This is a genomic window from Bacillus sp. FSL W8-1141, from assembly GCF_038593205.1.
GTDB classification, from domain to species: domain Bacteria; phylum Bacillota; class Bacilli; order Bacillales; family Bacillaceae; genus Bacillus; species Bacillus altitudinis.
Window position 1 is genome coordinate 3090655 of the sequence record NZ_CP151973.1, and the last position, 115343, is coordinate 3205997.

General features: G+C 42.0%; 116 protein-coding genes, 1 tRNA gene, 1 other RNA gene and 2 pseudogenes (1 of these 120 running past the window's edge). 23 read left to right on the plus strand and 97 right to left on the minus strand.

What is annotated here, in order from left to right; translation table 11 throughout:
* Nucleotides 1–141: 141 nt before the first annotated feature.
* The 4 genes from NSQ52_RS15975 to NSQ52_RS15990 form a co-directional block, all read right to left on the minus strand.
* Nucleotides 142–753, minus strand: a complete 612-nt coding sequence (locus NSQ52_RS15975; RefSeq protein WP_041507768.1) for a trimeric intracellular cation channel family protein — start codon at nt 751–753, stop codon at nt 142–144.
* A gap of 148 nt (nt 754–901) precedes the next feature.
* Entirely contained in the window at nt 902–1315 is a 414-nt protein-coding gene (locus NSQ52_RS15980) for a disulfide oxidoreductase (protein ID WP_007500241.1), read from the minus strand.
* Entirely contained in the window at nt 1312–2028 is a 717-nt protein-coding gene (locus NSQ52_RS15985; RefSeq protein WP_342473571.1) for a DsbA family protein, read from the minus strand. Before NSQ52_RS15985 ends, NSQ52_RS15980 begins: the two co-directional genes overlap by 4 nt.
* 116 nt (nt 2029–2144) lie before the next feature.
* Nucleotides 2145–4244, minus strand: coding sequence for a heavy metal translocating P-type ATPase (locus NSQ52_RS15990; protein WP_039168260.1), 2100 nt, complete (start codon nt 4242–4244; stop codon nt 2145–2147).
* Between the two features lie 422 nt (nt 4245–4666).
* Here NSQ52_RS15990 and NSQ52_RS15995 point away from each other — a divergent pair, with 422 nt between their 5' ends.
* The 3 genes from NSQ52_RS15995 to NSQ52_RS16005 are packed head-to-tail and all read left to right on the plus strand — an operon-like array spanning nt 4667 to nt 7234.
* A complete protein-coding gene (locus tag NSQ52_RS15995) occupies nt 4667–5410 on the plus strand; it encodes a metal ABC transporter ATP-binding protein (protein ID WP_019743627.1) in 744 nt (247 codons plus the stop codon).
* Entirely contained in the window at nt 5410–6282 is an 873-nt protein-coding gene (locus NSQ52_RS16000) for a metal ABC transporter permease (protein ID WP_007500236.1), read from the plus strand. Before NSQ52_RS15995 ends, NSQ52_RS16000 begins: the two co-directional genes overlap by 1 nt.
* A gap of 13 nt (nt 6283–6295) precedes the next feature.
* Nucleotides 6296–7234: a metal ABC transporter substrate-binding protein gene (locus NSQ52_RS16005; RefSeq protein ID WP_024719816.1), complete on the plus strand. Its 939-nt coding sequence runs from the start codon at nt 6296–6298 to the stop codon at nt 7232–7234.
* Nucleotides 7235–7271: 37 nt separating this feature from the next.
* On the opposite strand, the gene NSQ52_RS16010 is transcribed toward NSQ52_RS16005, so the two are convergent.
* Entirely contained in the window at nt 7272–7820 is a 549-nt protein-coding gene (locus NSQ52_RS16010) for a hypothetical protein (RefSeq protein WP_017368056.1), read from the minus strand.
* Between the two features lie 88 nt (nt 7821–7908).
* On the opposite strand from NSQ52_RS16010, the gene NSQ52_RS16015 reads away from it, so the two are divergent.
* Entirely contained in the window at nt 7909–8517 is a 609-nt protein-coding gene (locus tag NSQ52_RS16015; protein WP_039168270.1) for a TetR/AcrR family transcriptional regulator, read from the plus strand.
* Between the two features lie 13 nt (nt 8518–8530).
* Here NSQ52_RS16015 and NSQ52_RS16020 read toward each other — a convergent pair whose 3' ends face one another.
* The 10 genes from NSQ52_RS16020 to NSQ52_RS16065 all read right to left on the minus strand — a co-directional run bounded on the left by NSQ52_RS16020 (nt 8531) and on the right by NSQ52_RS16065 (nt 19590).
* Nucleotides 8531–9463 (minus strand): response regulator, encoded by a 933-nt coding sequence (locus NSQ52_RS16020; RefSeq protein ID WP_039168273.1) that lies wholly within the window; start codon nt 9461–9463, stop codon nt 8531–8533.
* Nucleotides 9460–10776: a sensor histidine kinase gene (locus NSQ52_RS16025; protein WP_259253497.1), complete on the minus strand. Its 1317-nt coding sequence runs from the start codon at nt 10774–10776 to the stop codon at nt 9460–9462. The genes NSQ52_RS16020 and NSQ52_RS16025 overlap by 4 nt, the downstream gene beginning before the upstream one ends.
* Nucleotides 10777–10893: 117 nt before the next feature.
* On the minus strand, nt 10894–12339 hold the full coding sequence (gene aspA, locus NSQ52_RS16030; protein ID WP_035701391.1) for an aspartate ammonia-lyase: 1446 nt from the start codon (nt 12337–12339) through the stop codon (nt 10894–10896).
* A gap of 16 nt (nt 12340–12355) precedes the next feature.
* Complete coding sequence (locus tag NSQ52_RS16035; RefSeq protein ID WP_045034049.1) at nt 12356–13633, minus strand: cation:dicarboxylase symporter family transporter; 1278 nt, start codon at nt 13631–13633, stop codon at nt 12356–12358.
* A gap of 242 nt (nt 13634–13875) precedes the next feature.
* Nucleotides 13876–14073 (minus strand): hypothetical protein, encoded by a 198-nt coding sequence (locus tag NSQ52_RS16040; RefSeq protein ID WP_045034048.1) that lies wholly within the window; start codon nt 14071–14073, stop codon nt 13876–13878.
* A complete protein-coding gene (locus tag NSQ52_RS16045; RefSeq protein WP_342473573.1) occupies nt 14070–16505 on the minus strand; it encodes a heavy metal translocating P-type ATPase in 2436 nt (811 codons plus the stop codon). Before NSQ52_RS16045 ends, NSQ52_RS16040 begins: the two co-directional genes overlap by 4 nt.
* An 84-nt stretch (nt 16506–16589) precedes the next feature.
* The gene (gene copZ / locus NSQ52_RS16050) at nt 16590–16796 is read right to left on the minus strand and encodes a copper chaperone CopZ (RefSeq protein ID WP_017368060.1); all 207 of its coding nucleotides are present in this window, start codon (nt 16794–16796) and stop codon (nt 16590–16592) included.
* A gap of 83 nt (nt 16797–16879) precedes the next feature.
* On the minus strand, nt 16880–17185 hold the full coding sequence (locus tag NSQ52_RS16055) for a metal-sensing transcriptional repressor (protein ID WP_008347647.1): 306 nt from the start codon (nt 17183–17185) through the stop codon (nt 16880–16882).
* A gap of 96 nt (nt 17186–17281) precedes the next feature.
* The gene (locus NSQ52_RS16060) at nt 17282–17737 is read right to left on the minus strand and encodes a DUF6376 family protein (protein ID WP_342473574.1); all 456 of its coding nucleotides are present in this window, start codon (nt 17735–17737) and stop codon (nt 17282–17284) included.
* 254 nt (nt 17738–17991) lie between these two features.
* Nucleotides 17992–19590, minus strand: a complete 1599-nt coding sequence (locus NSQ52_RS16065; RefSeq protein ID WP_073412728.1) for a histidine kinase N-terminal 7TM domain-containing protein — start codon at nt 19588–19590, stop codon at nt 17992–17994.
* A gap of 239 nt (nt 19591–19829) precedes the next feature.
* Here NSQ52_RS16065 and NSQ52_RS16070 point away from each other — a divergent pair, with 239 nt between their 5' ends.
* Nucleotides 19830–20066 carry a hypothetical protein gene (locus NSQ52_RS16070; protein WP_342473576.1) on the plus strand — a complete coding sequence of 79 codons (237 nt, stop codon included), beginning with the start codon at nt 19830–19832 and terminating at the stop codon, nt 20064–20066.
* A gap of 52 nt (nt 20067–20118) precedes the next feature.
* Here NSQ52_RS16070 and NSQ52_RS16075 read toward each other — a convergent pair whose 3' ends face one another.
* From NSQ52_RS16075 to NSQ52_RS16110, 8 genes are all read right to left on the minus strand, one after another.
* Nucleotides 20119–22392, minus strand: coding sequence for a CDP-glycerol:glycerophosphate glycerophosphotransferase (locus tag NSQ52_RS16075; protein ID WP_342473578.1), 2274 nt, complete (start codon nt 22390–22392; stop codon nt 20119–20121).
* A 430-nt stretch (nt 22393–22822) separates the two neighbouring features.
* Nucleotides 22823–23186: a transfer-messenger RNA gene (ssrA, locus tag NSQ52_RS16080) on the minus strand.
* A 181-nt stretch (nt 23187–23367) separates the two neighbouring features.
* Complete coding sequence (smpB, locus tag NSQ52_RS16085) at nt 23368–23838, minus strand: SsrA-binding protein SmpB (protein WP_008347658.1); 471 nt, start codon at nt 23836–23838, stop codon at nt 23368–23370.
* 139 nt (nt 23839–23977) lie between these two features.
* Nucleotides 23978–26317 carry a ribonuclease R gene (gene rnr / locus NSQ52_RS16090; protein WP_024719828.1) on the minus strand — a complete coding sequence of 780 codons (2340 nt, stop codon included), beginning with the start codon at nt 26315–26317 and terminating at the stop codon, nt 23978–23980.
* A gap of 19 nt (nt 26318–26336) precedes the next feature.
* Nucleotides 26337–27083: a carboxylesterase gene (locus NSQ52_RS16095; RefSeq protein ID WP_008347663.1), complete on the minus strand. Its 747-nt coding sequence runs from the start codon at nt 27081–27083 to the stop codon at nt 26337–26339.
* A 123-nt stretch (nt 27084–27206) separates the two neighbouring features.
* Nucleotides 27207–27440: a preprotein translocase subunit SecG gene (gene secG / locus NSQ52_RS16100; RefSeq protein ID WP_003212746.1), complete on the minus strand. Its 234-nt coding sequence runs from the start codon at nt 27438–27440 to the stop codon at nt 27207–27209.
* A gap of 186 nt (nt 27441–27626) precedes the next feature.
* A complete protein-coding gene (locus NSQ52_RS16105; RefSeq protein WP_008347666.1) occupies nt 27627–27917 on the minus strand; it encodes an AbrB/MazE/SpoVT family DNA-binding domain-containing protein in 291 nt (96 codons plus the stop codon).
* A gap of 37 nt (nt 27918–27954) precedes the next feature.
* Complete coding sequence (locus NSQ52_RS16110) at nt 27955–28188, minus strand: helix-turn-helix transcriptional regulator (RefSeq protein WP_008347669.1); 234 nt, start codon at nt 28186–28188, stop codon at nt 27955–27957.
* 154 nt (nt 28189–28342) lie between these two features.
* Here NSQ52_RS16110 and NSQ52_RS16115 point away from each other — a divergent pair, with 154 nt between their 5' ends.
* From NSQ52_RS16115 to NSQ52_RS16125, 3 genes are all read left to right on the plus strand, one after another.
* Nucleotides 28343–28747 carry a helix-turn-helix transcriptional regulator gene (locus NSQ52_RS16115; RefSeq protein WP_007500204.1) on the plus strand — a complete coding sequence of 135 codons (405 nt, stop codon included), beginning with the start codon at nt 28343–28345 and terminating at the stop codon, nt 28745–28747.
* A 130-nt stretch (nt 28748–28877) separates the two neighbouring features.
* Complete coding sequence (locus NSQ52_RS16120) at nt 28878–29279, plus strand: transcriptional regulator (protein ID WP_008347673.1); 402 nt, start codon at nt 28878–28880, stop codon at nt 29277–29279.
* An 82-nt stretch (nt 29280–29361) separates the two neighbouring features.
* On the plus strand, nt 29362–29682 hold the full coding sequence (locus NSQ52_RS16125) for a helix-turn-helix domain-containing protein (RefSeq protein ID WP_007500199.1): 321 nt from the start codon (nt 29362–29364) through the stop codon (nt 29680–29682).
* Nucleotides 29683–29763: 81 nt separating this feature from the next.
* Here NSQ52_RS16125 and NSQ52_RS16130 read toward each other — a convergent pair whose 3' ends face one another.
* The 4 genes from NSQ52_RS16130 to NSQ52_RS16145 are packed head-to-tail and all read right to left on the minus strand — an operon-like array spanning nt 29764 to nt 33221.
* Nucleotides 29764–30453: an ABC transporter permease gene (locus NSQ52_RS16130; protein WP_008347676.1), complete on the minus strand. Its 690-nt coding sequence runs from the start codon at nt 30451–30453 to the stop codon at nt 29764–29766.
* A 21-nt stretch (nt 30454–30474) separates the two neighbouring features.
* Nucleotides 30475–31392 carry an osmoprotectant ABC transporter substrate-binding protein gene (locus NSQ52_RS16135; RefSeq protein ID WP_008347678.1) on the minus strand — a complete coding sequence of 306 codons (918 nt, stop codon included), beginning with the start codon at nt 31390–31392 and terminating at the stop codon, nt 30475–30477.
* A 13-nt stretch (nt 31393–31405) separates the two neighbouring features.
* Nucleotides 31406–32059, minus strand: a complete 654-nt coding sequence (locus NSQ52_RS16140) for an ABC transporter permease (RefSeq protein ID WP_024719832.1) — start codon at nt 32057–32059, stop codon at nt 31406–31408.
* Between the two features lie 13 nt (nt 32060–32072).
* Entirely contained in the window at nt 32073–33221 is a 1149-nt protein-coding gene (locus NSQ52_RS16145) for a betaine/proline/choline family ABC transporter ATP-binding protein (protein WP_135009680.1), read from the minus strand.
* A gap of 269 nt (nt 33222–33490) precedes the next feature.
* Here NSQ52_RS16145 and NSQ52_RS16150 point away from each other — a divergent pair.
* A pseudogene (locus tag NSQ52_RS16150) lies at nt 33491–34024 on the plus strand (GbsR/MarR family transcriptional regulator); the annotation flags it as partial.
* A 58-nt stretch (nt 34025–34082) separates the two neighbouring features.
* On the opposite strand, the gene NSQ52_RS16155 reads toward NSQ52_RS16150, so the two are convergent.
* Nucleotides 34083–34718 (minus strand): NAAT family transporter, encoded by a 636-nt coding sequence (locus tag NSQ52_RS16155; protein WP_024719834.1) that lies wholly within the window; start codon nt 34716–34718, stop codon nt 34083–34085.
* A gap of 118 nt (nt 34719–34836) precedes the next feature.
* Here NSQ52_RS16155 and NSQ52_RS16160 point away from each other — a divergent pair, with 118 nt between their 5' ends.
* The gene (locus NSQ52_RS16160; RefSeq protein ID WP_144666068.1) at nt 34837–35301 is read left to right on the plus strand and encodes a hypothetical protein; all 465 of its coding nucleotides are present in this window, start codon (nt 34837–34839) and stop codon (nt 35299–35301) included.
* Between the two features lie 15 nt (nt 35302–35316).
* Nucleotides 35317–35781, plus strand: coding sequence for a GNAT family N-acetyltransferase (locus NSQ52_RS16165; protein WP_024719836.1), 465 nt, complete (start codon nt 35317–35319; stop codon nt 35779–35781).
* 20 nt (nt 35782–35801) lie between these two features.
* On the opposite strand, the gene NSQ52_RS16170 is transcribed toward NSQ52_RS16165, so the two are convergent.
* The 13 genes from NSQ52_RS16170 to NSQ52_RS16230 form a co-directional block, all read right to left on the minus strand.
* Complete coding sequence (locus NSQ52_RS16170; RefSeq protein WP_008347692.1) at nt 35802–36083, minus strand: hypothetical protein; 282 nt, start codon at nt 36081–36083, stop codon at nt 35802–35804.
* Nucleotides 36084–36449 (minus strand): hypothetical protein, encoded by a 366-nt coding sequence (locus tag NSQ52_RS16175; RefSeq protein WP_144679174.1) that lies wholly within the window; start codon nt 36447–36449, stop codon nt 36084–36086.
* A complete protein-coding gene (locus tag NSQ52_RS16180; protein WP_342473579.1) occupies nt 36446–37843 on the minus strand; it encodes a hypothetical protein in 1398 nt (465 codons plus the stop codon). Before NSQ52_RS16180 ends, NSQ52_RS16175 begins: the two co-directional genes overlap by 4 nt.
* Entirely contained in the window at nt 37815–38582 is a 768-nt protein-coding gene (locus NSQ52_RS16185; protein ID WP_024719839.1) for an ABC transporter ATP-binding protein, read from the minus strand. The genes NSQ52_RS16180 and NSQ52_RS16185 overlap by 29 nt, the downstream gene beginning before the upstream one ends.
* Before the next feature lie 59 nt (nt 38583–38641).
* Complete coding sequence (locus tag NSQ52_RS16190; protein WP_039169204.1) at nt 38642–38911, minus strand: hypothetical protein; 270 nt, start codon at nt 38909–38911, stop codon at nt 38642–38644.
* Between the two features lie 280 nt (nt 38912–39191).
* Nucleotides 39192–40484, minus strand: coding sequence for a phosphopyruvate hydratase (gene eno, locus NSQ52_RS16195; protein WP_003212752.1), 1293 nt, complete (start codon nt 40482–40484; stop codon nt 39192–39194).
* 29 nt (nt 40485–40513) lie between these two features.
* A complete protein-coding gene (gene gpmI / locus NSQ52_RS16200) occupies nt 40514–42049 on the minus strand; it encodes a 2,3-bisphosphoglycerate-independent phosphoglycerate mutase (RefSeq protein ID WP_017359214.1) in 1536 nt (511 codons plus the stop codon).
* Nucleotides 42042–42803, minus strand: a complete 762-nt coding sequence (tpiA, locus tag NSQ52_RS16205) for a triose-phosphate isomerase (RefSeq protein ID WP_017359213.1) — start codon at nt 42801–42803, stop codon at nt 42042–42044. The genes gpmI and tpiA overlap by 8 nt, the downstream gene beginning before the upstream one ends.
* Nucleotides 42804–42833: 30 nt before the next feature.
* Nucleotides 42834–44018 carry a phosphoglycerate kinase gene (locus tag NSQ52_RS16210; RefSeq protein ID WP_144679172.1) on the minus strand — a complete coding sequence of 395 codons (1185 nt, stop codon included), beginning with the start codon at nt 44016–44018 and terminating at the stop codon, nt 42834–42836.
* A 213-nt stretch (nt 44019–44231) separates the two neighbouring features.
* Nucleotides 44232–45239: a type I glyceraldehyde-3-phosphate dehydrogenase gene (gap, locus tag NSQ52_RS16215; RefSeq protein ID WP_007500174.1), complete on the minus strand. Its 1008-nt coding sequence runs from the start codon at nt 45237–45239 to the stop codon at nt 44232–44234.
* Between the two features lie 31 nt (nt 45240–45270).
* On the minus strand, nt 45271–46308 hold the full coding sequence (locus NSQ52_RS16220; RefSeq protein ID WP_008347711.1) for a sugar-binding transcriptional regulator: 1038 nt from the start codon (nt 46306–46308) through the stop codon (nt 45271–45273).
* 288 nt (nt 46309–46596) lie between these two features.
* Nucleotides 46597–48015, minus strand: a complete 1419-nt coding sequence (locus NSQ52_RS16225) for an amino acid permease (protein ID WP_342473581.1) — start codon at nt 48013–48015, stop codon at nt 46597–46599.
* Nucleotides 48016–48116: 101 nt separating this feature from the next.
* Complete coding sequence (locus NSQ52_RS16230) at nt 48117–49310, minus strand: ornithine--oxo-acid transaminase (protein WP_024719842.1); 1194 nt, start codon at nt 49308–49310, stop codon at nt 48117–48119.
* Nucleotides 49311–49519: 209 nt separating this feature from the next.
* Between NSQ52_RS16230 and NSQ52_RS16235 the strand changes: the two genes are divergently transcribed.
* Nucleotides 49520–50962, plus strand: coding sequence for a sigma 54-interacting transcriptional regulator (locus NSQ52_RS16235; RefSeq protein WP_035389431.1), 1443 nt, complete (start codon nt 49520–49522; stop codon nt 50960–50962).
* A 27-nt stretch (nt 50963–50989) separates the two neighbouring features.
* Here NSQ52_RS16235 and NSQ52_RS16240 read toward each other — a convergent pair whose 3' ends face one another.
* The gene (locus tag NSQ52_RS16240) at nt 50990–51727 is read right to left on the minus strand and encodes a FadR/GntR family transcriptional regulator (protein ID WP_047945671.1); all 738 of its coding nucleotides are present in this window, start codon (nt 51725–51727) and stop codon (nt 50990–50992) included.
* 173 nt (nt 51728–51900) lie between these two features.
* Nucleotides 51901–53199, minus strand: coding sequence for an RNA polymerase factor sigma-54 (gene rpoN, locus NSQ52_RS16245; RefSeq protein ID WP_342473583.1), 1299 nt, complete (start codon nt 53197–53199; stop codon nt 51901–51903).
* 70 nt (nt 53200–53269) lie between these two features.
* Here rpoN and yvfG point away from each other — a divergent pair, with 70 nt between their 5' ends.
* Nucleotides 53270–53485, plus strand: coding sequence for a protein YvfG (gene yvfG, locus NSQ52_RS16250; RefSeq protein WP_017359206.1), 216 nt, complete (start codon nt 53270–53272; stop codon nt 53483–53485).
* A 189-nt stretch (nt 53486–53674) separates the two neighbouring features.
* Here the strand turns inward: yvfG and NSQ52_RS16255 are convergent, their stop codons facing one another.
* The 13 genes from NSQ52_RS16255 to NSQ52_RS16315 form a co-directional block, all read right to left on the minus strand.
* Complete coding sequence (locus NSQ52_RS16255) at nt 53675–54838, minus strand: DegT/DnrJ/EryC1/StrS family aminotransferase (protein WP_342473585.1); 1164 nt, start codon at nt 54836–54838, stop codon at nt 53675–53677.
* On the minus strand, nt 54835–55524 hold the full coding sequence (locus NSQ52_RS16260) for an acetyltransferase (RefSeq protein ID WP_335352247.1): 690 nt from the start codon (nt 55522–55524) through the stop codon (nt 54835–54837). Before NSQ52_RS16260 ends, NSQ52_RS16255 begins: the two co-directional genes overlap by 4 nt.
* Nucleotides 55487–56080, minus strand: a complete 594-nt coding sequence (locus NSQ52_RS16265) for a sugar transferase (protein ID WP_017359198.1) — start codon at nt 56078–56080, stop codon at nt 55487–55489. The genes NSQ52_RS16260 and NSQ52_RS16265 overlap by 38 nt, the downstream gene beginning before the upstream one ends.
* Before the next feature lie 20 nt (nt 56081–56100).
* Complete coding sequence (locus NSQ52_RS16270) at nt 56101–57630, minus strand: MATE family efflux transporter (protein WP_342473588.1); 1530 nt, start codon at nt 57628–57630, stop codon at nt 56101–56103.
* A 28-nt stretch (nt 57631–57658) separates the two neighbouring features.
* On the minus strand, nt 57659–58687 hold the full coding sequence (locus NSQ52_RS16275) for a polysaccharide pyruvyl transferase family protein (RefSeq protein WP_342473590.1): 1029 nt from the start codon (nt 58685–58687) through the stop codon (nt 57659–57661).
* Nucleotides 58687–59715: a glycosyltransferase gene (locus NSQ52_RS16280; RefSeq protein ID WP_041507798.1), complete on the minus strand. Its 1029-nt coding sequence runs from the start codon at nt 59713–59715 to the stop codon at nt 58687–58689. The genes NSQ52_RS16275 and NSQ52_RS16280 overlap by 1 nt, the downstream gene beginning before the upstream one ends.
* 27 nt (nt 59716–59742) lie before the next feature.
* Nucleotides 59743–60846: an EpsG family protein gene (locus tag NSQ52_RS16285; protein WP_100324763.1), complete on the minus strand. Its 1104-nt coding sequence runs from the start codon at nt 60844–60846 to the stop codon at nt 59743–59745.
* Nucleotides 60847–60860: 14 nt separating this feature from the next.
* Entirely contained in the window at nt 60861–61991 is a 1131-nt protein-coding gene (locus NSQ52_RS16290; RefSeq protein WP_342473592.1) for a glycosyltransferase family 1 protein, read from the minus strand.
* Nucleotides 61984–62823, minus strand: a complete 840-nt coding sequence (locus NSQ52_RS16295) for a glycosyltransferase (RefSeq protein WP_326241683.1) — start codon at nt 62821–62823, stop codon at nt 61984–61986. The genes NSQ52_RS16290 and NSQ52_RS16295 overlap by 8 nt, the downstream gene beginning before the upstream one ends.
* A gap of 2 nt (nt 62824–62825) precedes the next feature.
* Entirely contained in the window at nt 62826–63965 is a 1140-nt protein-coding gene (locus NSQ52_RS16300; RefSeq protein WP_326241684.1) for a glycosyltransferase family 4 protein, read from the minus strand.
* A complete protein-coding gene (locus NSQ52_RS16305) occupies nt 63931–65805 on the minus strand; it encodes a nucleoside-diphosphate sugar epimerase/dehydratase (RefSeq protein ID WP_024719856.1) in 1875 nt (624 codons plus the stop codon). The genes NSQ52_RS16300 and NSQ52_RS16305 overlap by 35 nt, the downstream gene beginning before the upstream one ends.
* 165 nt (nt 65806–65970) lie before the next feature.
* A complete protein-coding gene (locus NSQ52_RS16310) occupies nt 65971–66654 on the minus strand; it encodes a CpsD/CapB family tyrosine-protein kinase (protein WP_008347761.1) in 684 nt (227 codons plus the stop codon).
* Nucleotides 66644–67375: a Wzz/FepE/Etk N-terminal domain-containing protein gene (locus NSQ52_RS16315; protein WP_024719858.1), complete on the minus strand. Its 732-nt coding sequence runs from the start codon at nt 67373–67375 to the stop codon at nt 66644–66646. The genes NSQ52_RS16310 and NSQ52_RS16315 overlap by 11 nt, the downstream gene beginning before the upstream one ends.
* Before the next feature lie 257 nt (nt 67376–67632).
* On the opposite strand from NSQ52_RS16315, the gene NSQ52_RS16320 reads away from it, so the two are divergent.
* Complete coding sequence (locus NSQ52_RS16320; RefSeq protein ID WP_007500131.1) at nt 67633–68103, plus strand: helix-turn-helix domain-containing protein; 471 nt, start codon at nt 67633–67635, stop codon at nt 68101–68103.
* Nucleotides 68104–68362: 259 nt separating this feature from the next.
* On the opposite strand, the gene NSQ52_RS16325 is transcribed toward NSQ52_RS16320, so the two are convergent.
* From NSQ52_RS16325 to NSQ52_RS16340, 4 genes are all read right to left on the minus strand, one after another.
* Nucleotides 68363–68587: a phage holin gene (locus NSQ52_RS16325; RefSeq protein WP_008347764.1), complete on the minus strand. Its 225-nt coding sequence runs from the start codon at nt 68585–68587 to the stop codon at nt 68363–68365.
* 145 nt (nt 68588–68732) lie between these two features.
* Nucleotides 68733–69629 carry an iron-hydroxamate ABC transporter substrate-binding protein gene (locus NSQ52_RS16330; protein WP_007500130.1) on the minus strand — a complete coding sequence of 299 codons (897 nt, stop codon included), beginning with the start codon at nt 69627–69629 and terminating at the stop codon, nt 68733–68735.
* Nucleotides 69630–69645: 16 nt separating this feature from the next.
* Nucleotides 69646–70647, minus strand: a complete 1002-nt coding sequence (locus NSQ52_RS16335) for an iron ABC transporter permease (protein ID WP_025208010.1) — start codon at nt 70645–70647, stop codon at nt 69646–69648.
* Complete coding sequence (locus NSQ52_RS16340) at nt 70644–71672, minus strand: iron ABC transporter permease (RefSeq protein WP_025208011.1); 1029 nt, start codon at nt 71670–71672, stop codon at nt 70644–70646. Before NSQ52_RS16340 ends, NSQ52_RS16335 begins: the two co-directional genes overlap by 4 nt.
* 334 nt (nt 71673–72006) lie before the next feature.
* On the opposite strand from NSQ52_RS16340, the gene NSQ52_RS16345 reads away from it, so the two are divergent.
* Nucleotides 72007–73416 (plus strand): polysaccharide deacetylase family protein, encoded by a 1410-nt coding sequence (locus NSQ52_RS16345; protein WP_096881881.1) that lies wholly within the window; start codon nt 72007–72009, stop codon nt 73414–73416.
* A 16-nt stretch (nt 73417–73432) separates the two neighbouring features.
* On the opposite strand, the gene abc-f is transcribed toward NSQ52_RS16345, so the two are convergent.
* From abc-f to NSQ52_RS16370, 5 genes are all read right to left on the minus strand, one after another.
* Nucleotides 73433–74992, minus strand: a complete 1560-nt coding sequence (gene abc-f, locus NSQ52_RS16350) for an ABC-F type ribosomal protection protein (RefSeq protein WP_326242360.1) — start codon at nt 74990–74992, stop codon at nt 73433–73435.
* A gap of 396 nt (nt 74993–75388) precedes the next feature.
* Nucleotides 75389–76555 carry a macrolide family glycosyltransferase gene (locus tag NSQ52_RS16355; protein ID WP_326242361.1) on the minus strand — a complete coding sequence of 389 codons (1167 nt, stop codon included), beginning with the start codon at nt 76553–76555 and terminating at the stop codon, nt 75389–75391.
* 168 nt (nt 76556–76723) lie between these two features.
* Complete coding sequence (locus NSQ52_RS16360) at nt 76724–77614, minus strand: ABC transporter substrate-binding protein (RefSeq protein WP_234879727.1); 891 nt, start codon at nt 77612–77614, stop codon at nt 76724–76726.
* Between the two features lie 250 nt (nt 77615–77864).
* Nucleotides 77865–78329 (minus strand): DinB family protein, encoded by a 465-nt coding sequence (locus tag NSQ52_RS16365; RefSeq protein WP_251185077.1) that lies wholly within the window; start codon nt 78327–78329, stop codon nt 77865–77867.
* 293 nt (nt 78330–78622) lie between these two features.
* Nucleotides 78623–78698: transfer RNA gene (locus tag NSQ52_RS16370), tRNA-Arg, on the minus strand.
* A gap of 253 nt (nt 78699–78951) precedes the next feature.
* Between NSQ52_RS16370 and clpP the strand changes: the two genes are divergently transcribed.
* Nucleotides 78952–79548 (plus strand): ATP-dependent Clp endopeptidase proteolytic subunit ClpP, encoded by a 597-nt coding sequence (clpP, locus tag NSQ52_RS16375; RefSeq protein ID WP_024719872.1) that lies wholly within the window; start codon nt 78952–78954, stop codon nt 79546–79548.
* Nucleotides 79549–79603: 55 nt separating this feature from the next.
* Here the strand turns inward: clpP and NSQ52_RS16380 are convergent, their stop codons facing one another.
* Entirely contained in the window at nt 79604–80182 is a 579-nt protein-coding gene (locus NSQ52_RS16380; protein WP_024719873.1) for a TIGR00730 family Rossman fold protein, read from the minus strand.
* A 136-nt stretch (nt 80183–80318) separates the two neighbouring features.
* Between NSQ52_RS16380 and NSQ52_RS16385 the strand changes: the two genes are divergently transcribed.
* Nucleotides 80319–80660: a MazG-like family protein gene (locus NSQ52_RS16385; protein ID WP_047945650.1), complete on the plus strand. Its 342-nt coding sequence runs from the start codon at nt 80319–80321 to the stop codon at nt 80658–80660.
* A 29-nt stretch (nt 80661–80689) separates the two neighbouring features.
* On the opposite strand, the gene NSQ52_RS16390 is transcribed toward NSQ52_RS16385, so the two are convergent.
* Entirely contained in the window at nt 80690–82312 is a 1623-nt protein-coding gene (locus NSQ52_RS16390) for a SulP family inorganic anion transporter (RefSeq protein ID WP_326242362.1), read from the minus strand.
* A gap of 37 nt (nt 82313–82349) precedes the next feature.
* Complete coding sequence (locus NSQ52_RS16395) at nt 82350–82931, minus strand: carbonic anhydrase (RefSeq protein ID WP_024719876.1); 582 nt, start codon at nt 82929–82931, stop codon at nt 82350–82352.
* A 563-nt stretch (nt 82932–83494) separates the two neighbouring features.
* On the opposite strand from NSQ52_RS16395, the gene NSQ52_RS16400 reads away from it, so the two are divergent.
* A complete protein-coding gene (locus tag NSQ52_RS16400; RefSeq protein ID WP_326242364.1) occupies nt 83495–84472 on the plus strand; it encodes a D-glycerate dehydrogenase in 978 nt (325 codons plus the stop codon).
* A gap of 342 nt (nt 84473–84814) precedes the next feature.
* Nucleotides 84815–85141 (plus strand): annotated as a pseudogene (locus NSQ52_RS16405) (ribonuclease); the annotation flags it as partial.
* A 51-nt stretch (nt 85142–85192) separates the two neighbouring features.
* Here the strand turns inward: NSQ52_RS16405 and NSQ52_RS16410 are convergent.
* The 17 genes from NSQ52_RS16410 to NSQ52_RS16490 all read right to left on the minus strand — a co-directional run bounded on the left by NSQ52_RS16410 (nt 85193) and on the right by NSQ52_RS16490 (nt 100886).
* Entirely contained in the window at nt 85193–85936 is a 744-nt protein-coding gene (locus NSQ52_RS16410) for an arylamine N-acetyltransferase (RefSeq protein ID WP_160757982.1), read from the minus strand.
* Between the two features lie 39 nt (nt 85937–85975).
* Nucleotides 85976–86233: an HPr family phosphocarrier protein gene (locus NSQ52_RS16415; RefSeq protein WP_008348124.1), complete on the minus strand. Its 258-nt coding sequence runs from the start codon at nt 86231–86233 to the stop codon at nt 85976–85978.
* A gap of 26 nt (nt 86234–86259) precedes the next feature.
* Nucleotides 86260–87210, minus strand: coding sequence for a DNA-binding protein WhiA (gene whiA / locus NSQ52_RS16420; protein ID WP_008348125.1), 951 nt, complete (start codon nt 87208–87210; stop codon nt 86260–86262).
* A gap of 17 nt (nt 87211–87227) precedes the next feature.
* Nucleotides 87228–88187 carry a YvcK family protein gene (locus tag NSQ52_RS16425; RefSeq protein WP_008348128.1) on the minus strand — a complete coding sequence of 320 codons (960 nt, stop codon included), beginning with the start codon at nt 88185–88187 and terminating at the stop codon, nt 87228–87230.
* The gene (rapZ, locus tag NSQ52_RS16430) at nt 88188–89075 is read right to left on the minus strand and encodes an RNase adapter RapZ (RefSeq protein ID WP_024719879.1); all 888 of its coding nucleotides are present in this window, start codon (nt 89073–89075) and stop codon (nt 88188–88190) included.
* A gap of 39 nt (nt 89076–89114) precedes the next feature.
* On the minus strand, nt 89115–89579 hold the full coding sequence (locus NSQ52_RS16435) for an 8-oxo-dGTP diphosphatase (RefSeq protein WP_058336954.1): 465 nt from the start codon (nt 89577–89579) through the stop codon (nt 89115–89117).
* Between the two features lie 357 nt (nt 89580–89936).
* Nucleotides 89937–90887 (minus strand): thioredoxin-disulfide reductase, encoded by a 951-nt coding sequence (trxB, locus tag NSQ52_RS16440; RefSeq protein WP_024719880.1) that lies wholly within the window; start codon nt 90885–90887, stop codon nt 89937–89939.
* 234 nt (nt 90888–91121) lie between these two features.
* Nucleotides 91122–92495 carry a C40 family peptidase gene (locus NSQ52_RS16445; protein ID WP_024719881.1) on the minus strand — a complete coding sequence of 458 codons (1374 nt, stop codon included), beginning with the start codon at nt 92493–92495 and terminating at the stop codon, nt 91122–91124.
* Between the two features lie 364 nt (nt 92496–92859).
* Entirely contained in the window at nt 92860–94320 is a 1461-nt protein-coding gene (locus NSQ52_RS16450; RefSeq protein ID WP_058336955.1) for a tetratricopeptide repeat protein, read from the minus strand.
* A 130-nt stretch (nt 94321–94450) separates the two neighbouring features.
* Nucleotides 94451–95080 carry a bifunctional phosphoribosyl-AMP cyclohydrolase/phosphoribosyl-ATP diphosphatase HisIE gene (gene hisIE / locus NSQ52_RS16455; RefSeq protein WP_342473598.1) on the minus strand — a complete coding sequence of 210 codons (630 nt, stop codon included), beginning with the start codon at nt 95078–95080 and terminating at the stop codon, nt 94451–94453.
* Nucleotides 95077–95835: an imidazole glycerol phosphate synthase subunit HisF gene (hisF, locus tag NSQ52_RS16460; RefSeq protein ID WP_282916971.1), complete on the minus strand. Its 759-nt coding sequence runs from the start codon at nt 95833–95835 to the stop codon at nt 95077–95079. The genes hisIE and hisF overlap by 4 nt, the downstream gene beginning before the upstream one ends.
* Nucleotides 95832–96569 carry a 1-(5-phosphoribosyl)-5-[(5-phosphoribosylamino)methylideneamino]imidazole-4-carboxamide isomerase gene (gene hisA, locus NSQ52_RS16465; protein ID WP_039169085.1) on the minus strand — a complete coding sequence of 246 codons (738 nt, stop codon included), beginning with the start codon at nt 96567–96569 and terminating at the stop codon, nt 95832–95834. Before hisA ends, hisF begins: the two co-directional genes overlap by 4 nt.
* Entirely contained in the window at nt 96566–97204 is a 639-nt protein-coding gene (gene hisH, locus NSQ52_RS16470; RefSeq protein WP_100324745.1) for an imidazole glycerol phosphate synthase subunit HisH, read from the minus strand. Before hisH ends, hisA begins: the two co-directional genes overlap by 4 nt.
* Entirely contained in the window at nt 97204–97788 is a 585-nt protein-coding gene (gene hisB, locus NSQ52_RS16475; protein WP_135009650.1) for an imidazoleglycerol-phosphate dehydratase HisB, read from the minus strand. Before hisB ends, hisH begins: the two co-directional genes overlap by 1 nt.
* On the minus strand, nt 97785–99074 hold the full coding sequence (gene hisD / locus NSQ52_RS16480) for a histidinol dehydrogenase (protein ID WP_342473601.1): 1290 nt from the start codon (nt 99072–99074) through the stop codon (nt 97785–97787). The genes hisB and hisD overlap by 4 nt, the downstream gene beginning before the upstream one ends.
* Nucleotides 99071–99718, minus strand: a complete 648-nt coding sequence (gene hisG, locus NSQ52_RS16485) for an ATP phosphoribosyltransferase (protein ID WP_007500071.1) — start codon at nt 99716–99718, stop codon at nt 99071–99073. Before hisG ends, hisD begins: the two co-directional genes overlap by 4 nt.
* Nucleotides 99711–100886: an ATP phosphoribosyltransferase regulatory subunit gene (locus NSQ52_RS16490; RefSeq protein WP_342473602.1), complete on the minus strand. Its 1176-nt coding sequence runs from the start codon at nt 100884–100886 to the stop codon at nt 99711–99713. The genes hisG and NSQ52_RS16490 overlap by 8 nt, the downstream gene beginning before the upstream one ends.
* Before the next feature lie 233 nt (nt 100887–101119).
* On the opposite strand from NSQ52_RS16490, the gene NSQ52_RS16495 reads away from it, so the two are divergent.
* The gene (locus NSQ52_RS16495) at nt 101120–101911 is read left to right on the plus strand and encodes a C39 family peptidase (RefSeq protein ID WP_024719888.1); all 792 of its coding nucleotides are present in this window, start codon (nt 101120–101122) and stop codon (nt 101909–101911) included.
* Between the two features lie 77 nt (nt 101912–101988).
* Here the strand turns inward: NSQ52_RS16495 and NSQ52_RS16500 are convergent, their stop codons facing one another.
* The 8 genes from NSQ52_RS16500 to hprK all read right to left on the minus strand — a co-directional run bounded on the left by NSQ52_RS16500 (nt 101989) and on the right by hprK (nt 107801).
* Nucleotides 101989–102621 carry a DsbA family protein gene (locus NSQ52_RS16500; RefSeq protein ID WP_326242374.1) on the minus strand — a complete coding sequence of 211 codons (633 nt, stop codon included), beginning with the start codon at nt 102619–102621 and terminating at the stop codon, nt 101989–101991.
* A gap of 56 nt (nt 102622–102677) precedes the next feature.
* Nucleotides 102678–103319 carry an NAD(P)-dependent oxidoreductase gene (locus NSQ52_RS16505; RefSeq protein ID WP_035389623.1) on the minus strand — a complete coding sequence of 214 codons (642 nt, stop codon included), beginning with the start codon at nt 103317–103319 and terminating at the stop codon, nt 102678–102680.
* Between the two features lie 87 nt (nt 103320–103406).
* On the minus strand, nt 103407–103835 hold the full coding sequence (locus NSQ52_RS16510; protein ID WP_024719891.1) for an Rrf2 family transcriptional regulator: 429 nt from the start codon (nt 103833–103835) through the stop codon (nt 103407–103409).
* A gap of 69 nt (nt 103836–103904) precedes the next feature.
* Nucleotides 103905–104423: an acyltransferase gene (locus tag NSQ52_RS16515; RefSeq protein ID WP_024719892.1), complete on the minus strand. Its 519-nt coding sequence runs from the start codon at nt 104421–104423 to the stop codon at nt 103905–103907.
* A gap of 1 nt (nt 104424) precedes the next feature.
* Nucleotides 104425–105075 (minus strand): pyrophosphatase PpaX, encoded by a 651-nt coding sequence (ppaX, locus tag NSQ52_RS16520; protein WP_017357895.1) that lies wholly within the window; start codon nt 105073–105075, stop codon nt 104425–104427.
* Nucleotides 105072–106016 carry a nucleoside recognition domain-containing protein gene (locus NSQ52_RS16525; protein ID WP_047945643.1) on the minus strand — a complete coding sequence of 315 codons (945 nt, stop codon included), beginning with the start codon at nt 106014–106016 and terminating at the stop codon, nt 105072–105074. The genes ppaX and NSQ52_RS16525 overlap by 4 nt, the downstream gene beginning before the upstream one ends.
* Nucleotides 106017–106032: 16 nt before the next feature.
* The gene (lgt, locus tag NSQ52_RS16530) at nt 106033–106857 is read right to left on the minus strand and encodes a prolipoprotein diacylglyceryl transferase (RefSeq protein ID WP_024719895.1); all 825 of its coding nucleotides are present in this window, start codon (nt 106855–106857) and stop codon (nt 106033–106035) included.
* Nucleotides 106858–106868: 11 nt separating this feature from the next.
* A complete protein-coding gene (gene hprK, locus NSQ52_RS16535; RefSeq protein WP_003212943.1) occupies nt 106869–107801 on the minus strand; it encodes an HPr(Ser) kinase/phosphatase in 933 nt (310 codons plus the stop codon).
* A gap of 176 nt (nt 107802–107977) precedes the next feature.
* Here hprK and nagA point away from each other — a divergent pair, with 176 nt between their 5' ends.
* From nagA to NSQ52_RS16550, 3 genes are read left to right on the plus strand one after another with little or no spacing between them, the layout of a single operon-like run.
* The gene (gene nagA / locus NSQ52_RS16540; RefSeq protein ID WP_326242375.1) at nt 107978–109168 is read left to right on the plus strand and encodes an N-acetylglucosamine-6-phosphate deacetylase; all 1191 of its coding nucleotides are present in this window, start codon (nt 107978–107980) and stop codon (nt 109166–109168) included.
* On the plus strand, nt 109168–109893 hold the full coding sequence (nagB, locus tag NSQ52_RS16545) for a glucosamine-6-phosphate deaminase (RefSeq protein WP_326242376.1): 726 nt from the start codon (nt 109168–109170) through the stop codon (nt 109891–109893). Before nagA ends, nagB begins: the two co-directional genes overlap by 1 nt.
* An 18-nt stretch (nt 109894–109911) precedes the next feature.
* Nucleotides 109912–110637 carry a GntR family transcriptional regulator gene (locus NSQ52_RS16550; protein WP_138279047.1) on the plus strand — a complete coding sequence of 242 codons (726 nt, stop codon included), beginning with the start codon at nt 109912–109914 and terminating at the stop codon, nt 110635–110637.
* 26 nt (nt 110638–110663) lie between these two features.
* On the opposite strand, the gene NSQ52_RS16555 is transcribed toward NSQ52_RS16550, so the two are convergent.
* From NSQ52_RS16555 to NSQ52_RS16570, 4 genes are all read right to left on the minus strand, one after another.
* Complete coding sequence (locus tag NSQ52_RS16555; protein ID WP_259253534.1) at nt 110664–114518, minus strand: metallophosphoesterase; 3855 nt, start codon at nt 114516–114518, stop codon at nt 110664–110666.
* Between the two features lie 94 nt (nt 114519–114612).
* Nucleotides 114613–114999: a phage holin family protein gene (locus NSQ52_RS16560; RefSeq protein ID WP_007500042.1), complete on the minus strand. Its 387-nt coding sequence runs from the start codon at nt 114997–114999 to the stop codon at nt 114613–114615.
* Entirely contained in the window at nt 115000–115194 is a 195-nt protein-coding gene (locus NSQ52_RS16565; RefSeq protein ID WP_008348183.1) for a PspC domain-containing protein, read from the minus strand.
* Between the two features lie 6 nt (nt 115195–115200).
* Nucleotides 115201–115343 carry the final stretch of a DUF4097 domain-containing protein gene (locus tag NSQ52_RS16570; protein WP_076821163.1) on the minus strand. 949 nt of this gene lie beyond the right edge of the window, so only the last 143 of its 1092 coding nucleotides appear in the window; the start codon falls outside the window, past its right edge; its stop codon occupies nt 115201–115203.

The window sequence follows — 115343 nt, forward strand, 5'->3', positions numbered from 1 at the left end:
AGTCAAATGACAATATTTTCATCTCGTGTATTGTTCCAATGATGAATAAAGAACCTACTTTTATTTTACACGAAAACAGTTTGACCTGCTGACATCAAGCTCGAATAATACATAAAAAAAAGAGCGACATCGCCCTTTTCTTTACCCTTTATTTAAAAAATAAGACCTAGCGGGAAGCCGCCATTTGAATAAGTAGGAACAAACCCTGCATATGACAAGGATGACAAACAGCAGATATAAAGCAAACTCTCCTTGCGCTAAGCCGAGTCCGACGAGTAAGCCGCCAAGGGCTGCCCATACTGCGTAAATCTCTGCTTTTAGCACAAGTGGCTTTCGTCCTGCTAATAAATCACGCACAATGCCGCCGCCGCTTCCAGTCAAAATGGCTGCCACAATGACCGCACTGAGCGGGAGCTCTCTTTGTACAGCAAATAATGCGCCTTGAATCGCAAAGGCTGCTAAACCGATCGCATCCGAGAAATTCCCCCACGTGCTCCAGTGCTTGAGCAAAAGCTTTGGAAATAGGAACACGATCGTAATGGATACAAGGGCAATGGTAAACATTTTGCCCTGCGACCATAAAGCAGACACCGGAAGACCAATTAATAGATTCCGAATCGCTCCCCCGCCAAATGCTGTGACAATCCCTAAAATGTACACACCAAGAATATCGTACTCTTCTTCCATTGCGACAATCGCACCACTAATGGCGAATGCCACAATGCCAATAATACTTAACACTTCCCATGCCATTTTCCGCTTATCTCCTTACCATTGTCTGATCATCTAACACTCTCCCCTTAATGTATATCTGACACAAATGAAAAGCAATACAAATTTTCTTTAAATTTTATCTTTTTGCAAAAATAAAAAATAGCCTGCTTAAAAGCAGGCTATCTCCTCAATCTTCTTTTGCATTTAAAAGCAGCATACTAATGATGATCAGAATAAATGCAATGAGAGCTAAGAGTGGAATGGTGATAAAACCAAACCAGTTCAGATAATCAACGGAACAAGGAATACCGCTTAGACAAGGACGAATCGATGCAAAGCCTGGAATCTTTTGTTCCATATAATGATAGATGGAAAAGCAAGCACCAATCCCGGCCAAAGGGAGAACGTAGTACTTCACTTTGACATCGCCACGGAATGTAGCAATTCCAAGTAAAAGCACAAGCGGATACATGAAAATGCGCTGAAACCAGCACATATCACATGGAATAAACTTCTTTACTTCGCTTAAATACAGGCTGCTCATCGTCGCCACAATTGAGACGATCCAAGCGCTGTATAAGTAAATCAGTTTATTTTTCATGATTTTTTCCCTTTCAGCTCTTGATCAATTAATTCTTTGATTTCATCATAGTCATAAAAGTTTTGGACTTTTTTATTGTTAATGAAAATAGTTGGTGTTGCATTTACTTTGTATTGATTCACCAGCTGATCATCTGTGTTCAGCTGTGGCTGATATGTTTTCTTTGATAGGTTATCTTTCAGCTTGTCCGTATCAATTTTCGTTGTCTTCTTCGCCAATTCGGTGAGCTTTGCTGGCGTTACCCATTCTGCTTCACTATCTGGTTGTGCGTTGTAGACCGCTTCATGAAATGCCCAGAAGTTTTTCGGATCTTCTTTCCACACTTCTTCAGAAGCCAGTGCTGCTAATACCGCACCGTCCCCATGAACAGGCAGTGGTAAGTTAATAAATGAGAAGGATACATCGCCATTATCTATGTAGTCTGCTTTCAATTTTGGGAAAATGTCAGTCTCAAATGATTTACATGATGGACATTTGTAATCCCCAAACTCGACAACTTGCACTTTTGCCTTTTGATCTCCCATGACAGGCTGTCCTTTAATAGACGGCTTACTGTCGACTGTTTGTGCTTCTTGGCTGTTGTTGTTACCGATCACAACGAAAATACCGATGAGAAGAGCTGCAATGATGGTTAATATAACTGCAAACTTGATGGATGAAGATTGATTATTTTTTTTACTCACAAAAGCACCTACCTTATCTTTTTCATTCATTCCTTCACAAAGAAAAAGGATAACAGCTCAGGAAAATGCCATTATCCAACTTCTTCTATTTTAACAAGAGGGGGTCTATTATGAAAGACGCTATTCATGAATTTTTCCTTACAATTTTATTTCATGACCCTCATCGCATTTAAAACAGCCAGTACAGTGACACCAACATCCGAGAAGACGGCTTCCCACATCGTTGCAATACCGAATGCACCAAGTATGAGAAAGACGGCTTTCACCCCAAGAGCAAACGCAATATTCTGCCATACGATGGCTCTCGTTCTTTTAGCGACAGCAATAGCTTCCGCTACCTTCGATGGCTGATCTGTCATAATCACAATATCAGCCGCTTCAACTGCTGCATCTGAACCAAGTCCACCCATGGCAATACCTATATCCGCTCTTGCCAAAACCGGCGTATCGTTTATGCCATCACCAACAAACAATAATTTGTCTTGAGATGCTTTTTTCTCATACATGTCTTCGATTTTGGCGACTTTATCCTGTGGCAATAATTCAGTGTGAACTTCGTCAATGCCGATCTGCTGTGCGACTGCATTTCCTACTTGCGAAGCATCCCCTGTAAGCATCACGGTTTGAATGCCCGCAGCTTTTAGAGAAGATATCGCTTCAACTGCATCGTCTTTTACTTCATCTGCAATCAAGATCGATCCCGCAAACTCACCGTCTATTGCTAAATACACAACCGTTCCGCTTCGTTTTTCTTTTTCAAAAGCAATGCCCTCTCGTTCCATAAGGCGATGGTTACCTGCCAATACATGAGCTCCGCGAATTGTCGCTTTGATCCCATGACCCGCAATATCCTCGTAAGATTCGATCTGGCTCTCATCAAGAGACGCTCCGTAAGCCGCCTTAATCGATTCTGCAATCGGATGCGAAGAATGCGCTTCTGCCAGCGCTGCAAAAGAAAGCAATTCCTCTTCTGACCATTTCTCATTCGCTGCTTCGATATGAGTGACTGTAAAGTTCCCTTTTGTCAAAGTACCTGTTTTATCAAACACCGCATAGCGGACAGAGTTCAAGGCTTCTAAGTAATTACTGCCTTTCACTAAAATGCCTCGTTTTGATGCGGCACCAATCCCGCCAAAGAAACCTAATGGAATGGATACAACGAGAGCACATGGACACGAAATGACAAGAAAGACAAGTGCCCGGTACACCCAATCAGACAATTGAGCTGATGGGATGAGAAGCGGTGGTACAAAGGCAAGCAATAAAGCTAGCACGACCACAGCAGGTGTATAATATTTAGCGAACTTTGTGATAAAGTTTTCTGTCTGCGCTTTACGGCTGCTTGCATTTTCGACTAAATCCAAAATCTTCGTAACCGCTGACTCACTGAGCTCTTTTTGCACTTCAATTTCAAGAATACCGTTTTGGTTCACAAATCCAGCAAGCACTTCTTTTCCTGCTTCCACATCTCTTGGAACAGACTCCCCAGTTAGTGCAGAGGTATCCACAAGAGAATAACCGTCTATCACACGTCCATCCAAAGGAATTTTTTCACCTGGTTTAACGACAATACGGTCACCAGCTTTGACTTCTTCCGGCTTTACCTTTTTTGTTTCTTGCCCCACTTTGAGGTTTGCGTATTCTGGACGGATATTCATTAATTCGCTAATTGATTTTCTAGAGCGATTCACAGCTGCCCCTTGGAACAGTTCTCCAATTTGGTAAAACAGCATGACTGCCAGTGCCTCAGGATACTGCTGAATCACAAAAGCACCAACTGTAGCTATGGTCATTAAGAAGTTCTCATCAAATACTTGACCGCGCACAATATTTTTCAGTGCTTTCAAGACAACATCTCCGCCAACTAGTAAATACGCGGCGAAAAACATGATGAACTTCAGTAAGCCATTGTCAGGTATAAAATAAGCCGCCGTTCCAATGACTGCACCACCAATTAATTTCAGTACAATCGTTTTTAAATTCTTTGTTCCATGATCGTGATCGTGGTGATGTCCTTCTTCTTTTGGTGATACACTCACATGAGGTTCAATGGACTGAACGGTTTTTTCAATACGCTTTGACATCGTTTCTTGTGCATCAGCATGTGTCACAGTTAATGTACCCGTCGCAAAATTAATTGAGCAGGCTTCCACTCCTTCGAGTTTGCTGACACCTGTTTCAATTTTACGTGCACAGTTTCCACAATCGAGACCGCTTAATACGTATTCATCCTTCATCTTTTTCATGTTCTCACCTTTTTCTATATAAGTAGCCTTCCCTGATTCAATCAAACCTATCAGCTGCTGTAGATATTATATATGAGCACATATTCATATATTGAATTACCCTTATTATATGAGGAGTTCTTACAAACTGTCAATCATTTATAAGCAAATGTTTGAGATTTTTCGTATTCAAGGATGTCACGTGAATTTTCAATAATCCATGCTCATGTCCCCTCTTCGTTGCATAACATAAAAACGATCGCTTGATGGGAATATTCAGCATTTCTCTTTACAAAAGAAGGACATACGATTAGAATAAGATGAAAGTTTCCTTAAGGAAACAAATTAGCGTTAGAGAATCATTTCATCCTTTAGTCAAAATTATTAAATGTATGCATATATTTTTAGGAAACGCAATTGATGATCGAAAGGGGCCTTAAGAGATGTCATATGCTTTAACAATCGACCGCCTGTATGTCTCATACCACGGACAGGATGCACTAGAAAACGTCTCTCTTTCCATACAGGAAGGAACGATGACTGGAATCATTGGTCCAAATGGTGCTGGTAAATCGACTTTATTGAAAGCATGTTTGGATTTAATTGAAAAGGATCAAGGCGACATTCGTTTTTTTGAACAACCCTTTAAACAAGTGAGAAAACAGATCGCCTATGTACCGCAAAGAAATGATCTAGACTGGACGTTTCCTATCCATGTACTGGATACCGTACTGCTTGGCACATACCCAAAGCTCGGATTGATCAAACGACCGAAAAAAGAGGACCGTGCCTATGCGTACCATTGCTTAGAAAAGGTCGGGATGCAGGACTTTGCCAAAAGACAGATTGGGGAACTATCCGGCGGTCAGCAGCAGCGTGTCTTCCTTGCGCGAGCACTCGCTCAAAACGCACAGCTCTTTTGTTTAGATGAACCATTTGTCGGAATTGATATGGCAAGTGAAGAAACGATGATCCGCATTTTGAAGGAATTACGAGATGAAGGAAAAACCATTCTGGTCGTCCACCATGACTTAAGTAAAGCCGATGATTACTTCAGCCATCTCGTTCTTCTAAATAAGAAGCTGGTCAAAGCAGGGCCTGTCCATGATATTCTTCGTCCTGAGGTCATGCTCCAAGCATATGAAACACAGCTGCCATTTTTAAAATCAGCAGGAGGAGACGCGTAATGGAATTCTTAACCGGACTTTTTGAATATGCGTTTTTACAAAAAGCGTTATTTACATCCGTTATGGTAGGGATCATCTGCGGCGTCATTGGCTGCTTTATCATTTTACGGGGAATGGCTTTGATGGGAGATGCGATTTCACACGCTGTACTTCCAGGTGTCGCCATCTCTTATATGCTCGGCATTAACTTTTTCTTTGGTGCGGTTCTAACTGGTGTACTGACAGCCATCGGCATCGGATATGTCAGTCAAAACAGCCGCATTAAAAATGATTCTGCCATCGGGATCGTATTCACTGCTTTTTTTTCCATTGGGATCATTTTGATTACATTTTTAAAAAGTTCCAGCGATTTATATCATATCTTGTTTGGAAACGTACTAGCCGTTCGTTCATCTGATATGTGGATCACGCTTGGCATCGGCATTTTCATTTTGCTAGCTGTCATTGTTTTCTACAAAGAACTGCTCATTAGTTCATTTGATCCAGTGATTTCTTCTGTATACGGTTTACCGAATCGCATGATCCATTATTTCCTCATGACCTTATTGACCTTAGTGACCGTGGCATCCCTGCAAACTGTAGGTATTATTCTTGTTGTTGCAATGCTTATTACACCAGCTGCCACCGCTTATTTATTGACAGACCGGCTATGGATCATGATTTATTTATCTGCTTTTTTTGGAGCAGTTTCAGCCGTCGTAGGACTTGGGCTCAGCTTTACGTATAACTTGTCGTCTGGTGCTTCCATTGTGCTGGTCGCGACCATATTATTCGGCAGTGCCTTTATCTTTTCACCGAAACAAGGAATATTGTGGAGATCCTTAAAATCGAAGCGAAAACGAACACAGTTAAAAAAGGAAGCGTCTATGTAAAAGGAGGACATATATGAAGAAGGTATTAGCAATCCGTTTGACCGCAGTATGTATTGCCCTTTTGGTCATCGCAGGCTGTTCTACTCAGCAAAAAAGTTCCGGAAAAGATGACGGTAAATTAAAAGTTGTCACGACCTACTCCATTCTTTATGACATTGTGAAGGAAGTAGGAGGACAGCATGTCTCTATTCACAGCATTGTTCCCATTGGTACAGACCCACATGAATTTGACCCACTGCCAAAGGATGTTCAGTATACGACGGATGCAGACCTTGTTCTATCTAATGGCTTGAACCTTGAAACAGGGAATGGCTGGTTTCAAAAACTGCTTGAATCGAGCGGCAAGGACGGGGATGATGCACCTGTAGCCGAGCTGAGTAAAGGCGTCAAAGTGAAGCATTTGTCTTCAAAAGGGCTTGAAAGCCAGCAGGACCCACACGCATGGCTGAATGTCGAGAATGGGATTCTTTATGCGCAAAATGCCAGAGATGCGCTCATTCAAGCAGATCCTGAGCATAAAGAGGATTACGAGAAAAATGCTGAAACCTATATCAAAAAGCTTCAAACGCTTCACGATGAAGCAAAAGACAAATTTGATCAACTGCCAAAAGACAAAAAACTCCTTGTCACAAGCGAAGGGGCATTTAAATATTTTGCGGATGCGTATGGACTGAAAGCCGGCTACATTTGGGAGATCAACACAGAAAGTGAAGGAACACCTGGACAAATGAAGCGCATCATTCATTTTGTCAAAGACCATCAAGTGCCTGCCCTTTTTCTTGAAACAAGTGTAGATAAGCGCAGCCTTGAAAGCCTATCTGAGGAAACCGGAGTTCCGATTAAGGGGAAAGTATTTACGGATTCTATTGGCAAAGAAGGTGAAGATGGGGACAGCTACTATAAGATGATGAAATGGAATATTGACACCATTTATAAAGGACTGTCATCATAAGAAAAGACAGGTGGAGTAAATCCGCCTGTCTTTTTTGTCATCCTGCTATATTTTCCGGGTGTTTTTTCGGCCAAATGACGTAGCTGATGCTAATGATGAAATCAATGGTTAAGACCATCCCCCACACACTGACAAGCTGCATCAGAGATTCCGTTCGTTCTGGTGCTTGGATGAGATAGGTCAATCCATATAATAGCCCCGCTCCGATGACATAAGAGATGAAATGACGCGTCCAGCCCACCATTTCATACAAAGACCGCTCCTTCCCGTACTTGGGTTTTCCCTTTGGCTTAGGACCACCTGCAAAACGATAAGCAAACCGGGCATCCGCCCATTTCACCATTTGATGTCCAAAGGCCAGACTCACACCAATATAAACAGCCGCAAGCCCGTGAATGACGCTCGCCACAGCCCCTTGCTTTAAATCTATATAAGTAGCCGCAAGAAGGATGAGATCTAAAACCGGCGTACAGACAAGAAAGAAAGCACCCCATTTTTTCTGTTTAAACACATAACGCAGTGTTAAGCCCATTAGAATAAACAGCCAAAAACCAATTTCACATGCCACAATCAATAAACCGACCAATTTCCCCACATCCTTTTTAATACGATTGTATTAAATAAAAAATAACACAACTGTGTTAAAAAAACAATAGCTGTGCTAAAATCAACGTATGCCAAAAATCGTCGATCACCATAAACAAAAACAAAAGGTCGCTCAAGCTGCTATGAGAGTGATTAAACAAGAGGGATTGGAAAGCGCTTCTGTACGAAAAATAGCCGTAGAAGCTGGCATTTCAGCCGGCTCTATGCGTCATTATTTTTCCACACAGCAAGAATTGTTTCTATTCTCCATGAATTTAATTCAGGAAAGAGTGAAGGAGCGAATTGCTAGGCTTCCATTAAACGGTTCAACAGAGGAAAATGTATTCACTTTATTGGAGCAGGTTCTTCCACTAGACGAAGAACGAATATTTGAAATGGAGGTGTGGCAGGCTTTTACAGTCAAGGCACTGACTGAACCAGATTTACAGCCGCTCAATGCAAAGATGTATGACGAGCTTTTTCAAACCGTTCAATTTTGCTTAATGAAATTGAAAGAGGATAAGCTACTGCTAGATCATATCGATCTTTTATTAGAAACTGAGCGGCTTTATGCGGTCATCAATGGGCTTGCATTGAATGGAATCGTACAGCCCCATCGTTTACCGCCTCAGCTCATGCGCTCCGTGCTGCAGATGCATCTTCAATCCATCACAAAAAAAGACATGCCCTCCTTATAGAGAGCATGTCTTTTTAATCTTCCATAAAAATACGTTTTGCCTCGTAATAAAGCACCTGTACAAATTTCTTCACATTGATACGTGTGTGCTCTTCTCTTCCACTTGTCTCTTTTGTGAGTTCACTCATTTTCTTACGCACAATGGTAAAATCGAAAAATTTTGATGCATAGTTTTCAAAGGTTGGGTGAGAAAAATCGGTTAACCCGAGCGAGGCGATGTGTTTCAATGATTGGTTGATCGCACGTCTTACCCGCTGTTCCGCTGCTTTTGCTTCTCTTGCGATGTCTGCTGATGTAAAAGGTTCGTTTAATTTATCCTCTGTGATGCCAGTAAAAATCACTTTTAATGAAGGAAAAGAGTCGTGCTGATCGGCATGTAACGCTAAATACTGATCTGTGAAAAGAATCATATCTAGTAAATCCTTAGACCCCTTTTCACCGACAATCCCAAGCTCCGCGAGCAAAAACTGACCTGCCTCTGCAAGACTTTTCCCGCGTTGCTTCGTTTTTGTCTGTCCGCGCTGCTGGAACTGCATGACCGATTTGAGCGAATGCTGAATATTTTCAATCGAGTGCTCTAAATGCAGCCGCTCAATCATGAGATGGAGCACACTTAAGACCTCTACTCGATTGATCGGCTTTGTCACATAATACTCGACACCGAGTGTATATGCCTGGCCGATGAGTTCCTTTGTTTCTACCTGTGACAGCATTAAATATTTCCCATGAAATTCATCCTTGATCGCTCGAATCGTCTCAAGACCGTCCCTTTCCGGCATCAGAAGATCAATACACAAGATATCAATATGCAAATCATTTAAGTAGCTCGCTGTTACTTCAGCACCATCCTCTGCTTCCCCTGCCACAATGCCAAGCTCTTCATCTTCAATGAGCTGTGCCAGTGAAGAACGAACAGCTTCATCATCATCAACAATAAAAAATCTCATCTCCCATTCCCCTCTTTTCTGCTGACTTGATCAATTGGTATCGTTAAAGTGAAAATCGTTTGTTGATTTGGGATACTCTTCATTTCAACACTTCCGCCAAGCTTCTCGGCTGTGTCTTTCACATAGGAAAGACCGATGCCGCTTGATGGGTTCCCGGCTTGGTCGTATTTTAAAGTGAAGCCCGGTTTAAAGATCACATGATGGTTACGCTCTTTAATGCCTGGCCCGTTGTCACTGATTTGAAAAATCACATCATTCTCTTTCCGCAAAATGGATAGTGATACCTCTCCATTCACCGGAATGGCTTCAACGGCATTGGATACAATGTTATTTAATAAAGATAGAATGGTATACACGTGATAAGCGGGATGCTGCCCATCTTCATCATAATGAAAAACGATTTGTTTTTTAAGAGATTCCGCGTAATTTTCATGGATACGAATCACAAGTCCAGCGATATGAGCAGGACTTGCATACTCCTGAAAGTTTTCCTCATGAATCAGTTTTGATAAGGCAGAAAAAATCCGCTGATTATCCTTTTTGATTTCGTGTACCTCACCTGCAATTTGCAGGGCTGTTTTTCCGAGTTTTTTCAAATCTAATGATTCCGTATCCTTTGCATGATGCAGAGATTGATACAATTGATATGAAGTAGCTGTAATGTGCTCAGCATGTGCAAGGGTTTTATAAAAATATGTAGATTCCGTATAAAGATTTGACAGCAGCATCAACAGGTGTTCCTTTTCCTTCTTCATTTGGCGCTCTCTCGCCTGTTCTTCGTATAATCGAATCATCGTATAACAAGCCAATACGAAAAAGCTTCTGAAAATCGCCAGTACAAATAGTTGAAACAGCGTTCTCACTGTTAAAATTTCATCAATGGCTCCCCTGAGTGCAATCATTTCGACTACACTTGCACATAGTTCCATGATGATCCCTGTTGCCCCAATGAGCCAAGGCTTATCACGGAAACGTCTGACCTGTAATACATAAAAAAGCGTACCATAGACGACGTAATACAGCAGGGAAGGAAATCTTAAAGAAACGGCCTCTTCCAGCGCTAAGTGGCCTGACACAGCAGTATCAAGAAGCACCCGGAATGCAAACACTGATCCCCCCGCAATGATGCCGCTTGCCCATGCCGGGAATTTTTTCATTTGAAGCAGAATAAAGAAAAAGACAACGGTTCCAAAGCTGACCCGAAAGCTATCCTCAAATGGATAAAATTTCAGCTCTCCCCCAATCGGAGTCAGAACAATGAGCATGATAATTAAATAAGGCTCTGTATTCAACCATTTTTTCAGTAGATTCAAACGCAGTCACATCCCTAATAATTGACGATAGTATACTATGTGAGCTTCAGAAAAACAAACAGTCCATGAAAAAACGCACACCGGACATTTGTCGGTGTGCGCTTCTCATGATGCCGCTTAATCTTCTAAACGATCCTTTTCTAAAAGTGATGCACCAGCAATACCTGGTTTCGTCATTTCAAAAGGATTTAAGATGACATCAAGCTCTTCCTCTGATAACACATCATTTTGCAGACAAAGCTCACGTACAGATACGCCTGTAAGAATCGCTTCTCTCGCGATTCGTGCAGCAGCTTCATAACCAATATGCGGATTGACCGCCGTCATGACACCAGCACTCTTTTCTACATATTCTTTTAATCTAGATTCATCTGCTTTTAGGTCACGCAAGCAGTTATCGACAAAGGATTCAAATACATTTTTCATCATGCTGAGAGACTGTAGTAAGTTGAATATTAAAACTGGCTCCATGACGTTCAGTTCAAGCTGACCAGCCTCTGATGCAAGGCAGATCGTGTGGTCATTTCCAATGACTTGGAATGCCACTTGGTTCATGACCTCAGGCATCACTGGGTTGACTTTCCCTGGCATGATAGATGAACCTGGCTGTCTCGGCGGCAAGTGCAGCTCACCAAAGCCTGCTCTAGGACCCGAAGCCATCAAACGAATATCGTTTGCCATTTTGGACATATTCATCATACATACTTTGAGTGCAGCTGATACTTCTGTATAAGCATCTGTATTTTGCGTAGCATCGACCAAATCTTCTGCTCCAACTAACGGCAATCCGCTAATGTCAGCTAGATAACCAACTACCTGGCGAATATATTTAGGATCAGCATTCAGTCCTGTTCCAACTGCTGTTGCGCCCATATTGACTTCATATAAATGCTGTCTAGACTGCTTGATTCGTTTAATATCACGAGCAAGAACCTTTGCATATGCACTAAACTCTTGACCAAGTCTGATTGGAACAGCGTCCTGAAGATGCGTACGTCCCATTTTGATGACATGATCGAATTCTTGCGCTTTTTCTGTCATGACTTGATGCATGTTTTCCATCGTATAAAGTAGTTTCTCAATCATATTCAATGTTGAAATATGAATCGCTGTTGGGAAAACGTCGTTTGTTGACTGCGACATGTTCACATGCGTGTTTGGACTTAGCTCAGTATAAGCGCCTTTTTCCTTTCCTAGTAGTTCAAGCGCTCTGTTTGCAATGACTTCATTGGCATTCATATTCATTGAAGTGCCAGCCCCGCCTTGAATTGGATCGACAATAAATTGATTGTTCCATTTTCCTTCAATAACCTCATCTGCGGCTTGAACAATTTTTTCTCCAAGACCAGCATATAGTCGCTTTGTATCCATATTTGCAAGTGCGGCTGCCTTTTTGACAATCCCTAATGCTTTGATGAGTTCCTCATGAACATGGTAGCCAGTAATTGGAAAGTTCTCTACTGCACGTAATGTTTGAATTCCATAATACGCTTGAGTGTCTACTTCCTTTTCACCTAGAAAGTCTCGTTCGATACGAACTTGCTTGTCCTGTAGCTTCGTCATTTGAAAAGATCTCCTTTTACGCTGCTTTTGTTTGTTGTTTTAATTCCTCAATATACTTCTTCGATTTCTCTTGATCAAACACTTTTTCCCACTTAGACATGACAATGGCTGCAAGTGAGTTACCAAATACGTTAACAGTTGTACGAACCATGTCAAGGATACGGTCGATCCCAACGATGAAGGCAAGTCCTTCAAGTGGAAGTCCCATTGCTCCAAGTGTTGTGATGACAACAACGATCGATGCACCTGGTACACCAGCCATTCCTTTTGATGTGAGCATTAAGATTAATAGTAACGTAATTTGCTCATAGATGGAAAGAGGCATGCCGTACATTTGTGCAACAAATATGGCGGCAATGGATTGATAGATGGCACTTCCATCTAAGTTAAAGGTATAGCCTGTTGGGATAACGAACGACGTGATCGCTTTCGGGCATCCGAACTTCTCCATTTTGTCCATTAATCTAGGCAATACAGCTTCTGAACTTGCTGTTGAGAATGCAAGAATGATTTCTTCTTTTAACACTCTAAATAGTGTAAAGACGCTTGTTCCAGCTAATTTTGCGATAATGCCAAGTACGACAATAACGAAGAATGCCATTGTGCCGTAAACGACAAGTACCAGTTTACCTAGCGGGAGAAGCGCTCCGACCCCGAATTTGATCACCGTCACACTGATGAGCGCGAATACACCAAATGGTGCAAACTTCATCACTTTATTGGTCACCCAGAACATCGCTTCGAGGATGCCCTCAAAAAATCCTAACACTGGTTTTCCTTTGTCTCCAACTGCTGCAATTCCTAATCCGAATAACACTGTAAAGAAGATTGTTGGTAATAGATCACCTTCTGCAATAGATTGGAACACGTTTGTTGGCACAAGATGCACAATCGTTTCAGAGAAACTAGCTTTTTCGGAAGAAGCTTTTGATGTCTCTTCATATTTAGAGATATCGCCTTTCTCCATGTTACTCATATCAATTCCTGTACCAGGATGGAAAACGTTTGCTGCAAGCAGTCCAACTGCTAATGCAATCGTTGTCACAATTTCGAAGTAAAGAATCGTTTTCCCACCGAGTCTTCCGATGGTTTTCATATCGCCTACACCAGCAACGGCTACAATCAATGCAGCAATAACAATTGGAAGAACGATCATTTTAATTAAGTGGATGAATATATCGCCAATCGGCGTTAACACATTAATAACGGTTTCATTTTGATAAAATAGTGCTCCTACGACAACACCCAAAACAAGTGCGATGAGTATTTGAGAAGCTAACCCTAACTTTTTCATACGTGGACCCCCTTTTTTTGATAACGCTTTCTTTGTTGCCTAATCGCATCTTAACGATGAACCTACAAAAAACGACAAAAAGGAACAAAAAGAAGTGAATTTTTTATGAAAAATCTTTTAAAAGGTGGGTTTTTCCACAAAATTGTTAAAAAAAGACTTCGCTTTTGGCGAAGTCTCAGGTTGTTGAGAAAGAGCTAAAATGAACTTTATGTTAGCTATTTGTGATAGAAATCCATTGAAGTCTAGAAAGGGCGAGCACCGAAGCGCAGGACTGACACCGAATGCGAGGACTTCGCTTCTGATGAAGTCTCATGTTGCATATGATCAGCTGGCAGCTCTTGAAGAGGAGAAAGTTCGACATAAATCGCATAGCCTATCAGTACAAAGGCTACATAAATCACAGCACTCAACGTCCACACCCATTTGACATTCAGCTTCATTTTGCCACACCCTCTCTGACAGGTTTCAATCGCTGTAATCTTAGTGCGTTCAGCACAACCGATACAGAACTAAAGGCCATTGCCGCTCCTGCAAGCCATGGTGCCAGGAACCCAAATGCGGCGACTGGTATGCCAATACAATTGTAAGCAAGTGCCCAAAATAGATTCTGTTTAATGTTTCTCATCGTTTTTCTGCTAAATTCAAGTGCATCTGCAATGGCATGGAGATCTCCTGTCATGAGCGTAATATCTGCCGCTTCCATGGCAACATCTGTACCTGTTCCGACAGCCATCCCGATATTTGCTGTTGCAAGGGCAGGGGCATCATTGATGCCGTCTCCAACCATCGCCACTTTTTTTCCTTGTTTCTGAAGCGCTACAATATGAGCCGCTTTTTCCTCTGGAAGAACTTCAGCAATGACATGATCTATGCCTGCCTCACTCGCAATCGCTTCTGCTGTGCGTTTGTTATCTCCTGTCATCATCACGACGTGAATCCCTTGCTCTTTGAGACGAGCGACCGCTTGAGAAGAAGACGATTTGATTGTATCAGCAACGGCGACAATACCTGCTGGCTCGCCGTCAATGGCAATGAGCATCGCCGTTTTTCCTTGTTCTTCAAGCTCAGTCACAACTGCTTCTAGTGCTTCGCAGCTGATATGATGTTTCTTTAGGAGTTTCCGTGTGCCAATCAAAAGCTCATGTCCTGCAGCTCTTGCTTCAATTCCATGACCAGGATCTGCTTGAAAGGCTTCTACCTCGACCGCTTGGAGACCCCGGTTCTTCATGCCTTCTGTGATTGCTCTGGCAAGTGGATGCTCTGACTGCTGTTCTGCCGATCCTGCTAACTGAAGCAGCGTATCTTCTGTCCAATTGGCAGACGCAATCACATCTGTAAGACTCGGCTCCCCTTTTGTCACAGTCCCTGTTTTATCTAGCACTACTGTATCTAGTGATTGCGTTATCTCTAAATGCTCTCCGCCTTTAAACAGAATCCCTGATTCAGCTGCCCGGCCGCTGCCTGCCATAATAGAGGTCGGTGTAGCAAGGCCAAGCGCACAAGGACATGCGATGACGATGACTGCTATAAAGGTTTCAAGGGCTGCTGTCACATTTCCTGGATCAACAAAGATATACCAAATCAGAAAAGTGAGCACAGCCAATCCTACAACAATGGGGACAAATATCCCTGAAATTTGATCTGCCATTCTTTGAATTGGTGCTTTTGAGCCTTGCGCTTGTTCGACGACTCGAATGATTTGTGAAAGAGCCGTTTCTTTTCCTACTTTTGTTGCTTTCACTTTCACAAATCCATTTTTATTGATGGTTGCCCCGATGACTGTATCTCCTGTGATTTTATCAACTGGCAGACTTTCTCCTGTAATCATCGATTCGTCGATCGCTGTTGTTCCTTCGATGATTTCTCCGTCTACCGGGACTTTTTCACCTGGCTTGACGAACACAAGATCATTCACTTTCACTTCAGAAATAGGAACGGTCATTTCTTTCCCATCTCGCTCTATCACAGCTTCTTTCGCTTGTAAGCCCATCAGTTTTTGAATCGCTTCTGATGATCTCCCTTTCGCTCTTGCTTCCATTAACTTTCCGAGCACAATCAACGTAATCAGCACAGCACTCGTTTCATAATAAAGGGCCGCTTCATGTGTGCCTTGAACCGCTGACTGAATACTTTCATATAAACTATAGAAAAAAGCAGCCGATGTCCCTAGTGCCACAAGGACATCCATATTGGCACTTTTATTTTTCAACGCTTTATAAGCACCTACATAAAAAGGCCAGCCGACAATGAACTGGACGGGCGCTGCTAATGCGAGCTGAACCCATGGATTCATAAATGCTTCTGGCAGCCAAATAAACGATGTGAAAGAAAAATGACTGACCATTGCCCAAAGAAGAGGCAATGACAAAATCATCGAGAACAAAAAGCGTGCCATTTGTTTCTCAATCGCTACTTGGCGATGGTCTTTTTTCCCTTCCTCTGCATGCTCTTCGGCTGGTTCAATTAATGAATATCCAATGGATTTCACAGCCTCTTTTATGTCACTTGGAGATATTTTCCCTGGATGATATGTCACCTGAAGTGACTCAAGCGCAAAGTTCACTGACCCTTGATCAATACCATCCATCCGGTTGACTTTTTTCTCAATTCGATTTGCACAAGCCGCACATGTCATTCCCTCTATATCAAATTCGGCTTGCTCCATCACCACATCATAGCCAAGAGATTGAATTTTTTGTTTTAGATCCTCTGTTGTGAGTTGTTCTGTTTCATACACAATGTGGGATGTTTCAAGCGCAAAATTCACACTGGCGTCATCCACACCTTCCAACCTGTTCAAGCCCTTTTCAATGCGGCCTGCACAGGCGGCGCAAGTCATTCCCGTAATTTGAAAATCAATTTCTTTTTTCATTTATCTCACCTCTCCACATACTCCATGGGGGTATTGTTATTTTTAAAAAAATACGTGCTGTCTTATGCAGCACGTATGCTCATTTTATACGACATCATATCCCTGTTCTTCAATGACATCAGAGATCTGGTGTAACGTGATTTGATCTGGGTGAAAGGAAACCTCCACCTGCCCCTTATCTAAATGGACTTTCACAGATTCAACACCTGCTAATTCTCCTACATTTCCTTCGACTGCTTTCACACAATGTCCGCAAGACATGCCTTGCACTTGTAGTGTTGCTTGTTCCACTTCTCATCGCCTCCATCAATCATTTTCTACTTTTACTATACCCTAGTAGGGTATCATTGTAAACATAAATGATCCGCTTTTTGCTACGATTTTGTCAGCTTCGTGAAGACATTCATTAACTCCTCAATGGCTTCATCCCCATTACCGCTCTTAATGGCATCCGCTACGCAGTGATGTGTATGCTTTTCCATTAATTGAAGACTCACTTTTTTTAAAGCTGCATTGACAGCAGAAATTTGATTCACGACATCTATGCAGTAACGATCGTTTTCAATCATTTGCTGAATTCCTCGCACTTGACCTTCCACTCGTTTTAAGCGATTGATTAATTGCTCTTTTTCCTTCTCAGCTCTAGGCGAAGCGATATGTCTTTCTTCTTGTTCTGTCATCTGATCACCTTTTTCTATCATACTTGTGTTACATTCAATTAAAGCATATCTTCACCTGAAAAGGCAAAGATATGCTGTGATCACCGTTTGCTTATCCTAGTTTGTTAGTTGTTCAATATCTTGCAAAAGGCTGACCGATTGCTGAAGCTGCTTCATGAGGCCTTGCTGATCCTCTAAAATAGCTGCAGCATCGAAGTTTTCCATTTTCAATTGCTGTAAATAGGTTTGAATCTCCTCTGACAGCACTTTATTTTTCTCCATGATTTGTGCATGCAGGTCTTCTGCTATTGATGGGGCTGTGAGTTCACTAAATTCTTGAATGTCTGCTTTCAATGATTCCAGTTGCTGCGTCAAATCTGCTCTTTTGGCAGCATCTTGTACAGCTTCTTCCGCAAGCTGTGGAAAATCCTCTGTGAATTGCTGAATATCTGTCACATACTCATTTGCCTCTGTGACATATGTCGTTGTATCGTTTACTTGGTCTAGCAGTCCTGAACATCCACTTAACAAAAACGTACCGGTAAATAGAAACGCCATCACATATTGTTTCAAGATCCATCATCCTTTCATTTGTATGTTGAAACCCCTCATTTGTCCAGCTTCCAACCACACAGATGCAAAAAGACCTTAAAAAAAGCCAGACCTTTGCCTCATGTGTGATAGGCAAAGGTCTGGCTAACATGTTCATGCCGGAATGGCCGAGAAACAACGGATGTTTCTGTAATGACGACCAAACCGTAAAAGCTACTCCCCTTTAGGAAACCGTTCAAATGTTATGTTTATCATATCTAAATGAAGGACAACAGTCAATGAGAAGCAGGCGGAAGATCCTGCTTTTGGTAAAGCATATAGTCCGAACCAGTTGATGCATAAATCCGATTACGTCCTTGGCGTTTTGACATATACAAGGCTTGATCTGCCTCAAATAGAAGCGTTTCTAATATAGAGGGATCATTCGCTGTATGGGCGACGCCAAAGCTTGCTGTCACTCTTACTTTTTTCTCATCTGTCTGAAAGAAACTCACTTCAAATGAATGTCTCATCTGTTCCGCAATATGACATGCCTCTTCAAATGAATGATGCGGCAGACAAATGGCGAACTCTTCTCCACCATATCGGCCAAATAAATCATCCATCTTCAAATGCTGCTGACAAATGGACACAACATGACGCAACGCCTCGTCTCCAATATGATGTCCATGCGTATCATTGATTTGTTTAAAGAAATCAATATCAAATAGCAATATCGCAGTATCCTGTGCATCCTCTTCCAATAACATCTGCGTTCGTTCAATAAAGGAAGACCGATTGAAGATATTCGTCAAACCATCAATATATGCTCGGCGCTCCAGCTCTTCCTGCAATAGTCGCTGCTCCGTAACATCGCTGATCACAATTTGCCTGCCCTCGACTTCGCCTCTTCTATTAAAAAGAGAAGAAGCAGTGAGATGATAATAGAAGGGCTGCTCTTTTTCCCACATTAAATCATACTGTGAATGATCCTTCGGAGAACGCAGCCACTGTATAAACGCTGGCTCTTTGATGATCCCTGAGAATATATCATCGATTTTATAGCCGATTCCCTTTTTAGCGAGCACAGGAATGATCAATGCAGCCGCAGGGTTATAATCAATCAGTGTTCGGTATCGATCCAATAGAAGAACACCTTCTGACATATGTTCAAACACACGCTCCATCGCAATGGGAGAGAGCTTAAAGAGATGAAAAGACATAATCGCCCATAAGTAGAGTGCGTTGGTTAAAAACATCACCACTGGTACTGGGTCAATGTGAAAAGGCGTGACACCTAATAAATAGATAAAAGAGGTCGTGATCGGTAATAATATTCCAACGAGCAAGATCAGCACCTGTTTCAAATATTCTTTCTTCACACGTAAAAACCAAAGCAGCATAAAAATAGCGAGCATAGAACAGCCAAATGTATAGACCCCATGAATGATATACCAATAACCAATGGTAAAATCAGCTAATAAAAACCCGTCTACTGTATTCATCGTGATGCTTCGGTAAAAGAGTGAATGAAAAGAGTTGGTGAACACCAGAATGGTGGTTAAAATTGGAATCAACAAGAAGAGAAGCACGCGGCGCTTTGTTACATATTGATGGAAACCAGTAAACTGCAGCACAATCATTAGGCTGAACGGTGCAATAAACGGAAGACCTATGTATTGAAAACTAACCCAGAATGTAATTTCTTGAGGGGTGCGCGCCAATAATTCAAATGTATGTCCAAAAATATAAATCGCAGTTGCTCCAGACATATACATAAACAATTGACAGCCAATATACCGATGGCGATTTGCATGAGCAATGATTGATAATATTACGGACAGAATGCCAGAAACACTCATGATCACAATAAAATGTAAAACAATCGAATCCATGTAAACGCCCCAATTTCAGTTATTTAGAACTAGTCTAATCTTACTATATATGAGGACGTCTCAAATGGGAAGATGTGATTTTGAATTGGTTGGCGGTTTTTTGGAAAGCGTTCGTCATTTTACTAGTCGTGGCGCCCCATCTATTCATTACTTCTTACTTAATTTAAGGATAAAGCATATTGTTGCAAGTGAAATATCTGTACAATGTGGAGATGAATGAAAAGGAGGCTTGAAAGGAAATGACTTTTTTGATCATCATGGCAGGTTTGTTTATGCTGATTCTTTTAGAGAAGCCATTTCAGAAGAAACGATCTGAGCTGTTATTTTTAATGAGTTATTTGCTGCTGATTGCGGTTTATGTGATTCAGACCACGTTTGTGGAGATCATGTCGGATGGGCTTTTGATGATGATGGCGGTGATTGTGGTTTGCCCTTTGTTTGTTCGAATGATCCAGTCTTTTCAGAGGAACGCTTGACTTACTAATAGAAAAAACCTCTACTTGTCCCATCGCAAGTAGAGGTATAACTTTAATGATTACGAGTAAATACTTCCTTCACCACTCGTTCACTTGCCTTTCCATCTTCTAGTGAACAGAATCTTTCATGGAATACATCGTATTTTTCCTTGTAAGCATCTTTTACGCTTTCAATGTTCTGAATGCTATGAAGCACTTCTTCAGACGTATACAATAACGGACCTGGCAGATCTTTTTCGACATCAATATAAAAACCTCTCAGCACATCTTTGTATTTATCAATATCATACGTAAAGAAAAGAATCGGCTGCCGTAGGTTTGCAAAATCAAAGAATACAGACGAGTAATCCGTGATAAGGATATCACTTGAAATATATAAATCATTGATATCATTATATTTAGAATAGTCAAAGGCAAACCCTTCAAATCCTGTTAAATCAATATTATCCGAAATGAAATAATGCATTCGTAAAATGATGACATATTCTTCGCCTAACTTTTCTTTTAACAAATTTAAATCTAAAGTGAGATTAAATTTGTATTGCCCTGCTTTATGAAATTCATCATCTCTCCATGTTGGAGCATATAAAATGACTTTTTTATCAGCAGGTATACCAAGCTTCGATTTAATCTTCACTTTATCTGCATCTGTAAAGTTTTTCAGAATATCATTTCTTGGATAGCCATATGTTAATATTTTTTCTTTCGGATACATAAATGCACTTTCGAAGATTTTTTCAGAATATGGGTTTGCTGCAATTAGGTAATCCCATTTTCGAGATTGTAAATAAAATTCTTTTTTATAATCGGGATTTGCAGATACTACATTATCCATATCAAATACTAATTTCTTAAGTGGTGTACCATGCCATGTAGATAAGATAATTTGTTCATCTTTTTTATAAAGCGACTTTGGCTGTCTCATGTTTAAAACAAAATATTTTGCCACTGTGACATAGTAAAAATAGCTCCAGCTAAATCGCTTAATTACTTTAACGTTCTTGTGCTGAAATTCTTCTTCATTTGCCACCATTTCTTTATCATTCAGAATCCAAACATGCTTCCATTGATTTGGCTCATGCTCAAGAAGATATTTAAATATCGCCTTAGGGCTATCCGAATAGTTTCTTCCTAAAAAGCTTTCATAGACAATGGTATTAGGTTTAATAGGTAATCTTGAGAAGAATAATTGTTGAACGATTCTTTGTCTCGCTCTCTTCTTTTTCGGTTTTATGCCCTGATACAGATTATAATAGAGAACTCTCTTTTTACTTAGACGATATGCCTTATGATAATTCCCAACCTTAATCGCATCAATTTCTTTTGAATGTCTTCTCTTCAGTTTGATTGGATTTGACTCTGCATTCAAAATGGTCTGACAGGACTGATAAATAGGCGTTAAACGTTGAATGCCCTCTTTAAACAATGGGCTTTTTACAACCTTATATAAATATTGGCTGATCGCTTCAAGCTTCACTTGTTTCACTAAAGCCAAATCGTCACATTGTTCGATTGATTTGCTTAATGTTCGGAACATTTCTTCAAATCGATGATCCTGTTCTTCCTGGGAAAGTGAAGGGAAATTGATAGGATCGTTATGGATCAGCTTATAGTATAGACAAATTGATGTTTCCAAAATAGAGAATGCATCTTGATAAATTTTCATTAAGAACGGAATATCACTATACAATGGTGCGCTTTCATCAAACTGTATTTGATTGTTCAACAAATATTTCTTTTGAACAACGAACCCATGTGATTTTAATTGATAAGAAATCTTCTTAAAGAACTTTTCTTTTGCAATTTCATGATAATGAGCTGATACAACATTCTCCTCAAAAAGCATCTGCATGACTTCGTTTTCATTTGCATCAACATTTAATTTTTTCAAAACATGACTTAAATTATCCAACGTATCATGCTGATACAAAGCCTGCTTCTTTTCCTTTAATGTTGTGTTTCTGTCTACAATTGTCTTTTTCACTTTCAGCTTAAAAACATTCAATTGTTCTTGATCAATGATTTGCTTTGCATATATCAGCGCATTGGGATGTAAGAAATCATCAGCATCTAAAAATAAGATGTACTCTCCTTGAGCTTCTTCTATGCCTTTATTTCTACTAATGCCTGCATTTGTATGAGGTCCCATATTGATTGTTCTATAATTAAAAGTATAAGGCGCTAAAATTTCTTCTAGGTGTTGACTATCTTGATGAACCAAAAGTACTTCGAAATCTTTAAAAATTTGATCATCTAAACTTTTCATGCAGTTATCAGTATACTTTTTATTGGTATCCTTATAAGGAATAACAATAGTAAATAACATAAGATCCCTCTTCCAAATTTTATATAAACAACAATGTTTGATCTTTTCATCACTTAATATGATTTAAAAAACAATAAATATTATAACAAAAACGTGTTTTTATTCAAAAAAAAGATTCGTCTAAAAAGACGACTCACTAGAAATTCGTTTATCCAAAATGTTTTCATCTATACTTCTATGATACAACAATTTATCATACTTAACATAAAAAAACCACTGTTCTAGCCGACTTGAAATAAAAATAATAAGAACGTATTTTGTCTGTATGATAACATCCAGTTTTGTTTAAAATTCAGATTGTTTAAGTTTCTAATAGCAAAGAAAAATGACGCTGTGATAGCGTCATTTCATATAACCATTCATTTTTTAAAGATGCCAGACCCGCACCAAGGGCTTTCAAACCCTTGATACGACTACATTCTAAAAGTTTTGATGGAGACGGTGGGAGTCGAACCCACGTCCAGAGACATCGATTACTTAAGCGTCTACGAGCGTAGTCAACATATTTACGTGTTCACTCATCCTCATGCCTGCTGACGGGCGCTTGGAGAGCTAGTCTGATGGATCTCTTCTTACGTCCTCAGACGAAAACGTAAGCGTAGCCTACTTCATTGGGCTCCTCACAGACACATAGGCGATGTCAGGAAGAGCTCGCTGCGCTTATTAGGCAGCTAGTGCTAAGTTTTGGTTAAAACTTTTAGTTTTGCCAGTTACATTTAGGTGCGTGTTAACGAGATCGCCTCTCGGCTCGCAGCCTAAGCTCGAACCATCCCTGTCGAATCCGTAACGTCCCCTTGTAAAAGGGATATACGGGATGGAAACGTTCTTTAGCTTAACTGCTTCCGTATATGACTATTATAACAATCTCATCGCTCGAAACAACTGGTGGTTTCTGTAAAAAGACGACAATGATTGTTTACTGCATAACATATTGTAGCATAATGCTTCCGCTCTCAGCAAGCCATCTGCATGCGTCTAGAATTGCTTTTGCCGGTCACGGAAAGCACGCTCGATTTCACGTTTCGCATCTTTTTTCTTCAGATCTTCACGTTTATCATATTTCTTCTTCCCTTTACCGACTCCAATTAGCACTTTGGCAAAGCCATTTTTCAAATAGAGTTTAATGGGAACAAGTGAGTAGCCCTCTTCCTTTGTCGCACCAATCAATTTACTGATTTGTTTGCGGTGGAGTAGCAGCTTTCTCGTTCTGAGTGGATCATGGTTATAACGGTTCCCCTGCTCGTATGGGCTGACGTGCATATTGTGAAGAAACACTTCTCCCCGTTCGATTTTGGCAAAGGAATCTTTTAAATTCACTTTTCCTGCTCGAATGGATTTGATTTCAGTTCCTTGTAATACAAGGCCGGCTTCGTATGTTTCTTCTATAAAATAATCATGATTTGCTTTTTTGTTTTGGGAAACAACCTTTCCCTCTCCCTTTGGCATTGGCGTACACCCTCCTTTTGACACAGACACGGTCCAAATCGTACGGATTATTTTATCAAACAATCCAGCTTTCGACAATGCTGATGCCACGTGGTCAAAAAGCAAATAGAGCATGGTGCCCTATTTGCTTTTTGTCACGTTACTTTTTCTTTTTGCGCTTTTGTTTCGGTGCGTTATCAAAAACGCGTTTTTTCTTTTTCTTCTTTTTACGACCTGTAAACCAGTCGCCGCCTTTATCCTCTTTGCCTTTTTCCCCAGAGGCCTTTTGACCTCCGCGTCCTTTTTTGGCTGGTGGATCTGTCCGTTTTTTGAACTTGAAGTCTTTTGGTGATTTACGGCGAGTGCCTTTCATCCCGACGATTTCAAAATCAATGGAATGCTCATCTTTATTCACACTCACCACTTTGACAGTAATTTCGTCACCAATGCGATATACATTCCCTGTACGTTCACCGATCATAGCAAAGTGCTGTTCATCAAAACGATAGTAGTCGTCAGTCATGTAGCTCACATGGACAAGACCTTCTATCGTATTCGGCAGTTCAACGAATAGTCCGAAATTCGTGACGGAACTAATCATACCATCAAACTCTTCACCGATTTTATCAAGCATATACTCTGCCTTTTTCAGGTCATCTGTTTCGCGCTCAGCATCAACAGAGCGGCGCTCCATTGTAGATGCATGATCTGCGATTTCTGGCAGCAGTTGGCCCCACTTTTCAAGGGTCGCTTCGTCTGTCTTTTTCTCTATTAAATAGGTTCTGATCAGCCTATGCACGATTAAATCCGGGTAACGGCGGATCGGTGATGTGAAGTGTGTATAGAATTCCGTTGATAATCCAAAATGGCCAATGCTTTCTGGATCATACTTCGCCTGTTTCATCGAGCGAAGCATCACAGTTTGAATCACGACTTCTTCCGGCTGATCACGGACGGCATCAAGTACACTTTGAAGAGCACGCGGGTGAATGTTCGTTGACGTTCCTTTCACAATGTAACCAAACGTCGTCACGAACTCTAAAAAGCGCTGAAGCTTCTCAGGATTTGGTTCTTCGTGAATTCGGTAAATGAACGGAACATTCATCCAGTGGAAATGCTCGGCAACTGTTTCGTTTGCCACCAGCATGAATTCTTCAATTAATTTTTCGGCAACGGAACGCTCACGAATGACTACGTCTTTCGCTGCGCCTTCATCATCTACAAGCACCTTTGCTTCCTTGAAGTCAAAATCGACTGCTCCACGCTCCATTCGCTTGTCACGCAGAATTTCTGCAAGCTTCTCCATCTCTTGGAACATTGGTACTAACGGCTCGTATTTGTCTAAAAGCTCTTCATCTTGGTCAACTAAAATCTTATTCACATCGGAATAGGTCATTCTTTCCGTCGTTTTGATCACACTTTGGAAAATTTCGTGTTTGACGACTTTCCCACTTCGATCAATGATCATTTCACAAGAGAGTGTGAGACGATCAACTTTCGGATTCAATGAGCAAATGCCATTTGACAGGCGATGAGGAATCATTGGAATAACGCGGTCGACAAGATACACACTCGTTCCGCGCTCATAGGCTTCCTGATCAATCGGCGAATTCTCTGTAACATAATGAGAAACGTCTGCAATGTGCACGCCGAGCTTATATTTGCCATCATCGAGCTTTTGCACGGTTACGGCATCATCTAAGTCTTTTGCATCTGCACCGTCAATCGTCACAATCGTTTCATTGCGCAGATCACGTCTACCTTCAAGGTCCTTTTCATCAATCGTTTCAGGTGTGTCTACTGCCTGCTGGAGCGCTTCTTCCGGAAACTCACCTGGTAGACCGTGTTTATGAATAATCGATAAAATATCGATGCCAGGGTCATTTTTGTGACCAAGGATTTCAGTCACTTCACCTTCTGCGCTCATTCTACCTTCTGGATAGCTTGTCAGCGTGACAACGACTTTATGACCTTCAACCGCTCCGTTTTTAGCGGATTTTGGAATGAAGATATCGTTTGTGATTTTTTTATCATCAGGAATGACAAAACCAAAACTTTTCGTTTCTGTATAGGTACCGACAACCGTCTGAGTATTACGCTCTAGTATACGGATGACCGTTCCTTCTTTTTTGGTGCCATTTGATTTGTGGCTGACACGAACCATGACGGTGTCGCCATTCATTGCTGTGCCTAGCTCATTTGGCGGAATGAAAATATCATCCTGTCCAAACTCTTCTGGTGTCACAAATGCAAATCCTTTTGCATGCGCAGACAGCTTCCCTTTGACCAAGTTCATTTTTTCCGGTACACCATAGCGGTCGCTGCGGGTACGGACGATCAGTCCCTGATCCTCTAATATCACAAGTGCTTTGACGAGCTCTTTATAATCATCTGGATTGGTAATTTCCATCATGACTTCTAATTCCTGTACCGTTAATGGTTTGTACGCCTCTTCTTGCATAAACGCAAGTAATTCATCCATAAATTCTTCTTTTTGCACACTCTAACCCCCTATATATTTAAATTGACCAATCGAGTGATTCTAAGAATGCATATACATCCTGATGAACCTTCTCCCGCTCTTTATCAAGCGTGATAACATGGCCCGATTCTTCATACCACTTTAAATGTTTTTCATCAGTCTCTACTTCGTTATAAATAATGTTTGCACTGTCTGTATTAATCATATGATCATGACGTGCCTGAACAACAAAAGTAGGTGAATAAATCATGTCAACATTGTTTCTGACATCTGCAATGAGTTCTTGAAGAGCCTTGAGTGTACCCATTGGTGTTTTCTTGAACTCTTCCATCTCTTGCTCAATTTGATCCTCTGACTTACCCTCGAATTTTTTATAGTTACGGGCATAATCTAGTACACCCTGGTACATGACTTCTTCACTTTTTATGTACATAGGTGCACACATAGGTACAATTCCCTTTACAGGTACAGTGTAACCTAATTTCAATGAAAAAACTCCTCCGAGGGATAGTCCGCAGACCGCAATTTCCTCATAACCTTCGTCTTTTAAAAATTGATAGCCTTCTTCTACATCTTTCCACCAATCTGTAGGACCTGTATGAACAAGCTCCTCTGGCGGTACACCGTGTCCTTTGTATTGAGGTGCATGGCATGTATAGCCTCTTTCATTTAAATAGCGTCCAAGCATACGAACATCGGCTGTATTCCCAGTAAAACCGTGAAGAAGAAGCACCGCCTTTTCTCCACCTTTAAACGTAAATGGTTTTGGTGTAACAACTTTCATGATGTGACTTCCTTTCCTTCTGATATGGTTTATATTTTCCACTTGTATGTATGAAACAAACACAAAAGAGTGCTGATAATAAAAAAAGGTCTGAAAAAAGATCAGACCTTCTGTTACTCGCGCCTACACGCCTAAATATGCCAATGCAAGTGTTAAGATGAAGAAAAGCACTGACAAAATGACAGTTAATCGGTGAAGAATCAAGTCAAGACCTCTCGCTTTTTGCTTACCGAAAAGCTGCTCGGCTCCACCTGAAATAGCGCCTGACAGTCCTGCACTTTTACTTGATTGTAATAATACAACGATGATAAGTGCGATACTGACAATTACGAGTAATGTGATAACAAATGCGTGCATGAAAACACCTCCAGACAAACTGGTACACATAACTTTATTTTACATGAAAACAAGGTGCATGTCACGAAACATCAAAATAAAGATTTCCTATATATTGTCGACTTTATTTGTCATTTTGATTCAATTTCGCTCCAATGGATTGTATGCAGCATTTTTATATGCAATTTTTGAGGTTAAAAAGCGTTTTTAGCGAGTTGCTTCTTCTTTTAAGAGCTGTTTTAATTCTACTAACAACCGTTCAGCTCCTTCAGGACTCAGCACGACGTTACCATTTCCATAGCTTTTGTTGTATTTCGTTATTTGGCCAGTTAATAAGCAGCTCTTATCTGCATCATATTTTTTCAGCATAATGGTTTGATCTTCGATGAAAATTTCTAACAGCTGCTCTTCTTTTATATTGAGTACCTTTCGCATTTCTGAAGGCAGAACAATTCTGCCAAGCGAATCGATGTGTCTTACCATTCCAGTTCTTTTCAATGAAGCCGCCTCCTTAATGATCATACAATGATTTCATTCATTGACTTTTGTCAACATCTTCATAGTAAAATAAATCTTCAAATTTTTTATCAAAGTAATGAATCATTTTACCAATGACAAGCTGTCCTGGCTTCCGGTGACCATTCAATACCCTGCTGAGTGTGGCAGGAGAGATGCCAATTTCATCTGCGAGCTGATTTAAAGACATATCGTTTTCGATCATATACTGCATCACAAAAGCCCGCCTGATCTGAATCTTTTCGACCATCATTACAACCTCCTATAGGATCAATATGTACAACATGTAGGATTCTCACATCTCCCGGATTCATTAACTTATGTCAACACTTTTACGCCCTTTCTATTTCCTTTGGTCAATGATCATACTAAAATAAGTCATATACTGAAATGTGAGGTTCGATGACATGAATCACTTTGGTGAACAATTACGCATTTTAAGAGAGAATAGAAAGATGTCTGTCAATCAACTCGCCATGTATTCAGGCGTAAGCGCTGCCGGTATTTCTCGGATTGAGAATGGAAAGCGTGGTGTGCCAAAGCCTTTAACCATAAAAAAATTAGCACGCGCTTTGAAGGTGCCTTATGAGGATTTAATGCTGCTTGCCGGTTATATTGAACAGGAAAAAGTGCATGAAATGAAACCGAAATATGAATCCATATTAAAAATCTATCAAACGGCGCTTCAAAAGGATGTAGAACATCTCCCTATTTTCGATGGAGACCAATGGGAAACACTCACCGCACAAGACATCAGCCAGCTGAATCAATACTTTCTCACGCTCATTAACCAAAAAAAGGCGAACAAATAGCGGGGCATAAACATAAGATACATCCACCATTAACTAATGTCAATATTTTCATGGTACACTTATTGCCAATAGTCAACAAATCGAGTACACTAGAGATAACTAATCTTTAACCATGTGAGGTTTTGAGTTGATGAACTTCGGTGCATATTTAAGAGCATTACGTGAGAAAAGGAAACTATCGGTGAACCAATTAGCGATGTATTCAGAGGTCAGCGCTGCTGGTATTTCTCGGATTGAAAACGGGAAACGCGGCATTCCGAAACCTCCTACAATTAAAAAACTAGCAGGTGCATTAAAAGTACCTTATGAGGACATGATGCAGGCTGCAGGGTATATTGAAGAAGCATCTTCTGCCTATGTCATAAAGGAAGAAGAAACGGCTTTTACCCAAATAAAAGAAGCAGCAGAGCAATATGAACTTGATGATCTTGAAATATTTAATGGGGACATATGGTCCACCCTTTCTAAACATGAAATAGAGGATTTAAACCGCTATTTGTTATTTCTACTAAACAGCCGTTCGTCATCGTAAAATGTTTTGATCATTGACAAGCTTTTTGCGCCGATTTTTGACAGAATTACGGTATAATGGGTTCAGATTGGAGTGAAGAAAGATGAATCAATCTGATATGTGCCCGCGGTTTGAAAAAGCAGTTGAGTTATTAAGTAAACGCTGGGTGGCACTGATTGTTTTTCAGCTTCTCTCAGGTTCGCAGCGCTTTAGTGAAATCGAAGCAGCTCTGACCAATTTAAGCGGAAGGGTTTTATCTGAGAGATTAAAAGAGCTGGAAGCAGCAGGCATTGTAAAACGGGAGGTTTTTGCTGAAACACCCGTGCGTATTGAGTATTCATTAACTGATATGGGGCGCTCACTTGCACCCGTTTTTGAGGAAATTGCGAAGTGGTCCTCTGAATGGATCACACTTGAATCATAAATGTCTCCTGATGTGAGCCGCCTAATCATGATAAAAAAACCTCCCCTACAGATGTAGAGGAGGTTTTGTCTTTTCAAGCATTTATGCGGACGTCATGTTTTTTTCAGCTAATGCCTTGCTTTCTTTTTTCTTGTTGGTTGGGCTTAAATAGCGTTCAAGCCAGCCCATGACAAGGTCGGCAATAATGGCCATGAGCGCAGTTGGAATAGCACCTGCTAAAATAATGGCTGTTCCGTTTGTCGCGTTTGATCCTCTGATGATAATATCACCAAGTCCTCCAGCACCAACAAATGTCCCAATCGCTGTAATACCGATTGCGATCACAAGTGCGGTTCTTAAACCAGCCATAATGACAGATAAAGCAAGCGGTAATTCAACCATTCTCAGCACTTGCCATTTCGTCATGCCCATCGCTTTCCCCGATTCTAAATAGGCATGCTCAATGCTGACAATACCTGTGTACGTGTTACGGATAATCGGCAGAAGCGAATATAAAAAGAGTGATAAGATGACTGTATTTGCACCAAGTCCTAATACAAGCATCAACACAGAAAGCATCGCTAACGCTGGAATGGTTTGAATGACATTGGTTATTGCGAACACCCAATTGCTCAATTTGCGGTAATGCGCCACAAAGATGCCGACTGGTATTCCGACAATTGCCGCAAACAATACCCCATACGCTGACATGAGGAAATGCCGGTAAAATTCTTCTAACACATATGAACCGTTCTGTTGATAATACGCCCATAATTGCTGTAGTGTGTCCATCAGCTCTGACACCTCCCAATCTTACTCAAAGTAATTGTGTTTCTTTAGAAAATCTCTCGCAACAGTCGCTGGTTCTTTTAGTTCTCCATCGACTTGATAATTGAGCTCTTGCATTTGTTCGGTATCGATTTTTCCAATCAACCTGTTGATCACCTTGTCCAGTCCTGGATTTTCTTTTAATACCTTCTCAGGGACAACTGGTGATGCATCGTATGGTGGGAAGAATCGTTTATCATCTTTTAAGATTTTGAGATTATACGCTTTGATCCGGCCATCTGTTGAATAGGCAAGCACAATATCCATTTTTTCATTTTTCAATGCGTCATAGACTAGACCGATCTGCATCGGAAAAGTGCTTCCAAATTCAATTCCGTATGTTTTCACAAACCCTTCGTAACCGTCACCTTTCTTTTTCAGCCAAATATTATCCACACCGAAGCGATAATTTTTGGCATTCTTTTTTAAATCAGAGACTGTTTCTAGGTTGTTTTCCTTCGCCATCTTCTGCGTCACAGCAAAGGCATACGTATTATCAAACCCATAGGAATCAAACCATTTGTAATCATAGCGTTTTTTGAATTCTTTCTGGACGATTTCCATTGCACGCTTTGGATCTTTTTCTGCATCCATTCCTAGCGTACTTGTTAAATCCGTGCCTGTATATCGTGTTGCTGAAATGTCGACATCCCCGTTTTCCATTGCTTTTTGCTGCACCGTATTTGAGCCTAAATTCTTCACAATGGTTGTCTTTTTATCTGTGTAATGCTCAATGATGTCTCCCACCATATAGGCCATAATTTCTGATTCTGTAAAGTTTTGTGCACCGATTCGCAGCGTGCTCCCTGAAGAGCCGGCTAGTCCAGGAAGTGAACAGCCACTTATGAATAGCAAGCATCCGGCAAGCAGTGCACTGATCCATTTTGTTTTTCGATTCTTCACATGAGCCAACTCCTTATGAAACTTCCTTCAATCCTTTTAAGCCTTCTGGTGTTACTTTTTTCTCAAGCTTCATCAATGTAAGGTCAATGATGACCGCTAAAATAGTGACAGGGATTGCACCCGCAATAATGTATTCCGGCTGGTAAAGCTGAAGCCCAATTAAAATGTAGTCACCAAGACCGCCTCCACCGATAAAAGCAGCAAGTGTTGTCCACCCAATTAAATAAATCGTTGAGGTTCTGACACCTGCCATAATGACCGGAACAGCAAGCGGCAGTTCCACAAGACGAATTTGTTCCCATGTCGTCATGCCAATTCCTTTTCCAGATTCAAGCAAGTTTTTGTTCACACCTTGAACACCGGCATACGTATTTCTTAAAATAGGCAAAACGGAATAGAAAAATAGCGCAACGATCGCAGGTATTTTTCCAACTCCCAAAATAGGAATAAAAAATGCAAGAATCGCTAAACTAGGGAGTGTTTGAAAGATATTCACGATGCCGATGACAAAACCGGCGCCTCTTTTCATTCGTGTAAGAATGACGCCTAAAGGAACGGCCACGATAATGCCTAACACAACGGCAATTAAAGAAATGTATAAATGCTCCCACATTTTTGTGAGGAGTTCCCCACCATTTTTCTCAAGAAAATCGATGATTTGATCCATGTGTACACCTCCCTTAGTTCATTTCAGTGACAGCCTCCGGGGTATCTTCTCCCCAAATAGAGTCATATACAACATCTACAAGACTTGCACGTGTGACGATGCCTTTTAAGTGCCCTTTTGCATCGACAACCGGTACATATTTAATGCCGCGTATTAAGATCTTTCGGACAGTATCTCTAAGAAGTGCACCTTCTTGTACTGTATAAAATTCTGTATTTAAAATATCGCCAACGAAGGCTGCTTTTCTGCGGTTTGCATCGATGGTTTCAATGTCGATATAGCCTTTTAGCACATGATTTTCATCAACGACAAGCAGGGAATCAACCCGCTTTTCTCTCATAATAAAGATGGCATCTGTCAATGTTTTTTCGACGGTAATTGTGACTGGAGACGTGTTCATCATTTGTTCCACACGTTCCATATTCGGGTTTGACTGAAGTAGACGTTCTTTCCCGATGAATTCTTCTACGAATTCGTTCGCAGGGTTACGTAAAATGTCATCTGGCGTGCCCACTTGGACAATCTCTCCATCTTTTAAAATGACAATGCGGTCTGCAAGTTTAATCGCTTCATCCATGTCATGTGTGACAAATACGATTGTTTTATTTAACGTTTTTTGCAGTTTCTTAAATTCTTCCTGCAATGAATCTCTTGTAATTGGGTCAAGTGCTCCAAATGGTTCATCCATCAGGATTAAAGGGGGTTCTGCTGCGAGTGCGCGAAGAACGCCGATACGCTGCTGCTGTCCTCCACTGAGTTCATGAGGGTAACGCTCTAAGTATTCCGGCCCCATGTCGACGAGTTTGAGCAATTCACGCGCTCGTTCTTTTCGTTTTTCTTCCGGCCACTTCAGCAGCTTCGGCACAAGGGAAATGTTTTGTGCGATGGTCATATGAGGGAAAAGTCCAATTTGCTGAATCACATAACCAATTTCTCTTCTTAATTGGACTGGATCTTTTTTCATAATGTTTTCTCCCTCGATGAATATGTTTCCTGAGGAAGGTTCAATCAGTCGGTTAATCATCTTCATGGTTGTCGTTTTACCACAGCCACTCGGTCCAATAAAACAAATAAATTCTCCTTTTGCTATTTCTAAATCAATATTTTTGACAGCTTTTTTTCCGCCTTTATACGTCTTAGATACATTCTCTAGTTTCAGCAAATGAGACACCTCCAATTAGTCGGATATATATTTTCAGAAAATTTACACCTTATTTATTATAGTGCAAACTTTATAAAATAAAAAGTTTACGATGTGTTTGTATTGCATAAGATTTATTTAAAATTTTCAGTTAACGGCCTGATATGTACTGATCCCTCCTTTTTCCTCCAACTTACGAGCAAATACTCAATATTTATTGTTTTCATCAACAAACAGGTATATGATATATTGTGTTACAAATTGTCAGTCGTGAAGGGATGAAGCGGGGAATGGACAAGCAAGCGTTAGGCGCCATTCAAAAAGCACAGGATCATTATATTGAAAAAGCTGCCGAGAACATGAATGCCTTTGGTCTTTCTGCCACAGTGGGTAGAGTGCTTGGTATCATTCATATGAACCGTAAACCAATGACGCTCGGTGAGCTCTCAGAGGCGACCGGCATGAGCAAAACAAGAATGAGTCAAGTCGTTCGAGAAATGCTTGATTTGAATATTGCTGAAAAGGTTTATGAAAAAGGAATACGCAAAGATTTATATGACGTTGAGCAAGATCAATATCAAACCTTTATTTCATTGTTTGCAGCCAATTGGTCACGTGTTGTCAGCAAAAATCGCAAGGCACATAAGAAGACATGCAAGGAATTGCTGGAGCTGCTTGAACAAGATGACCTGCCAGAAGAAACAGTAGATAAAATCAATCTTCTTCTTTCAGAAATCAAGGAAAGTCTCGATTATTATGACTGGATTAGCCGTTTAATTGAGTTCTTTGAAAGTGAAGAAGTATTTCAACATGTGCCAAAACCTTAAAAAAAGCTGTTCTATTTTACAATTTTGTAGAAAAAAACAGCTTTTTTATATACACTTATGACATCAGCATTGGGAACATCCCTTTGATCCCTGCACCAATCATCTCAACTGCCACAACAGCTAGAATCAATCCCATTAATCGTGTCACGACATTCATCTCTGTTTTCCCCATTTTTCGCATAATGAAACTTGAATAATGAAATGCATAATAGGTCATGGCAAGTACGACCACAATGCCAATAAGAATTGCAAGCAGATGAAGCGTTACTTGGTGGCTTCCTGGGGTTAAGCTCATGACGGTCGCAATTGTACCAGGTCCTGCAATGATCGGAATGGCGAGTGGGGTCACCGAAACATCAGCCTTCTCCTTGCTTTCTGCCTTTTCATCCGAATGAGGGTTTTGAACATGTGATTCTTTTGCATTTAGCAAATTGTAAGCGATACCAAAAATAAAAATACCTCCGGCGATACGGAGTGCATGGATATCAATGCCAAACAATTTGAAAATGAGCCTGCCTGCCAAAAGAAAGGCAATCAAAATCATAAAAGACACAACAATCGCTTTTTTGGCCGTCTGGGATCGTTCTTTTTCTGAGTAGCCTTCTGTTAAAGTGATGAAAAGAGGCACGTTTCCAATGGGGTTTGAGACAGCAAATAGTGACACAATGACATGAATCATAAAGGAAATCAACAGACACCCTCCTTTTTTCATAGTGTCTGCTAATCTGATGCGAATATTCCCTTGTTCTGTTAAAACCTGGTTTATTTTAACCGATGATAATAGAGGTTTAATGAAAGGGGAATAGAACATGAAAAAAAACATCACGATCATTGTCTTGTCTGTGATCATCCTAGGTGCAACTGGCTGGATTGTGTGGCAGCAGCAGTCGCTCACCGCAGCAGAGAATAAACACCAGCAAGAAATGAGAAAGAATGATGAGCAGCTGACACAATTAAAGTCAGAAGGAACGGATATGAAAGATGAAATGGATGGTCAAAAAAAGGAATTGTCCACCGTCACAAACAAGCTGAAGAAAGAAAAGAAGGCGCATCAAAAAGAAATCAAACAACGTAAAGCGCTTGAATTGAAAATAGACCAGCTTCAAAAAGAACTGGCAGCAGCGAAAGCAACGGCTCAAGCGAATAAGCAGGCAGCACAAACGACAAGGAAAGCAACTGTCAAAAAAGACCCAAATGTCACCCATCATCCTCCTTCTCAATGGGTGCAGGATCAATATGATTGGGGTGTTAAACAAGGGTATATCAAAGAATAGAGAGGATGAAATGATTTGATACAGATTCGGCCATTGTCTCATGATCAATCTGTTCCTATGGATCTTTTACTATTAGCTGACCCTTCAACTGAAAAAGTCCTTGCCTATGTACAATCTGGTTCTTGTTATGTTGCTTTTCATAAACAGGACATGATTGGTGTGTATGTTCTGACGCCTCTGTCTCAGCAGACAGTGGAAATCATGAATGTCGCCGTGAAGGAGTCATGGCAAGGTAGAGGAATTGGGAAGCAGCTGATCCGCCATGCTATTTCAGAAGCCCAGGCAGCTGGCTTTCATACAATTGAAATTGGCACAGGCAACTCTAGTATTCAGCAGCTCGCCCTTTATCAAAAATGCGGTTTTCGCATGGCGTCTATCGACCACGATTTCTTTCTGAAGCACTATGATGAACCGATTTATGAGAACGGTATTCAATGTATGGATATGGTGCGGTTGTCACTCGTTCTTCAAGCAGACTGACTTCATTCAGCCTGCTTTTTTTATGTTCTGCTCTTTTTCACTGCATGAATCACATATTGAATCAAGAAGTAGAGAGCGGCACCCGCTAAAAAACAGACCACGCACCCAAAGAGCGTTGCCTCTGAGCTGAATTGATACTGTTCAATTTTCATGATATAAAATGGCATACCAAAGAGAGTTGGACTTGATTCAACATGATGAACCTCTAGCAGCATTAAAAATACTGGCGTCATAAACACAGCAAACACATAAAGCATCGCAAGCGTTAAGCCGCTAGAAAACGAATGAAATACTTTAACCATTTAGTTCTCTCCTTCCATCTCTTTTAAACTGGTGATGATATTTTTCCCGTCTGGGCAAGCTGGATGCAGCATCACTGTATTTAATAAAGAAAAAAGCAGCAATGGATGCGTCAATGGATGCCCCCACATGAAGAAAAGCACACCCGAGCAGATCACTGGAAACAGAGGACCTGCAAGTGCCACCATCACATTAAAACCCGGCCGTGAAAATTTCTCATGGACAATCGACACGTGCTTCCAATCGATCATCACCACATAATCAAAGATGGGTTTTTTTTCGATTTTGTTGCACACCATCACCATCAGGATATGACCGAGTTCATGAATGAGCACAACTGCTATTAAGCAAAATAAAAGCGTCATCATCGCACAATCGGCCTCTTTAGCATGGCAGCATATATGAAGATGAAGAATGCGGCTGAACAAGCCATATAGACAGTTGAGAGCAGCTGGATATTTGCTGAAAGCCACTGGACTAAAAGCATATCCAACATACTGAACACAGCAATCATCATCACGATCACAAACAGTTTATTAAATTCACTAATCTTCATGACAAACCCGACACATGCCGCCATGACAGTGATCAATAAAATGGACAAACTCGCCAAACCGTGCCCTTCACTTTCGACCCCTATCATGAAATAAGCAAGCCCGATATAGACAAAATAAATCAATACATTCATTGTGTAATAAAATAAAATTCTTGATAATAAATAGGCACCCTTTGATGTATTTAACATAAAAATGGCTCGCTGATGGAGATGATATTCCCTGCCAATCATGAGCGGTAGCATAATAAGTATTTCCTTTAACGCAAACTGCACAATAAAAGCATACAGCAAGCCAGTCTCTGCCGGAGTAAAGATCAATGGGAGACCTATCGTGAAACAGACAAGAAACAGGAACAAAATACCTTGTTCTTTAAACACAGCTGATCGGCTAAAATAAACAAGCTCCTGCCGCAGATGTGTGAAAAATGAAGAATCCGATCTGATTTTTTGGTAAGAAAACGACTTCACCTCTACCTTTAGCTGCAAAAACATCCGATTGACATAACAAGCCGCCAAGCCCTTCAGCCAAAACCACCCTGCACATAGAAAGATCATCAGAAATACAAGATAGATAGACGGCCATACGTGAATCATCTCAACCGTTTTTTGAAAAAGGAGAAACACGAAAGCACCAAGCGTCACAAATCCGAGCGTTTGCAGCAGTAAATGCTCCTTTGTTTTTGATATAAAATGGCTCACACCAATGCGTATCAGCATCCAAGAAGCAAGTGTACAGAGCGCCAATCCACAGCAAGTGATCCCTACCACAATGATCCAATACAAAGATAGTGTAACGCCGCTAATGATCAGCCCTAATAGAATGGGTAAAAAAAGCAGACCAAGCATGATGAAACAAAACAGCACCGGAAAGAAATACACACAAAGGACAAATGAGACACTTTGCATCGCACTATTCAAAAAGAAGAACTGATACTCTTGACGCTTCATTTTATGACGGGAAAAGACAATCCCTGCTCCCAAAAGCAGCAGGGTCATTTTCACAAATTGAAGGTATAAAGCAACTGGTTCGCTCTCCCCTACTTGCATAAAAAAACGCAGGCTCATGACAACGTATATGGCGTAGATCAGCAACATAAAAACGGCTGCGGCGAGAAGCTGCAAAGGATATTTTTTGCCGAGCTGCTTGATTTTCGTTGTGAGCATGCCCCATTCTATTTTATGAAGAACGTGTCGTGTCCAAGTCATTGAGCAACCTCTCCACCTGCATATAGTAATCTTGATTCACTTCTTTATAAATATCCTCAAGTGCTTGATGAGGGAATGTTTTGTTTGTTTCTTGACGTGACATATCCAGCTTGATATCACCGTTTCTTAAGATCATGAGGTGATCATACAAAGTCTCACCAAACCCCAAATGATGGGTAGAAATGAGAATGCCTGCGCCTTGATCTCTCAGCTTCATGAGCACCTTTTTTAAGATGATCATCATATCTGGATCAAGTCCATTTGTGGGCTCGTCGAATACATAATAATCACAAGGCCTGAGGAGCTGTGAAATGATTTGTGTTTTCTTTTGATTGCCATGAGACAACTGGGCAATTGGCTGATCCATATAAGGTTTCAGCTCAAAAAGATCGACGAAGGCCTCTTCTCGAGGTCCATTTCGTTTGTCTGGAAGCTGGAGTAAATGGAAATATTCTCTCGGCGTTAAATAATCAAACAAAGCATGATCATCAGGAATATAGGAAACATGTTCTTTCAAAAAGGAGATATGTGCTGAGGATTGAAAATTCAGCTGTTTACCATGCAAAGAGACAAAACCCGTAAATGGTGTCAGGCCAAACATAGACTGAATCATCGTGGTCTTTCCTGCACCATTATGCCCCAAAAGCAGAAGCATACGTCCTTTCTCCACATTTAACTGAATATCGCGGAGAGAAAAGGTGCGGCTATACGTTTTTTCTGTTAAGTGTAATGTCAGCATCATGTCCCTCCATTTATTTCAGATAGAACAGATGACCCCGCATCTGTTCTCACCATTTGTTAGAAGCCGCATTTGATTTTAATATACAGGCCTAAAAACTTGAACTCTCCTAAAAATTTCGAGCCTTTTCCAAATGTTTTGCATGCCCAAATCAAAGCGGCAACTGTCACAATGCCTAAGATAGCGGCAAGGACATAAATCCAAAATGCATTTTTCTGTACGTTCTTAGAAGTTAGAATTCGTTGCTTCCTTTCATCATATGCCGCCAGTAGGTGAAGGACATACATGTACACGCCTACTGGAAAACGAAGGCTAAAAGGATTCAGCATCTCATCACCCCCTAATATATGTAAAATGATACCACCCCCATGCAAATAGCATAAGTTCAATTCAGATCATATTTTTAGTAGAGTTTTCATGATTTATTGCTTATAAATCGTCAAGCTCATCGTTTCTCCTCTGACTGAAGGATGATTTTTTACAAAAATAGGATATGACAAAGGAAGCAGAGCTAATTCTCTTGAGCCAGCTTTGCGTCTTTATTTCAACATAAAAAAAGCGCTGCGATACGCTCTTTTCAAAAGAGCGCACGCAGCGCGTTGCTTTACATTACTTATTCAAGTTGTAGAATGTAGCAATGCCGTGGTATTGAGCCGTTTCAGCCAATTGATCTTCGATGCGAAGTAATTGGTTGTATTTCGCCACACGGTCCGTACGAGACGGAGCACCTGTTTTGATTTGTCCAGCGTTAGTTGCAACTGCAATGTCTGCAATTGTGCTGTCTTCTGTTTCACCAGAACGGTGGGAGATAACAGCTGTATAGCCTGCACGTTTCGCCATTTCGATTGCATCAAATGTTTCAGTTAATGTACCGATTTGGTTTACTTTGATGAGGATTGAGTTACCAACGCCGTTTTTGATTCCTTCAGAAAGCTTCTTCGTATTTGTTACGAACAAGTCGTCTCCTACTAGCTGAACCTTGCTGCCAAGACGCTCAGTTAATAGTTTGTGACCTTCCCAGTCGTTTTCGTCAAGGCCGTCTTCGATTGAGATGATTGGGTATTTCGATACCATATCTTCATACCAGTCAACCATTTCAGCAGATGTTTTAACAACACCTTCGCCTGATAAATGATATTTACCGTCTTCTTTGTTATAGAACTCAGAAGATGCAGCATCCATCGCAAGTTTGACTTCTTCACCTGGTTTGAAACCAGCTTTTTCAATCGCTTCTACGATTGTTTGAAGTGCTTCTTCGTTAGAACCAAGGTTTGGAGCGAATCCACCTTCGTCACCTACAGCTGTGTTTAAGCCTTTCGCGCTTAATACAGATTTCAGGCTATGGAAGATTTGAGCGCCCATGCGAAGTGCTTCACGGAAGTTCGGTGCACCTACAGGCATAATCATGAATTCTTGAATGTCTACGTTGTTATCCGCATGCTCTCCGCCGTTGACGATGTTCATCATCGGTACTGGAAGCGTTTTGGAGTTGAATCCACCAAGGTATTGGTAAAGTGGAATTTGTAAGAAATCAGCAGCCGCACGTGCTACAGCGATAGATACGCCAAGGATTGCGTTTGCGCCTAATTTCCCTTTGTTTTCAGTTCCGTCAAGCTCGATTAACATTTTGTCAATTGCTACTTGTTCAGTGACATCAAAGCCCAAAAGCTCTGGTGCAATGATTTCGTTTACGTTGTTTACAGCTGTCAGAACACCTTTTCCAAGGTAACGGTCTTTGTCTCCGTCACGTAGTTCTACTGCTTCATATTCACCAGTAGACGCACCACTTGGTACTAGTGCACGGCCAAAGCCGCCAGATTCTGTGTAAACTTCTACTTCAACTGTTGGGTTACCGCGAGAGTCTAATACTTCGCGTGCATATACGTCAACAATGTATGGCATCGTTATTTCTCTCCTTTTGAATCAATTTGTTATTTTTGAATCAATGATGTTCCTGTCATCTCTTTTGGTTTTTCAAGACCAAGTAAGTCTAAAAGCGTTGGAGATAGATCGGCTAAAATGCCGCCTTCTCTAAGCGTCGCCCCTTTTTTCGTTACGATGACTGGAACAGGGTTTGTCGTATGTGCAGTATGCGGCTTTCCTTCTTCGGTAATGAGCACGTCTGCGTTACCGTGGTCTGCCGTGATGATGGCATGTCCGCCTTTTGCTAGGATTGCGTCGACTACAGCTCCTAAGCACTCATCTACTGCTTCAATGGCTTTAATTGTTGGCTCAAGCATACCTGAATGACCCACCATATCTGGGTTAGCAAAGTTCAGAATGATCGCGTCATGCTTGTCCGCATTGATGTCTGCAACAAGTGCATCCTTTACCTCATAAGCGCTCATTTCTGGCTTGAGGTCATAGGTTGCGACATCTGGTGAATTGATTAAGATGCGGTCTTCTCCAGGAAATTCTTCTTCACGCCCACCGCTCATAAAGAACGTCACGTGAGGATATTTCTCTGTTTCAGCAATCCGCAGCTGCTTCAATCCATTTTGAGAAAGTACTTCTCCTACTGTGTTATCCAAATTCACTGGTTTGAAAGCCACATAGCCATCTACCGTTTCACTGAAGTGTGTGAAGCAGACGAAGTGTAAATCCTTCGGATGTGCTTCTCCGCGGTCAAACGAGCGGAAATCTTCATTTGTGAATGTGTTTGAAATTTGAATCGCACGGTCTGGACGGAAGTTATAGAAAATCACAGAGTCGCCGTCATTTACTTTTGCAACCGGCTCACCATTTTCTCTCGTAATGACAGATGGAATAACGAACTCATCGTAGATTCCATTTTCATAGGAGTCATCAACGACATCATAGATGTTTTGATAACTTGGGCCTTCACCATACGCCATCGCGCGATATGCTTTCTCCACACGATCCCAGCGCTTGTCACGGTCCATTGAGTAATAGCGTCCAGAAAGTGTTGCGACTTCTCCGACACCAATTTCTTTGATTTGTTCTTCAAGCTGTTTTAAGTACACTTTCGCTGTCTTCTGACCAACATCACGTCCGTCTAAGAAACCGTGAATGTATACTTTAGTTAAGCCTTCTTTTTTCGCTAGTTTCAGCAAGGCAAAAAGATGCTGGATGTGGCTATGCACACCGCCGTCTGACAAGAGACCGAATAGATGAAGGGCCTTGTCATTTTCTTTTGCATAAGTCATTGCATCTAGGAACGTTTCGTTTTTCTCAAATTCCCCATCACGAATGGCAACATTCACTCTTGTTAAGCTTTGGTACACGATGCGTCCTGCACCGATGTTCAAATGCCCAACTTCAGAGTTCCCCATTTGACCTTCTGGGAGACCCACTGCCTCACCTGAAGCCGTTAAGGTTTGATGCGGGAATTCGTTCCAGTAGCGGTCGAAGTTCGGTTTCTTTGCTTGGGCAACAGCGTTACCGACTGTTTCGCCTCTTAAACCGAATCCATCTAAGATGATTAATGCAGCTGGTTTCTTACTCATATTGACCTTCCTCCAATAATTGAACGAAAGACTGAGGTTCTAAGCTTGCGCCGCCTACCAAAGCACCGTCAATATCGGATTCTGCCATATATTCTTTAATATTCGCAGGTTTCACGCTTCCGCCATATTGAATGCGAAGGCTGTCTGCCGCTTCTTGACCAAATTCGCTTGCAACCGTTTGGCGAATGTGCGCACAAACATCGTTTGCATCTTTTGCTGTAGAAGATTTACCTGTACCGATCGCCCAGATTGGCTCATAGGCAATCACAGATTCAGCGACTTGCTGCTTCGTTAAACCAGCTAGTGCTTTCTTCACTTGATCAGCGACAAGTTCGTTTGTTTTGCCTGCTTCACGCTCTTCAAGCGTTTCACCTACACAGATGATTGGAACGATGCCATGCTTGAATGCAGCATGTGCTTTTTTGTTCACTGTTTCATCTGTTTCAGCGAAGAATTCGCGGCGCTCTGAATGACCGATCACTGAGTAGCCGATGCCAAGATCTTTAAGCGCAGCAGGGCTGATTTCACCAGTGAATGCACCGTTTTCTTCAAAGTGCATGTTTTGCGCACCAATTTTAAGGTCTGTTCCGTTAGAAAGGCTGTTCAGCTTTTCAAGGAAAAGGGCTGGTGCACAGACAATAGATTCCACTTTGTCAGGAGATGGAATAGATGACTTGACTTCTTCAACGAAGCTTACAGCTTCACCAAGTGTTTTGTTCATCTTCCAGTTCCCAGCTATAATTGGTTTTCTCATGATTGACACTTCCTTATAGCAGTTTTGGTCTTATTTATCGTTTAATGCAGTCACACCTGGAAGTTCTTTGCCTTCCATAAATTCAAGTGAAGCGCCGCCGCCTGTAGAAATATGGCTCATCTGATCGGCAAGACCAAATTTCTCAACAGCTGCTGCTGAATCTCCACCGCCAATGACAGAATATGTATCTTTTGCTTCTGCCAGTGCTTCTGCGATTGCTTTTGTTCCTTTAGCGAATGCATCGATTTCAAATACACCCATTGGTCCGTTCCAGACAACAAGTTTGCTGTTTTTAATGACATCAGCATACTTCTCTCTTGTCTCTGTTCCAATATCAAGTGCTTCTAGATCACTTGGAATTTCAGAGATTGGCACAATGCTTGTATTCGCATCATTTGAAAAGTCGTCGGCTACCAGAACATCTGTTGGAATCAGGAAGTTCACGCCTTTTTCTTTTGCACGGTCCATAAAGGATTTCGCTAAATCTACTTTGTCTTCTTCTAATAGAGATTTCCCTACTTCGTGGCCAAGTGCTTTTACAAATGTATAAGCAAGTCCGCCGCCGATGATCAGGTTGTCCACTTTATCAAGAAGACTTTCAATCACACCGATTTTATCCTTTACTTTTGCGCCACCGATAATCGCTGTAAATGGGCGATCAGGGTTTGAAATGGCTTTTCCTAGAACCTCAAGCTCTTTTTGCATGAGAAAGCCTGAAACAGCCGGAAGATACGCTGCAATACCAGCTGTGGATGCATGTGCACGGTGTGCAGCACCGAACGCATCATTGACATACACATCGGCTAAATCAGCAAACGCTTTTGATAATTCAGTATCGTTCTTTTCTTCACCAGGATAGAAACGAACGTTTTCAAGCACTAGCACATCTCCTTCTTTTAAGTCAGAGATTTGCTTTTTCACGTTGTCGCCGTAAGCTTCATCTGCTTTTTTCACTTCTTGTCCAAGAAGCTCTTGCAGACGTTTTGCTACAGGTGTCAGACGCAGTTCTTCAGTAACTTGACCTTTCGGACGACCCAAATGACTAGCTAGTAGTACCTTTGCGCCTTGTCCTGTTAAATACTCAATCGTTGGTAATGCTGCGCGAATACGAGTATCATCCGTCACTTTTCCGTCCTTCATTGGAACGTTAAAATCTACGCGGCAGAACACAACTTTACCTTTTACGTCAATGTCTTTTACTGATTTCTTATTCATGCTCGTCAGGAGATCCTCCTTTATTCTGGTTTCCTTACGCATTGGACAAGTCTCTCTTTATCCTTTTCCCATTTTGCCCTCATCAAAACGAGAAATCGTGCAGAACGGATAAATACAGAGAAAAAGGGAAAGGGATGCTTCCCCTTCCCTTGTCCGTCTTCATTATATCGTGTCTCTAGGAAAGAACCAAGTGAGTTCCTTCAGTGTGAGAAATTAAAGACCTTGTTTTGCAATGTAAGCTGCAAGGTCAACAACGCGGTGAGAATATCCACTCTCGTTATCGTACCAAGAAATGACTTTCACCATGCTGCCTTCCATTACCATTGTAGAAAGAGCATCGATTGTTGAAGAGTTTGCATTACCATTGTAGTCACCAGATACTAATGGCTCTTCGCTGTAGCCAAGGATTCCTTTAAGTTCTCCTTCAGCCGCTTCTTTAAGTGCTGCATTTACGTCTTCAGCTGTCACATCTTGATTTAATTCAGCAACAAGATCAACTAAAGAAACGTTAGGTGTTGGAACACGCATAGCGCCACCGTTTAATTTACCTTTAAGTTCAGGCAATACAAGTGAAACAGCTTTCGCAGCACCTGTAGAAGTTGGGATGATGTTTTCCGCAGCTGCACGAGCACGACGGTAGTCTTTGTGCGGAAGATCAAGAATTTGTTGGTCATTTGTGTATGAGTGAACAGTTGTCATCATACCGCGTTTGATACCAAATTTATCGTTAAGTACTTTTGCAAATGGAGCTAAGCAGTTTGTTGTACAAGATGCATTAGAGATGACATCGTGGCTAGCTGCATCGTATTTGTCTTCGTTTACACCCATAACGATTGTGATATCTTCTTCGTTAGCAGGAGCAGAGATGATGACTTTTTTAGCGCCAGCTTCTAAGTGTTTAGCAGCGTCTGCACGTTTTGTGAAGAATCCAGTAGATTCAACAACGATTTCTACGCCTTGTTTACCCCAGCTTAATTTCGCAGGGTCACGCTCAGCTGATACTTCGATTGTTTTACCGTTCACTACTAAGTTCGTACCGTCTACAGAAACCTCTGCATCTAGTTTTCCGTGAACAGAGTCATATTGTAAAAGGTGTGCAAGCATGTTAGCGTCTGTTAGATCGTTAACCGCTACTACCTCAACTTCAGGATTGTTTAATGCTGCACGAAATACGTTACGTCCAATACGTCCAAATCCGTTAATACCGACTTTTACTGCCATGATGTTTCCTCCTTTTATAGGTCACAATGTTTTATATTGAGGGATCTATTGACTCCCTTAATAACTCTTTTGCGGCTCCTTCGTCTGTGACGAGAACCGTTCGGCGGGGTTTTTTGAAATAAGCTTCAATGGCCCCAGCCTTTGATGATCCACCTGCAACAGCAATGATGTGTGGAATGCTTTCTAAATCATCTAGCTGCATGCCGACGGAGTGCACTTTGTGGACGACCTCGCCATCACGATTAAAGTAATAGCCAAAAGCCTCTGTCACTGCGTCATGCTCATCAATCTTTTTTAAATCTTCAGCAGGTGTGTTTCGTCTCATCGCCATTGTTTTTGCTTCACCGATTCCATGAATAAGCATCGTGGATGATTTAATTGTTTGAAGCACTTCTTTGACGGACGGCTCTTCAATAATGGAAGAGTAAGCACCTTCTGACAGCTGTCCTGGAACAAACAGCAGTTTGTAAGTACCGGAAGCTTTTTCAGCCATGTGGGCACAAATGGTGTTTGCCTGATTTTTTACATTCTCCCCAAGACCGCCTCTCGCAGGGACAAACATCATGTCGCGATTTTTGGCATCAGGGGTCATCATTTCGGCAACAGCTTCCATCGTCGTTCCGCCAGTGACGGCGACGATATTATTTCCAGTAAACCTTTTTTTCATACATTGGACAGCAGCTCTTCCCATTTCTTGCTTCACCCACGGGGATTCATCGCTGTCACCAGAAACAATGATGACTTCTTCCAGGCCTAATTTCCTCTTTAATGTATTTTCCAAAAAGGTTAAACCTAAAACGTCCTTCATCATTCCTTCAAGCATTTCAAGCAAAGCATGACCTTCAGTCGTCAGCATCATACCGCTCGTTTTGACATCCAGCAGATTTTGTTCCTTTAAGAACTGAACTTCAGCTCTTAAGATACGTTCACTGAGACCAAGACTTGTCGCAAGACTTCTGCGACCAATTGGTTCCGCTAATCTGATGTACTGCAAAATGTCGTAGCGCTTTTGCATAACTGTGAGAAGATCTGGTAATAATTTTTTTTGAGCTTCCAATAAACGATTCATGGCTAACGACCCTTTCTTTTCACGTTGGACTAAAAACGTCCCACTGTGACAAAAAACGTCCCGCCACAGCCAAAAAAAATCAATCCCTGCTTTCTTTAATTATTTTAACAGGATAATCTTGCATTTTCAACTCTTACAAACACATTTAGACAAAAAATAGACACATTTTGACCGATAACCTGCTTGTCATCTAGCTTTCCGCTATTTTATTTTTTTCAAACTATTTATTTTCTTCTATATTGAATGCATTTGTCTTTGAAAAGGTGCAGGCGGTCAAAAGCCGCCTGCTTATGTTTTCGGAATCGTTTTCTCTTCATTAAACCGTTTCGCATCTTCCTTCGGTTTAATCTTGAGGTAGTAAATGATGTAGCAGGCGGCCATAAATGGAACTCCGCAATAAAGACCAATCCGCTGATCCTCAATAAAGAATAAACTGATAAGAACAATGCCAAATGCGATAAAGCCTGCTAATGGCACAAATGGATAAAAAGGCGTTCGGAAGACAAGATCCTTTACATCTCCGCCCTCTTTTATGAATTGTCTCCTAAAGAAGTATTGGGATAAACAAATCGACATCCAAACCACGACAAGCACCATACCCGAAATGGATATGAGCCAGACATATACCGTTTTTGGTGCTACAACACTCGTGAGCAGTGATAGAGCGGATACACCCATTGTCACCAATAAGGCATTGATCGGGATTTTACGTTTGGATAATTTTTTCGTGAAAACAGGTCCTTTCCCGTCTTTTGAAAGCGCCCAAAGCATACGTGATGATGCATATAATCCAGAGTTCGCTACAGATAAGACGGCTGTAATGATAATAAAATTCATGATATCTGCAGCGTATGGTATGCCGACCTTGTCCAACACCACAACAAACGGACTATCCACCGCGCCGGCGGTCTGCCATGGCAGAAGCGCTGCAAGAACCGCAATGGATAAAACAAAAAAGACCATCGTCCGCCAAATAATATTGCGAATAGAGCGTGGGAGTGTTTTTTCTGGATTTTCACTCTCCCCTGCTGCAATCCCTACAAGCTCTGTTCCTTGAAAGGAGAAATTGACTGTGACCATGGTTAATAAAATCGCAAAAACACCATTAGGAAAAAGTCCGCCATGATCCGTCAAATGGCGAAATAGAGGGGCAGGTTCCCCGCCTTTCAAATGAATCATTCCGAAAATTGCGCCAATTCCAATGATAATAAACAATAAGATCGCAGCAACCTTGATGGCTGAAAACCAAAACTCGGTTTCAGCAAAGCTGCGAGCTGAGATGGCATTGATGGCAAATAAGATGACGCTAAAGGCAAGACACCAAAGCCAAACTGGGATATCAGGAAACCACCTTTGGAGTAGAATCCCTGCTGATGTAAATTCAAGTCCGATCGTACATGCCCAGCTAAACCAATAGAGCCAGCCGATCATAAAGCCTGTGGACGGACCAATATATTTGGTTGCATACTCCTGAAAGGAACCAGCTGTCGGCATCGCCACTGCTAATTCACCGAGACAGAGCATGACCAAATACATGAGTAACCCGCCAATGATAAACGAAAGAATGGCTCCCCCTGGGCCTGCTTGATGAATAATGAGTCCTGACCCAAGGAAAAGGCCTGTTCCGATAACCCCGCCTAAGGCAATCATAAAAAGATGTCTGCTTTTCATGGAACGCTCTAGTTCATTATGCTGTTCTGGCTTCAAATCCGCTTCCCCACTTTCACTCTTCTATTCATCAACCTTTGACAAAATTCGCCGTTCATTGAAAGAGAAAGGGAGAATTTGAAGGCTTCTCCCTTGATCATTTATGCTTGAAATAACGCTTGGATATGAGCAATTGCCCAATCCAAGTCTTCTTTTGAAATGGTAAGCGGCGGTGCAAATCGAATCACTGTCTCATGGGTTTCTTTGCATAACAGCCCTGCTTGCTTGAGCTTCTCACAATAAGGTCTAGCTGCCTCAGTCAGTTCCATCCCAATAAATAGTCCACGCCCGCGTACTTCCTTAATCACAGGACTTTGAATGCGTGATAGTTTGTCTTTGAAATATTGCCCAAGCTCCAGTGAGCGCTCGGCAAGCTTCTCGTCGATTAAAACATCTAGTGCAGCAAGTGATACTGCGCACGCAAGAGGATTCCCGCCGAAGGTAGACCCGTGAGACCCTGGATTAAATACACCTAAAATATCACGGTTTGCGACAACACACGAGATCGGGAATACGCCGCCGCCAAGTGCTTTACCAAGAATCAGCATATCCGGCTCAATGTCTTCCCAGTCGCATGCAAACATCTTGCCGGTCCGCGCTAATCCCACTTGAATTTCATCTGCGATCAATAACACATGTTCCTTCTCACAGATCGCTTTTGCCTCTTTTATAAAGCCCTCAGGCGGCATGACAATGCCCGCTTCCCCTTGAATCGGTTCAAAGAGAAAAGCCGCTGTTTGCGGAGTGATCGCTTCGCGTAACGCCTCAATATCTCCATAAGGGATGAGCTTTATGCCTGGAAGCATCGGACCGAAACCTCTTTGATATTCTGCTTCCGAAGAAAGTGACACAGCCGTCATTGTACGACCATGAAAATTCCCGGTACATGCAATAATTTCTGCCCGATTCTCTTCGATTCCCTTGACATCATAGCCCCATCGTCTCGCTGCCTTTACAGCCGTTTCCACAGCCTCAGCACCCGTATTCATTGGCAATGCCATCTCTTTATTCGTTAATTTGCAAATCTTCTCATACCATGGGCCAAGCTGATCATTATGGAAGGCCCTTGATGTAAGTGTCACGCGGTCAGCTTGTGTTTTAAGCGCTTCAATAATGCGGGGATGGCGATGTCCTTGGTTCACTGCAGAATATGCACTGAGCATATCCATGTAGCGGTTGCCCTCAGGATCAGTCACCCACACTCCCTCAGCCTCTGAAATCACAATTGGCAACGGATGATAGTTCGCCGCACCGTATTGTTCTGTTTGATGAATCAATGCTTTTGTCTGTGTCATCGTGTATTCCTCCTTCTATATGCTTGCCTCTTTTGATTGGGTTCATCTTCACTCTTATATTATGCAAGGATCATGCCAACTTAGTGATCGCTCTGTATCTAGGATTGTGCTCATCTTTAACGCAAAATAATTTTGCGTATGCAAATTTTTTTAGAGGAAACCGCAAAATTTTTCATGTAAAATAGAGGTAATGTCTGGAGGTGGCGCAAGTGAAAAAAGATCAGCATACCGCAAAGCTCGAAAATGAGATTGATCTATATAAACAAATGCTCGATTTAATTGATGTTGGGGTTCACGCCATTGATGAAAATGGTAATACCATTGTTTATAACAAAAAAATGATGGAGATCGAATCTTTAAAACGTTCTGATGTCCTTTATAAAAATGTCTTAGACCTCTTTGTGTTTCAGGATGAGATGCACAGTACACTTGTCCAAGCGCTGCGAACCGGGAAACAGACGGTTCATGCAAAGCAGACGTATCACAACTACAATGGAAAAGAAATCACAACGATTAACCATACATACCCGCTCGTTCGAGACGGTTTGATTCAAGGAGCGGTTGAAATTTCGAATGATGTCACGAAACTGGAACGGCTCATTCATCACAATATGAAGAAAAAAGGAAACACACGCTTTACATTTGATTCAATCATTGGGGAGAGTCCTGCCTTTTTAGAAGTGATTGAACATGCGAAACGAGCCACACGTACCTCTTCTTATGTGCTGATTGTTGGTGAGACAGGGACGGGGAAAGAGCTATTTGCACAAAGCATTCATAATGGCAGCAGCCGTTCATCTGGACCATTTATTACGCAGAATTGCGCAGCACTGCCTGATAACCTCATTGAAAGTCTGCTTTTTGGAACACAAAAAGGGGCTTTTACAGGGGCAACAGATCAGCCCGGTCTATTCGAACAAGCGCAAGGAGGTACACTGCTTTTAGATGAGATCAACTCATTACACCCAGCTCTTCAAGCAAAACTATTGCGCGTCTTGCAAGAGAAACGTGTAAGAAGGTTAGGCAGTACAAAGGAAATCGCCATTGATGTGAGAGTGATTGCTAATATGAATGAGGACCCTGTGGATGCGATCGCAGGTGGACGGATGCGAAAGGATTTATTTTACCGGCTTGGCATTGTCACCTTGTTTATCCCGCCACTCTCTGAGCGAAAAGAAGACATCCCCACATTTGTCATGCATTTTATTCAAAAATATAATGAACTGTTTCAAATGAATGTGAAGGCGGCTGATGAAGAGGTACTTGCCCTGTTCCAAACGTATCATTGGCCGGGCAATGTAAGAGAACTGGAGCATGTGATTGAGGCTGGAATGAATATGATGATGGACGAAACATACTTAAGCATGCATCACCTTCCTTACCATTTCCGTTTCAAGCAAGGAGAAGGACGTCCTAGTGAACACATGCAGATGAGTCCGCTTAATCTAGCAGCTGCAGCTGATACGTTTGTCTACACGAGCTCAGATCATACAACTGATTTCCAAACCCAAATGGAACGATTTGAAAAACAATACATCGTCCATTACTTAAATAAAATGGACGACAATATTTCACAGACTGCAAAGATATTGGGCATGAGCAGGCAAAGTCTGCAATATCGAATGAAAAAATTGCATATTTCTCTTCAATAATAGAGCTGTGCCGTTTTTCGGCACAGCTTATTGAATATCTGGCTTTCCTTCCTGTTCTTGCAGCACATCACCAAGAAGTTGTTCTACTTTTTCCAAATGTGTAAGCATCGCCCTCTCCGCTTCTTCTGGCTGCTTGTCCATGACAGCTTGATAAATACGTTCATGGTCTTTGTAAAGCTGACGTATGGACGCTTTTCTTGAAAATAACACGATTTTTCTCGTTTCCCGCATCGTTTCAATTAATAAGGATGAGACCTGATTCATTAACGCCGCCAGTAAATGATTCTTTGAGGCTTTAGCGATGGCAAGATGAAATGTAAGGTCTGCCTCTTCACCAATTTCTTTATGCGCTTCTGCACGCTTCATTTGTTCAAGTGCCTCATGCAGTCGATGGAGGTCCTCGTCTGTCCGCAGCAATGCTGCCTTTTTGACAGCACCTGATTCAATGATTGATCTCACTTCTAGAAGCTGCACGATATCCTGCTGCTTCATCAAAAAAGCAGGAGATAAACAAAATGTGAGCTGCTCAGGATCGAACTGCTTCACATATGTGCCTTCTCCTTGCTTCATCTCTATTAATCCGATCGCTTTCAGAGCGGACAGCGCCTCTCTCACAGCGGAACGGCTGACTTGAAAGTTTTCAGAAAGTGCTTGAACCGAGTCTAATTTTTCGCCCGGAAGAAGCTCCCCCGTTCGAATGGATTCGACTAATGCGTCCGCAATTTCTTCATATATTTTTTTCGTTTTGATTTGTTTATATTTCAATTGGTCTCACCTCATCACTGTTGTCTACCCTATCGCCTCATGCCCTATCTTATACTTTACCCCAAAATTCAGATCACACGTCTTCCCTTTTTTCAATTCTCAAGAAATCTTCTATCACTCTTTCACTCATCAAAAAAGAAGCACGTGCCATTGTTTCTGGCATGTGCTTCTTTTTAATCATATCGCTTCCGCAGCGTGGAAGACGGAAGGTTCATTTGTTCACGATATTTGGCAATGGTTCTGCGAGAGACGCGGATACCAAAGGTTTGCTGAAGCTGCGTCATGATTTGCTGATCCGAATACGGTTTTTTCTTATTTTCTGATTGAATCAGCTCTGCAATGTGGGTCTTCACTGTGTAGCTGGATGCTTCTTCGAGCGAATGCCCTTCTAGTTTCGCTTGGAAAAACTGTTTCATTTCCATTAACCCATAAGGGGTCTGCACCATTTTCCCTTTGACTGTTCGACTCACTGTCGACTCATGCACTTGTAATATATCTGCAACCCGCTTCATCGTAAGCGGTTTCATTTTATGCTTCCCTGTCAGAAAAAAATCAGTCTGTTGTAAGATAATCTCACGAACGACATTTGTCATCGTTTGTTTTCTCTGCTTAAGCGCTTGAACAAGCCAATTGTACTGCTGATGCTTTTCCTTTAAATATGCATATGCTTCATGCCGCTTTTGATCTTGAATCATGGCGAAATACCCTTCATTCATTTCAATGTCCGGAAAAGCACGCTGGTTCAGCTCGAATGTGATGTGACCTCCCGCAGCTGTAATCAACACATCTGGTTCTATATACACATCCTGGTCTTCATAAGAGAAATGAAGGCCTGGTCTTGGTTCGAGAAGCGACACCTCATCTTGTATGGCTTGCAGGGTTTTCAACGGCATACCTGTTTTAGCTGCGATTTCCTTCCAAGCCTTCCTTGCGAAAAGAAAGAAATGCCCTTCGATGATCAGCTCTGCTTCATACCAGCGATCCTTTTTTCGTCTAAGCTGGAGCAGGATGCATTCTTGCAATGATCTAGCGCCAATACCGGCAGGCTCTAATGATTGAAGCTGATGAAGAACGGCCTCTACTTCTTCTGCCGAAGCCTGTAACACAGCGGCCATTTGGTCAACCGGTTCATTTAAATAGCCATTGGAATCAATGGACTCAATCATGAATTGAAAAATCCTTTGATTCTTTTCACTTAAATTCAAATCAATGGCCTGTCTCTTTAAATATATTTGCAGGCTTTCTTTTTGATGCGTACGATACGGCTCTGTCATTCGATCTTGCGTTCTTTTATGATAAACTGGTTGATAGCTGTCCGTGTCTTTCCGCTCAATCAGAGGGTTCTCAAGCGCTAACTGATCAAGATACTCACCCAGCTCTGCACAATTCAATTGCAGCAGCGTAATCGCCTGCCTGAGTTCTTGCGTGAGTACCTGCTTTAATACTAGTTCTTGTTGCAGTTTAAGGCTCATTGTCTCCCCTCCCTCTCATCATTTTACATGAAGATTGACGGACCGTATATACGAAATAGGAGTGATTTCCATGTCTGAACTTTTTTCCGTTCCATACTTTATCGACAATTTAAAACAGCACATTGCCATGAATCAACATGAAGACAAGATTCATGCCATGAACGCTTATTATCGTTCGGTGGTTTCTACACTTGTGCAGGACCAATTGACGAAAAATGCTGTTGTCTTGAAGCGAATTCAGCATCTCGATGAAGCGTACCAAAAGGTGAAAAAAGAAAGCGAATAAATGGACGAAAAACAACACCCTTTCTCATGATTGCAAAGGGTGTTTTTCATGCAGGAAAAGCTTTTGATCCAGCTTCGATTTGTACATCATCAAAAAGCCGGACCGCCCTACAGTAAGCCATAGGTCATGATGATTCCATAAAATAAGGGATTGATAAAAAGAGAGGCAGGCTGCTGATGAACGAGCAGCCTATGTGGAGGATAATGCTTTCTTTTGCAGGGCGCTGTGCAATGTATCAATGACAAGCTCCTGTTCTGCGTCTGTCATGCTTGTACCAGATGGCAGGCAAAGACCTGTCTCAAATAACAACTCAGATGCAGGGACTTCATCGGCTGTTGTATAAAAAGGACAACCATGAAAGAGCGGCTGCTGATGCAGTGGCTTCCATACACGCCTTGCTTCGATCTGCTTTTGTTCTAAAGCATCTATCATCTCTACTGGAGACATCTGTACATGATGATCAATGGTGAATGTGGTCAGCCAGCGGTTTGATGTGGTTTCTTGATATTCTGGCATAAATTGAAGGCCTTCAATATCGGCTAAAGCATCTTGATAACGCTCGAAAATGCGGCGTTTTTGCTGAACACGCTCCTCTAACACTTCCATTTGTGCAATTCCTACACCTGCGAGTAGGTTGCTCATCCGATAGTTATATCCCTCCTCTTGATGTTCATAGTGTAGGGCATGTTCTCTTGCCTGTGACGCGAGAAATCGGCAGCGGTCGATGGCTGCTTCATCATCACTGACAAGCATTCCGCCTCCTGATGTTGTAATGATTTTATTTCCGTTAAAAGAGTACACACCGAACCTGCCTATTGAACCGCTTTTTCTTCCTTTATATATACTGCCTAACGATTCAGCCGCATCTTCAATAATTGGCACATCATATGCCTCACACACCTCTATGATTTCATCCATTTTTGCACTTTGTCCGTATAAATGAACGACAATAACCGCACGAGGTCTTTTCCCAAGTCGTTTTGTTTCAGCGAAGGCTTTCTCTAACGCCAGCGGACACATATTCCATGTCTCTTTTTCTGAATCAATAAAAACAGGCGTCGCTTGTTCATATAAAATAGGATTTGCACTGGCAACAAATGTGAGAGTGGAACAAAAGACCATATCTCCCTTTTGAACGCCAATGAGTTTTAAGGCAAGGTGAATGGCTGCTGTCCCAGAAGACAATGCCGCTCCACTCTTCACGCCTGCATAATCCGCGACCACTTGCTCAAATTCATTTACAAGCGGTCCTAATGGTGCAATCCAATTGCTCTTAAATGCCTCCTCTATTTTCTTCTGTTCTTTTCCACTCATATGAGGAGGAGATAAGTAGATTCGTTTCCTGTCTCTCATGATTTCCCACCTTCTCTTCGATCTTTGATCTCAATTGCAGGAACGCCTACGGCGACTTTCTGATCATGTATATCTCGGGTCACTGCCGCTCCTGCGCCGATCACTGCCCAGCTTCCAATGGTTCTGCCAGGTATGACAGCAGCCCCAGCTCCAATATGAGCACCCTCTCGCACAGAGACACAGCCGGTGAGCACGGCTCCCGGAGAAAGGTGCGTAAAGGATTCGAGAAAGCAGTCATGCTCCACGATAGAACCGGTGTTGATAATGGCATGCTCACCAATTACTGCATCTGCTTGCACAACAGCCCTTGCCATCACAACCGTTCCCTGACCAACCTTCGTTGACGAGCTCACAACTGCCTCTGGATGAATCAGTGTGGCAAATGCCCTCTCTTCAAATGCGAGACGTTCTTTGATCCTCTGTCTGATTTCGTTTTGCCCAATGGCAATCAGCCATTGCATATCAGGTATTTCATCTCTTACCTTTTGACTCATAGAAACCGGACCATACAGAATGCCGGTTCGAGTGTCAGCCTCCTCAAATCGATCGTCTAATACAGCACACAATGAGTAATCAGGATGCAAAAAAATCAACTCCTGTATAACCTTGCTGTGTCCGCCAGCCCCTATTAAGCCAATGGGCTGCTCTTTACGTATCGGTTCCTTTGAATTTTTCAGCTGTTGCATGATTTGGCTGCTGCACCCCTTCTGTTTTGATGACTTTCAGCAAGGTCATCCATAAAATTTTCATATCGAGCCAAAACGATTGGTGCTCTACATACCAGAGGTCATAGGTGAATTTCTCCTCCCAAGAGAGAGTATTTCTCCCATTCACCTGGGCCCATCCAGTGATACCAGGCTTCACAAGATGACGCTTCGCTTGCTCCTCTGTGTACATTTGTAAATACTCCATTAAAAGCGGTCTTGGTCCAACGAGACTGATTTCCCCTTTGAGTACATTGACAAGCTGCGGCAATTCATCAAGACTGAGCTTACGAATAAAGGCGCCGGTTTTTGTTAATCGAAGATGGTCTGGAAGCAGTACGCCATGTTCATCGCGTTCCTCGGTCATCGTTCGAAATTTATAAAGCATAAACGGTTGTCCGTACAGACCAGGCCGTTCTTGTCGAAACACCACAGGCGCTCCGATTTTCCACCGAATGAGTCCATAGATGAGAAGGAAAAGGGGGCTGCCTGCGATGAGCAGGGTCAAAGCCACGACCACATCTATTATTCTTTTCATCATTGCTTCTCCTTTCCACACTAGCGAGAGACAGAGCGTTCAATAGCAGCTTGTTTCACCTTACGCATGAGCTGTATCCGCTCTTGTTTTGTTCCTGCAAATTGATACAAATAGCCTAAGTAGAGAACGAAACATATTCCGCCAATACAAAATAGCTCCCACCATCTCGTCACATCATACACAGCCTGAATGCCGGCACAGATCCCCCATATAAATAGAGCCCCAAACAGCGGAACGACTGTATGTTTGTAAAAGATGGTACTTTTCTGTTTCGTGATCTTGGCTGTATACAATGGGAGAAAGACGATATTTTTCATCAATAAAACAACGGCCCCTGCTGATGCAACGCCATATAACCCAAGCTGAAGTAGGTGAGTCAATCCATAGGCTAACAGGACATTGGAACCGCCTAATATGAGTGTCACAACCGCCGGCACTTTAAATCGGTTAAAGGCAGTCGGTACATAGGTCAGCGGTAAAAACATCAACGTGAAACACAAATAAGCCGCATGAATCATCAGCAGCCATTTTAGCTCCTCAAAGGCTGGTCCAAGCCATAACAGCATGAGCGGACCGGCAAGACCTCCTAACAGAGCCGCGGGGAATGCCACAAATAAACCGCTCCATTTCATGGCATTGGCGGCGTATTGAATGAGCCCCTGCTCGTCTTGACTTGAATATAATTTTGTGATCGTTGGCGCAAACACAACCGCAAGTGTCCCTGCAAGGGTGCGCAATAATAATGGAAATTGTAAAATGGCGGCATACTGTCCAGTCGCTTCTGCCCCAATCAGTAAGTTGGTCATCAATAAATCGATTTGTAAAAACAACAAAATGCCCATTTGCTCAAATGAATGCCACACCCCTGATCGAACCAGCGTGAGACTTGAAGATAAAGAAACGTACCGCCACTTAAACGAAAACCAAGGAATGAGTTTCTTAAAATAATAGAGACCCATTCCCAAAGCGGCGAAACTCCCCATAACGGCTGCAAGCGGAATATGCCAAATGGCTGGTGTCGTCACGGTAAATAACAGCACAATCACAAGTGCCCTGCCAAACATCTGAATGGCCTGTCCAACACTCGATACATATAATTTGTTCGCATAAAACGGTGCCGCCCCAATACCAGACATGACGAAATTGAGCATAAATAAAAGACCCCCTAACACAAAGGCGATCTGTGTATCTTTTGCAAGATGAGCAGGCACATGGAGCCAGTCAACCAGCTGCTGAGACATGAATAGACAAAGTAAAAAAAGACAGATGGATAAAAAAAGAGAACTGACAAAATAGGAAGCGAGATAGCGCTGCGCTTGTTCCATCTCTCCTTTATGAGCCGCAACAGAAAAAAAACGCACCACCACAGCACTTAATGAAGCCGTAATGACCGATAAATAATTGATCATATTTTGCGTCAGATGAATCAGACCAAACGCTTCCACTCCAAGTGTATGAACAATGTAAGGCGTTAAACAAACAGACATCAGCATCATCAAGAAAAACGTCATCACATTTGCACTGACATTGTAAAGAAACGCACGGTTCATGGTGATTTCACGCAGTGTTTAAGGGCCTTCATCCAACTTCCTCTCCCTTTTGTCCGCTTGTTTTCATATGCTGATGAATGGCCTTTTTCACCGCTTCCTCCGTTGGTTCCTTCAAAAGGGTCATAAACGGCAAGTGCGCTACCCATTCATATCCTTCCATGACTTTATGATCAAACGACCTGATGACAACACACGGTGTATGTGTGATCGCACAAAAGATCATGCCATGCAGTCGATCTGTCACGACGACTTGTGCCTGACTCAACTGCGTCCATAACGTGGATAATTCCTCTAAACGAGTCGTTCGATTCACTCGCTTACCAATGGTCGTTGTGATAAAACCAACTTGATCATACGTTTCTTTGATATGCTCCTGCAGTTGTTCTCGTTTCTCTTTCGTGAGATACGCCTCCTTATCCTCACGCAGACAAAGTAGCACACCTTTACGGGTTTGACTCTTTGATGTTTCGTCTAATGTCAGGACCATATCAGGCTGTTTCCACACCTCTTTATTAGGAAAATGCTTCTTCATCCATTGATAGGTGGTTTGATCTCTTGCCATCAAGAGAAGCCTCGGGTGTTGCTGATATGCTTGAATAGCGCGGCGTTCTTCTCTTTTCCCTCTCTTTGTTTCTGTAAAATGAGCAGTAGCGGGCAGCTGAATGACGGGATAGGACTTAAAGGCGTTCATGATAAATTGTCTTGTCCATTCTTCATATCGATATAAATCGCCCATGTTGCCCCCGCCGATGATACAGACAATGTCCTCTGGGTGCCGCGCGTGCTTCAGCGGACGTGCTAGACGATACATCTCCTGCATGTCTACTTCTATGATTTGATAGTCTGGAAAGTGCTTTTGTAGAAAACAGCAGCTGGCATAGGCAATCGCGTGATCACCTAAGTTGTCATGTGCCGGCAGCAGCGTGAGAATGATTTTCTTCTGATGACGCAGCTCTGGAAATCTTTGGCGGCTCAACCTATATTGAAGTGGATACTTGACCTTTAAGAGCAGCCACTCTGCGGCATGTGCTTTTAATTGCTGCAATGTCACACTCATCACCCCGATTTTCTCGTTTGATATTCAATCCATTTTTGATAGCTTGAAGCTGCGGCAGAGAGCGGATACACCCACTGCATCCTAGCAAGGAATAAGATCATTCGCTTTCGCATAGTCAGCTTCGATGGTTCCACTTGTTTCACAGCCTTCTGAAAAGCTTCATGTGTCACCATTTCACGCATATGACCAAGCTTTTTTTGAAAGGAAAGGGAATTTTGGCTCTTCCATTCATTGAGCATACAATGCAGCGTATGATTCACGATAAAAAAATAAAAAGCCTTCTCATATGGTGTCAGCTCATCATGCTCTTTTAAAAACAAACGCTGCGCGTCATAAAACGCCAGTCCATGCTGAAAATACTGCTTTTGATATCGCTGGACAATGGATGACAAATGAACCCGGTAATAATAAAGCGGCTCATGAACAAAGGCAATGACACGTGATAAAGAAAAACAGCGCAGCGTGACATATTGATCTTCAATATTCTCAAGCTCACCTCTCAACGGAAAACGGATATGATGCTTTTCGATAAACGCCCGCCGATACAGCTTATTCCATGAGAATCCCGTGATCTCACCATGTAATAACGATTCTATTAAACTTGTCTTATCGGCTTCCTGCTGAGCTAACAGCGTCGTCGGTATGATCCGTTTTGACTGTTCAAACTGAATCCAATATTCACTGACAACAAGATCGGCACCGGTGTTTTCGGCTTCTTGATATAAAGCCTCACAGTATTGAGGAGCGAGAACATCGTCTGAATCAACAAAGGCAAGATACGTTCCTGTTGCTTCTTCTATGCCCCTGTTCCTCACCGCTCCCAGCCCTTGATTGGTTTGGTGAATCACCCGAAATCGCTCATCACGCGCAGCAAACGCTTCAAGGATGTCTCCACTGTGATCGGTAGATCCATCGTTAATGAGGATGACCTCTATATCTGAAAAGCTTTGGTCTGCAATCGATTGAAGACACTGCTCCACATATTGACTAGTGTTATAGACTGCGACCAATAGACTGATAGCTGGCATGACAGCAAGCCCCACCTTTCTTCAAATCTACTTTGTAAAAATCGTTCGGTACGGTAAAACAGAAGAATCAAACGGCATCAGCATGATGCTGTACAAAATATAGCAAACCGCAATTCCGATATACATAAAGAAATTGGTTCGCTGATCAAAAATCCGTGTGAAATAAGGTAGTAAAATGAGCTGATACAGACCAAAGTAAATATGAAATCTTGCATAAATAACATCCTTCGTTGCAAGGATGCCAAACAAAAATCCAAGCAAGCAAAAATTCACAATATAATCACTCTCTGGCGTCAGCTCACGAAGTCGTTTTCGACAAAAGAACGCAAGCAATAACGGTAAAATCAAGACACCAATTTTCGTCACATTCATTCCATTCGTATTCGTTGTCAGCCACTCCTCGTAATGACCATAAGAACTCCCTTGCAGCATCACCACAAACACGGAGACAAAGCGGTCATACAGAGCGGTTAAACCTAGAAAAATCATGCATAACACAAGCATCATCCAAGACCACGCCTTTGTTCTGACGATGAAATAGACTGGAATCATAATGAGTGCCGAGGAATGAAATAGCGCGCATACAAGCACGAGCGGAAAATACCATTTCCACTGACCTTTGATGACAAACTGGATGGCATAAAAAAGAATCGCTGCCACCATATACTGCCGCATGCCATTAAACGAAGCGTAATAATGAAATGTGCCGAGAAATAGTAGCATACTAAGCTCAAATGGCCGTCCATATCGCACAAGTGTTTTGATAATAAAAAAATAGGTGATGATCCCAACTGTGATATACATGATTTGCGGCTCATGTGATAGTTGATTGAGCATCCATAAGATCAATGTAAAGCCCGGATCAGTGGCGGCCTTGTCTACACCGAATCCGAAAATATGCCAAGGCTTGTCATAGTTGACGGAGAACTCATACATTTGTCCATAGGTTACAAAATCAGTTCCTACTTTGTAGCGTATGCCCGCCACAATACAAAGAAATAAAAATGGAAAAAACACCAGAAGCTTGTTCGGCCGCCAGCCGCTTTGTATGGTATCATCAGGTCTGCCATAAAATGCAGCAAAGCTCGACCATAAATAGACCATGATCATGTTCACCAAATAAACCGCCATCTGCCAATCCTTCCTTACAATCCATACACATTCATCACACGGGTGATGTTCTGTTTTACATCAAATCCTCTAAGGCCAAGCTGAGAAATAATCGTCTCCTGAAGAGGAGGGTCTGCATGGTAGGCTTCTAGTATGGCTTTCATCCACTCATGTGCTGAATCTTGCAAGGATTTCCGTTTCACAAGCCCACAACCTAAATCGACTTCCTTTGTGATATGATCTGAAATCACACATGGGAGTCCAGATGCCTGCGCTTCCACTAATACGAGAGGAAGACCTTCAAACAAAGACGGCATCACAAACACATCAAATGCTTTCATATACTGCGGAACCTCTGAGACAACGCCCGTAAACACAATGTCTTCCATTAATCCTGCTTTCACTGCATACGATTCAACCACTGGCCGGAGCGGCCCATCTCCTATGAGAACTAGCTGAAAGGAGACCCCTTGTTTTTTCAGTGTCTGCGCTAATTCGATGAAAAAAACATGGTTTTTCTGCTCATGAAATCGGCCAATATGTCCAATGATCAGTTTTCTCTCGTGAAGATGGAGGTCTTTTTTCATCTTCACCTTCGCTTCTGTCTCCAACTGAAAAAAAAGGTCCAAATCAATCCCATTTGGCAAAATGTCCACTCGTCCATCGTGCATTCTTTTTTGTCCAAATAAAAAGGCACCGGCATCTTCACCGCATGCAACGAGCTGCGTAGAAAAGGCAAAGATCAATTGACGGAATCCTTTGAGCAACAAATGATCAACCCGGCTAGGAGACTGTTTCCAAGCCGTATTATGTGAATGGCAAATGCGTATCTTCACACCTGCCAGTTTCGCAGCAAGGGCAGAAAAGCCCGTTTGAAAATCTGTATGTGCATGCACCGCCTGATAAGGTCCCGTTTGCTTGATCGTCTTCGTCAACGTTTTGACAGACGTCCATGGAGAGGACGCTCCAATACTTGGGACATAAAAAATCCGCCCGCCAAGCTGACGAATTTCCTCATCGTAATCACAGACATCCTCCCGGTGGGTAATGAAATCAAATTGAAGAACATTCCGGTCGATTGCACGATAGATATTCATGATCATCGTTTCTGCTCCGCCTCTGTTCATTCCGCCCACAACATGAAGTACACGCTTTGGCTCACTCATCCCGAATCGTCCTCCTTTTCACCATAGATCCTCCAAGTTTCCTCTGATGATAAAACCTCATGATCTTTGGTGACATACAGGCACGGATGACCGGCTTAAGCGCAAAGAGATAATCAAACGGCGACAATTTCAATTGCTTGCATGCTTGTAACACAAGCCATGCATTATCCATTGAGTATCGGAATTTCCGGCGCTGAAAGGCCGCTTCATCCTCCCTTACAAGGTATAAGGGCTCTTGCAGATTAAAGCCTTTTCTCCCCGCAGCAAAAAAACGAATCCAAAGATCGATATCTTCCATCCGTCTAGTTGTTTTTACAGAACGATAGCCATTTAAAGCCTTGTAGGCAGACGCTCTCATCATAATCGTCCCATGACAAAAAGGCGTTCCTCTTGCTAGCACCCTTCGATCAGGCTCTGAGACAAGTGCTCGAACGCCCTTCGCCCCTGACTCATCAAACACCGTCATCGCCGTACCAACCACATCATATTCTGGATGCGCTTCGAGGAAATGAACCTGTTTTTCTAATCGTGTAGACACTGATATATCGTCGCCATCCTGTCTTGCAATCAGTTCTCCATTCGCTTCAGTGAGACAACGATTTAAACTGGCGGCAAGTCTTTGATTGTGTTCGTTTTGAATGAGGCGAATTCTATCTGGATCACGTATGGTATAGTTCAGCACTTTTTCATAGGTGCCATCTGTTGATGCATCATCACATATGATGAGCTCCCAGTTTTCATAGGTTTGACGGAGAATCGATTCAATGCTTTCTTCTACTGTCTCTTGGCAATTGTAAACACCCATGATAATCGATACTTTCGGCTGACGCATGCTCACATCACCTTCTCTTTTTGGTCCATATACGTTGTGTAAATTTCCTCCATTGCACTTACCGTCTGCTCCTGTGCAAATGCGTGAGCCATAGAACGTCCCGCTTTCCCCATTAGGTGAAGCTGGTCCTTTTTATGATAGAGCTGTTGTAAATAAACGGCTAAACCATTCACATCATGCGGTTTGATTAAAAAGCCGTTCACTCCATGTTTGACAAGCTCACAATGCCCTCTATTTTCTGTTGCAATCACCGGCTTTTCAGCAGACATCGCTTCAAGAAGGTTCATCCCAAGTCCTTCTCTCAAGCTGGTTGATACACATACATCGCTCATATGCATCCAATCTTCGATGTGTTTGCAAAATCCCGCAAACTGTACATGTTCCTCAAGATTCAGCTGACAGACCAGCTTTTCATAGGACGACCGACTTGTCCCTTCTCCAGCAAATACAATTTTCACATGTGGTATATTCCGATACACCTGCGCGCAAGCTTTGATGAGCATTCCTTGATTTTTATTGTCATTTAATTCACCAGCACACAGCACGATAAAATCTTGCGTGGTAAAACCATATGCTTTACGAAGGCGGTCTTTTTCTTTGTCATCAACTGGTGCAAATCGCTTCATATCGACACCCATACCTGGAACATAATGCACAGCCGCCTTCTCTTTTGACAGACGATCGGCTCTTTCATAGTCTTCTCCATTAATGGTGATGAGTGCATCCGTATATTGAACGAGCCATCTCTCAACTGGATAATAAAGCAGCCAATTTTGAAGCGGTGCCCCCTTCCAAAAGTGAAACCCATGCGCTGTGTAAAGAACTTTCGTCCCTTTTTTGCGCGTCCCTTTGGCCGCTAGCCTGCCAATGACACTCCCCATCGGTGTGTGACAATGGATGAACTGATAATGCTCTTTTTCTAACAGCTTTTTCAGCTCCACATAAGCAAGCCGGTTGTGCAAATGAAAAGGGGAACGCTGAATCGGAATGGCATGCGCTTGATCCACATACGGTAGCTCCAACTGGCCATTTGCCGCTGTATGCACTTCCCATCCTTGTTCCTGAAACCATCTGAAATACGGGAGATGGAATGCCTTAAAATGATAATCAACCGTTGCGCAAAACAAGACTTTTTTCTTCATTAGCAAGTGGCTCCTCCTCTCGTTGCATCGGTTCAGGCAATACATCATGCGACTCAATGGCGGCAAACAAGGCCTGTCTTAATTGATCGTCACTCATCATATTAAATTCGTGAATAAAGCGGTTCAGCACATACGGATCTCCATCCAAGGCATGCCCAATATGGATTTTCGGGAAAATTTGCTCCTGTGCTTTTTCATGCTGGTTGAGTAGCTCCTCGTACATTTTCTCTCCGGGACGAATCCCCGTAAATGTGATTGGAATCTGGTCTGTGGTGTAGCCTGAGAGGTGAATGAGGTTTTCTGCGAGGTCGACAATTTTGACTGGCTCCCCCATGTCTAAAACAAAAATCTGCCTTCCTTCTGCTAGTGCACCAGCTTGAATAACAAGCCTTGATGCTTCTGGTATCGTCATAAAATATCTTGTCATGGCTGGGTGCGTGACAGTCACTGGCCCGCCTTTTTCAATTTGTTTTTTAAAGATCGGAATGACGCTCCCCCTGCTTCCGAGTACATTCCCAAACCGGACGGCGACAAATTTCGTTTCACTGCTTGCCCCCATTTGCATAATCACCATTTCAGCAAACCGCTTTGTCGCTCCCATCACATTGGCAGGGTTGACCGCTTTGTCAGATGAGATGAGGACAAATGTTTCAACTCCGTGCTCATGTGCAGCTTCTGCCACATTTTTTGTTCCGATAATATTGTTTTTCACCGCTTCTTTCGGGCTGATTTCCATGAGCGGGACATGTTTATGCGCGGCGGCATGATAAATCATATCCGGCTGAAAATGACCAACGATTTCACTCATTTTTTGTTTATCTTGAATATCCGCAATTTGTGGATATAGGCTAATGCTGTCTCCATACAATTCTTTCAGCTCTAGTAAAATAGAATGAATGCTAAATTCTCCATGTCCCACAAGCACAATCGCCCGAGGGGAAAATACACAAATTTGACGACAGATTTCTGACCCGATAGACCCGCCAGCTCCTGTCACCATAATCGTTTTTCCTTTTAGGTGAACGGATAGACGGCTTGTATCTAATTGAATCGGCTCTCTTCCAAGCAAATCCTCTGGCTGTACATCCCGCAATTGATTCAGCGCATGGGTTCCTTTTAAAATCTGTTCCATTTCCGGCATAATCTGTGTTTTGATTCCAGTCGCTACACATTCCTTATATAGTCCTTTTAATGTGTGACTGCTTTTGGATGGAATAGCGATAATGATTTTTTGAATATCCATCATCGCAACAGCCGTTTGAATATGTTCTTTTCCCCCAAGAACAGGCAGCCCCATAATTTCAAGCTTATGCTTTGTTTTGTCATCATCAATGAAAGCGACCGGCTCAATATGTACATCACTCGACTGCTGAAGCTGACGAACAATAATGGTCCCGGCTGATCCAGCGCCAATGATTAGTGCCCGCTCCTTTTCAACTTGAAACCGCTTGGCACCATCATGAAACAGCCTGGATGCCATTCGTGATGCACCGATGAATAACACATGGAAAAGCCAGACAATAAATAAAAAGCGAAATGGCCATGTCTGCACAAAAATGTACAGCATCGTCATAGAAAATAAAAATGAACACGCAAAGGTCTTCATTAAAGAAAATAGCTCTCTAACCCCTGTATAAGCCCATACTTGCTTGTACACGTGAAAAATATACGAAAACAAATGGTGCCCGATAAGCAGACTGAGCGAAGAAATGACGAGCATTTCAAATGTATATACGGTTAACGCTGCCTCTTGGACAAATTGAAAGCCAAAAAAGACGGCAACTAAGATGAGATATGAATCTAGTGCCACGATGATTGATAATCTTTGGGCGTAAGTCAACGCTCCTCCCCCTTTTTAAAACATCACTATTCTTACGTAAAATGGGCATCAAACCCGTCCTCACATCCCACTACCGATGACGAGCATCTAAGGCATATGTCATGCCCACAGCAGGATCGAGTGCCTCCGTTGTTAAAGATTAGGAGACATCACCTATCAATCTCTTTAATACATATAGTGCCTTCCCTTTTTCACTTTCTTGCCATTTAGCATCGCCCCAAGCAGTTTCCCTGTCGTACCCTCTAATACTTCTTTTGATTTCTTCACAGCGGCAATCTTCGTTTTACCGCTTAAAACCACAAGAATGCTTCCATCCGTCCGGTTCGCTAATATTTTGGCATCGGCTACAGGCAGAAGCGGTGTGGAATCAACAATCACCATGTCATACTGCTGCTCAATCTCGTAAAATAGCTGCTTCATCACAGAGGAGGAAAGCAGCTCAGCGGGATTCGGTGGAATGGTCCCACTCGGAAGCAGCTCTAAATGCTCAATCGGTGTAGGCAAAATGGCTTCTTCCAAACTGCAATTATTTAATAGCACATTGGTCAATCCGGTGTGCGGGCTTAGATCAAAATATTCATGAATGGCAGGTTTACGTAAATCAGCATCCATGAGCAAGACCCGTTTTTTCTGCTGTGCAAAAACAGCTGCCAAGTTTGCAGCCGTAAATGATTTTCCTTCCTTCGGCAAGGAGGATGTAACCAATATCGACTTCAGCCTCGTTTGAATCGACGTGAATTCGATGTTCGTTCGGATCGTTCGGAATTGTTCCGCAATGACAGAGTGAGGATTTAATACAGAAATACAGGATAAATCTCTTTTTTCTCGTTTTTTCCTCTTAAAAATCAATGTTCTGTCCTCCCGTTATGACGGACTGCTTGTCTTTTTTTGCCCTCCTGTCTGCCTGCATCTGATAGACACTGCCGAGCGATGGCAATCCGATCTCTTCTCTTATTTGATGTGTTCGTTTCACCGTATCATCGAGTAAATTCATTAAGAAAATGAGTGTCATTCCCCCTAATACAGAGGCGCCTAGTGCCAGAACGATGTGAACGAATTTACGTGAGTTCATCAGTATCGTGTTGGACAGCTTGGCTTCAGACAAAACATTAATGCGATCCATATTCATGGTTTTTTTGATTTCTTCTTGCAGCACCTCTGTGGCTGTATTTGCAATGGCTACTGCCTTCGCTCGGTCCTCATCTTGTACAGAAATATTTATGACCTCTGACTCATTTTCTGTACTTGTGGCAATTTTGTGTTTTAATCCTTCCGCAGATTCTGTAAGATTGAGTGTTTCTTTTACTTTTTCAATAACGATTGGACTTTTTAATAGGACTTGAAAGGTACGTGTATATTGAAGGTTCATCTGAATATCGTTTAAATTCGCTTGTGCATCACTGCTTCGTTTATGAACAAGAATTTGAGTGGTTGCCTGATATACAGGAGTCGAGACATAGAACTGATAGTAGGCTGAAATGCCCGTTACGATCAGGACAATCAGGATCAGAAGGGCCATTTTCTCTTTTATGACAGAAAACAGCTGCTTAAAACCTATATTCTCATTCATAGATACCTCCCGATTTCATCATAAAAAGGTTATATATGGTTTCTTTTTGTTAATGATTGGATTATAAAAGATAATACCCGCAAAGAAAAATGTCATAATAGGTCTTATAGTTCTTTTTAAAGAACGAAATCGTTCGTTTTCTTTTGTTTACTTCCTGTTTCTTACGTTTTTGAATTTTATAAAGAACAATTTATTTCTTATAATGAACGAAAAGGTCGCAGAACGATTCGCCGGGGAGAAGGGAGATCATATATCGAATGATAGGAAAGGTGATACGCATTTACCGAAAGAGGAAAGGATACTCAATCCAGCAGCTGGCTGAAGATGCCCATGTCTCTAAATCGTATTTGAGTAAAATTGAGCGTGGTGTCCATCGTAATCCATCTGTCCAGTTTTTAAAAAAGGTATCCTCATCACTAGACATTGATTTACAAGAGCTGTTTGATGCAGAAACGATGATGTTTCATTACGCTGAGGGCGGTGAACAGGAGTGGCGGGATCATATCGTTCATGCCGTCCAATCCGGCATGCCTAAAGAAGAACTGTATCAGCTGCTCCAAACCTACAGAAAGGAGCAGGAAGGAAAGACGTTACATGTCCATCATAGAAAGCTGACCGACTCAAATATGTCAGAATGGAAGCGTCTCATGAGTGAAGCAAAGGCCATTGGCTTAACCATCGAGGAAGTGAAAGCGTTTCTTACCAATATGGGAGAACACCGGGCGTAAGCCACTGAGATCAAACCAATTTGCGGGGAGAGGCGCTTGTCGCTTCGATGAAATAGAGCCTTTTTATATGAAAAGGCTCTTTTCAGTTTATGGACAAATGGCTAAAATGAACTTATTTTAGCCATTTGTCTTCTTTTCAGCGTGATAGAAAACCTTTGCAGTCTAGTAAGGACGAGCACCAGAGCGCAGGACTGACACCGAATGCGAGGGTTTGTCTACATGCTGAGAGCCTTTTTGCATGAAAAGGCTCTGTTTTCTGTTATTCTTCTTTTTTGGTTCGTGCTTTTTTCGTAATATCATTGTTCTTCCAATAGGCCCATAGTGATGTGATGCCAAGAAAGGCTAACGTAATGAATTGCTGCACACCTTCTTCATCAATTGGAATTGGGCTTTTTCCTGCAGCAGTGAGAGCGCTGTTCACAAGTGCCAATAAAAGCAGCACAAGCCTCGCAATAGTGCCTGCACTAATTTTTTGAACCTTCAACTGTAACCCCTCCCCTTATCCTTTCATACGGGCGATACTGCTCGTTCCCTCTCATATGTATGCAAAAAGCGAATGAATAGAAGAACGAATCAAAAAAAGAGACATCATTCCTAGATGCGGAATGATGCCTTGATTTATGTGCTGTTTATTTAGAGAACATCTTTTTTGCTTCATCCATTGCCATTTTGTTGCCTAGAGCTGAATAATCTAACCATGGCTGATCGGCAATCGGATACACTTGGTTTTTCTTCACGGCTTTTAGGCCTTTCCAAATCGGCGTCTGTTCTAACTGTTTGAATGCCTGTTGCGCCTTATCATCACGGTTCACGACGACAAAAATAGCATCTGCATCAAAGTCAGGAAGCACTTCTTGAGAAATGACTTCAAATGGACGTTTGCTGTCCAGTTTTTTCACACCATCTACAGGTGTCAGTCCTAAATCATCGTATAAAATTGGCCCCATCGGACGTTTCATACTAAATACTCGAAGCTCTTTTGCTGTTACACGAATCGCCATCACTTTTCCATTTCCAATCTTTTTCTGGATGAGTGATTTGACTTCTTTTGCTTCTTGATTGTAGTCCTTAATATATTGATCGGCTTCTTTTTCTTTATTGACGAGCTTGCCGATTTTTTTCAAATGATCACGCCATGTGCCATCATTTAAATTAAACACTTCGGTTTTGGCGATTTTCTTGTATTTTGATAAGTCTTGTCCAGCCAGTTCTTCATCGACGTAAATGACATCTGGTTTTAAAGCAAGCAATGACTCCATATCAGGATCTGCTGCGATGCCCAGCTTTTTCGTTTGGCTAAGCTGCTTTTTCGCATGTGGAAGGAAATCTTTTAAGTCTCCCCCTACAACAGAGCCAGCAGGTTTTATCCCGAGTGCTAATAAGTCATTTGTTAAATGAATCGACAAGGACGCAATCTTAGGTGTTCCGTTTTCATCTTGATTTGTTGTCTTCTTTGTTTCCTGTTGACCACAAGCGGCCAGAATCAAGAAACAGAGCGTTAAACCAAACACAAGTACTTTTTTCATGATGAGTTCCTCTTTCTTATTTTGTTTTTGTTAGTAAATAGAGAAAATAAGGTGCTCCGATAAAAGCCACAACCACACCCGCTGGGATGGCATTTGGGGCAAATATGGAACGTCCGAGTGTATCAGCACTGACCAAAATCAACAATCCAAGCAAGGCGCTCACTGGTAAAAAATATTGGTGCAGTGAGCCGACAAGACGCCTCGCCAAATGAGGTGCAACAAGGCCAATAAAACCAATTCCGCCTGTCATCGATACACTTGCACTCGCTAGACCAACAGCTAAGGTGAGAAGAAAAAGTCGTTTGCGCTCTACACGTACTCCTACACTTGAGGCGACGGCATCACCTAACGTTAACGCATTGAGTGTGCTGGACTGCATGAGCGTAAGCGGGACAAGACATACGATCCAAGGTAGGAGCGCAAGCACATGAATCCAGTCTCTTCCCCATACATTTCCCACAAGCCACCTTGAAGCGAAGGTGTATGTATCTTCATCCAGTTTCAATGACAAATATAACGTCAATGCACTAAACCCCGCAGCTACGGCAATTCCAACAAGGATCAGCCGGATAGGCACAAGCCCTTCATGCCTGTCGTACGCAAGAAGAACGATGACTGCCGCCGCAAGTAGGCCTCCACCAAATGTAAAGAGCGGAATGAGTAAAGATGGATTTCCTTCTAGTACGTGAAAATACGTCACAAAGATGATTAAGCCGAATGCGGCTCCTGCATTCAGACCAATAATCCCAGGGTCAGCCAGTGGATTGCGGGATAAACTCTGCAAAATGCCACCTGCGATGCCTAGACCTATTCCAGCTAGTATCGTCACGACGATTCGAGGCAGACGATAATCAAACAGCACCGTCTCACTTTGGAAATCTCCAAAGCCAAATAACGTTTTGACGACAACGAGAGGACTGAGTTTCAGCGTGCCGGTATTTAAACTATACAGCACGACAGCCGCACTCAGACAAAGCAAAACGGCTGTCACGACAAGAGCACGCCGTTTCTCTTTCATGACAGGTTCCTCCCTTCTTTTCTGGCAATATATAAGAAGAAAGGAACACCAACAAGTGCCACCATGACGCCAATGGCAAGCTCTCTTGGCGGATTTACTGTCCGGCTGGCAAGATCAGCGAAGACGAGAAGCATTGCGCCTAAAATCGCTGACATCGGAATGACGAAACGATAATTGACCCCAACCAGCTTTCGTGCAATATGCGGAATGACAAGCCCGACAAACCCAATAGACCCAACCGCCGATACAGAAACGCCTGCCAGCAGAACCGCAGCTGCCATACCTAGTATTCGCACTTGCCGGGTTTTCACCCCTAAATTCGCAGCTACATCTTCACCAAGTGATAATAACGAGAGGGATCGTCCTAATAACATCGCCCAAACGATGACAATGAGAATGACTGGAGCAAGGATCATCAGCTGCGGCCATTTGACACCTGCCACACCCCCTGCATACCAAAAAGCCAGATCCTGACTGAGATCAAAGTAAATGGCGATACCTGAGCTTAGCGCATGCAGCAATGCGGCAACAACAGCTCCAGCTACAGTGAGCCGAAGTGGAGTCAGCACGCCGCCAGCCGCCCCAATGGCAAAAATCAGCAGTGTACTGAGAACGGCACCAAAAAAAGAAAATAACATCAATGCCGAATAAGGCATTCCTGGAAAAAAAGCAAAACAGAGAGCGACTACAAACATCGCACCGCCGTTAATGCCTAATATCCCCGCATCTGCCAGCGGATTTCTTGTAATGCCTTGCATCAGCGCACCTGCCACAGCAAACGCCGCTCCAACAAGCGCAGCTCCTAACACACGAGGAAGCCTTAATTCATGAATGATCTGCTGCTCTGTCACATGAGACTGATAGTCAAACACAGCTGTCCAGACCGTTTGCAAAGACAATGACTTTGCACCGTATGAAACAGCCAAAAACATAGCCGCCAATAAACCAATGACAGCGAGAAAAAACAATAAAAAGAACAAAATAGGTGATGATCGTTTTTGTTGAGATGTTCGCTTATCCGGCAAAATCGGTGTCATCCTTTTCTTCATTAAAAGTCAGTTTGAAAATGAGAATCATAATCATCAAAATTATAGCTGTCAGCCTCTGAAAAATCAATGTACGGCTCATTTTTTTAATTATTGAAGGTATTGGTAGACGGCAAATAAGAGAATTCTTTCCTTCTGCTTTTTCTCGTTCTGAAAGACCTATCAATTTTTACAGTATTTTAATAGGAAAATAGTTGACATTCCGCATGAAAATCCCCTAAAATTACAAAAGTAAGTCAATTGTTATAAAAATATTACAAACAGATGTCAAAGGAATAAAGAATGACCCGTCATGAGAGGAGAATTGAAAGTTGTGTCAGTAAAGGGAAAATGGAGTATCATCCTATTTGCGCTTGCCATCGTCATTGGAACAGTTGCATTCTTTCAAAATCAGCAAGCAAGCGGTACAGAGAAGAAAAATGTGAAGCAGGATACGAATTATAAAAATGTTGAAATTGTTACTCTTGTAAATGACGGGAAGTTTATGAGATATGCGGTGAACTATCCACTTTTTCATCAAAAAAAGCTAGATGACAAGATTCAAAGCTATGCGAATTCAGCATTAGAGCATTTCAAAAAGACATTTAGTGAAGCAAAGGACATTGATGAAAACAAACGGTTTGAACTGAATATTGACTATGACATGGTGCACTATGCAAAACAATCTGCGGCCATTTATTTTACGACCTATACATATACAGGTCAGCAAAATGGGACCACTCACCACGTGACAATCAATTTCGATTTTCAGAAAAAAGACTTTCTTGACACAAAAGATTTATTTCAACCAAAAAAGGACTATTTGAAAAAATTATCCTATATTACATACACGGAGCTTAAAAAAGATAAAACCTTGTCTAAGGATCTATCACTCCTTCAAAAAGGAACAGCCCCTACTGATCAAAACTTCAGTCAATTCGCCTTAAAAGAGAAATATATAGAGTTCTATTTCCCAGCTTCTCAAGTAGCCGCAAAGGACTTAGGTCCGCAAACGCTGGCGATCAAAAAGACGTTGCTAAAAGATATCTTGAAGCCGGAATATATGAATAAGACCAAAAATCAGAATGAAATCAAAGAACCGAATCCAAAAAGAAAAGCCGTCAAGCTGCCGCAAAAGCCAAAGCTTGATCCGAATAAAAAAGCCATCGCACTCACATTTGATGATGGTCCAAACCCAGCCACAACTTCAACCATTTTAGCAGCGCTGAAAGAAAATAAAGGACACGCCACCTTTTTCGTATTAGGAAGCAGGGTTCAGTATTATCCTGGAATGCTTGCCGACATTTTAAAGGGCGGAAATGAGATCGGAAACCATTCATATAACCATCCTTTATTAACGAGACTCCCTCTAAAAGAAGCGGTCAAACAAGTAAAAGACACGCAGAAGCTGATTGAAAAGGCCAGCGGTTATACTCCTACGCACTTTAGACCGCCATATGGAGGAACAAATCCCGACATCAATCAAGCGGTGGGCATGAACGTTTCATTGTGGGATGTCGATCCTGAAGACTGGAAAATTCGCAACAGCCAGCAGATCACAAACCATGTTCTCTCACATGCAGCAGATGGCAAAACCGTACTCATGCACGATATTTATGACAGCTCTGCTCGAGCAGCAGTGAAGATCATACATGAACTCACCAAACAAGGCTACCAGCTTGTCACAGTCAGCGAACTTGAACAATTGAAAAAAGAACGAAACGAACAGACCCCTGTGCAGTAAACACAGGGGCTTTTTTTTATGACTCTAACAACTTCTTTCTTTTTAACAATGCTTGAAACGTCTCTTCAAGCTCACGAGAAGGCTCGATGCTTAAACGACTGAGCACTTCAGACAGCTGCATATCAATCAGCAGGAGCTCTTCTTCTTTCTTTGTAGCAGCTGGCTTTTCTTCCTTTTGTTTATATTCTTCATAGGTGCCATCAAAGCGTTCAATGGTACCCTCGTGCACATGAAGAATACGAGTAGCCACCTGCTCAATGAGCCTCCTGTCGTGGGAGACAAACACAATCGTGCCCGGGTAATCTTTTAAAAGTCCTTCAAGCGCTTCTACTGCCGCAAGGTCTAAAAAGTTCGTCGGTTCATCAAGCATCAGAACATTGGCATCACTGACGAGCAACTTTGCAAGCATCGTCTTCACCCGTTCCCCGCCGCTTAATACGTTCGTCAGCTTATACACATCGTCTCCCCGAAACCCAAGTCTCGCTAAAACGGTGCGAACGATCGTCTCATCTTGAATCGCCTGTTCCAGTGCATTTTGTAAGATCGATTCATCTAGATTCAGTCCTGAAAGATCTTGGCTGAAATAACCAATCTTCACGGCTTCTGAACGAAAAATCCCGGGATGTCCGTTTACAAGCATTCGGAGAAATGTCGTTTTACCGCTCCCATTCTTCCCAATGATCGCGACTTTGTCTCCGCCTCTCACTTCAACATTCGCCTTTTTCCAAAGGACTTTATCTCCTGCCATGCCATCTACATGTTCGACACGAAAAATGGAGCGGCTTGCCACTTCCTTCATGGTGTGCTGCGTCATTTGAAGAGGCTGGACTTCCTTCACCTTCTCCACCTTTTCTAATTTCTCCATTCTTGTTTCAATAGATTTGGCTGTTTTTTGAAGCTTTTTTTGCTTGTTTGCATAATAAGGCTTCGCAATTTTAGGCCCCGAGGATTTCAGCTTTGGAGATGGCTTTGTCGCTTTGTCGGCTTTTTTCATTTTCTTTTGCAGTGCATGTTCTAACTGTTTTTTCTTTTGGGTATACACCTCGTACGCCTCCACGTGCTGGCGATGTTCGAGTTCTTTTTGCCGGGCAAAATCGCTGTAGTTGCCTTTGTATAGTTTGAGCTTCCCATCTTCCAATTCCCAAATGTCTGTACATAACGCATCTAAAAAAGCACGGTCATGCGAGACGACAATCAGAGCACCTTGATGATGACGAAGCTTTTCTTCTAGCCACTCAATATGCTCCGTATCTAAATGAGTCGTGGGTTCATCGGCTAATAAAAGGGCAGAAGGCCGGCTTAAAGCTCTTTCAATATAAGCTTGTGTCATCTCTCCGCCACTTTGTCTGCCATCTCCTGTCTTTAGTTGAGGAAGCAGCGTACAAGTTGTAGTGTGTGCAAATGTGCCGCTGTCTGGTTTTTCCCTCCCCGCTAGTACATGGAGCAATGTCGTTTTCCCACTGCCATTTGTCCCTACAAGGCCGATTCGGTCCCCTTGATGAATGGCAAGCTCCTCTATATCAAATAACAAACGATCCTTTCGAAATACTTTTAATTGGTGGGCTCTCAGTAACATCCAACCCTCTCCTTTCGTATCAGGAGACATGAAAAAGCCTCCCATTCTCAGAATAGGAGGCAAAATGGTGTACAAAAATAAGCGTATCGATACAGAATGACATGCGGTTCAACAAATGAGCACACATATCCCCCGTATCCATCACTTCAATCTTTGATTCCCAAGCTGTACCATCCTATTCCGAAGCTAAAAAATGAAAACGCAGCAAACATAGCAACACATATCGTTTGCTCACTGCCTTCGTTCTTTCATTTTGCTTACAGGTCATAGGATTAGTACTTCATTGCATTGGGTCACCCTTCCGTCGTTTGTTACGTATACGATAAAAGATTGGTTATTTTTTGTCAAGTGGGTTTCCTATTAAGACAGGCTGGCCAACTTGGGTAAACACCTTACCTATTGCATCTGTTTCGCTTGCATAAACTGATCAATGACACGTAATGCTTTTTCTGTTCCACCTGCTGTTTGGAAACTTTCTTCAATCTTTTCAATCCCAGCACGGTATGTGTCACTTCCGAGTACACTCTCTACAGTATCTCTCAACTGCCTTGCTGTCAGCTGGTCTTTATCGAGTGCACGAGCAGCAGAGAGATCCGTCAGTCTTTTTGCCACCATCGGCTGATCTTTGTCAACCGGGATGACAACCATTGGAACATGATAATGAATACCTTCATTGACACTGTTCATCCCGCCGTGGGTCACAAACACATCTGTCAGTTCAAGGACTTCAAGCTGCGGCACATAAGGCTCGATGAGAAAATGAGATGGCGCTTCTTTTAGGAGAGACATGTCGATTTTTTCACCAGTTGCGAGAATCACTTTTCCATCAAAGTCGGCAAAGGCATCAATACACATATTAAAGAATGCTTCAGTATCTCCAAGAACCGTTCCCATTGAAATAAAGACAACCTTCTCCCGCTCAAGCGCTTCTAATGGGAAATCGTGCTGGTCAGCACGTTTTAGAAAACTCGGTCCAATGAAAACAAACGAATCATCCAATGCATCAACAGACGGCTGAAAATATTCACTTGTATACACCATATTCAGTTCGCCGCGGTTTTTCATGAATTGCATCAAATGCTTTGGCTGAACGCCAAAACGTTCATGTATTTCTTCTAACAGATGAGCCGCCTTCTCATCTTTTCTGTATAGAGGTGTATCAAAATGCGCCTCCTGCAGCACAAAAGAAGGATTCGAACCGACGCCTGGAATCTGTAAGTAATCCCGCACAAGCTCACCTGCTCCAAACATATCAAAATAGACCAAATCAAATGAATGCTGTTGAGAAAGAGTTTCCACCACTTCTAAAATGTCTAATGACGTTTGTAGCATGGCATGAAAAAATGGCTGCATGGACTCCAAATCGTCTTCTTCCACGCTTAATGTCCGAATATAATCTGGATGTATATGTATGTGAGCGCCTAAGCGTTTGATCCGTTTTTGATAATGTTCAGTTGTGACCACATGCACTTCATCACCTCGATCAACAAATGCTCTTATCATCCCTAACATTGGGTTCACATGTCCTTCAGCTGGGAACGTAATCATTAAAACCTTCGCCACAAGAATCCTCTCCTTATTGTCAATTCCCTTCCATGTTAATCTTATACAGTGATCAGGCTCAACAAATACGCCTGAAAAGGGGATAAATGAGTCTTAGGGCTAGTATTTTTAAGAGGATAGCAGAAAAAAAGACAAAGCCTCCTTTTTAAGTGCTTTGTCTTTTTTCTATTAATTTTTGAGCAGCATTTGTTTAAACGCAGCAGACTGTTTTTCAATTGAGATTGGATCAGCATAGATAAATTCTTTGATTGAATAGGTTAGAACATGTCCTTGTTTTACTGCTTTATTCTTCTTCCATACACCGCTACCTGTGATATCAGAATTAGGTGCTTTTCCATCCTTTGTTGGTACAAGTAAATAGTCACCTGTATACTCGTTCATCTCTTCTAATGAAATACCGAGATACCCTTCTTTTGGTAGAGCTTTCTCTGCTTTTTCAGGCAAACTGAATCCATACCCTTGATAGATAACCTCTCCTCCACGACCAAAGTCTGTACCAAATAAGTACACCTGCTTAGGCTGCACATCCATAATGGAGAACGTCTTGTCTTCACCAATTTTTGCTTTGACCTCTTTGCCGTCTTTTTTCAGCTGCTCGTCCATTTCTTGTATTTGTTTTTTGGCTAACGATTCTTTTCCAAGAATCTTTCCGATTTCAATATGCATCTCTTTAAAGCTATGTTCACTTGTTGTGAAAGTAATTGTTTTTGCGATCTTTTTATATTTTTCAACTTGATCATTTTGTGAATACGCAATAATGAGATCAGGTTTCAGTTTGGCGATTGCCTCCACATTTTCTATCGGCACCCTCTTCACACCTGTTTCATCTAAAAAGGATGATTTAGGATAAACATCTGTCATGCCAACAGGTGTCACACCTAACTTTTTAAAATTTCCAAGCTGTGCTGTTAACACAACAATTCGTTTCGGTTTGTCTGGAATGGTGATCTTTTCACCCGTTTCAGTTGTATATGTACGAGTATTTGATTCTTGTTCTTTATTGTCTTTCTGCCCGCAAGCCACCAACAATACTGCCAGCAGACTCATAAGCCAAATCATTTTTTTCACTTACGAAACCACCTTTAATTGAGAATGATTATTAATTATAACATAAGCAGTGTGGTTTAGATGTAAAGTTTTAGCAGTGAACGCCACATACAAAAAACCCTCTTCTGATGGAGAGGGTTCGAGAAACCTTTTTCAATTGTGAACTAGGTTGGATGCACACGCTGAGAATCTATAAAACCCCGACACGATAGATGTTATTACAGGATATTATGAAAGCAAAACACCCTTTAGTCGAAGAACATCATTCAAACATTAAAATTTTGGGGTCTTGATTGTAACAGTGAACAAGCATAGCATGTAATTGTCCCCTATGATGATAAACATGTGCTAATATCTCTAACAACCATTCATACCTTGTATATGTCACACCCCAATAGGAAGTGGTACGAGACAGTAGTTCTGTGTCCGATAATTTCATATAATTATTTTTTAATGAATGGAAATTAGTCATTAAGCCTTTTTCTATCGACTTTACAGTTTTATATGATACATTAGCATAAAATGTTGCCATCTCTTCTTGGGTCGCCTCATTTGCAATACGCCAGTCAGCTTCACAAATGATCGCAATGTGTTCCAGCAACTCTCCGATAGACTGCTTATGAGGTGTTGGTCTTTTTTGTAAATCAGCTTCTTCTAATTGACTTACTATTTTTATCAATGTTTTAACAGCTACTTCAATTTGATGTAAAACACTTTCACAATTCATTAGTGCCTCCTTATGAATGAATTTTGCCCTTTTCGTTGAACAAGCTTTTAGAATATTGATGAACTGACTTTATACTCCAATAATAGATTAAGTTTACTTGATTACCTATCATCAAGAAAATTTGTCTTTTTAACAATATTAATCTGTGTTTTTCGATACAAAATGAACGCGCTAATACATAGTGAAGTTCCTCTCAATTCACTCACACAATACCACTCATAAAAAAACAAAAAAACCCTTTATTTCAAAGGGTTTTCAAGTTCTTTCATAAATGATCCATCGGATACTCAAGACGCGCTCGGAGGGATTCGAACCCCCGGCAGACGTGGTACCGGAAACCACCGCTCTATCCAACTGAGCTACGAGCGCACGATATGTTTTTTGAACGTCAGCATATCAAATTATAAGGGAAATGCTGCAAGAAAGCAATGATTAATCGCTATCCCTGTCGATGCATTTTCTTCATTCCCATACATATACTCATATGATGGTTTGAAGTGGAAGAGTTTTGGGGAAAATGGATAGGGGTATTTGATTTTAGGTCAGCATTTTGTTTGACCTTTATTGACCAAAAATGTATCATTGAATTACATACTTACCTAAAAGGTGAAGGAGGAACATTATGAATTTAATACCTACAGTCATTGAGCAAACAAATCGTGGGGAAAGAGCTTACGACATTTATTCTCGTCTTTTAAAAGACCGTATTATCATGCTTGGTTCTGCGATCGATGACAATGTTGCCAACTCCATCGTATCACAGCTTCTCTTCTTAGAAGCCGAGGATCCAGAAAAAGATATCTCTATCTACATTAACAGCCCTGGCGGTTCGATCACAGCTGGTATGGCCATTTACGATACGATGCAATTTATTAAACCAAAGGTATCAACTATTTGTATTGGTATGGCTGCATCTATGGGTGCGTTCCTGCTTGCTGCTGGTGAAAAAGGTAAGCGTTATGCCCTTCCAAATAGTGAAGTGATGATTCACCAACCACTAGGTGGTGCGCAAGGTCAAGCAACAGAAATTGAAATTGCGGCAAAACGAATCCTTTCTTTACGCGATAAACTGAACCAAGTACTTGCTGAACGTACTGGTCAGCCAATTGAAGTCATTGAGCGCGATACAGATCGTGACAACTTCAAAACAGCGGAAGAAGCACTTCAATACGGACTCATTGACAAAGTCTTGACCCGTAATTCAGAAGAACAAAAATAATCACAAAACAAACCGTCTGCTCTTTGAACAGGCGGTTTTTTGTTATGCATCTGTTTTAAGACAGCTCCGTCCATTTCTGCTGAAGAGACGGTGTTTGATAGGAAGCCATCTGTGAAATCAATTCTTCCGGTTCTCCAGAGGCATGCAGCAATTGAAGGTGTGATTCATTCGAAAAACCTTCCTGTACACTGAACGTCACCATGTCGAGGAGCGGTTTGAAATACTGATTCACTTGATACAATCCGATTGGCTTTTGATGGATGCCAATTTGCGCCCAGCATAGCACCTCAAATAATTCTTCATATGTACCAAAACCACCTGGCATGGCAATAAACCCATCGGCCAGCTCGCTCATTTTCGCTTTTCGTTCATGCATTCCTTTGACTTCAATGAGTTCAGTGAGCTCTTGATGCACAACCTCTCCTCTAAAAAGCCCTTTTGGCATGACTCCGATCACTTGCCCGCCGTTTTTTAATACCTCATCCGCTATAGCGCCCATTAAGCCAATTCGTGAGCCACCGTATACAAGACGGATTCCTTGCTCTGCCATATAAGCCCCTAGCTCGACAGCTTTTTGTTTGTAGATGTCATTCACACCTGGATTCGAACCAGCAAACACACAAATCGTTTTCATCAAAACAGCTCCATCTCTCTCTATGATTTCTTCACCCACTCATTCTACTATAATTCATTGTAAAGAAACAGCCACTCCATCTATATATAGTGTAAAATCAGAAGGTGAACACCATATAAGGAGCTGTATAAAGAGAATGCAAACAACTGAAATGGAAAAATGGATCAAAGATTTCTACAAAATGAGAAATTGGACAGAATACGGGCCGTTTATCAGGTTAGGTTTCCTGATGGAAGAAACAGGAGAACTCGCTCGTGCAGTCAGGGCGGTCGAAATTGGACGCGATCGACCTGATGAGAAAACACAGGAGGACGCCGCGTTAAGAAAGGACCTTATTGAAGAAATGGGAGATGTCTTAGGAAATCTACTAGTTCTAGCTGATCTCTATGATGTAACAGTAGAAGAGATCTTCTCTTCCCATCAACAGAAACTCACACAACGGTTTTCTAGTGAAAAAGAGCAGGTAAAAAGCACGTGACCGACATGTCACGTGCTTTTTTTAGCCTTTTATAGCTGCTGTGGTGAAATATCATCCGTTCGTTCAAAGAAATGCTGCTTTCCAATGTGATGGAAAAAACCGGTACGATGCAAAAGCTCTTTTGGCTGTGATTGAAGCCCTACAATCATCAATTTTCCATTGTGATGCTTTAATCGATTGGAAATGTTCATCAGAACCGCTTCTGCTGAGGTGTCCATATAATTCACTTTGTTCATAAGCAAAATGAGTGTTTTCGGCTTTGTCTGAACATGATCCAAAATCGAATTTTCCAATGAATCGGTTGTACCGAAAAAGAGTGGCCCTTCAATCGAATACATACTAATCCCTTTCTGATCGGTCTCCCTTTCTAAGGCAGCCGCCGTTTCGATTTGAGGAACAGCGACATTTGTGTGGATATTCGTTGTCTGGCTCATTTTTTTGATAAAGGCGATAAACGCTAAAATGAGACCTGCAGTCACCCCAATAATCAAATCACCGATGACCGTTAGCAGGAAGGTCACGACAAGCACAAGGGAATCCGCATTTTTGACTTTGACAATATTGATAAACTCTTTTTTCTCACTCATATTCCACGCCACAAACATCAAAATCGGTGCCATGGCAGCAAGCGGAATCATCGATGCATATGGTGCAAATAACATTAAGATGAGCAAGACGACGACACCATGCACGACTCCTGAAATGGGGCTCGCTCCACCATTTTTAATGTTTGTTGCCGTACGAGCAATCGCTCCAGTCGCTGGGATCCCTCCGAAAAGCGGTGCCGCCATATTGGCAATTCCTTGCCCGACAAGCTCCTTGTTGCTGTCATGCTTTGAGCCTTTCATATTATCAGCAACCATAGCTGACAAGATGGACTCCACGCCGCCCAAAAGCGCAATGACAATAGCCGGCGGCAGCAAATAAATCATTTTTTCAATCGTTAATTCAGGAAAAGCGAAAGTTGGCAGTTGACGAGGGATTTCGCCATATGCAGAGCCGATGGTTTCAACTTGTCCTTGAAAAAAGAGAACAGCTATAAATGTTGAAACGAGTAGACCTAATAGAGCACCAGGTATTTTGGGAATGTATTTTTGTGCCGCCAAAATCACGATGAGCCCAACAATCGCTGTGAGAATGGCGAGACTGTTTGCGGTACCAAGATGGACCACGATCTCTCTCATATTGAGGAAAAAGCTTTCATGCTTTTCAACACCCTTTAATCCGAGGAAGTTGGCAATCTGTCCTGAAAAAATAATGACAGCAATGCCAGCAGTAAAGCCGATGATAACCGGACGAGGAATAAATTTCATGAGCTTTCCTAGTTTGAATATTCCGAATAATACAAGCATACAGCCTGCCATAAAACCAGCAATGAGTAAGTTTTCGATACCGTACTGGCTGACGATCCCGAATAAAATTGGAACAAATGCCCCGGTCGGTCCGCCGATCTGATACTTTGAACCACCAAACAATGAAATCAAAATGCCGGCAACGATGACTGTGTATAATCCGTATTCTGGTCCGACACCAGATGCAATGGCAAAAGCCATGCCTAAAGGAATTGCCACAACGCCCACGACAAGCCCAGCGATTAAATCGCGTCTAAACTTTGATGAATCATAACCTTCAAATCTTCCATAAAAACGCATGGTATGTGTTGGCCTCCTTCAAGTATGTGTAGATGATTTAGGTATATTGCGGGTCGATCTGTTTATCTTTTATAACGACATCCAGCTTTCCTGTTGCCGGATGAATCACTAGTCCATGAACAGCTACATCACTTGGCATGAGCGGGTGCTCTTTGACTAATTTCACACTTTGGGATACGCTCTCTTCCACTGAATCAAAGCCTGTCAGCCAGCCCTTTAAATCGACACCTGCGCTTTTCACAATGCTCAAACACTTTTCCTCAATTCCCCTTGCTTTTGCCTTTTCAAGTAAAGGGTCTGCCGCAAGGCCTGCCATTCCGCATTCATGATGTCCGACAATGCATACTTCCTCTGCTTTCAGCTCATAAATGGCTAGTAAAATACTCCGCATGACACTGCCAAATGGATGTGTGACGATGGCTCCTGCATTTTTAATGATCTTCGCATCACCGTTACGAAGCCCCATGGATTGGGGTAATAATTCCAACAGGCGTGTGTCCATACAAGTTAATATAACCAATTTCTTCTCAGGAAATTTTCCCGCCTTGAAAGGCTCATACTGTCTCTCTTTCACAAAATCTGCATTGTGCTGAAGAATCTGTTCTAATGTTGAATCCATCCTGTCATCTCCTATCTTTTTTAAGTGATTGTAACGCCTTACCTGGCCTCCTTTTCCCTTGTGTGTTCTCAAGCATAGAGAAGAAAAATGATAGAAAAAAAAGAAAAAAATGAGAAAACGATGAGAGAATATGTAATCATTTTCTCTATTTTGCTCTTTGTTCCGCTTCAGCACAGGGCAGAGGCGGCTTTTGCTTACAAACGATGGCTTTCATTTCACCAAAAGACGATGAAATGGTTTAGTAGAAAATGACCATCCCGTTTAATACACTGCAAATATAATAAATTTTCTATCAAAAAGTCTCGATCTTTTTTCCAATTTGTCAGATTATCTCTCGAAACATCTAGCGTTTTTCTATGACTCATCTACTAATCACTCGTTTTTCTACATCGTAAAAAGACATCAGATGGCCATGTCATTTACTCTTTCACTATAAAAATCTCTCCTTTTCCGTTATTTCAGTATATTAAATATTGAGTAGCTCATATTCAAACGTGTACTGCCAAAATGGTTGCTTTATAATAAAAAGAGAAAGATGACCATGTGAAAGGAGCGAGTTGATGATGAAACCACATATTTTTGTCGCCAAACCCTTACCTGCCGCTTTTGAAGACATGCTAAAGGAACATTGTACATACGAGGTATGGCAGTCAAAGGACCCGATCCCAAGAGATCTATTATTTGAGAAGCTGCAGAAGGCTGATGGCCTTTTAACATCAGGTACGAAAATTGATCAAGATTTATTAGATCATGCACCTCAACTCCAAGTGGTAAGCAATAATTCAGTCGGCTATGACAATTTTGATCTAGAAGCCATGAGACAAAGAGGCGTGATTGGTACGCACACGCCTTATACACTCGATCATACCGTTGCTGATCTTGCCTTTTCTCTCATTCTCTCTTCTGCGAGGAGAATTGCCGAGCTTGATCGTTTTATCCGCGAGGGAAAATGGACAAAATTTGTTCAAGAAGAAGACATATTCGGCATTGATGTCCATCATCAAACGCTTGGGATCATTGGGATGGGACGAATCGGTGAGCAAGTAGCCAAACGAGCCGCTCATGGTTTTGATATGAACGTCCTCTATCACAACCGGAGCCGGAACGAGAAAGCCGAATCGGCATATGGCGCTGTATATTGCGCACTGGATGACTTGCTGAAGCAAGCTGATATCATTGTGTTAATCACACCACTGACGGATGAGACGTACCATATGATAGGAGAGCGGGAATTGAAATTAATGAAGCCGACAGCTTTATTCGTGAACATCTCCCGCGGAAAAACCGTCGATGAGAAAAGCCTCATTCAAGCACTGCAGGAAGGGTGGATTAAAGGAGCTGGTCTGGATGTGTATGAGCAAGAACCGCTTCAGGAAGATCATCCTTTCAAAGAGATGGACAATGTCACGCTTGCCCCGCATATCGGTTCCGCTACTGAAACGACAAGAGACCTTATGCTGAAACGAGCCATTCATAATGTGCTTCATGGAATTGATGGCAAAGCCCCTGTTGATATTGTGAAGGAGCTTGCCTCATCTTAATTGAAAAAAGGCGCAGGAAACTGCGTCTTTTTGTTTACGTCATCTAGAAACAGTAGGTCAAAAAGCCTCATTTTTTCCAATCTCCTGATTCTTTACATTCTCTTCATATGCCGGTGCTATAATATGAGGTAGACAAGCATCAAGAGGACGGCATCCCATTTCCTTTTGAGGAGGATCAAGATGAAAAAAATAAGTTCGATTTTTACTCTGTTCGCTCTGATTGCTGCCATTCTGTTTTCTGGATTTATCCCGCAGCAAGTCCATGCAGAAACACCACTTACACCAACAGCCACAAATGAGACTGCTTCCGTACAGCTTGCACCAGACCTTCGTACCCTTGCCGTCATTAATACCTTTGACGGTGTAGCAGATTACTTAATCCGCTATAAACGACTACCTGATAATTACATCACCAAATCACAAGCGAGCGCCCTCGGATGGGTGGCATCAAAAGGAAATTTAGCTGAAGTCGCGCCGGGCAAAAGCATCGGTGGAGACGTATTCTCTAATCGGGAGGGACGCCTTCCATCCGCTAGTGGCCGTACATGGCGTGAAGCCGACATCAACTACGTCTCCGGTTTCCGTAATGCTGACCGCCTAGTATACTCAAGTGACTGGCTCATTTATAAAACAACCGATCACTATGCGACATTTACGAGGATTCGTTAATCAATGAAAAAGACAGCCCTAAGTCAAAAGGGCTGTCTTTTTTCATATTGTTTACGGAAGCAGTTTTTGTACGTACTCCTCAAACGGTTGTGAGAGTGATTTCTTCGATACTTCTTCCTGTTCATGTATCGTGACATGATCCTCTGTCACGATCACACGACCTGTTGGTGTCAGTTTGGATGCAAGCAGCCTTTTGTTAAAAGGAGAGGCTTCATTTTCATAAATCTCATGCCGCAATTGCACAAGTGTATCTTCACCGACTTCTTTTAATGTGAAAGCATAACCTGTTTCAGCACCTGCTCCCCTATCCAATTGGAGTAGATGGGTTCCTTTTTCTGTTTCCTCTGCGTTCACGCGAAAACGAAGGGACGGTGCTTCCACCCATTCACCTGTAAAAGGGACGGGCTGAAGGGGTAAATTCACACCAAATCCTGCATCAATGAGGTAGCGCTCATGGTGATGTTGAAGGACGATGGCTACATGCGTCCCATCCAGTGCCCACTTCTCTGCTTCTTTGTTATATACGGTCCCTTGAACGAGCTTTACGGCGAGACCTGCCTCTTTTAAGACATAATATAAGAGCGGATTGAGGTCATAGCAAAGCCCGCCTCTGCTGCCTTCCAGAAGATGATGCTTCAAACCTTCTTGATCCAAAGCATAGGCGTGTTTACCCACCACAGATCTATTTTCAAAAGGAAAGGTATAAGCCATCTTCCTTAGTAAATCCGGTAATTGATCAAACGTAATGGACGCGGCTTCATATCCAATTTTCTGTAAAAAGGCTGATTGAATCACAACTTTCCCTCCTAAAAAAACTGAGCCCTTGAAAGAGACTCAGTTTTCTTGATTGATAAAATCCGTTAACGCATCGATGGCTTCTTGTTCATCTGCTCCATCAGCTATTAGTTTGACGGTGACCCCAGAGCTGATCGCAAGACTCATCAGTCCCATAATACTCTTCGCATTGACCTTTTTCCCATCTTTCTCTAGAAAAATATCAGCACCAAAACGATTGGCTTCTTGAACGAACAAAGCAGCCGGACGTGCCTGCAAACCCGTTTTCAGCTGAATTGTGACCGTTTTTTCCACCATATGATCTGCCTCCCTTTTTTATTTCCCTATTTGAGTGTAACAGCTTGTCCGTTTCTTAATTGTTCTGCAATTTGATCTAGCTTTCTTAAACGGTGATTAATGCCTGATTTGCTGATCTTGCCGCTTTCCACCATTTCGCCAAGTTCCTTTAATGTGACTTCTTGGTAGTCAATACGCAGTTGCGCAATTTCACGCAGCTTATCTGGCAGGGCGTCTAGTCCAATCTTTTCGTCAATGAATTGAATATTTTCAACCTGGCGCAGTGAGGCACCGATCGTTTTATTCAAGTTTGCTGTTTCACAATTGACGAGCCGGTTCACTGAATTCCTCATATCTCGGACGATGCGCACGTCTTCAAAACGAAGCAATGAGTTATGAGCACCCACAACACTTAAGAATTCCGTAATTTTCTCCGCTTCCTTCATGTATGTGATAAAGCCTTTTTTGCGTTCAAGTGTTTTACTGTTAAGATGGAATTGATTCATGAGCTCACATAGGGCATCATTATGTTCTTTGTATAGTGAAAAAATCTCAAGGTGATACGAAGAGGTTTCTGGATTATTCACAGAACCTCCTGCTAAAAAAGCACCTCTCATATAGGAACGCTTGCAGCATCTTTTCTTCACAAGTTCTTCTGAAATGTTGCGTTCAAATACAAATTGTTCACCTAATATCTTTAGGTCCTCTAAAATGGTTTTCGCTCGTTCTACCAGTCTGACAATATACACATTATTCTTTTTTAATCTCATTTTTTTACGAACGAGCAGCTCGACAGTCACATCGTATTTCTTTTTCAAAAGGGTATAAATACGTCTTGCAATGGCTGCGTTCTCTGTCTGTATATCTAAAATCAATTTTCGATTAGAAAAAGATAATGAACCGTTCATACGGATGAGGGCAGAAAGCTCTGCTTTTGTGCAGCAGTCCTTCACTTCCAGATTAGTCAGCTCTTTTTTTGTTTCGGATGCAAATGACATCCTTGCCACCCCCATTCCTATTTTTTCTGATGCAGCAAATCGACAAGCAGCGCAGCTACTTTCAACGTATCATGACGAATCACATGCTGGTCATATGTAATAATTTCCCCAGGGATGACTTCTAGTCCCATGGCTTTGAGTACATCTGTGTCGAATTGTACAGGCTGCGCCTGTTCTTCTGCATATTTTGCTTTGATTTCTTCTGGAATTTCTTTATTGTTCACAAATATCGTATCGATAAATGGTCGGTCCATATGATCGTTTAATGCCTGCACATGATCAGCTGCACTGTAGGAAAGCGTTTCCCCCGGCTGTGTCATGACATTGCAAATATACACTTTTTTCGCCTTAGAACGAATCACTTCTTCGCCAATATGCGGTACAAGCAAGTTTGGCAAGATACTTGTATACAAGCTGCCAGGTCCAAGGACGATCAAGTCGGCTTCACGAATGACTTGAATCGATTCTGGGAGCGGCTCAATCGTATCGGGTGTGAGGAACACTCGTTTAATTCGCTCACCATAGGTTGGGATTTTTGATTCTCCTGTTACCACTTGCCCGTTTTCTAATTCCGCATGAAGAACAACACTTGAATTCGCTGCTGGCAATACTTTTCCTCTCACATTTAAGACCTTGCTCATTTCTGTGACGGCATGAAAAAAATCACCGGTTATATTCGTCATAGCCGCAAGAATGAGATTGCCGAGAGAGTGGCCTGTTAAGTCATTCCCTTTATTAAAACGGTGCTGAAATAAATCTTCTACAAGCGGTTCGACATCAGAGAGTGCCGCAAGTACATTTCGAATATCGCCTGGAGGCGGAATATTCAAATCATGTCGCAGTCTGCCTGAGCTGCCTCCATCATCAGCTACCGTCACAATGGCGGTAATGTCCACTGGCTTTGTCTTTAATCCTCTAAGTAAAACAGATAAGCCAGTGCCTCCGCCAAGAATGACAACCTTTGGTAGTGTCGTCATCTATTTTCTGCTTCTCTTTTCAATGTCCCGGTGAGTGACATGTGTATAGTAGTCATTTTTAAAATACTCCGATAAGTAGTTCGCTAGCGTCACTGATCGATGCTGTCCGCCTGTACAGCCAATAGCGATCACCAGCTGACTTTTCCCTTCTCGTTTATAGGACGGAAGCATAAAACTGAGAAGGTCAATTAATTTCTCTGTGAATTTTTGTGTCTCGCTCCATTTCATTACATAGGAGCGTACTTCTTCATCGTTTCCAGTCTGTGGACGCATGCTCTCAATATAGTAAGGATTCGGCAGGAATCTCACATCAAATACAAGATCAGCATCAATCGGCAGACCGTATTTAAAACCGAATGACATCACATTCACTGTAAACACCTGCCCTTGGCTCGTGGCAAAGTGTGCGACAATTTTTTCTCGAAGCTGTTTGGGTTTTAAATCCGATGTATCAAAAATCATTTGAGCCCGGCCTTTTAACTCTTCTAACAGATCGCGTTCCATCTCAATTCCTTCGAGCGGCAAACCTGTTGTCGCAAGGGGATGAGATCGTCTCGTTTCTTTATATCTTGAGACAAGCACCTTATCGTTTGCATCTAAAAATAGAATCCTTGGTGTGATCCAGCCGATATCACTCATCTCATCTAAGGCAGCAATTAAGCTATCAAAGAATTCGCGTCCGCGCAAATCCATCACAAGGGCCACCTTGCTCATCTTTGAATTGGATTCCTTCATGAGCTCTAGAAACTTCGGTAAAAGTGATGGCGGTAAGTTATCCACACAAAAGTAACCTAAGTCTTCAAAGCTTTGGATGGCAACGGTTTTCCCCGCACCTGACATTCCTGTAATAATCACAAGCTGAATATCATCTTGTTTGTGCGTATTCATGCCTGCTCCCTCTCCTTCTTTATGAAAACGGTTCATTTATTAGTCTCCTTGAGGATCTAATCGATAAGCAATCAGCTCAAAATCTGGTGTATACGTAAAAGTGCCGTGGAGAAGTCCTTTCCCTTTCAACATGAAGTCAAGAATATGGGAATCTCCTGGAGCCATCGGCAAGCTAGGCACATCTTTTACATCATGCCATTTTAAAATGCCTTCCTCCGACTCTGATACGTTTTTTCCTGTAAAGGAATCTGCCATAAAGGTGAACATCATCCACTCTTGAACGATTTGATCGCCTTCTTTTATGATAAAGGTAAACACGCCTTTTAGCTGCGGATTTAAAATATAAATGCCTGTTTCTTCTCTAAATTCTCGAACGACTGAATCCTTGACCGATTCTCCGCTCTCCATTTTGCCGCCAGGTGCTACCCACCAGCCTCGTCTTGGCTTTTGCAGCAAGAGAACTTGATCATCGTGATGCAGCACACAATTGGTTACTCGTTGCATCAGCTGTCACCTACTCTTTTATGTCTTTTTCTTATTATACAGGTTCATCATGGCTCCCACAATGAACATGCCCGTTCTTCACTGAAAACAGACAGGTTTTCGTATGAATATGGTGACGGGCACTTTCTCTATTCTTTATTTTACAACATCTAACGGTTCTCCATGCGTCATTTGTGAACATCTCGTGAATTTCTGATTTTAAGCAAAAAAAAGGACACGGATTCACATCCGTGCCAAACATGTATTCCTTATAAAAGGGGGTCAATTACTAGTTTCATCATAACGGATAATTGTTTCACCCGTGTTACATTCCAGTTAAAAGCCCGTGACGCAATATTAAGGATTTACGACAGCTGTTTATTTCATTGCTTTTAGCTTTTCAGCAAGCTCTTCTACATAATGCTGTGCACTCTGTGCTGCAATACTTCCATCACCTGTTGCTGTGACGATTTGACGAAGTGTTTTCTCACGAATGTCTCCAGCTGCGAAGATTCCTTCAACTTTTGTTTCCATTCTTTCGTTCGTCTCAATGTAACCCTCTGCATTTGTAATCCCTAGATTTTCAAATGGTTTAGACAGCGGCAGCATACCGATGTAGATAAAGACGCCATCTGTTTTGAAGTCTTCTTCCTCACCTGTCACGGTATCAATTAATGTCACACTGCCGACTTTCCCGTTCTCTTCATTGATTTCTTTGACGGTTTTGTTCCACATAAAGTCGATTTTTTCATTATCAAATGCACGTGCTTGTAAGATGCTTTGGGCACGCAGTTTGTCGCGTCTATGGACAATAGTGACTTTAGATGCAAAGCGAGTGAGGTAAACACCCTCTTCTACTGCTGAGTCTCCTCCGCCAATCACGACAAGCTCTTTGTTTTTAAAGAAGGCTCCATCACATACCGCGCAGTATGATACGCCGCGGCCGCCAAGTTCTTTTTCGCCTGGTGCACCGATTTTTTTGTATTCAGCACCTGCCGCAATAATGACAGAGCGTCCTTTGTATTCTTTGGAACCAGCTTTGACGATTTTGTACTCTTCACCATCTACAATTTCTTTAATATCGCCATACGCATACTCGGCACCGAATTTCTTTGCATGCTCAAACATTTTATTTGAAAGTTCCGGCCCTAAGATGCTTTCAAAGCCCGGATAGTTCTCGACATCTTCCGTATTCGCCATTTGGCCGCCTGGAATTCCTCTTTCAATCATCAGTGTTGAAAGATTTCCCCGTGATGTATAAACAGCGGCTGTCATTCCGGCAGGACCCGCTCCAATGATGATCGTATCGTAGATTTTTTCTTCTGACACAACTGTCACTCCCTCTTCAATTGCTGCTAGCATTTCTTATTAGAATGCCCTTGGGTGATGCTTCCATTCATGACAGAGAGCATCATTTCCACTCTTAGCTTTTATTCCTTACCCATATCCTATTAAATCTGCGGGTAATAAGCGAATCATTTGCTCATATCTTCAAAAAAAGAAAAAGCTTCCTTAAACTGCTGTTTAAGGAAGCCTGTTTACGGTTATATAGTAAGTAATGATTTATTCAACGACTCTTCTTACAACGCCATTGAATGCTTTTTTCCAGTAAACGTTGCTCATAGAGTCAACTGAAACACCGCGAGAGCTATTATCGTTCAAGAATGTACCGTTTCCTAAGTAAATACCAACGTGTCCATTTACTTTATACGTATCAAAGAACACAAGGTCTCCGCGTTTCATGTCAGATGCACTTACAGCTCTTCCTTTACCTACAAGCGTATCTGTTGTTGTACCGCCAACTGGTCCAAGGTTGATGCCTGCTGATGCAAATGCCCAGCGAACGAATGAAGAACAGTCAAAACGACGTGCGTCAATATCGGCTTGTGATCTGCCGCCGCCCCATTTATATGGAGATTGTCCTACAATCGTAGAACCTGTGCTGATTGCACCTTCGATTCCGCCTACGTTATTGCTGACAGGTGATCCACCGCCAGAAGATGGCTTTTTGCTTGGTGAACTGCTGCTATTGTTATTTGAAGATCCACTGTTATTTGAAGAAGAACCGCTGTCGTTATTAGAGCTGTTGTCTTCAGCTTGAACACTAGCTTGACGCTGCTGTTGTCTTTGTGCTTTTTCTTCTTTTGCTTTTTGAGCAGCTTCTCTTGCTTCTTTTTCAGCTTGTTTTTGAGCAGCGATTGTTGCGTCTTTTTCAGATGCAATGCTGTTTGCCTCAGTGTTTAACTCGCTGATTTGAGAAGAGGCACTTCCTTTTTGCTTTTTCACTTGCTTGAATAGCTTGTCTTTCTCATCAAGCTGTTTATTTAAGTCTGTTTGAAGTGTTTCAAGCTTTGCAAGCGTCTTTTGAACATCTTCAAGCTTTGTGTTTAATTCGTTTTCAGACTTTTGTAATTCCGCTTTGTCTCTTTCTTGTTCTTTAATGATTTCGCTGTCTGCGTTGATTAATGTAGATACAGCACCTGCACGGCTGATGAAATCGCTAAAGCTTTTTGCTCCTAGTAATACATCTATGTATTTCGTAGAACCACCGCTTTCTTGAAGCGCACGTACACGCTTTTTCAAGAATTCGTTTCTTTCTTCGATACGTTTTTCTGTATCAGCAATTTCTTTTTTCAGTGCTTTGATTTCTTTTTTTGTTTTTTCGTTTTCTTTTTGTTTTTCTTCGATTTGATCACTTGTTTTTAAAGCTTTTTCGTCAATTTCTTTTAGCTTTAGCGCAAGTGCCTCTTGTTTTGCCTCAAGCTTTGAAAGCTCTTCTTTTTTCTTTTGAAGATTCTTGTTTACCTCTGACTGCTTGCTGTCTAGTTCTTGTTTCTTTTGTTCAAAGTTCTGTGCATTTGCTTCATGAGTAAATGGAATAAATAAACCGCTCGCTCCAATCACCGAAGCTAAACCGAAAGTAATAAACTTTTTCACGTATAGTTCCTCCTTTGACAATTTCCCAAGCGACATGAGAAAGCAGCAAATTCTCTGCGACCAATCTGTGCTTCCTGTGTCTTTCTTCCTGATGATTCAGTCAGATGTTGACCAGATTGTTTCTATCACTAGGTGTTGCATTATGTATAGTAAAATATTTAAATATATGTCTTTGTTTTAATCCACGAGTTTCATTATACATGACACATCGACAAAATGAGCTAATATTTTTATTACATTTATGTTTCAAATAGATGTCGAGATTGTCATACTTCGCCAAATCCTAGCAAATCCCACCTTTTTATCCAAGAAAAAAGCATGACCTTTTCGGCCATGCTGCTGTTATCTGAATCTATTTACCTATTCAAACCATGAACGCACAAATAATATTCTCATATTTTGACAGCGTTTGAACGCTGATCTGAAAAGAAGCTGCGATCTCTTTTTTGCTGACAGCTGATTCTTCTTGTTCATTCATCCATAGATAATAAGAAGCTGCTGCCCATGCAATGGCATTTTTCTTCTCTACGCCTGAAGCGCGTGCTTGCTGAATAATATGGAATAACCAAAAATATGGCATGTGGCTATCAGGCTGCACCGCTTCTTCCAAAGCAGATGCCGCCTGTTTTGCGAAGACCGCATCTTCTGAAAACGATCGTTCTTCCATTTCATCTTCATATAAAAGTAACTCAATAAACTGCTGTTCAAAGGCCGTTTTCGCAGCGCGGGAATCAAGAACAGATTGCAAGACGTCACGTTCACCTTTTTGTTTGCTAACATAGTAGGCAGTGAGTCGTTCCTCAATTGAAACCATTGGCTCAGACTCCTCTGGTTTATCTTGCCACGGCTTGATTTCATCTGCATCAATATCTTCTTCCACCATCTTATCCCAGACGGTTTGCGCCAGCGTTTTGTGGCCCGTATAATAGGCTGCACTTGCCAGCCAGTATAAAAACGTACTATCACCTTGGAAACCTGTTTTATACAAAGAATAAAGCCATTTAAATGCCCATTCAAATTCTCCAACAAGGGCAAATGTTGCGCCAAGCTTATAACGCTGTTCACTTAATATTGGATACACGTGCGTTAATTGCTTCGCTAACAGATTGACCTTTTCTTCTTCTTTTTCATAATGATAGAAAACAAGCTGATTACAAAGGGCATGCAGATTACCGGGATTTTCATGAAGGACCCGGTTCAACATTTCTTTTGCCTGATCGATTTGGCCAGAATAAAAATAGGCCAAAGCGAGATTATTATACGCTGACCAAAACTCTGGATACTCAACAATCATCTGTTCCAGCATCTCGATTGCTTCATCTAGCCTGCCGCTTTCTAGCAAATGGTTGGCTTGATCCTGCTTTACAATCAGATCATCCTGATCATAAGGAAAATCTTCATCAACATCGTCACTCATATCAAGCAGATCGAGGAGATCGTCATTTTCATCTGCAAATTCCCCGTCTTCTTCCAGCGCAGCATAAGCAGTGGCGCATCTATATGCCTCTTGAAACAAACCGAGATTCGCATAATTATTGGCTTTAAAGTAGTGACACTCTGACATATTCTCATCCAAGTGTTCAAGGATAAAATCAAGCAGTTCATTTGATTGTTGGTAATGACCCATTTCAGTATAAATAATGGCAAGCTGCGACAGCATTTCTACATTTTCAGGCTCAAGTACGATGGCCCGCTGTATCAGCTTACTTGCCCTAGACAGATTTCTTTCTCTATATGCTTTTAGACCTTTATGAAAAAAGTAATGCCCATCTTGGAATAGCTGGACGACTTGTGTGTGATTATTTTGAGAAGTGTATTTACTCACCGATACCCTCCATTTCGAACAGTGTACCGTGTGTAGTATAACATACTTCATGAGTCGTCACATAGAACAAAAGGAAAGGAAGGATTTGTTTTTCATTTAAAAGCAAAAAGCCGGGGGTACCCCCAGCTTTTCATTCCCCTTGATGGCGCTTTTTCAATACCTTTAATACATCATCAAGAGGCAGCTGCTGTTCACGTAATAACACAAGAAGGTGATACAGGAGATCTGCTGTTTCCCATTTCAATTCTTCTTGATCACGGTTCTTCGCCGCAATGATAACTTCAGAAGCTTCTTCCCCTACCTTTTTCAGGATTTTGTCGACTCCTTTTTCAAAAAGATAGGTCGTATAAGCTCCTTCTGGCATTTCCATCTGCCGTTTCGCAATGACCTGTTCCAGTTCATTTAAAATGACAAAGCGGTCTTGTTCTCCCCTTGGCTGTTTCACGCCATCTTCTGAAAAACAGCTATAGCTGCCTGTATGGCAGGCTGGGCCGCTTGGTGTCACTAGAACAAGCAGGGCATCTTGATCACAGTCATAGCGAATAGATGTAACACGCTGGGTGTGTCCAGATGTAGCTCCTTTGTGCCAAAGCTCATTTCTCGATCTGCTAAAAAACCATGTTTCCCCTGTCTCTAATGTTTTTTCATAGGATTCTTGATTCATATACGCCAAAGTAAGAACTTCCTTGCTTTGAGCATCCTGTACAATGGCAGGAATGAGACCTGCATCATTAAAGATTAATTCGTTTGCCTGTTTCATCTTACCTTCACCCCGTGTTCTCTCAAATATGTCTTCACCTCTTGAATAGAGGTTTCTTTATAATGGAAAATAGAGGCTGCGAGTGCGGCATCAGCTTCACCTTTTGTAAAAGCCTCCAGCATATGCTGCGCATTGCCAGCACCTCCTGAAGCAATAACTGGCACTGTGACTGCTTCTGATACAAGCCTCGTCAAACGATGCTCAAATCCCGTTTTCTCACCATCGGCATCCATGCTAGTCAGCAAGATCTCGCCTGCTCCTCTTCGCACGGCTTCTTTCGCCCAGTCACTCACTTCTAAATCCGTTTGACGGCGTCCTCCGTGCGTATAGACCATGTATGCTTTTTTCTCTTCATCGTATTTCGCGTCAATCGCAACAACTATGCACTGTGAACCAAAAAAGTCGGCTCCTTCTGTTATTAGCTCCGGTCTTAAAACAGCCGCTGTGTTCACAGACACCTTGTCTGCCCCCGCTCTTAATATACGCTTCATGTCATCAAGGTGGTTAATCCCGCCGCCCACCGTGAATGGGATAGCGAGAGTGGATGCAACTTGTTTCACCACATCCACCATTGTTTTTCGGCCTTCATGAGAGGCAGATATATCAAGAAAGACGAGTTCATCCGCACCTTCCTCGTCATAGATCTGCGCTAATTCGACCGGATCACCAGCATCCTTCAACCCTAGAAATTGGATCCCTTTGACCACACGCCCTTCCTTTACATCAAGACATGGAATGATTCGTTTTGTCATCATATGCTGTCAAGCCCTTCAAACGCTTCTGCTAAAGTAAATTGCTTTGTGTACAGCGCCTTGCCAATGATTGCACCAGACACACCTGTCTGCTTTTGTGCTGATAGCTTTTGCAGATCACCTACTGCACTGACACCACCTGAGGCAATGACTTGTTTGCCAGTTGCTTCTGCTAATCGAACCGTACTTTCCACATTTGGACCAGACAGCATGCCATCCATTTGAATATCAGTGAAAATAAAGACCTCTGCGCCTTCCTTTGCCAGTTCCTTACCGAGTTCCTCCGCCTTCACTTCCGACGTTTCAAGCCACCCTTCAGTCGATACAAAACCGTTTCGTGCATCAATGCCAATGGCAATTTTCTCTCCATATTGCGCCAGCATTTTTTTCACAAAAATCGGGTTTGACACCGCTGAACTGCCAAGAATGACTCTCGATACGCCATTGTTTAGATAGAATGCAACATCTTCTTCTGTCCGAATGCCGCCGCCAATTTGGACATTCACATCTAATGAGGAAGCAATCGCCAGCACATGCTCGTGATTCACGCGTTTTCCTGCTTTTGCGCCATCTAAATCAACAAGATGTATCCATTTCGCTCCTTCATTTGCAAACCGTCTCGCCATGTCTAACGGTGAATCTCCATAAATGGTTTCTTGGTCATAGTCTCCTTGCACAAGTCGTACACATTTGCCATTTCTCATATCAATTGCTGGATATAATGTAAAATCACTCATTTGCTCACCCTCTGTTCGTTTGCTAATTGAATAAACTGTTTCAGCAGTGCCATTCCTGTTGTACTGCTTTTTTCAGGGTGAAACTGCGTTCCAAACACATTCCCCTTCCCAACAACGGCAGGTACTTGAACGCCATAGGGCGCACTTGCCAATAGATCTTCTGGATTCATGCCGCTCACATAATAAGAGTGAACAAAGTATGCAAATCCTTCCGGCACACCGTCAAATAATGGTGACGGCTGATGAAATGTGAGCTCATTCCAGCCCATATGAGGCACCTTCAGCCTTTGTCCATCCTGATCACGATCCTTCAAAAGAACGACACGTCCTTTTAAAAGGCCTAACCCTTTTGTTTTTCCTGCTTCTTCACTTTCTTCAAACAACAGCTGCATACCAAGGCAAATGCCAAATAACAGCTTTCCTTCCTGCACGACTTGGTGGATAAACGCCTCAAGTCCTGTCTGTCTTAACAGCTGCATCGCATCACGAAACGAACCGACGCCTGGCAAAATGTACGCATCTGCCTTTTTCAGCTCCTCTACTTCAGAAGACACGATATAAGAAGCCCCTGCTCGTTCCAGTGCTTTTGATACGCTAAACAAATTCCCCATTCCATAGTCAATGACGCCAATCATTAGAGCATCCCCTTTGTCGATGGAATCCCTTTCACTCGTGGATCAATGGTTGTTGCTTCATCTAAAGCACGTGCCATCGCTTTAAAAATGGCTTCAATCATATGGTGGGTATTGGATCCGTAGTGAACGATCACATGAAGATTGATTCGTGCTTCAAGGGCAAATTTCCAAAGAAACTCATGAACCAGCTCCGTATCAAAGGTGCCGACCTTCTGACTCGGGAAATCAGCTCTCATTTCCAAATGAGGACGATTGCTTAAATCCACGACGACTTGGGCAAGTGTTTCATCCATTGGAACAAAACTAGAGCCGTAGCGCTTAATTCCTTTTTTATCCCCGAGCGCTTCTTTAAACATCTGTCCCAGCACGATGCCAATATCTTCTGTTGTGTGGTGATCATCGACATCTGTATCTCCTTTTGCATCTACAGATAAGTTAAAGTGCCCATGCTTTGTGAATAAGTCGAGCATATGCGTCATAAAAGGGACATCTGTCTGAATATCTGCTTTTCCTTCACCATCAATCTCTAGCGCTAACGAAATGTTCGTTTCATTTGTCTGTCTCGCTGTTTCCGCCTGTCTCATTTTGATTCCTCCCGCTTTCTCGCTTCAATCGATCTTGCATGTGCTTCAAGCCCTTCTAATCTTGCAAAAGCTGCAATGCTTTCGCTATGTGTTTCAAAAGCTTCTTTGCTATATGAAATGATGCTCGTTTTCTTTTGGAAATCCGTGACGCCAAGCGGACTGGAGAATCTTGCCGTCCCGTTTGTTGGCAGCACATGGTTCGGTCCTGCGAAGTAATCCCCTACCGGCTCTGGGCTGTAACGCCCTAAGAAAATCGCTCCAGCATGCTTGATTTGACCAAGTAGTGATTCTGGATACGCCGTCAGCACTTCTAAATGCTCTGGGGCTAACTGGTTCACGATATCAACTGCACGATCCAAGGATTCTGTCACGTAAATATGGCCATGGTCTTGAATGGATTGTGCTGCGATTGATTTTCTTGGCAAAGTGTCCAGCTGCGCTTGCACCTCTGCTTGCACTCTTTCAGCCAGTACCTTGGATGGTGTCACCAAAATACTAGATGCCAACGCATCATGCTCTGCCTGTGAAAGCAAATCAGCTGCCACCTCATGTGCAGCTGCCGTTTCATCTGCTAAGACAGCAATTTCACTTGGGCCCGCAATCATATCAATGTCTACTTGACCAAATACTTCCCGTTTGGCAAGTGCTACATAAATGTTTCCTGGACCGGTGATTTTATCAACAGGCTGGATACTGTCCGTTCCATATGCAAGAGCAGCTATCGCCTGAGCACCACCCATTTTGTACATTTCTGAAATGCCCAGCTCCTTCGCTGCTACTAGTACAGCGTCAGACAGACGACCGTCTTTTCCTGGCGGTGTCACAAGGACAATTCGCTCAACGCCGGCAACAAGTGCCGGGATCACATTCATTAAAACAGATGATGGATAGGCGGCCGTTCCGCCTGGGACATATACACCGACCGCATCGAGCGGTGTTACTTTCTGACCTAGCATTGAACCGTCCTTTTGGTGATAAAACCAAGAGGAGGTCAGCTGACGCTCGTGGTATGTTCGAATATTCCGGATCGCCGTTTGGATGATTTGGATCATCTCCGGGTCCAAACGTTCGTAGGCTTTTGTCTTTTCATCCTCCGTCACAAGTGGCTGTTCAATAGAGACACCGTCAAATTGCTTCGTGAAAGACCGTACCGCTTCGTCACCATTTTTTCTCACTTCTTCGATTATTCGCTGAACAGCCAATCGCTGCTCTTCCGTTCCTGTATCTAGAGAACGCTTGAGTGAGAGAGTGTCTGTCTCACCTTCTTGTATGTAGGTGATGTTCATGATGTTTCCTCCCCTTCTCCTTCGATGATTCTTGCCAGACGCTGCGCCATTTCATCGATTACCGCATCCTTCATTCGATAGCTCACAGGATTGACAATAAAACGTGACGTAATGTCACAAATATGTTCCGTTTCGACAAGCCCATTTTCCTTAAGTGTTTGACCGGTGGAGACAATGTCAACAATTCGATCGGCAAGTCCGATGAGCGGTGCTAATTCAATGGAACCATTTAGCTTAATGATCTCCACCTGCTCACCTTGTTCTCTAAAATAAGAAGAAGCGACATTTGGGTACTTTGTAGCCACACGCGGCGCGACACCGCCCCAGCTGGCTCCCGGCAAGCCCGCTACAGCTAAATGACATTTGCTAATGTTTAAATCGAGCACTTCGTACACATCCCGTGCTTCTTCAAGCATGACGTCTTTGCCTGCAATGCCCACATCTGCTACACCGTGCTCTACATATGTCGTCACATCCATTGGCTTCGCTAAAATAAAGCGGAGATTTTCTTCCGGTACATCAATGATTAATTTTCTTGAATCTTCGAATTCCTCCGGCAGCTGATATCCAGCCTGTCTTAATAGCCCTGCTGCTTCTTCAAATATCCGCCCCTTTGGCATTGCCATTGTCAACACTTTACCCATTTTGCTCTTCCTTTCTAGCGCCGATAAAATAAGTCACTTGCTCAAATGCCTTGGTCATGGCATCGATATTTTCAATACCTGCTAAGTCTTGGAGAACAATCCTTTTGCCCTTTGTCCGCTCTTTTTCTGCAAAATCAAATGCTTCAAGCCGCTGTTCTTTACTAAAAATCACAGCCTCTTGGGGCTCATTTATTTCTTTTGCGTCGAGCGCCTCAAGAAGACGGTCTAATCGAAGTCCAAAGCCTGTAGCGGGTGCGGGTGCATCAAAGTGAGCAAGCAATTGATCATACCTTCCTCCACTTCCGATCACAGACCCAACATGATCTGCAAATACTTCAAACAAAATCCCCGTATAGTAGCTCATATGACTGACCATGCTTAAATCCAAACGGATATATTCTGTACAGCCGTAATCTTCAAGTGTCTCCCACAGCGCCTTTAACTCCGCAAGCACTTCTTTGCCCTCTTGTGACACCACAATTTCTTCAGCCTGCTGGGTCACTTCTTGACCGCCGCGCAGCTCTAAAAGCTGGAGCAGCCTTGTTTTATCGATGGATGAGAGCGGCAATTGTTTAACATGCTGCCTGTATCCCACATAATTCTTTTCATATAAAAATCGGCGCAATACGTTCGCCCGCTCTGTATTCCCTAGTACATCTAAAAACAAGGTCTCAGCCAAAGCCACATGCCCGATCGCAATTTTGAAGGATTGAAGTCCAGCATTTTTTAATGCAAACACGACAAGCGCTATGACTTCAGCATCTGCACTAATCGAACCATCACCGATCAATTCAATACCAACCTGCTCAAATTCAGAAGGTCTTCCGCCTTCTCTTTCCTGTGCCCGAAACACGTTTGCTGCATAACCGACTCGAAGCGGATACGCCTGTTCGTGAAGCTTTGAAGCCGCCACTCTCGCAATTGGTCCCGTCATATCAGGTCTAAGCACAAGGGTTTGACCATTTTGATCAAGAAGCTTAAACAGCTGCGTATCTGTAATCGCCGATTGAACACCGACTGTATCGTAAAATTCAATCGTTGGCGTTTCCATTAAACGATAACCCCAACCATTCATGACCTCTGTTAAAGAATGCCTAACTCTTTTCTTCGTCTCATACAATCCTGGTAATGAATCTCGCATACCATATGGTTTTTCAAACATGAACATGTTCTTCCGCACCTCCAACACATTAAAACAAAAAATTCCGAATCCTTTAGTTCGCTAATATGATAATATGCTAACAAAATAAAGTGATTAAATCAATCATTTTTATTTTCCCCTTTTTTTCCTTAATCATTTGTTCATATATTACATTAAAATGACACCTAATCCTTTTTGATCTCTTTGCTTTAGGAACATGCTATAATACTTAAAAATATTGAATAACACAGGAGATTACAGTGAAATTCATCCAGACATTAATCTTAACTTTGTTGTGCGCATGTCTTGTTTATTTCGGCTTTATTTACATTTCACAATTCGACCAAGTCAAGAAAACAACGTCACCGCAAGAAGCCAAAGAAAAAGAAAATGATACCGCACTAGCAGCAGAAGAAACACGTTCTACGAAAAAAACAGAAACAACACATTCTAGTTTAAAAGGAAATAAAAAAGCCATGGACGTCATCCTCTTTAATCAAATGGATGCACCAAAGCTTTATAACGGATGCGAAGTCACGAGCTTAGCCATGCTTCTTCATTACAGCGGCTATGAGCATATAACGAAAAACGCATTGGCAAACGAGATTAAGCGTGTCCCGCTCAATTATGAGAATGGCTTAAAAGGAGACCCTCATGACGGGTTTGTAGGCGATATGGAGAATGGACCAGGTCTTGGTGTGTACCACGAACCCATTTATCAGCTTGCGAAAAAATATGTAGGTAATCAAGCCGTTGACTTAACCGGCAAGCCAGTTAAAAAGGCCATTTACCAATCACTTGAAAAAGGTTATCCTGTCTGGGTCATTACCACTTCGACCTTTGCCAAAACAGATAACATTGAAACATGGAATACACCAAATGGGAAAATAGATATCAGCTTTAATATGCATAGCGTCGTCATCACTGGCTATGACAAAGATCATGTCTACTTAAATAACCCTTACGGAGAGAAGAATCAAAAAGTAGATCGTGAACAGTTTGAGGATTCTTGGAAACAGATGGGCAGCCAGGCGATTATCATTAAAGCATAAACCACTTCTCCCATTGAGAGAATTTACACATGCATCAAAAACATCCTCCATACGAATGGAGGATGTTTTTGAATGATTTATTTTTTTAGTATTTCCTTCAGACGGTCTTCAAGCTTTTCAGCCGTCATCGCACCCCCACCAAGGCTGATGTATTCATCCCCTTTTTTTAGTAAAAGTGTAGGATAGCCATTCACGTTCAATTGCTGAACCTTTGCAAAATCGGCATACGCATCATTGATCGTTTCTGTCTCCTTCATTCGTTCAACTAATACATCAGGGTCAAGTTGGTGTTTCATAGCGATATCTCTATAAGTTTCTTCATCACTTAGGCTTTTTCCGTCTTGATAAAAGGCCTTTTGCATAGATGAAGCCAAGTACAATGCACGCTCTGGTGCGATGGATCTTAATGCAGAAAATCCAATTGCAGCAGCCTCAGAGTCTAAAATGAATGTTCCGTTTTCTAGCAACTCTTCGTAACGGTCTCCAAATTCGACACCTGTCAGCTGACTGATACGCTCATTTGCTTCTGAAATGTGTGGATAATTCTTTATCGGTAGACGACGCTCTCCTACAAATAAACCGCCCGATACAAGTGTCAGTGGTATCTCAGGGTGATTTTCGTGTAAAGTACGGATGCTGTTGGAAAATCCATAACACCAGCCACAATACGCATCCCATACATAGATGAAAGATTTTTCTTGATCATTCATAAGACAGACTCCTCACTCATCGTTTTTTAGCGACAATGAAACGCATGTTATTCTACTTATTCTGCTTCAGAAACCACAGTAAAACGTTCTCCAACATGAGCAGCTTGTTCTATCTCATCGACAAGTGCAACGGCGTAGTCAGCATAACTCACATAGCTGTCACCCTTTGAATTGACGATAAGATGGTCTTTGCCTTTCACATAAGCACCTGTCCGTTTGCCTGCTGGATTAAAGAAGGCTGCTGGACTTAAAAATGTCCATTTTAATCCTTCGGTCTTTTGAAGATCTTTTAAGTTTTCTCCTTGGTGTGAAGCAGTAGCAAAGTATTCCTTTGGAAACTCCGGTGTGTCCATCAGTCTAGTTGTTTTGGCCTCATCTACAAATAAACTTCCAGCACCTCCCACAACGATTAAACGCGTTTCTGGTGTCTCTTTCAAGAGATGAATGAGTTTTTTCCCTGCTTCTACATGAAGGTGCTCTTGTCCTGCTGGTGCACCAAATGCGTTTACGATTACATCAAAACCTTTGACGTCTCCTGCCTCTAAGTGAAAAACATCCTTTTCTAAAACAGCTGCTGATGAATTGGTCACTTTTTGTGCATCTCGAACGATTGCCGTTACTTCGTGCCCTCTCGATTGAGCTTCTTTTAAAATGTGTTGTCCTGCTTTACCTGTTGCGCCAATGATTCCAATGTTCATGTAAATTCCTCCTACAATATATTGTTATTTTGATCACTTAAGATGTAACCACGATAGTTACAACAGAGGTAAAAAAAATTGAATAGATCATCCAATTTTTTTGATTAAAACCTGCGTTAGTTCACTTAATTTGATCTCAGCAAGCACTTGCTCCATCGCACTTTGAGCACGGCACAAAATTAATTCTAGTACAGCTTGAATATTTGCACCGATCGGACAGTCAGGGTTTGGGCTTTCATGAATTTGAAACAACTCTCCCTCATCCACAACTTCAACCGCTTTATACACATCGAGCAGTGTCATGTCATCTTCACTGCGATTCAATTGAGAACCGCCTTTGCCAAGACTCGTTGAGATTAGGCCTGCTTTTTTGAGCTTACTCATGATACGGCGAATCACCACTGGATTTGTATTGACACTTCCTGCGATATCCTCCGATGTCTGTAAAGAACCTTTTTCAAGTGATAGCAAGGCCAGAATATGGACAGCGACAGTAAATCTGCTGCTGATTTTCATGTTTTCTCACCTCTGTTGTAATCATTATAGTTACATCAAGTTAGAATGTCAACAAAAAAGTCTGCCGAGCTACTCAGCAGACGAAGATTGACGTGCTTCCATTTCCTCTTTCGTATAAATCATCCGCATTGGATTTCCTCCAACAAAGGAGCCTGCCGGAACATCTTTGTTCACAAGAGTTCCCGCCGATACAATCGCACCATCACCAATTGTCACTCCAGGTAGAATCGTTGAATTTGCTCCGATTAACACTTCATCACCAATATAGACTTCCCCAAGCCTATACTCTTTAATCAAATACTCATGGGACAAAATGGTCGTGTTATAGCCAATCACACTATTTCGACCGACAGTGATTTTCTCAGGAAACATGAGATCGACCATCACCATTAAAGCAAACGCCGTATCCTCCCCGACTTTCATTCGAAGGAAGGTGCGATAAATCCAATTTTTCATTCCCATAAAAGGCGTATACCTTGCCATTTGAATAAAGATAAAGTTTTTCACAACCTTGAGAAAGGGGACCGTTCGATAGACTTGTCTAAGCGAATTGACCCCTTTGACAGGATAACGATCTGTTTTTCTCAACTTAATCAGCTCCAACAATCGCCAAGAGATCACTCATTTTCTGCAGCATATAATCTGGGCGATGCTTTAACAGGGCTTCTTCTCCCTTAATAGACCAAGCAACACCTGCTGTTTTCGTCCCTGCCGCTTGACCAGATAAAATGTCGTGATAGTTATCGCCAACCATGATCGCCTCATGCGGATCACTGCCGAGCTTGGATAATGCCAGCTGGACTGGTTCTGGATGCGGCTTTTCATTTTGTACATCATCAAGTGTGACAATGACCTCAAAAAATGGCTCCAATCCAGTCAGCTTTAATCCCATTAAGACCGTATCACGGATTTTTGTTGTCACAATACCAAGCTTAAACCCTCGATCTTGGAGGATTTTCAACGTGTCTAACACCGTCTCGTACTCCGTCACAAGCAGGTCATGCTGTTCATGATTAAACGTTCGATACATCTGAATCATGTCATCTGTCAGATTCGGATCCATTGCAGAGAATGTATCAAATAATGATGGACCAATGAAATGAAGGATATCCTCACGGCTGTATTGACCAGGGTAATAATGATCAAGCGTATGCTGAAATGAAGCAATAATTAATTCATTTGTATTGATTAATGTGCCATCTAAATCAAATAACACTGTGTTAATAGTTGATTGGTTCATATAGCTTCCTTTCTAACAGCTGCATGTTCCCGCCTCCGCCAAATATAGCTGATGGCAGCTGTCAATAAAATAGCAGAAATAAGGCGAATAAGAAGAAGCGGCCAGACTGGAATACCTAAAGGAATGAAAATGAGTGTATCTTCGACCACCGCATGACACGCCACAAGGAAAATGAAAGCAAGCGTTAAATCCTTTTTGCTGACACCGTCCTCTTCCACTGCCTTCATCATGACGCCTGCCCCGTAGGCAAGACCAATGGTTAAACCAGCCACCATCGTCATAGACGTATTTTCTTTCATTCCAAGCATTCTCGTAAAAGGAGACAGCCACTTAGACAGCGTATGAAGCCACCCTAAGTCTCTCATGAATTGAATGATGATCATGAGAGGAATGACAATACAAGCCAGCTGCAGCACACCAAGAACAGCTTTCTGTAAAGCAAGAAGTACGATCATATACCAGCTAGAAGGCACATCAGCCGACTGAGCAGCTGTCAGCAAACCATATTGCGCCGGCTCCTCGCCCCCCTGCCAAACGAGGTGAATGACAATTGCTGACACGACGGCAAGACTGATTCTCACCAGCAAAATGACAGACACCCGCAGCCCAACCTTCGCTGCCACTGTTGATTCGATGATCAAGTTGTGACAAAAGGAGAGCATGACCGCTAAAATGAACACTTCCTTCACAGGCAGCTCTAATGTCAAGATGGCTGCAATACCCGCATACAAGTTCAGCATATTTCCTAAAACAAGCGGAATGGCCGCTTCCCCTGAAAGACCAAACAGGCCCATAAATGGACGGATGAATTGTATAATCCAATCCATCACAGGTGTATGCTGCAAGATACTAACGAGAATGGTAACCGGAAAAATGACTTTTCCAAGTGTCCAAGTTGTCGATAACCCTGCTTTCAAGCCGTTTTTCCATGTCTCCCCCATCTCTTATCCCCCTTGCTTAATTTGATGAGTTGTTCTCTTTATACGGTATAGTTGCATATCCCTTGATTCTTCTAAACACAATCAGCAAAACAGCTACTGCAAATATGGCAATTGAAATCATCTGTGCAATTCGAAGGTGCTCAGTCAGCATTAAGCTGTCTGTTCTCATTCCTTCAATGAAGAAACGACCGATTGAATACCAGATTAAATAAGACAAGAACATTTCGCCTCGACGCAATGATGTTCTACGTAATAAGATTAATATCAAAACGCCTGCGATATTCCATAATGATTCATATAAGAACGTAGGGTGATAGTAGGTCCCGTCAATGTACATCTGATTAATAATAAACTCAGGCAGGTGCAAATTTTCTAAAAAGGCTCTTGAAACAGCCTCACCATGCGCTTCCTGATTAATAAAGTTCCCCCAGCGCCCGATGGCTTGCCCTAGTAAAATACTAGGCGCTGCGACATCGGCGATTTTCCAAAAGGATACCTTTCTCACTTTAGTAAAGACAATCGCTGTCAGCACCGCTCCTATCAGTCCGCCATGTATGGCAATTCCGCCATTCCAAATCTTGATGATTTCATTTGGGTGCTGCTGATAATAATCCCATTCAAAGGATACATAATAAATTCGTGCACAAATAATGGCGATAGGAATGGCAAATAAGATGAGATCAATAAACATATCTTTATTGATGCCTCTTTTTTCACACTCCCTTAATGCGAGCCAGAGTCCAAGCAGGGCTCCGACCCCAATAATCACACCATACCAATGAACCGAAATAGGTCCGAGCTGAAAAGCAATCGGATCAATTGGTTGAATTGCTTCATTCATATAGACAGCTCCTATTCATCCTGGCCATTGTCTTCAATGACATCGGCAAGTTTACTTGTAAATTGTTCCGCTGCATTATGTCCCATTCGTTTCAGTCTGAAGTTCATTGCAGCTACCTCGATGATGACCGCTAAATTTCGTCCCGGACGTACAGGGATGGTCAGCTTGGGTACATCTGTATCGATGATCCGCATTTTTTCTTCTTCAAGTCCTAAACGGTCATACTGTTTGCCTTGTTCCCAAAGCTCAAGGTTCATAACAATCGTAATTCTCTTATAGCTTCTGACAGCGCCCGCTCCAAATAAGGTCATCACATTAATAATGCCTAATCCACGGATTTCTAGAAGGTGCTCAATCAGCTCTGGTGCGCTTCCAACTAACGTATCCTGATCCTCTTGCCTAATTTCCACGCAATCGTCTGCAACCAGCCTGTGTCCTCTCTTCACTAATTCTAAAGCCGTTTCACTTTTACCTACGCCACTTTTTCCAATTAACAGCACACCTACACCATATACATCTACGAGTACGCCATGAATCGCAGTCGTTGGTGCAAGCTTGCTTTCTAAGAAGTTCGTTAATCGACTCGAAAGTCTTGTCGTTTTTAAGCTTGAGCGTAAAACCGGCACTCCATTTTCGTTTGATGCTTCGATCAATTCTTTTGGGACTTCACGATCTCGTGACAAAATGATGGCAGGGGTAATATCTGTACAAAGAGACATCATTCTCTGCTTTCGTTCGCGTTCTGGGAGCTGTTCAAAAAAAGAAAGCTCTGTCTTTCCTAAAAGTTGAACTCTTTCTTTTGGGTAATATGTAAAATATCCAGCCATTTCAATACCTGGTCTGGAAAGATCACTGATTGTAATGGGACGATTAATCCCTTCTTCCCCACTTACCAGTTCAAGATGAAATTGTTCCATTATGTCCTTCGTACGAACTTTCGGCACGCTTCTTCCTCCTTTTATCACAGGCGTTTCAGAAATACAGCTCTATTTTATCACTTTCAATGATGAACCCAAAATAGTATTTTATCCTGATCCTGTTTCATCACATTTACTGGTATAGACAACTATACTTAAAAAAGGTAAACTGAATCTAACGACGAGAATAAGGGGGCACAATCATGAGCAGTTCTTTATTGCTCTCCAATATTCATATTGTGACAAAGACAGAAATCATTGAAAACGGTTTTGTCGGTTTACGCGATGGCAAGATCGACTATATTTCAACATCACCGCCGACAGGAAATTATGAAAAAGTATATATTTCCCGGGAAAACTTTTATTTACTCCCCGGAATGATTGATATTCACATCCATGGGGGATATGGTGCAGATATGATGGATGCGACACCAGAAGCCATGAATACACTTGCTGATCACTTACCCGCAGAAGGAACGACAAGCTTTTTAGCAACAACCATTACACAAAATCATCAAGAGATTGAGCAAGCACTTAAAAATGTCGCACAGTGGAGACCCTATAATGAAAAGCAGGCTGGAAGTCAGTCACAATGTTTAGGCATTCATCTAGAAGGTCCTTTTATTTCTAAAGATAAAGCTGGAGCGCAGCCTGCTCAATGGATTACACAGGCTAACCTTCCTCTTTTTGAGAAATGGCTGAGTGCATCAGATCAGCTGATTCGAATTGTCACTTTTGCACCTGAGGAAGATACTGATTTTGCATTTCTTTCCCTGCTAAATGAAAAAAATATCATTCCTTCTATTGGACATACAAATGCTCCTCATGACATGATTGAACTAGCAGCAAAGCACGGCGCGCGTCATGTCACGCATCTTTATAATGCGATGAGTTCATTTCAGCATCGTGAGCCAAATGTTGCAGGGGCTGCGCTTACAAACGAAAAGCTTTTGACTGAGCTGATTACAGATGGCATTCATTCACATCCTCTTTCCGTAAAGCTTGCGTATTTGGCAAAGGGAAGTGAACGTTTGATCATGATTACAGACTCAATGCGTGCAAAAGGACTTGGAGAGGGAACCTACGAATTTGGCGGACAGACTGTGACAGTCAGCGGTGAAAAAGCATTGCTGGCAGATGGAACACTTGCAGGATCGATTTTACAAATGAAAGATGGGGTCAAACGTATGAGACAGATCACACAATGTGGATGGACAGAAATTGCTCAAATGACCTCAACAAATGCAGCCACTCAGCTCGGGATCGATCATCAGCTCGGTTCGATCGAAGTTGGAAAACTGGCAGACTTGGTCATTTGGGATGAAGCTGGCGAACTCATGATGACGATCTGCCATGGACAAATCGTTTATGAAAAAAAGGAGGCCACACACTGATGAACATCATCGAATTTGCAGATAAAGATCAATTAGGAAAAGCAGCTGCTGCTTTCATTGCACGTACCATTAAATCAAAAACAGATGCGGTTCTCGGTCTGGCAACTGGCGGTACACCAATTGACACTTATAAAGAGTTAATTCAGTTGCATCAAACAGAACAATTGTCTTTCAAACAAGCAAGAACAGTGAATCTGGATGAGTACGTGGGAATTGATCCAAATCATGAAAATAGTTATATGACTTACATGAAGCGTCATTTATTTGACCATATTGATCTCCCATCAGATCAATATTTCCTCCCCAATGGTGCTGCTTCTCACTTGGAAGAAGAGTGCTTAAGGTATGATCAGCTCATTGAAGATTTAGGGGGCATTGATCTTCAGCTACTTGGTATCGGACAAAATGGACATATCGGGTTTAATGAACCTGGTACTCCCTTTGACTCAAAGACGCATGTCGTCCAATTAGATGAACACACTCGCCAAGCCAATGCAAGATACTTTTCTTCTATAGATGAGGTGCCTACACATGCCATTACAATGGGAATTGCAAGCATTCTTTCAAGTAAAAAAATTCTCCTTCTCGCATCAGGAAAATCAAAAGCGGACGTGATACAATATTTAGAACAAACAGAGATTCACCCAGACTTCCCTGCATCTGCTCTGAAACTTCATGAAGATGTGACGATTTTTATTGATCGAGAAGCTGGTTCACTACGCTAAACACGAGAGGATTTTCACATGTTTATTGATAAGCAATCACCTATCCCCATGTACCATCAGATTATGGAGAACTTGAAAAAGCAGATTGAGGATGGAACGTTAGCACCTGATACACTCATTCCTTCTGAAAGAGAATATGCCGAACGCTTTGGTATTAGCCGAATGACTGTCAGACAAGCCTTATCGAACCTTGTGAACGAAGGATATTTATACCGGCAAAAAGGAAAAGGAACATTTGTTAGCCGAAAGAAGTTTGAACAACCGCTTCAGGGCTTAACAAGCTTTACAGAAGATATGCGTCAACGTGGGCTCAAAGCTTCAAGTCAGTTGATTGATTTCAAAAAAGTCGCATGCCCAGAGCACTTGCTGCAATCATTACAGCTGTCGAACAGTGAAGATGTCTATGAATTAAAACGAATCCGCCTTGCAAACGATGAACCAATGGCTATTGAAACGAGTTATATTCCTGAAAAATTTGCTGGCGAGCTCACAAAGGACCATTTAGCTGGATCTTTATATGAATATATAGAAGCGAACACAGGTCTAACCATTGCCCATGCCAAGCAGGAGCTTGAAGCCAATGTTGCTTCAAAGGAAGAAGCTAACGTGCTGTCTATTTCATTAGGGGACCCTGTTCTCTCCATTGCAAGAACAACTTATTTTCAAAATGACCTTCCATTCGAGTATGTCATGTCCGTTTATAGAGGGGATCGATACAAGCTCACTCACACAATGGAAAGATAAAACTGTGCTCCTGAAAGCACAGTTTTTTATTTCCTAAGAAATGTTGATTGATCATCATTTTTTGTATGAATTTTCCATATAGGCGAAATCGCTTTCCCTTCGAAACGGTCTTTTGCGACAGTGTACCAATAATATTCTTGATTTGGCTTTAACCCTTTCCATTCAAAGGTTGCTTTTTTACCACTTTTCACACCTTTGACTTCTCCAAGAAGAACGTTTGTGTAGACATTCAATTCAAAATAATTGGTTTTAACGGATTTCATTTTTGGTGTTAAATCGACATCAATTGAAAATTCATCTTGATCTCCATACGTTTTTGGATCATAAAAATGTTCTTGATTCAAGTAGGGTGAGTATGTGGTGAAATGAAGCTTATTTTTTTCTTGATCCGCAGTGATCAGCCGCATAAAACCTTGACCGCCTTCAGGACCTGACTGGTAATCTGCAAGGATTTGATATACTTTTCTGTCCACTTTTCCATCATGATCATCGTCAATCTCATCTACTTTTCGACTGGCTCCGTGGTAGTGGCCACTAAATACTGCGACAATATTCGGGTGACGCTTTACCACTTGATGGAAGATCAAATCTCCAATTGGGCTTCGATTGCCGCTCACTAACAAATACTCATGGAAATTTAAAATGACAATGCGATCTGGATGTTCAGAAATGACTCGATTTAACCAGTCAATCTCATTTTGCTTGATCCCCCAGCCCATATACACCATCATATAATCATTGCCACCAGCAGAGATAAGATCATAATGACCTCGATTGTTTTGATAGGATTCACCGTAATATGGCTTGTCTTCAAAGCGTTTCGCTCCAAAGTATCTCCCATATTCCCTATAATGGCCGTCTTTGTGTCTGACATCATGATTACCAGCTAATACACCGTAAGGAATCTGATGCTGATCTAACACACGCATAAATGTATCGGCACGATTCCATTGCTTATCCTTTGAATCATCCACAATATCACCTGTATGGAACACATATTGAATATTCAATGGGTCCCTTTGATCTCTGATCCACTCGACCATTTTTTTGAAGATATGAGGATAACTTCTGGCATAATATTGAGTATCAGACATCCACACCATCTTATAAGGCTTTAACGTCTTACTGATCTCATCTTGTACAAGCAAATCAAACGTTTGATTTTTCATATACTGTCTGACTGACAGCAGCCCTTTTAGGTAAAATTCCTTTTCATCCTTCGCAAAGTGATGAGTGATTTTATCCCACTTTTCTTGCTGATGATTCCAAGCGTACATCGTTACCTTTCTCCCTGATAATGAGCTTCCTTTCCATACAGCCTCGACAACATCCTTTTCACGTACATCGTGATGAACCTTGATTTGAAAGCGATGATAAGGAAAATGCTGTAGATCTTTCGTTTCCACTGATTTACCATCAGCAAATGCAATGCGATTTCTTTCTCGATCAGAAAAAATCATTTCCCCTGTTTCATTTAAATGTTTTGGCGGCTCTGTTTCCGCTGCATATTTGAAAATCTTCATGGACGGATGCAGCGATGTATATTGATAGGCACGGTAAAAGGAGTAATCTAACTGATCATTAGTAGGATCATTGGTTAGCACTGTTTGCTTAGATGATTCCTTTTTTGTCCTATCTGACACTCTCTCTGGCGTTTCAGGGTGTTCATGTACCGTCTTAAAAACCTTTTTCAAAGTTGATTTGTTTCCAGCGGCATCTTTTGCTTTTATCTTCAATGTGTGCTCCCCAGGTTCTAATTCGCTAGAGGACGTTTGATAAGGCAAAGAGATCGGTTTTCCATCTAAATATGCCTTCATCTCCGCTATGTCACTCCAACGATCCGTCACCTTTGCCTTTAACGTAAAGACGCCTTTATATTGGTCATTTGCCTGTATATTACTCTTGATTTTCGGACCCGTGTTATCGACTTTCACACGTACAGATTGAGATTCGTCTGCGGTTTTAGCCTGAACAACATGTACTCCTTCTTTCAGCCTTCTTGTATCCCACTGAATATAGCTTGAAGCATATGCTTGCTTCGGGATTTGAAACTGAAATGCTCTCACCTTCTTAGCGCTGCCACCGTCGCCCATTTTCCATTCCTCATGCTGGCTCGCATTTAGAGGCAGAATTTGAGTTCCATTCGATAAAATCATCTGGACATTTTTCAATTCAAAATCATCGTGATTTTCTCCAGGAAATCGGTCAAACGGCGATGACTTCGTCCCAGCATGGAATGATATCGTTTGTGGACCTGCCTTTTCTAAGTGTTTTTCTGGTATTGGTATCGTATAGGTGCGATACACTTTTGTCGAATCATCAAAAATGGAAAGTAAGTGCTTACCTATAGACACACCATTCTTAAAATATAAATTTGTCCCTTTGACATCAAATGCAAGATATGGATCTGCTTCAAGTGCAGGGAATACTTGTCGAATTGGTTTTCCATCTATCATTAATTTTATGCTTTTTTTCTGATCTGCTGTTGCTTTTAAGTGAAATACGCCTGAGACCGTATCTCCTTCTTCTACATTCAATCGAAGGCCGTGAGCTTTGCTTACTTGTTCCACATCAATTGTTTTTTTCATTGTCATTGCTTGATTTTCGCCGTCAGACGCTTCAATCTGATATTCCAATCGATCTTTACCGATGAGCTCAGGTGAATAAATAATATAGTGAAACAGCCGATCATTATGATCCTTTTGAAGCAACACCTCTTTAAAATCTTCATGACGATTGGTCCGATATCGCAATTTGACCGTTTTGACGGACTGATCATCCTGCACATCTGCCCTCATTTCAATGCCTTCAGTTGGTTTTATCGGTTGATTGTCTGTCATATCTTCGATCACAGGTTTATGAACATCTTGTGATATTTCTTTTTTTTCAGTTGGAATTTGTGCTTTTAACACTTTTCCGGGTGTTGGCTCTTCCTCCACTTTCGAGATCAGCTTCATTTGTGTCGTACCATCCATTGGATACTTGAACAGTAACGATCTGTGCTCGCTAAACAATGAAGGCTTTAAACGATAGGATGCCGACGATACCTCTTCTCCTATATTTGTTGTGATAGAAACAAGGCGGGATTTAGAATTGGACAATCCTTTACTCTCAATGACCGATAGTTGCTCGCCCTCTTTTAAATGACTTTTGTACATCGCATTAAAGTCCGCTACCGTTAAATGCTCCTGCCCTTTTTTTCTAAGCCAAAATACGTACGGTTTTCCAGGAGAAATGGTGATAGGACTTGTGTGGAATGAATATATATCATCCATCTCCACGCCTTGTGCTGGATTGCGATAGCGAAGCTGGTAATGTCGAAGTGAAATGGGTGCATGAGTTGTGTTATACACCTCGATGAATTCAAAAGCATCCTTGCCTTTGCGGTTTTTTGAATTCACGACGATTTCTGTCATCAATAGCTCAGGAATTTGTGAGAGATCCTCTTCAAATCCGTTTAAGTGAACTGCTTGTTCGGTTGTTTTGATGACAGACTTCTGCGTCAGGAATTCTGTATAGTAATGAACTGTTGGATTCCACAATTGATCTGTCGGGATTTTCGCTGTGAATTCTGGTTTCATCCCCGGCAATCGTTCCATTGGGATCAATCGATATCCTAGCTCATCACTCTGTTTATAGTACAAGTTTGCAGACAAAATTTGCTCTGACTGACTAATAGATGCCCGAAATTGAAGATCACGTTTTTTTCCTTGAACCGGACGGACATCTACTTGAAATTGATCAAAGATAAAAGGTGAAAAGGGCTTATTTCGTATGTTCACTTGTGTTTGTGTCAAAGATCCTGCTGAAGCAGGCTGACTGAAACAAAAAAGAATGCTCAAAAAAAGCAAAAGAATGATTTGTCTGCTCACATTCACCATCGTGCACCGCCTCCCTTCGGATATTGTGTCTCCTGAAGACGGTTTTTATGACAGATGGAACGGGGAAACGATATAAATTCACACAAAAAAACCGTTAGCTTTTTTTCGCTAACGGTTCCACGATTCCTTTCTGTATGAGCAGATGGAAAATGGATAAAATGACAGCCATCCAAATGGCCGTTCCAAACCCATCAATGTTAAAACTATCTCCCATAAAGCTTGAGGTCATCATCAGTGTGATGGCATTAATGACAAAGAGGAACAATCCTAGTGAAAGTACTGTCACTGGCAGCGTTAAAATGATCAAAAACGGCTTCACTAAAATATTGAGCAAGGACAAAATAATACTTGCTACAATCGCTGCGCCAAAGCCTTCAATATACACACTACCAAGGCCTGGCAGAATGCCTGAATCAAAATATCCAGCAATGACGATTAAAAGTAATGCATTGACGAAAATACTAACGATCCATCTAAGCATTTAGTTAGTGCCTTCTTCCGGAACAACAAAATACCAGATGAAGTAGATCAAGAAGATCGGCATAAATGCTGTCATAAATCCGATGATCACCGTTAAAATACGAAGCAGGGATGCATCGACACTTAAGTATTCAGCAAGTCCACCGACAACACCCGCTATTTTTTTATCTGTCGCTGAACGATAAAGCTTCTTCATGTAGAATCACTCCTTGTCTGATTGGTGCTTTACTTGGATTGAGCCTGTTTTTGTTTCTGCAAAAATGGATATATTGTGCTCCGCCTGTTGATTGGCTTTGATCATTTTCTCTTTTTGCAGCGTTTCATTTTTCTCTTTAATCATATTTG

What these genes read in the sequence shown, in the direction of transcription:
- NSQ52_RS16295 (WP_326241683.1), bottom strand. Translation starts at nt 62,823, where the DNA reads ATGCGTCAGCCGAAAGTATCGATTATCATGGGTGTTTACAATTGCCAA.
- NSQ52_RS16510 (WP_024719891.1), bottom strand. Translation starts at nt 103,835, where the DNA reads ATGAAAATCAGCAGCAGATTTACTGTCGCTGTCCATATTCTGGCCTTG.
- abc-f (WP_326242360.1), bottom strand. Translation starts at nt 74,992, where the DNA reads ATGTTACTGAGAGCCCACCAATTAAAAGTATTTCGAAAGGATCGTTTG.
- NSQ52_RS16020 (WP_039168273.1), bottom strand. Translation starts at nt 9,463, where the DNA reads ATGAGATTTTTTATTGTTGATGATGATGAAGCTGTTCGTTCTTCACTG.
- NSQ52_RS16390 (WP_326242362.1), bottom strand. Translation starts at nt 82,312, where the DNA reads ATGCGTTTTTATGGAAGATTTGAAGGTTATGATTCATCAAAGTTTAGA.
- NSQ52_RS16175 (WP_144679174.1), bottom strand. Translation starts at nt 36,449, where the DNA reads ATGATGACGCTTTTATTTTGCTTAATAGCAGTTGTGCTCATTCATGAA.
- aspA (WP_035701391.1), bottom strand. Translation starts at nt 12,339, where the DNA reads ATGACGAAGCTACAGGACAAGCAAGTTCGTATCGAACGAGACTTTCTA.
- NSQ52_RS16435 (WP_058336954.1), bottom strand. Translation starts at nt 89,579, where the DNA reads ATGCAACGAGTAACCAATTGTGTGCTGCATCACGATGATCAAGTTCTC.
- NSQ52_RS16555 (WP_259253534.1), bottom strand. Translation starts at nt 114,518, where the DNA reads ATGGTGAATGTGAGCAGACAAATCATTCTTTTGCTTTTTTTGAGCATT.
- NSQ52_RS16565 (WP_008348183.1), bottom strand. Translation starts at nt 115,194, where the DNA reads ATGAAGAAGCTTTATCGTTCAGCGACAGATAAAAAAATAGCGGGTGTT.
- NSQ52_RS16265 (WP_017359198.1), bottom strand. Translation starts at nt 56,080, where the DNA reads ATGAAAAGAATAATAGATGTGGTCGTGGCTTTGACCCTGCTCATCGCA.
- NSQ52_RS16040 (WP_045034048.1), bottom strand. Translation starts at nt 14,073, where the DNA reads ATGAAGCTGAATGTCAAATGGGTGTGGACGTTGAGTGCTGTGATTTAT.
- NSQ52_RS16255 (WP_342473585.1), bottom strand. Translation starts at nt 54,838, where the DNA reads ATGAGAGACAGGAAACGAATCTACTTATCTCCTCCTCATATGAGTGGA.
- eno (WP_003212752.1), bottom strand. Translation starts at nt 40,484, where the DNA reads ATGCCATACATTGTTGACGTATATGCACGCGAAGTATTAGACTCTCGC.
- NSQ52_RS16505 (WP_035389623.1), bottom strand. Translation starts at nt 103,319, where the DNA reads ATGAACATTGGAATCATTGGCGCAACAGGTAAAGCAGGACAACACATT.
- hisD (WP_342473601.1), bottom strand. Translation starts at nt 99,074, where the DNA reads ATGAACATCACCTACATACAAGAAGGTGAGACAGACACTCTCTCACTC.
- nagA (WP_326242375.1), top strand. Translation starts at nt 107,978, where the DNA reads ATGAGCAGTTCTTTATTGCTCTCCAATATTCATATTGTGACAAAGACA.
- NSQ52_RS16070 (WP_342473576.1), top strand. Translation starts at nt 19,830, where the DNA reads ATGACTTTTTTGATCATCATGGCAGGTTTGTTTATGCTGATTCTTTTA.
- NSQ52_RS16380 (WP_024719873.1), bottom strand. Translation starts at nt 80,182, where the DNA reads ATGAAAACGATTTGTGTGTTTGCTGGTTCGAATCCAGGTGTGAATGAC.
- NSQ52_RS16400 (WP_326242364.1), top strand. Translation starts at nt 83,495, where the DNA reads ATGAAACCACATATTTTTGTCGCCAAACCCTTACCTGCCGCTTTTGAA.
- NSQ52_RS16005 (WP_024719816.1), top strand. Translation starts at nt 6,296, where the DNA reads ATGAAGAAGGTATTAGCAATCCGTTTGACCGCAGTATGTATTGCCCTT.
- secG (WP_003212746.1), bottom strand. Translation starts at nt 27,440, where the DNA reads ATGCACGCATTTGTTATCACATTACTCGTAATTGTCAGTATCGCACTT.
- NSQ52_RS16160 (WP_144666068.1), top strand. Translation starts at nt 34,837, where the DNA reads ATGAAAAAAAACATCACGATCATTGTCTTGTCTGTGATCATCCTAGGT.
- NSQ52_RS16425 (WP_008348128.1), bottom strand. Translation starts at nt 88,187, where the DNA reads ATGACGACACTACCAAAGGTTGTCATTCTTGGCGGAGGCACTGGCTTA.
- NSQ52_RS16335 (WP_025208010.1), bottom strand. Translation starts at nt 70,647, where the DNA reads ATGAAAGAGAAACGGCGTGCTCTTGTCGTGACAGCCGTTTTGCTTTGT.
- NSQ52_RS15995 (WP_019743627.1), top strand. Translation starts at nt 4,667, where the DNA reads ATGTCATATGCTTTAACAATCGACCGCCTGTATGTCTCATACCACGGA.
- NSQ52_RS16045 (WP_342473573.1), bottom strand. Translation starts at nt 16,505, where the DNA reads ATGAAAAAAGAAATTGATTTTCAAATTACGGGAATGACTTGCGCCGCC.
- NSQ52_RS16230 (WP_024719842.1), bottom strand. Translation starts at nt 49,310, where the DNA reads ATGACACAGACAAAAGCATTGATTCATCAAACAGAACAATACGGTGCG.
- NSQ52_RS16190 (WP_039169204.1), bottom strand. Translation starts at nt 38,911, where the DNA reads ATGCTGAATCCTTTTAGCCTTCGTTTTCCAGTAGGCGTGTACATGTAT.
- NSQ52_RS15975 (WP_041507768.1), bottom strand. Translation starts at nt 753, where the DNA reads ATGGCATGGGAAGTGTTAAGTATTATTGGCATTGTGGCATTCGCCATT.
- NSQ52_RS16000 (WP_007500236.1), top strand. Translation starts at nt 5,410, where the DNA reads ATGGAATTCTTAACCGGACTTTTTGAATATGCGTTTTTACAAAAAGCG.
- NSQ52_RS16320 (WP_007500131.1), top strand. Translation starts at nt 67,633, where the DNA reads ATGATAGGAAAGGTGATACGCATTTACCGAAAGAGGAAAGGATACTCA.
- NSQ52_RS16065 (WP_073412728.1), bottom strand. Translation starts at nt 19,590, where the DNA reads ATGGATTCGATTGTTTTACATTTTATTGTGATCATGAGTGTTTCTGGC.
- tpiA (WP_017359213.1), bottom strand. Translation starts at nt 42,803, where the DNA reads ATGAGAAAACCAATTATAGCTGGGAACTGGAAGATGAACAAAACACTT.
- NSQ52_RS16075 (WP_342473578.1), bottom strand. Translation starts at nt 22,392, where the DNA reads ATGTTATTTACTATTGTTATTCCTTATAAGGATACCAATAAAAAGTAT.
- hisIE (WP_342473598.1), bottom strand. Translation starts at nt 95,080, where the DNA reads ATGAAACAGGCAAACGAATTAATCTTTAATGATGCAGGTCTCATTCCT.
- hisB (WP_135009650.1), bottom strand. Translation starts at nt 97,788, where the DNA reads ATGAGACAGGCGGAAACAGCGAGACAGACAAATGAAACGAACATTTCG.
- ppaX (WP_017357895.1), bottom strand. Translation starts at nt 105,075, where the DNA reads ATGAACCAATCAACTATTAACACAGTGTTATTTGATTTAGATGGCACA.
- NSQ52_RS16385 (WP_047945650.1), top strand. Translation starts at nt 80,319, where the DNA reads ATGCAAACAACTGAAATGGAAAAATGGATCAAAGATTTCTACAAAATG.
- NSQ52_RS15985 (WP_342473571.1), bottom strand. Translation starts at nt 2,028, where the DNA reads ATGAATGAAAAAGATAAGGTAGGTGCTTTTGTGAGTAAAAAAAATAAT.
- lgt (WP_024719895.1), bottom strand. Translation starts at nt 106,857, where the DNA reads ATGAATGAAGCAATTCAACCAATTGATCCGATTGCTTTTCAGCTCGGA.
- NSQ52_RS16270 (WP_342473588.1), bottom strand. Translation starts at nt 57,630, where the DNA reads ATGAACCGTGCGTTTCTTTACAATGTCAGTGCAAATGTGATGACGTTT.
- hisA (WP_039169085.1), bottom strand. Translation starts at nt 96,569, where the DNA reads ATGAGTGATTTTACATTATATCCAGCAATTGATATGAGAAATGGCAAA.
- smpB (WP_008347658.1), bottom strand. Translation starts at nt 23,838, where the DNA reads ATGCCAAAGGGAGAGGGAAAGGTTGTTTCCCAAAACAAAAAAGCAAAT.
- NSQ52_RS16170 (WP_008347692.1), bottom strand. Translation starts at nt 36,083, where the DNA reads ATGGTTAAAGTATTTCATTCGTTTTCTAGCGGCTTAACGCTTGCGATG.
- NSQ52_RS16140 (WP_024719832.1), bottom strand. Translation starts at nt 32,059, where the DNA reads ATGGATCAAATCATCGATTTTCTTGAGAAAAATGGTGGGGAACTCCTC.
- NSQ52_RS16365 (WP_251185077.1), bottom strand. Translation starts at nt 78,329, where the DNA reads ATGAATTGTGAAAGTGTTTTACATCAAATTGAAGTAGCTGTTAAAACA.
- hisG (WP_007500071.1), bottom strand. Translation starts at nt 99,718, where the DNA reads ATGGGTAAAGTGTTGACAATGGCAATGCCAAAGGGGCGGATATTTGAA.
- hisF (WP_282916971.1), bottom strand. Translation starts at nt 95,835, where the DNA reads ATGATGACAAAACGAATCATTCCATGTCTTGATGTAAAGGAAGGGCGT.
- NSQ52_RS16290 (WP_342473592.1), bottom strand. Translation starts at nt 61,991, where the DNA reads ATGAGTGAGCCAAAGCGTGTACTTCATGTTGTGGGCGGAATGAACAGA.
- NSQ52_RS16035 (WP_045034049.1), bottom strand. Translation starts at nt 13,633, where the DNA reads ATGAAAAAGTTAGGGTTAGCTTCTCAAATACTCATCGCACTTGTTTTG.
- NSQ52_RS15980 (WP_007500241.1), bottom strand. Translation starts at nt 1,315, where the DNA reads ATGAAAAATAAACTGATTTACTTATACAGCGCTTGGATCGTCTCAATT.
- NSQ52_RS16120 (WP_008347673.1), top strand. Translation starts at nt 28,878, where the DNA reads ATGAACTTCGGTGCATATTTAAGAGCATTACGTGAGAAAAGGAAACTA.
- NSQ52_RS16185 (WP_024719839.1), bottom strand. Translation starts at nt 38,582, where the DNA reads ATGCTGACATTACACTTAACAGAAAAAACGTATAGCCGCACCTTTTCT.
- NSQ52_RS16500 (WP_326242374.1), bottom strand. Translation starts at nt 102,621, where the DNA reads ATGAATGATCAAGAAAAATCTTTCATCTATGTATGGGATGCGTATTGT.
- NSQ52_RS16280 (WP_041507798.1), bottom strand. Translation starts at nt 59,715, where the DNA reads ATGCCAGCTATCAGTCTATTGGTCGCAGTCTATAACACTAGTCAATAT.
- NSQ52_RS16125 (WP_007500199.1), top strand. Translation starts at nt 29,362, where the DNA reads ATGAATCAATCTGATATGTGCCCGCGGTTTGAAAAAGCAGTTGAGTTA.
- NSQ52_RS16285 (WP_100324763.1), bottom strand. Translation starts at nt 60,846, where the DNA reads ATGGCGGTTTATTTGGTGAACATGATCATGGTCTATTTATGGTCGAGC.
- gpmI (WP_017359214.1), bottom strand. Translation starts at nt 42,049, where the DNA reads ATGAGTAAGAAACCAGCTGCATTAATCATCTTAGATGGATTCGGTTTA.
- NSQ52_RS16015 (WP_039168270.1), top strand. Translation starts at nt 7,909, where the DNA reads ATGCCAAAAATCGTCGATCACCATAAACAAAAACAAAAGGTCGCTCAA.
- NSQ52_RS16210 (WP_144679172.1), bottom strand. Translation starts at nt 44,018, where the DNA reads ATGAATAAGAAATCAGTAAAAGACATTGACGTAAAAGGTAAAGTTGTG.
- NSQ52_RS16415 (WP_008348124.1), bottom strand. Translation starts at nt 86,233, where the DNA reads ATGGTGGAAAAAACGGTCACAATTCAGCTGAAAACGGGTTTGCAGGCA.
- NSQ52_RS16360 (WP_234879727.1), bottom strand. Translation starts at nt 77,614, where the DNA reads ATGATTTGGCTTATGAGTCTGCTGGCAGTATTGTTGGTGGCTTGCGGG.
- yvfG (WP_017359206.1), top strand. Translation starts at nt 53,270, where the DNA reads ATGTCTGAACTTTTTTCCGTTCCATACTTTATCGACAATTTAAAACAG.
- gap (WP_007500174.1), bottom strand. Translation starts at nt 45,239, where the DNA reads ATGGCAGTAAAAGTCGGTATTAACGGATTTGGACGTATTGGACGTAAC.
- rpoN (WP_342473583.1), bottom strand. Translation starts at nt 53,199, where the DNA reads ATGAGCCTTAAACTGCAACAAGAACTAGTATTAAAGCAGGTACTCACG.
- whiA (WP_008348125.1), bottom strand. Translation starts at nt 87,210, where the DNA reads ATGTCATTTGCATCCGAAACAAAAAAAGAGCTGACTAATCTGGAAGTG.
- NSQ52_RS16180 (WP_342473579.1), bottom strand. Translation starts at nt 37,843, where the DNA reads ATGACTTGGACACGACACGTTCTTCATAAAATAGAATGGGGCATGCTC.
- NSQ52_RS16130 (WP_008347676.1), bottom strand. Translation starts at nt 30,453, where the DNA reads ATGGACACACTACAGCAATTATGGGCGTATTATCAACAGAACGGTTCA.
- NSQ52_RS16395 (WP_024719876.1), bottom strand. Translation starts at nt 82,931, where the DNA reads ATGGATTCAACATTAGAACAGATTCTTCAGCACAATGCAGATTTTGTG.
- hisH (WP_100324745.1), bottom strand. Translation starts at nt 97,204, where the DNA reads ATGATTGGCGTCATTGACTATGGAATGGGGAATTTGTTTAGCGTATCA.
- NSQ52_RS16115 (WP_007500204.1), top strand. Translation starts at nt 28,343, where the DNA reads ATGAATCACTTTGGTGAACAATTACGCATTTTAAGAGAGAATAGAAAG.
- NSQ52_RS16110 (WP_008347669.1), bottom strand. Translation starts at nt 28,188, where the DNA reads ATGATGGTCGAAAAGATTCAGATCAGGCGGGCTTTTGTGATGCAGTAT.
- NSQ52_RS16490 (WP_342473602.1), bottom strand. Translation starts at nt 100,886, where the DNA reads ATGTTCATGTTTGAAAAACCATATGGTATGCGAGATTCATTACCAGGA.
- NSQ52_RS16330 (WP_007500130.1), bottom strand. Translation starts at nt 69,629, where the DNA reads ATGAAAAAAGTACTTGTGTTTGGTTTAACGCTCTGTTTCTTGATTCTG.
- NSQ52_RS16260 (WP_335352247.1), bottom strand. Translation starts at nt 55,524, where the DNA reads ATGCAACAGCTGAAAAATTCAAAGGAACCGATACGTAAAGAGCAGCCC.
- NSQ52_RS16300 (WP_326241684.1), bottom strand. Translation starts at nt 63,965, where the DNA reads ATGAAGAAAAAAGTCTTGTTTTGCGCAACGGTTGATTATCATTTTAAG.
- NSQ52_RS16315 (WP_024719858.1), bottom strand. Translation starts at nt 67,375, where the DNA reads ATGAATGAGAATATAGGTTTTAAGCAGCTGTTTTCTGTCATAAAAGAG.
- NSQ52_RS16560 (WP_007500042.1), bottom strand. Translation starts at nt 114,999, where the DNA reads ATGCTTAGATGGATCGTTAGTATTTTCGTCAATGCATTACTTTTAATC.
- NSQ52_RS16275 (WP_342473590.1), bottom strand. Translation starts at nt 58,687, where the DNA reads ATGAGTGTGACATTGCAGCAATTAAAAGCACATGCCGCAGAGTGGCTG.
- NSQ52_RS15990 (WP_039168260.1), bottom strand. Translation starts at nt 4,244, where the DNA reads ATGAAAAAGATGAAGGATGAATACGTATTAAGCGGTCTCGATTGTGGA.
- NSQ52_RS16220 (WP_008347711.1), bottom strand. Translation starts at nt 46,308, where the DNA reads ATGAATCGTTTATTGGAAGCTCAAAAAAAATTATTACCAGATCTTCTC.
- NSQ52_RS16095 (WP_008347663.1), bottom strand. Translation starts at nt 27,083, where the DNA reads ATGAAAGTTGTTACACCAAAACCATTTACGTTTAAAGGTGGAGAAAAG.
- NSQ52_RS16550 (WP_138279047.1), top strand. Translation starts at nt 109,912, where the DNA reads ATGTTTATTGATAAGCAATCACCTATCCCCATGTACCATCAGATTATG.
- rapZ (WP_024719879.1), bottom strand. Translation starts at nt 89,075, where the DNA reads ATGAATACGCACAAACAAGATGATATTCAGCTTGTGATTATTACAGGA.
- nagB (WP_326242376.1), top strand. Translation starts at nt 109,168, where the DNA reads ATGAACATCATCGAATTTGCAGATAAAGATCAATTAGGAAAAGCAGCT.
- NSQ52_RS16055 (WP_008347647.1), bottom strand. Translation starts at nt 17,185, where the DNA reads ATGACAGAACAAGAAGAAAGACATATCGCTTCGCCTAGAGCTGAGAAG.
- NSQ52_RS16525 (WP_047945643.1), bottom strand. Translation starts at nt 106,016, where the DNA reads ATGGGGGAGACATGGAAAAACGGCTTGAAAGCAGGGTTATCGACAACT.
- clpP (WP_024719872.1), top strand. Translation starts at nt 78,952, where the DNA reads ATGAATTTAATACCTACAGTCATTGAGCAAACAAATCGTGGGGAAAGA.